Origin of the sequence: Nocardioides thalensis, assembly GCF_013410655.1 — a bacterium.
Classification (GTDB): Bacteria; Actinomycetota; Actinomycetes; order Propionibacteriales; family Nocardioidaceae; genus Nocardioides; species Nocardioides thalensis.
This window is the reverse complement of sequence record NZ_JACCFP010000001.1, coordinates 1571155-1681809: the sequence shown is the minus strand read 5'-3', so window position 1 is coordinate 1681809 and position 110655 is coordinate 1571155. Positions and strand designations below refer to the sequence as shown.

Genomic DNA, 110655 nt, shown 5'->3' with positions numbered 1-110655 from the left:
CGAGCGACCCGGGGCCGCTCACCTGGCGTTGCGGCGCGCCCGCTCCTCGTAGGCGGCGCGCGCCGCAGGGTCGGCCTGCGCGAGCACGGTGCTGGCGTCGTTGGTCTTGGCCAGCACGTCCTGCACCTTGCGAGGCAGCGCCTGCGTGAGCTTGGTCGGGCCCTGCACCCAGTTGGGCACCCAGACCTCGGCTCGGGGCTTGCGGACCACGGACTCGATCGCCCGGGCGACGTCGTCGGGGGTCACCGGCTTCATGCCCTTGGCCGCCGGGACGCCGGCGGCGAGCTCGGTCTGCACGACCGTCGGCAGGATCAGCGACACGTCCACGCCGTGGGGCGCGAACTCCTGCCGGATCGCCTCGCTGAACCCGACGACGGCGAACTTCGAGGCCGAGTAGGTCGCGCCGTCCGGCACGGCGAGCCGGCCGACGGCCGAGGCGACGTTGACGATGTGGCCGCGCCCGCGCTCCACCATGCCGGGCGTGACCGCCTTGATGCCGTTGATCGGGCCGTGCACGTTGACGTTGAAGATCGCCTGGGTGACCGAGTCGGGCTCCTTGAGCACCGAGCCCAGCGGCATGATGCCGGCGTTGTTGACCAGCACGTCCCAGGGCCCGAGGTGGCCGACCTCGCCGAGGAACTCGGCCCAGGAGGCCGGGTCGGTGACGTCGAGGCGCGCGGCCACCACCCGGTCGCCGTACGGCGCCGCGACCTCGCCGGCGATGTCGGGATCGAGGTCACCGATCGCGACCGCTGCTCCCTGCCGCGCGAAGCGCTCGACGGTGGCGCGGCCGATGCCGCGGGCCCCGCCGGTCACGATGATGGACATTCCGGAGATCTGACGGGCCACTGGTCACCTCGGGGTTTCGTTCTGACTGAGTCTTCGTCCGCGGTCAGCGGACCTTGAGCCGGCGCAGCAGCTTGAGCTGGCCGTTGCCCATCGCGACGAACTTCTCGAGCGTCTGGCCGGGCAGCGGACCGACCGGGCCGATCCGGGACGCAGCGACGGTCTGGGAGTCGGTGTACTTCCGGATGCCCTCGCCGCCGTGTCGGCGACCCGAGCCGCTCTCTGCCACGCCGCCCATGCCGGCCTCGATCGAGCCCGCGGCCAGCGCCGCGCCGTCGTTGATGTTGACCGAGCCGGCGCGGATCCTGCGCGCGAACGCGTCGGCGGCGTCGAGGTCCTTGCTGAACACACTGGCCGAGAGGCCGGCCCGGCCCTGGTTGGCCACGCGCAAGGCGTCCTCGTCGTCGGAGGCGCGGTAGAGCGCGATGACCGGTCCGAAGGTCTCGCCGAGGCAGAGGTCCATCTCGTCGGTCACGCCCTCGAGCACGGTCGGGGCGTAGCACAGCGGGCCGAGGTCGGGACGCGCCTTGCCCCCGGCGAGCACCGTCGCGCCCTTGGCGACGGCGTCGTCGACGTGCGCCGAGACCTTCTCGAGCTGCGCGCGCGAGGCGAGCGAGCCGATGTCGTAGGAGAAGTCGAAGGCCTGGCCGAGCTTCTGCCCGCTGGTGGCGGCGAGCAGGGCCTCCTTGAAGGCGTCGTAGACGTCGGTGTGCACGATCACCCGCTCGATGTGGATGCACATCTGACCGGTGTTGGCGAAGGCCGCCATCACCGTGCCCCTCGCCGCCTGCTGGAGGTCGGCGTCGGCGCGCACCACGAGCGGGTTCTTCCCGCCGAGCTCGAGGGAGGCGCCGATCAGCCGGCGTGCGGCGTGCTGCGCGACGAGGCGGCCGGTGGCGGTCGAGCCGGTGAAGCTGATGTAGTCGACGTTGTCGACGACGGCCTCGCCGATGGCCGCACCCGGCCCTGTGACCACCTGCCAGACGTGCTCGGGCAGCCCCGCCTCGGCGAGCAGGGCGCGGGTCCACAGCAGCGTGAGCGGCGTCTGCGGGTCGGCCTTGCCGACGACGGCGTTCCCCGCCAGCAGCGCCGGGATGGCGTCACCGACGCCGAGGTAGAGCGGGTAGTTCCACGGCGAGATGATGCCCACCACTCCCTTGGGCTTGCGCACCTCGCGCGCCTTGGTCGCGACCGGGATCGCGGCCCGGACCTTGCGGTCGGCGAGGTACTTCGCGCCGTGGACGGCGTAGTGACGGGCCAGGTTGGCGACCTGCAGCACCTCCTGCCACGCGTGGAAGCGGGCCTTGCCCATCTCCCACTGGATCAGGTCCATGATCTCGTCCTGCCGCTCGACCAGCAGGTCGTGGAAGCGCAGGATGACCTCGGCGCGCGCACCGTGGGTGAGCGCGGCCCAGTCGGCCTGCGCCCGGCGAGCCGCCTCGGCCGCGGCGACCACGTCGTCCGGCGTGCAGGCCGGCACGGGAGCGGTCGGCATCTCGTCGTACGGCGCGATCGCGGTGAGCGTCTTGGCGCCGCCCGAGACCGGGCAGGCGACCCACCGGTTCCAGGAGGCGAGCCGGCGGTCGGTGACCCAGGCGGGGCGGTGGCTGCTGGTGGTCGTCGTCACCGGGGTGGGGGCGTCGGCGGTCGCGGTCATCGGGTGCTCCTGTTCCGCACGAGGTGGAGGGGTTGGCCGTCCTTGGGGAACGGCAGGGAGTGGTTGTCGAGCGGCGCGCGGTAGCCCGGGTCGACGGTCCAGTGGTAGTTGCGCAGCAGCCGGTGCATGATCGCCTTGACCTCCATGCCGGCGAAGTAGAGGCCGATGCACTTGTGCACGCCGCCGCCGAACGGCTCCCAGGCGTAGCGGTGCGACTTGTCCTCGCGGCGCTCGGGCGAGAACCGCTCGGGGTCGAACACCATCGGGTTGGTCCAGTACTCCTCCATCACGTGGGAGAACTGGACGCCGACCATCACGTCGGTGCCGGCCGGGATCCGGTAGCCCTGGATCGCTGTGTCCTTGACGGCTCGGCGCATCAGCAGCGGGACGGGTGCGCGCAGCCGCAGCGCCTCCTTCATCACCCAGTCGAGGGCGTGCAGGCCCTCGATCTCCGGCAGCGTCGGCTCGGGCCCGAGCGCGAGCGCCTCCGCGCGGCACCGCTCCTGCCACTCGGGATGCTGGCCGAGGTACTGCAGCATCGTCGACGTGGTGATGGTGGAGGTGTCGTGGGCCGCCATCATCAGGAAGATCATGTGGTTGACGACGTCGTCGTCACTGAACCTCTCGCCGTCCTCGGTCTCGATGTGGCACAGGACGGAGAAGATGTCGTCGGTGCGCGTCGCCCGCTTCGCCGGCAGGTAGTGGCGGAGGAACCGCTCGAGCACCTTGCGGCTGCGGTAGGCCTTGCCCCAGCGGGTCAGTGGCACGTTGGCACGCACGATGCCGGCGGCCGCTTGGACACAGTCGATGAACGCCTTGTTGACGTGGTCCATCTCCGCGCGGCTGGTGTCCTGGGCGCCACCCATGAAGATGTCGGCGGCGATGTCGAGCGTCAGCTGCTTGAGGGCCGGGTAGGCCTTGAACCGCGGACCGGTCGCCCAGCCGGCCATGCCCTGCTCGATCGCGGGATGCATCCGGGCGGTGTACGCCGCCAGCCGGTCGCGCGTGAACGCCTCCTGCATGATCCGGCGGTGGCCGTGGTGCTCGTCGAAGTCGAGCAGCATCAGTCCCCGGTGGAAGAACGGGCCGACGATCTTGCCCCAGGCCGGCTCGTTGGCGAACGCCTTGTCCTTGTTGCGGAGCGCCTCCTCGCAGGCGTCCGGCCCGAGGAGCATCACGCCCTGGTCGAGCGCGGAGTACAGCGGGGAGACCGGGCCGTAGGTCTCCCACTGGTGGCGCATCAGCGCCAACGGGTCCTTGATGAAGTCGAACACCCGGCCGATCAGGGGAAGGCCCCGGTCGGAGCGCAGCTGGTCCGGGATCGGCTTGAGCTCGGCCACCGCTGCCGCTGGCGGTGCCGCGGGCTCGATCGTGCTGGTCAACGGGCCTCCTGCGGCAGATGTGACCACGGTCATGCCCAGCCTGATTCAGGAAGGACGTCCTGTCAACCTTCTGGACAGCGCCACCTGAGCGCGTGAGAAGGTGGCGCCATGGCAGTGCAATCGGGCGTCTACCGCGGGGTCCCGGCGGAGGAGCGGGTCGCCGAGCGACGCGCCCGCCTGATGGAGGCGACGCTGGCGGTGTGGGCCGACCCGGAGCGCCGCACGACCATGACGGCGATCTGCGCCGAGGCCGGGCTGACCGAGCGCTACTTCTACGAGAGCTTCGGCGGGCTCGACGAGGCGCTGACGGCGGTGATGGACGCGATCGCCTCGGAGATCGAGAGCACCACGCTCGAGGCGGCCGAGGAGGCCGGCGACGACCCGACCGCGCGCACGCGGGCCTCGCTCGACGCATTCATCGCCCTCCTGCGCGACGACCCGCGCAAGGGACGGGTCGCGATCGTCGAGGCAGCCGGGGTGCCCGAGCTGCGGCAGCGCCGTACCGAGCTGCTGCGGCACTTCGCCCACCGCTCGGCCGAGGAGGCGCGCACCATGACGGGCCTCCCCCGACGCAGCCCGGCCGAGGACGAGATCGCCGGCCTGCTCTTCATCGGCGGCATGGCCGAGCTGGTGACCGCCTGGCTCGACGGCGCCGTCGACGCGACGCCCGACGACATCGTCGACGCGGCGACCCGGGGGTTCCTCGGCCTCTACGGCTGACGCCGGTCGTTCTGTGCCGACGGGGTACCTCCCCCCGCCCCGACCCAAGGACCTCGATGCGCCGCAGCACCGCCCTTGCCCTCGCCGCTGTCGCGGTGGCGATCGCGGCCCTCCTCGGCCTGGGCGAGGCCGAGCGAGGCGCCCGGCCGACCGACTCGTTGCCCGACGGGCTCGACAGCACGCTTGGCGTGGCGCTCCGCGAGGACCTCCCCCAGGCGGACGAGATCGAGGCGGTGGTCGTCTACAAGACGAGCGACGGTTCCGACTCCCTCGGCAGGTCCCTCGGTGCGCTGGAGGAGCACGCCCGGGCGCTCGGATCCGTCGGCGAGATCCTTGCCGCGGAGGACGGCACCGCGGCCGTGGCGGTCGTGTCGCTCGACGGCGGCTCGGCCACCGAGGTCGCCGAGCAGGTCGAGCGCCTGCGCGAGCGCGCGCGGGCGGACCTGCCCGACGGGGTGGGGGCGCTGGTCACCGGTCCCGCGGCGATCCGCGCCGACCTCGCCGAGGTGTTCCAAGGGGCTGACAGCCGCCTGCTCCTGATCACCGCCGCGGTCGTCGCGGTGCTGCTGGTGATCACCTACCGCTCCCCCATGCTGTGGCTGGTGCCACTGGCCGTGGTCGCGCTGGCCGACCGGTTCGCGGCGGTGGCCGCGACCCAGGTGCTCGACCTCCTCGGCATGGCCTGGGACGAGTCGACGATCGGCATCCTCTCCGTGCTCGTGTTCGGGGCGGGCACCGACTACGCGCTGCTGCTGATCTCCCGCTACCGCGACGAGCTGGGCCGGACCCCCTCCCGGTCCGCGGCGATGGCCGTCGCCCGCCGCGGCACGGCGCACGCGGTGCTTGCCAGCAGCGTCACGGTCGTGCTCGGCGTGCTCACCCTCCTGCTCTCACTGACACCGACGACGCGCGGCCTCGGCCTCGCCTGCGCGGTCGGCGTGGTCGTCGCCGCGTTCTTCGCGCTCGCCGTACTGCCCCCTGCGCTGGTCCTGTGCGGCCGGTGGGTGTTCTGGCCCCGCATCCCGCACGAGGGCACGCCGACGCTGGCCGATCGGGCGACGCTGTGGAGCCGTCTCGGCGCCCTGGTGGCACGCCGCGCCACCGCGGTCGCGGTGGTCTCGGCGGCCGCACTCGCCGTGCTCTCGGTCGGTGCGCTCGGGATCGACACCGGCCTCGACGTCGACGACCAGTTCCTCGACGAGCCGGAGGCGGTGGTCGGCGCGGAGCGGATCGCCCGGTCGTTCCCCGCCGGCGTCGCCGCGCCCACGCAGGTGCTGACCACGGCGCCCGGCGACCAGGTGCGCGCCCGCGTCGAGTCCGTCGACGGCGTGGCGTCCGCGCGCACCTCGGACGAGGGCGGCGGGGTCACGGAGATCTCGGTGGTGCTGGACGCGGACCCCGGCTCCGCGGACGCCCGTACGGCGGTCAGCGACCTGCGCGCGGCAGTGGAGGACCTCGGAGAGACCCATGTCGTCGGCGAGGAGGCGGAGGCGGTCGACGAGGCCGAGGCCGCCTCGCGCGACCGGGCGGTGATCCTGCCGCTGATCCTCGGGGTGGTGCTCGTGGCCCTGGTCGTGCTCCTGCGCGCGCTCGTCGCGCCGGTGGTGCTGGTCGCCACCGTGGTGGCGACGTACGCGGCCAGCATGGGCGCCTCGTGGTGGCTGTTCAGCGGGCCGCTCGGCTTCGACGCGCTCGACGCCGGTGCGCCGCTCCTGGCGTTCCTCTTCCTCGTCGCGCTCGGCGTCGACTACAACATCTTCCTCGTCAGCCGCGCGATGGAGGAGCTGCCGGCTCACGGGCCGCGTGGCGCCGTGCTCCAGGCGCTGGCAGCGACCGGCGGCGTGATCACCAGTGCCGGGATCCTGCTCGCGGCCGTGTTCCTGGTGCTCGGCGTGCTGCCCCTGGTCGTGCTGGCACAGCTCGGGGTGATCATCTGCATCGGCGTCCTGCTCGACACCCTGCTGGTGCGCACCGTGCTGGTGCCCGCGATCGCGATCCGCCTCGGCGGCGCGTTCTGGTGGCCGCGGCGCCTCTCGACCGGCCGCTGAGCGCACTCGGCCGGTCGGTCGGCGCCGTCACGCCGCGTACGGCTGCGTCGCTCGAGCAACGCGCAGCGCGGTTGCCCACCAGGCCAGGCGGTCGAGCATCGTCTTGGCGGCCACGTCCACGCCGTCCGGTAGCCGGTCCTCTCCGAAGCTGGTCCAGCAGTTGGGGATGCAGACCCCGTCGCGCAGCGTGACTGCGTGGAGCTCCGAGAAGACGAGTCGCAGCTGCTCGACGGCACGCAGGCCGCCGCTGATCCCGCCGTAGGAGACGAAGGCGACCGGCTTCGCGAACCACTCCTCGAGGCCGAGGTCGATCGCCTGCTTGAGCGGGGCCGGATACGCGTGGTTGTACTCCGGGGTGACGACGACGAAGGCATCCGCGCGGGCCAGGCACTGGAGGTAGTCCGAGGCCGCGGTCGGGACGTCGTCGGTGAGGTGAGCGGGCAACCCGGCTTCCCGGAGGTCCACCACCTCGAGCGCGAACCGACCATCGGCCCGGGTGATGGGGAGGAGCCAGTCGACGATCCGCGGGGCGATTCGCCCTTCGCGGGTGCTCCCGACGATGACGACCAGGTTCAGCTGTGCGTCCACCGCACGTCCTTTCTCGTGGTGATTCTCGTGTCGGACAGCTCCGGCGCGCGCCGGAGGACCAAGGAGGCGCCGGTGACGGCGACGGTCGCGACAGCGCCGATCAGCGCCGCTGCGGCCGTGGCTCCGACGCGCTCGGCGAGAGCTCCCGCTCCGAGCACCGGCCCGACGAGGCCCAGGTAGGCCACCACGAACCAGGTCGACGAGACGGCCGCTCGTCGCTCAGGCGGCGCAGAGCGCGTGGCGCCGTCGAGCCCCTCGCCGAAGGCCAGGCCCGCGCCGAGTCCCCCGAGGCCGACGGCGGCGAGGAGGAGCGGGACGGAGTCGACGTCCATCGCGAGGGTGACCACGCCGGCCCCGCCCACGAGGGAGGTCACCGACGCCCCCAGCCGCGTCGTCGTGCTCAGGTGGGCGGTCGCGAGCTGTGCGGTGCCGGCGGACGCGAAGAGGAGGCAGCCCGCCACGCCGCTCAGGAGCAGGCTGTTCTCGTCGAGGATGTCGACGAGCAGCGTGGGCGTGAGCACCGCATAGAGACCGAGCTGCGCGTTCGCCGCGAAGCCCGCGACTGCCGCCGCGACGAAGACACGGTCGGGAGCGACCCGTCCGGAGCGCCGGCGGCGCTCCGTCGCGGACCGACCCTCCGGGGCTCGCCAGAGCCAGCCCAGCACCGGCACGACAGTGACGAGGTGCGCGAGGTAGGCGGCGTCGGCGGTCGACGTCGTTGCCTCGAGCACCAGCGCCGCGACGAGCGGCCCGGAGGCGAGGCCGGCCATGGTCGCGAACGTCGAGACCCGCGCCGCGCCGCCCGGGCCACGGGGATGCGTCCGGGTGAGTGCGGCCACCGCGGCGCCGCTCACCAGGCCCACGGAAGCGCCGGCGAGCACCCTGCCCGCGAAGAGGGCGGGCACGCCGTCGACGATCGAGACGGCGCTGGCGCTCGCCGAGGCCACCACGCCCCAGCGCAGTGGCGTCCACGGTCCGCGGCGGTCGGCCATCGATCCCCAGCCGAGCAGCGACCCGACCACCGCGGCGGCATAGGCCGCGAACACGGCCGACACCGTGGTGGCGGACAGGCCCCACTCCGCCTGGTACCAGCCCCAGAGAGCGTTCGGGACCGTCGTGCCGACCATCACCGCCCACAGGACGTAACCGACCGCCGCCGCCTCTCCGGCGCCTCCACCTGCCCGCACTGCCATCTCGTAAGTCACCTGCCTTTCGGTAGGTCACTATACAGAAGGTAGTGCCAATCGGTAGCGACTACCTTCTGGTAAGTTGTGGGAGTGGCGCTCGCTGATGGGTTCGATGTCGACCGAGCCTTCTGTCCCGACTTCCACCACGCGGTGGAGCTCGTGGGGCGGAGGTGGACCGGGGTCATCCTCCGCGCGCTGCTGCACGGCGCCACGCGGTTCACACAGATCCGCGACGCCATCCCGGAGCTCACGGACAAGATGCTCTCGGCGCGGCTGCGCGAGCTCGAGGCCGAGGGCATCGTGACGAGGCGCGTGACAGACGACGTCCCCGTGCGGGTCGACTACGCCCTGACCGAGAAGGGACGCGATCTCAGCGCGGCGATCACCAGCCTGAGCGACTGGGCCGACCGATGGGCGACCACCGGCGACCGGTGAATCACTCGTCAGGCCGGTGCTCGTGCCCGGTCCGCCCGTGGGTGCGGCGCTCCTCCTTCATCTCAGACTCATAGAGATGACGCTTGCCCTGGACCAGCGCGTCGCGGGCGTCCTTCTCGAGCCGCTTGAACGTCGCGTAGTAGCCGTCGTCGTACTCCTCCATGACCTGGAAGGTCCAGCGGCCGTAGAGCACGTTGCGCCCGACGAGCTCGCGCTCGAACCGGTCGGCGAGCTCGGTGTGCCCGGCCTCGCGCAGCTGGTCGACCCCCTTCTCCAGGGTGAAGTCGGCGGTGCCGGTGATCCGGTGGAAGCTGTAGAGGTGGCCGCGGGCGATCTCGATCGCCTCCAGCGCCTCGGAGATGTTGCCCAGTGCCTCGACCGTCAGGTCGTCCACGCCCTCGGGGCGGATGTGCTCCTCGTCCATGAGCACATGCTGGCAAACCACCCATGACGGAACTCGATCCGCAGACTCTTGCGAGATCGGCTGACACACTTGGGCCCCCTCGGACAGGAACACGGCATGGAACCGACCAGTACGTCGCGGGAGCGGGAAGAGCGCTTCCGCGACGTCTACGACGCGGGGTACGCCGACGTCCTGCGCTTCGTGCGCCGGCGCGTGCACCCCGCGCATGCCGAGGACGTCGTGGGCGACGTCATGCTCGTCGCCTGGCGCCGCCTCGACGACGTTCCTGCCGAGCTCTCGGACGCCCGCGCCTGGCTCTTCGGCGTCGCCCGCCGCACGCTGCTGAACGCCCGCCGTCGCGAGGACCGCCAGGGCGCCGTCGCCGTCCGGCTGGCCAAGCTCGGACAGCTCGCCGATGCCGGGGCACACCCGGACCTCGTGGCCCACCGGGTCGACATCGCCACCGCCTGGCCGCACCTGAGGGCATCGGAGCAGGAGGCGATCTCGCTGTCGGTCTTCGACGAGCTCTCCGCCCCCGAGGCGGCTGCCGTGCTCGGCATCACGGCCGTCGCCTTCCGGCTGAGGTTGTCCCGTGCGCGTCGCTCGCTGCGGCGCCTCCTCGAATCCACCGAACCCGAGGACCTGCCGGGTCTTCCAGCGACCGATCGGAGCGATCGATGAACGGCATCGACCTGACCACCCGGGCTCTGCGCGAGCTCGACGCCGCGCCGCCGACCGGGCTGACCGTGGCGGAGCGCGAACGCGCGGACGCGATGCTCGCCCGGATCCTCGCCACCCCGGTCGATCCGTCCACCGATGCTCCCGCACCCGCGGCGCCTGCTCGCCGGCGTCGGCGGCAGCTGCTGGCAGGGATGGGGCTCGCCGGTGCGACCGGCGTCGCCGTACCCGCCCTGCTGCTCGGCGGCGGCTCGGCCTTCGGGTCGTGGACGCCCACGCCGGAGCCGCTCACCGACGCCGCCGCGGACGAGGCCGCCGAGACCTGCCGCAACCACAGTGGCCTGCCCGACCGGGGCGAGCGGGTCGTGATCGCCGAGCAGCGGGGTGCGTGGACGTACGTCCTGATCGCCGGCCCGGAGGCGGAGCTGGTGTGCCTGATCGCCGACGAGACGGTCGACCGGGACGAGTACCACGCGGACGGCGTCTTCATGGGTTCGAGCGGCGAGGACCCGCCGGCAGCGCCGAAGGTCGCCGCCGACGGCATCCGCGAGACGGAGAGTGCGGGCAGCACCGTGCCCGACGACGAGCTCCTCCCCTGGGCCGACGACGACGACTGGTTCAGCTGGGTCGAGGGCTACGTCGGCAGCGACGTCACCGGAGTCACCGTCCACACGCCGTCGGGCATGGAGATCGAGGCGTCGGTCAACGGTGGCCGGTTCGCCGCGTGGTGGCCGGCGGGCGAGGCCACCTGGGACAACCCCGAGGTAGGTGGCGCCTGGTCCTACACGCTGACGCTCGCCGACGGCACCACGCGGGACGCAGGATCCGGCCGATGAAATGCCGGAGGGCCCCTGACCGGGCGACTGCCCAGGCCAGAGGCCCTCGTCTCTGCTCCCCCGGTTGGACTCGAACCAACAACCCTCCGGTTAACAGCCGAATGCTCTGCCAGTTGAGCTACAGGGGATCGGCTCCGACCGCGATGCCTCGTCGGTCAGCAGCCCGCACAGGTTAGCAAGGGCCGTCGGGCGACCGGAAATCGATACCCCTGTCCGGGGCTATCAGGCGCCGACGTCGGCGCGGGCGGCCGCCAGCGCGGCGTCGACGACCTGCCGGACGGCCGGGTCGGAGGGGTCGAGGGCGGCGTCGTAGTCGACGAGCCAGGTGATCTCGCCCGAGCCGCGCGGCGCGCGGCGGCCGACGACGCGCACCTCCTGGCGGCGCCGCACCGGCACGTGCCGCTGGACGACGATGCTGGCGGTCACGCGCTCGCGCACGAGCTGGAGCAGCCGGGCGGGGTCGTCGAGCGCGAGCAGGTGGACGGGCTGCTGCTCGCCCCAGGGCGCGAGCTCGGTCACCCTGAGCACGGACTCGTCGGCGTCCCACTCCGCGCTCGCGACGGTCTCCCACGGGACGCGCCGCGGGCCGGAGTCGTCGGGGTCGCCGGGCAGGTAGAGCGCGTCGCGGGTGCCGCCGACCGTGCCGGTCCGACCGGACGCCCACGCGAGGAGGCGTTCGCCCGCGGCGACGTCGAGGTCGGGGCGCCGGTCGCGCCGGAACAGGTCCCTCACCGGCCGACGATGTTGTCGCGGAGGGTCCGGCGGTGCTGCTCGAGGGCGGCGAGCTCGCCGAACATCCGGTTGTAGTCGGCGGCCTGCTCGACCGGGTTGGTGCGCTGGAGCCGGGACTTGATGTCGGCGATGCGGCGCAAGGCGGTCAGCTCGAGCAGGCGGAAGACGTGGTGGGAGACGTACGCCGCGTCCGGCTCCCCTGCGGCGAGGATCGGCTCGACCGTCAACTCGGTGACGGCGCTCGCAACGGCCGGATCGGTCGCGGCCGCCCGGATGCGGGCCGGCCGCTCGGCGTCGCCCGCTCCCGCGCCGAAGCCGCCCTCCTTGTCGACGAGCTCCCACACCGCGCGGTAGGTCGGGTGGGTGAAGTCGTTGGCGCCGATCTCGGCAGTGGTGCGGCCGATCGTCATCGGGTGCTGGAGCGCGAGCTTGAGCGTCTCGCGCTCGATCGCGAAGCGCGGGTCGCGCAAGTCGGGCAGCGCGGCCCGCTCGCGGAGCGCCGGGGCGGCCGGCTCCCCCGCCGCTGCCTGTCGCTGCCCACGGGCGGCGGCGCGGCGTACCTCCTCGCGCGCCTGGTCGGGGTCGACGCCGACCATGCCGGCGAGCTCACGGGCGAACGCGTCGACCTTGGACTTGTCGCGGATCGACGACACGAGCCGGGCCCCCTCGCGCAGGGCGTCGACGCGACCGTCGGCGCGGTCGAGGTCGTACTTCCCGACGATGTTGGTCAGCACGAACCGGTAGAGCGGCTTGCGGGTCGCGATCAGCTCGCGCACGGCCTCGTCGCCCTGCTTGACCCGCAGGTCGCAGGGGTCCATGCCCTCGGGCGCGACGGCGACGTAGGTCTGCGAGACGAAGCGCTGGTCGCCGGCGAACGTCTTCAGCGCGGCCTTCTGCCCGGCGGCGTCGCCGTCGAACGTGAAGATCACCTCGCCGCGGAACTCCTCGTGGTCGCTGAGGAACCGGCGAAGCACCCGCGCGTGGTCGTCGCCGAACGCGGTGCCGCAGGTGGCGACGGCGGTGCCGACGCCGGAGAGGTGGCAGGCCATCACGTCGGTGTAGCCCTCGACCACCACGGCCTGGGAGGTCCGGCCGATCTCGCGACGGGCGAGGTCGATGCCGTAGAGGACCTGGCTCTTCTTGTAGATCGGCGTCTCGGCGGTGTTGAGGTACTTCGCCTCGATCTTGTCGTCGTCGAAGATCCGGCGGGCGCCGAAGCCGATGGTTTCTCCGGACGCCTCGCGGATCGGCCACAGCAGGCGGCCGCGAAACTTGTCGTAGGGCGAGCGGCCCACCGCGACCAACCCCGCGGCGACGACCTCGTCGAGCGTGAACTTGTGGTCGCGCAGGTGGCGCCAGAGCGCCTCGCCGTCGCGGGGCGCGAAGCCGATGCCGAACTGGAGCGCAGCCGCCTGGTCGAACCCGCGCTGGTCGAGGAACTGGCGGCCGGCGAGGGCGTCGGGGCTGCCGAGGAACTTGGCGTAGAACTCCTGCGCGACGGCGTGCGCCTCGATGAGGCGGTGGCGCCGCGGGCCCTTCGGCCGGTCGTCGTGACCGCCCTCCTCGCGGCGCAGCTCGACGCCGTACTTGTCAGCGAGACGCTCGACCGCCTCGGTGAAGGACAGGCCGTCCAGCTTCATCAGGAAGGAGATGACGTCACCACCCTCGCCGCAGCCGAAGCAGTTTCCGGTGAGGATGTTGTCTTCGAGGGTGAAGGCGTGGCCGTCCTCCACCTCGGCGCAGAAGACCTCCTCCACCCGGTCGGTCTCCTCGACGCTTTCGACGACCCAGCCGCGGCGGGCGAACTGCTTGCCGGCGGCCTCGAATCGGCGTCGGTGCTCGTCGATCAGGAAGAACTCCGGCTTCAGATCCTCGTTCACGAGGTGGATTCGATAGAGCGCGGACGGCTCGCTGCCGAATCCCAGGCGCTCCTGGCTGGTGATGCCGTACGTCGCGATGCCGAGCCGCGTACATACTGTGCGGAAGTACTCCAGATCGTCACGTTCGGCGGAATTCATGATGACCGTGCCGTCCTTGGCGACGCAGCCGTCGGCAGCGAAGTATCCGGCGAGCCACCCGTAGAGGTAGGAGACCGACTCATCGAGCGGTGGGCGATCCTTGAAGAACCGTGGCAGATGGTGAACCAGGAGGTTGTCTCCGCTCGCCGACGTGTGGCTGTTCGGGAACCACTTGAGCATCGCGAGGTCCTTGGGCGGACAGAGCAGCGCCATACTCCCGGTCCCGATGCGAGTGCCGTCGCCGTACGTGAAGCCGTGAGCGACACCGAACGGCGACGGTGTCGTCCGGGTGGTTCGGGTGCGCGGAAACTTCGTAACCAGGCGGTGGCCGGCGTGGAGACCGGTCGTGACGACCTCCGCCACACCCTGCCCTCGCTTGCCTGATCGCACGAACCACCGGTGGCCGGACGTTGCGAAGATCTCCTTGCGCTGACGATTGCGGGTGACGGTGATCTTGAGCAGCGGCTGGATGCCGTAGGACTTGAAGGGCGCCTCGACCCAGGTCCCGCCAACGCCCAGGACCTTGTGGGTGCCGCCCACCAGCTCGCGGATCGCTCGCGGCCCGTCCCACGTCAGGACGCGCGTCTCGCCAGCGAGGCAATGGAAGAAACCCTTGCTCGGAGTGACCTGGAACGACGGGGTCTTCTCGTCATGGAAGGGACATAGCCCCTTCTGGGTGCCACTGCCCGCGTTGCGGAGGGTCACGTAGGCCGAGACGACATCGTCGATGCGGGCCTTCTCACGCACGGTCGCGATGTCGTCGTCGCGGATCCGGCCGGCCATGCGGCGATCCTACTGACGAGGTCCGACCGGACGTCCGCCCCTCCACAACCGCTCGTGCCACGCCACGGCGCTCGCGTCGGTGAGGGAGGCGACCTGGTCGATCACGACCCGCTGCCGCGCCGCGTCGTCGGGCGCAGCGCGCCAGTCCGCCCGGAGGGACTCGTCGAGCAGGTCCGGGCCGCCCCTGCCGAGGGCGTCGACGAGCTCGGCCAGCAGCTCCCGCTGCCGCTCCATCGCGGCCAGCCGGTCGTCGGCCTGCATCACGTAGTGCGCCGCGACCCCCTTCAGCACGGTGATCTCGGCCCAGGTGTCGGCCGGCACCACGATCTCGCCGCGGTAGCGGACGAACGGCCCGTCCCCCCGGGCGAACGTCGCCTGCTGCACGGCGCCGCAGAACCGCCCGATCAGGTCGCTGGTCAGGTTCTTCAGCGCGGCGAGGCTCCCGCGGGTCCCGTCGTACGGCGACCGCGGCCAGCTGCCCACGGCACGGAGCCGTCGGAGCACCTCGTCGAGCTCGTCGTCGGTCGCGTCGGGGGCGTACCACCCGCGCACGGTCTCCCAGACCGCGGCGGTGTCGAGCCGGGTCAGGTCGATCCGACCCGCCACGGTGCCGTCCTCGACGTCGTGCACCGAGTAGGCGACGTCGTCGGCGAGGTCCATCACCTGCGCCTCGACGCACTGCCGCCCGTCGGGCGCGCCTGCGCGCATCCAGTCGAACGCGGGTCGGTCGTCGTCGTAGACCCCGAACTTGGGTGACCCCGGCCGGCGCGGCCACGGGTACTTCGTGCAGGCGTCGAGCGTCGCTCGGGTCAGGTTGAGGCCGACCGACCTCCCGTCGGCGTCGGCGGTCTTGGCCTCCAAGCGCGTCAGCAGCCGCAGCGTCTGCGCATTGCCCTCGAAGCCGCCGCAGCCGGCGGCGATCTCGTCGAGCACCCGCTCGCCGTTGTGGCCGAAGGGCGGGTGACCGAGGTCGTGGGCGAGGGCGGCAGTCTCCGCGATGTCGGGGTGCGTGCCGAGGGCGCGGGAGAGGTCGCGCGCGATCTGGGCGACCTCGAGGCTGTGGGTCAGCCGGTTGCGCACGAAGTCGTCGCTCTGCGGCCCGACCACCTGCGTCTTCGCGGCCAACCGGCGGAACGAAGCCGCATGCACGAGCCGGGCGCGGTCGCGCTCGAACGGCAGCCGCACCGGAGCGTCGACGCGCTTCGGGGGCTCCGGCACGATCCGCTCGCGCGCGGCCTCGTCGTACAGCGCCTCGACGTCGTCCACCCGGGGACCCTATCGAGAGCCCCCGGCCGTGTCGGCGCGGTCTGGCACGGTGTCGTCATGACTGTGGAGACGCGGCCGGCCACCGACTTCGACGACGTCCGCGCCCTGGTCGGGCCGAAGCGCCCCGACGCCAACGTGTGCTGGTGCCTGAGCTATCGCATCCCGTCCAAGCTCAACAACGAGCTCCAGGGCCCCGCGCGCGGCGACTACGTGGCCAAGCTCCTCGAGGAGGGCCCGCTCGGGGTGCTGGCCTACGACGGTGACGAGCCCGTCGGCTGGGCCGCGGTCGCTCCGCGTGCGGACACGACGTTCTCCCGCAACCGCAAGATCCCGCACGTCGACGACCTGCCGGTGTGGTCGCTGTGGTGCATCCGCGTCCGCCCGGGCCACCGCGGCAAGGGCATCACCCATGCCCTGATCGCCGGCGCAGTCGACTACGCCCGCGAGCGCGGCGCGCCGGCCGTCGAGGCCTACCCGCTCGACAACCAGGGCGCCAAGGTCGACCAGACGATGGCCTACGCCGGGCTGCGCAAGAACTTCGAGGCGGCGGGATTCACCCACGCCGCCGACACCACGTCGCGCCTCAGCGGCTTCCCGCGGGTCGTGATGAGGCTCGACCTGCGGTGATCACGGCCAACTGAGGGTGCGCCTCAGTAGGTCGTCACGTGGACGTGGTCGTAGTGGTTGGCGGTCACGGAGCCACGGTCCTCCATCGCGCGCCAGCCCTCGCTCGAGCGGTCGACCGACCAGATGCGCTGGGAGTAGATGATGTAGTTGACGCCCAGCTCGGCGTAGTACTTCTGGATGAACTCGGCCACCTGGTAGCCGCGGTCACCGGAGACCATGATGTCGACGGCGATCCCCTGCGCGTGCTCACCGTCGCTGCGGAACGTGCCGTAGGTGGTGATCTCGGGGAACGCGGCGCAGACGGCGGCGTGGACCTTCTTGATGTTCTCGCTGACGCCGGCAGGCACGGAGGTGCCGTTGGTGCAGTCGTCGCCGAGCGCGAACGGCTTCTCCTCGCTCAGGTAGCCCTGGGTGACCCAGCGGGCCTCGCCGTCGACGACGATCTCGGCGCGGCCCTCCATCCGGCGCTCGGTGACCAGCACCTTCTCGCCGGCGGGCAGCACGCCCAGCTTCTTCGCCTGGTTGTCCGGGCGCGTCCAGAGGTTGAGGTCGGCGGTCGTCCAGAGCCGGAGGTCGGCCTGGCGGATCGCCGCCTGCACGGCCTGCGGGGCGACGGCCTTGTCGACCGGGCTGAGCTTCGGCTCGGGCTTCTCCTCGGCCGCGGCCGGCTCGGTGGTCTCGGTGCCGCGGTCTCCCCCGTCACGGGAGAGGATCGTGTCGCGGGCGGCGTCGTTGAGCGACGCCGCCGGCGTGCCGTCGGCGGCCATCAGGTTGCTCGGCGCCTGGGTGCCGAGGACTCCTGCGGTGACGGCCGCGCCGGTCGCAAGTACTGCGAGAGATCCGGCAATGTGGGGAGCGCGCGAGATGCGGCGTACCCGCTTCGCGCTGTGCTTTCCCTGCATTGTTGGTGGTCCCCCATCGGTAGGTAGCCGGCCGGTCTGGCCAGATCTGTCTCGTGCCGTCAGAACGCTCGGATCAACGTAGCGGTCCTCGACACGGCCATCGAGTGAAGCACACCCCTATCCACAGCTCTAATCGTGACCCGGTGTTACGGCAGTGTTCCCGGTCACCCGGCGGTGTGACGTGGGCCTCAGCCGGCAGCGGCCGGGGTCAGCCACCGGTGGTCTCGTTGGCGTCCTCGCGGAGCACGCAGTCGCTGCCGTCGGCGTCGTCGAGCCACCCCTCCGGGAGCACGACACGGCTGCGCGGGGCGCCCTGCCGGCCGCGCGGCGAGCCGAGCTCTCCGACCGGGAACGGCTCGTCGGGGTCGAGCTCGGCGAGCAGCCGGTCGAGCGAGGCGAGGGAGTCGACGAGGCCGAGCGAGCGCCGCAGCTCCCCGCCCGCCCGGAAGCCCTTGAGGTACCAGGTGACGTGCTTGCGGAACTCCTTGCAGCCCCGCTCCTCCCCCATGTGCTCCGACAGCAGCTCGGCGTGGCGGCGCATCATCGCGGTCACCTCGCCCAGCGTCGGCAGGGTGGTCTCCGCAGTGCCGCTGAACGCGGCGGCGAGGTCGCGGAAGAGCCACGGCCGGCCGAGGCAGCCGCGGCCGACGACGACGCCGGCAGCGCCGGTCTCCTCGACCATGCGTACGGCGTCCGCGGCCTCCCAGATGTCGCCGTTGCCGAGCACCGGGATGTCGACGTGCTCGACCAGGGCGGCGATCGCGTCCCAGTCGGCCTCGCCGGAGTAGGCCTGGGCGACCGTGCGACCGTGCAGCGCGATCGCGGCGCACCCCGCCTCCTGCGCGATCCGGCCGGCGTCGAGGTAGGTCAGGTGGTCGTCGTCGAGCCCCTTGCGGGTCTTCATCGTCACCGGCACGTCGTACGCCGCCGCGGCCGCGACCGTGGCCTCGAGGATCCGCGCCAGCAGGCCCCGCTTCCAGGGCAGCGCGCCCCCGCCGCCCTTCCGGGTGACCTTGGGCACCGGGCAGCCGAAGTTGAGGTCGATGTGCGCCACGTCGTACTCGGCGCACAGGATCTGCGCGGCCTTGGCCATGTAGGTCGGGTCGGTGCCGTAGAGCTGCACGCTGCGCACGCTCTCGAGCTCGTCGAAGACCAGCATCCGCTTGGTGGTCTCGTCACCCTCGACCAGCCCGCGACTCGTGATCATCTCGCAGACGTAGAGCCCGGCGCCGTACTCGGCGCACAGCCGCCGGTAGGCGGCGTTGGTGATGCCCGCCATCGGCGCGAGGACCACCGGCGGGTCGACGCGCAGCCCGCCGAGCTCGAGCGCAGCCGTCATCAGCCCCGGCCGCCGCCTGCGTCGTTGCGGCCCTTGTCGTCGCCCTTGCCGCCCTTGCCGTCGTCGATCGGCGTCAACCGGCCCTCCCAGGTGATCGCCTCGCCGACCGGCTGCGCGTCGCTGTCGACGGGCAGGAAGCCGACGGAGTCGAAGCTGGCACCGGGGGCGAGCAGGTACAGCAGGCAGAGGTCGGCCTTCGCCCCCGGGCCGAACTTCTTCGGCAGCGCCCCGCCCGGGCACGGCACGAACTCCTTCTCGGCGGCGGTCGTCGGCTGGACGCGCACGCCCTTGTCGTCGATCACCGCGATCGGCACCGGCTCGCCGCCGACGTTGACCTCGCCGCGGTTGGCCACCGAGAGCCGCACGAAGAGCGGGGTCTGCCCCTCCATCTCGTCGGTGATGATCCAGCCCTGGAAGGACTCCTTGAACGAGGTGCGGTCGACGCGGTCGACGGTGACCCGCAGCGCCGCGGTGCGGTCCTGCTTGGGCTGCCAAGCGATCACGGCGGGCTGGCCGAAGCGCAGGGTCGTGCCGGGCTCGGTGAGCTCCACGCCGGGCCCGACCGAGAGGTAGGCCGACGCCGTCGGGTCGACCGCCTCCGACGGACCGGCAGACCCCGACGCGTCCGACGACGCGCTCGCGTCGTCGCCCGGCTCCTCCTCCGACCCGCCGCACGCGACGAGGCTCGCCGCGAGCACCGGTGCGGCGAGGAGGGTCGCGCAGCGTCGCGCCAGGGTGGTCGTCCTCATGCGACCCATTGTTGCAGTCAGATGCGGCTTCAGCAGCCGACCAACCGTGTCGCGAAGTACGACGTGAGCTGGTCGAGCGCCACCCGCTCCTGCTGCATCGTGTCGCGCTCGCGCACCGTGACCGCATGGTCGTCGAGGGTCTCGAAGTCGACGGTGACGCAGTACGGCGTACCGATCTCGTCCTGGCGGCGGTAGCGGCGGCCGATCGCACCGGAGTCGTCGAAGTCGACGTTCCAATTGGCTCGCAGCTCGGTGGCGACGGCCTTCGCCTTGGGCGTGAGGTCGGCGTTGCGCGAGAGCGGGAGCACGGCGACCTTGACCGGGGCCAGGCGCGGGTCGAGCCGCAGCACGGTGCGCTTGTCGACGCCGCCCTTGGTGTTGGGCGCCTCGTCCTCGGAGTAGGCGTCGACGAGGAACGTCATCAGGCTGCGCGAGAGGCCGGCCGCCGGCTCGATGACGTACGGCGTGTAGCGCTCGTCGGCCGCCTGGTCGTAGTAGCGCAGGTCGGCGCCGGAGTGCTTCGAGTGGGTCGACAGGTCGAAGTCGGTGCGGTTGGCGATGCCCTCGAGCTCGCCCCACTCGGAGCCGGCGAAGTTGAAGCGGTACTCGATGTCCACGGTGCGCGTGGAGTAGTGCGACAGCTTCTCCTTCGGGTGCTCGAAGTGTCGCAGGTTGTCGGGGTTGATGCCGAGGTCGGTGTACCAGCGGGTGCGCTCGTCGATCCAGTACTGGTGCCACTCCTCGTCCTCGCCCGGCTTGACGAAGAACTCCATCTCCATCTGCTCGAACTCGCGGGTGCGGAAGATGAAGTTGCCCGGCGTGATCTCGTTGCGGAAGCTCTTGCCGATCTGGGCGATGCCGAACGGGGGCTTCATCCGCTGGCTGGTCACGATGTTGGCGAAGTTGAGGAAGATGCCCTGCGCGGTCTCGGGACGCAGGTAGTGCAGGCCCGACTCGTCCTCGATGACGCCGAGGTAGGTCTTGAGCATCATCTGGAAGTCGCGGGCCTCGGTCCACGCGCCGCGGGTGCCGCAGTTGGGGCAGGCGACCGACTCGTTGATGTTGACCGTGTCGGGGTCCTCGATGCCCTTCTTGGCCGCGTAGTCCTCCTGGAGGTGGTCCTCGCGGAAGCGCTTGTGGCACGACTGGCACTCGGTCAGCGGGTCGGTGAACGTGCCGACGTGGCCCGACGCGACCCAGGTCTCGCGGGGCAGGATGATGGAGGAGTCGAGGCCGACGACGTCCTCGCGGGCCTGGACCATGGACTTCCACCACTGGCGCTTGATGTTGTCCTTCAGCTCCACGCCGAGCGGGCCGTAGTCCCAGGCGGAGCGGGTGCCGCCGTAGATCTCGCCGCACGGGTAGACGAATCCCCGGCGCTTGGCGAGGGAGACGACGGTGTCGACGGTGGACGCTGGCGGCTTGGCCACGGAGACTTCCTTTGCTGCGATCGGTGGTCGAGGAGGTCGCCCAGCGACCGTCTCGAGAACCCCTGGCTGGCTGCCGGAGAGGCGCCGCTCAGGTTACGCGAGGCTCCGCGACGTTCAGAACCGAGTTCGGCTCCACCAGCTCGTAGGCGCTCGGCTCGTCGATCGCGCGGCTCAGCGTCGGCACCGCGGCCAGCTTCACGTCGTACGCCGACAGCGCCCTGCGGTAGGCGCCCACACTCTCCCAGCGGGTGCTGAGCACCCACAGGTCGGGTTCGTCGAGGTTGCGGCCGACGTGGCCCTCGACGTACCCCGGCTTGCTCGCGAGCAGCGCGTGCGCCGCCGCGAGGTCGTCGCGCAGCGCACCGGCGGCGGCGGTGTCGGAGGGCGCGCGGAAGCGGTTGACGACGAGCACGGCCGCAGCCTACTGACACCGATTTGACCGGTGGCCGATCCCGAATGAGAATGATTCTCATGCGCTTCTCTCGTGCCGTCCTCGCACTCCCCGCTCTCGCCCTCGTCGCCTCGGGGTGCTCCGCCTTCAGCGACGAGAGCGCCACGGACGACGGGGAGCTCACCGTCGCCGCCGCCTTCTACCCGCTCCAGTTCGTGGCCGAGCGGGTCGCCGGCGAGCACGCCGACGTCGTCCAGCTCACCCAGCCGGGGACGGAGCCGCACGACCTGGAGCTCTCGATCAGCGAGACCGCCGAGATCAGCGAGGCCGACCTCGTGGTCTACGAGGAGGGCTTCCAGCCGGCCGTCGACGACGCCGTCGAGCAGAACGCCGAAGGGGTGGCGCTGGACGCCGCCTCCGTCGTCGACCTGATGGCCGTCGAGGAGACGGCCGAGGAGCACGAGGAGCACGGCGAGGAGGAGCACACCGAGGACGAGCACGCCGAGGACGAGCACGCCGAGGACGAGCACACCGAGGACGAGCACGCCGAGGACGAGCACGCCGAGGAGGACGGCCACGACCACGGCGACGTCGACCCGCACTTCTGGCAGGACCCGCTGCGCGTGGCCGACCTCGCCGACGCCGTGGCCGCTGAGCTCGCCGACCTCGACTCCGAGCACGCCGACGACTACGAGGCGAACGCCGCCGCCCTGCGCGCCGACCTCGAGGATCTCGACGCCGCGTTCACCACTGGCCTCGCCGACTGCGAGCGTGACACGATCGTGGTGTCGCACGACGCCTTCGGGTACTTGGAGAAGTACGACCTCCACATCGCCCCGATCGTCGGCCTCTCGCCCGATGCCGAGCCGACTGCGGCCGTCCTCGGGGAGCTCGAGGACCTGATCCGGACGGAGGGCATCACGACGGTGTTCAGCGAGCCGCTCGAGCCGGCCCTCGGCGAGGGCCTCGCCGCCGACCTCGACCTGACCGAGGCCGTGCTCGACCCGGTGGAGGGTCTCACCGACGCCACCGCGGAGGAGGACTACCTTTCCCTGATGGAGTCCAACCTCGAGGCCATCCGGACGGCGAACGCGTGTCAGTAGCAGTCAGCATTAGCAACGGGACGGTCGCCATCGGCGGCCGTCCTGTGCTGCGTCAGGTCGACCTCACGGTGGCGACCGGCGAATTCGTCGCGCTCATGGGCGCGAACGGGTCCGGGAAGTCGACGCTGGTCCGGTCCCTCGTCGGGCTGCGTCCGGTCACCGACGGCGAGGTGCGGCTGTTCGGCACCCCGCTCGGCGACTTCGGCGACTGGCACCGCATCGGCTTCGTGCCCCAGCGCGCGACGGCCGCGTCCGGCGTACCCGCCTCGGTCGGTGAGGTGGTGGCGGCCGGGCGCCTCACCCGACGGCGCCTCCTGCGCCCGCTCGGACGTGCCGACCGCGCCGCGGTCGCCGAGGCGCTCGAGGTGGTCGGCCTCACCGACCGCCGGAGGGACGCCGTCAGCACCCTCTCCGGCGGCCAGCAGCAACGGGTGCTGATCGCCCGCGCCCTCGCCGGCGAGCCCGAGCTGTTCTTCCTCGACGAGCCCACCGCCGGCGTGGACCTTCCCAGCCAGCAGGCCCTCGCCGAGACCCTCGGCGCCCTCAAGGAGCGCGGTGCGACCGTGGTCCTGGTCGCCCACGAGCTCGGGCCGCTCGCCGGCCTGGTCGACCGGGCCGTGGTGCTGCGCGACGGCAGGGTGGCCTACGACGGCGCGCCGCTCCTCGACCACGAGGTGCACCAGCCGTGGTTCGGTGAGCCGCACACCCATCACCACCACCACGGAAGGACGATGACGACCGACCACGTGCCGCCGATGCAGTCGCCGGTCGACACCCCTCGGGGTGATCGCCCGTGAACGAGCTCATCGAGCTGTTGGAGAGGCCGTTCATGCAGCGCGCGATCATCGCGGCGCTGGTCACCGGCCTCGCCGCCCCGGCGATCGGGACCTACCTGGTGCAGCGCCGGCTCGCTCTGATGGGCGACGGCATCGGCCACGTCGCCGTCACCGGCGTCGCCATCGGGCTGCTCACGGGGGCGTCGCCGACGTGGACAGCGGTGCTCATCGCCGTCGCGGGCGCCGTGCTCATCGAGATCATCCGCGAGCGCGGCCGCACGAACGGCGACGTGGCGCTCGCGCTGTTGTTCTACGGCGGCCTCGCCGGGGGCATCTTCATCAGCGGTCTCGACGGGCAGACGACGTCGTCGATGGGGCGCTACCTCTTTGGCTCGATCACCACGATCTCCGAGGGCGACGTGCTGATCACGATGGGGCTGGCCGCTGTCGTGATCGCGTTCTGCCTCGGGCTGGCGCCACAGCTGTTCGCCGTCGCCCAGGACACCGAGTTCGCCCAGGTCGCCGGGCTGCGGGTGCGCGTCTACAACGTGATCGTCGCGGTCCTCGCCGCCGTGACGGTCACCGTGGCCATGCGCACCGTCGGCCTGCTGCTTGTCTCCGCGCTGATGGTCGTCCCGGTCGCGACGTCGCAGCAGTTCAGCCGCTCGTTCCGGACCACGATCCTGGCCGCGATGCTGCTCGGCACGCTGGCCTCCGTCGGCGGCCTGCTGGGAGCGGCGTCCGCGTCGTTGGCCGACGTCAACGTCCAGCCCGGCCCGACGATCGTGCTGGTCGCCCTCGCCTGCTACGCCGTGGCCTGGCCGATCGGGATCTGGCTGCGCCACCGCGCCCGGCTCCGCGAGCCGTTCCCCGAGGGTGTGGTCGCACCCGAGCGGTGCGACGAGGAGCACGACCACGTCCACGGCCCCGGCTGCGGCCACCTCGCCGTCCCCCACGAGGACCACGTCGACTACGTGCACGACGGCCACCGGCACGCCGTGCACGAGGGGCACTACGACGAGCACTGACGAGGGCTGAGCCTGCCAACTGGCACACTGCCCGCGTGAAGCGCGCAGTCCGACCACCGACGCCCCATCCCTCGGGAACGCGGCCGCCGTCGATCCCTGCGGACCTGGTGCCCGAGCACGTCGCGATCGTGATGGACGGCAACGGCCGGTGGGCGAAGGAGCGCGGCCTTCCGCGCACCAAGGGCCACGAGCAGGGCGAGTCGTCGCTGTTCGACGTCGTCGAGGGCGCGATCGAGATCGGCGTGAAGGCGATCTCCGCCTACGCGTTCTCCACGGAGAACTGGTCGCGCAGCCCAGACGAGGTGAAGTTCCTGATGGGCTTCAACCGCGACGTGATCCGCCGTCGTCGCGACGAGATGCACGAGCTCGGCGTCCGCGTTCGGTGGGCGGGCCGGGCGCCCCGGCTGTGGAAGTCGGTGATCAAGGAGCTCCAGGTCGCCGAGGAGATGACCAAGCACAACGACGTCCTCACGCTGACGATGTGCGTCAACTACGGCGGTCGCGCCGAGCTCGGCGACGCCGCCCGCGCGCTGGCCCAGGACGTCGCCCGCGGCCGGGTCAACCCGAACCGGGTGGACGAGCGCACGCTGGGGCGCTACCTCTACGTGCCCGAGCTGCCCGACGCCGACCTGATCTGGCGCACGTCCGGTGAGCAGCGGCTCTCGAACTTCATGCTCTATCAGGCGGCGTACGCCGAGCTCGTGTTCTCCGACGTGCTGTGGCCCGACGTGGACCGCCGCCACCTCTGGCAGGCGATCGACACCTACGCCCGCCGGGACCGTCGGTACGGCGGCGCGATGCCGAACCCGGGGTCGTAGGAGTGAGAGTGACCCAGAGGTCACTCTCACTCCTACGACCTCGGCTCAGCGCTCCACGTAGGCGAGCGAGCGCAGGCCGCGCTCCAGCTGCCACTGCACGAAGGCGGCGACCAGGCCGCTCGCCTCGCGCTGGTGGCGCGGGTCGGCGGCCTCGACGAGGGGCCAGTCGCCGGCGAGCAGCGCGCCCATCATCGACATCGTCTCGGGGGCGGGGCTCGCCGATCCCGGGATCCGGCAGGTCGAGCAGAGGACGCCGCCCATCGACGGGTTGAACCAGCGGTGCGCGGTGGCGGTGCTGCCGCCCTCACCGGGCTCGCGGCCGCAGTGGGCGCACGAGTGCAGCGCCGGGGCGTAGCCGGCGACGGCGAGCGAGCGCAGGAAGTAGGAGTCGAGGACGTGGCCCGGGCGCCGCTCCCCCGTCGCCATCGCCCGCATCGCGCCCAGCAGCAGCAGATACTGCTGGACGGCGGGCTCGCGCTCCTCGACGACGAGTCGCTCGGCGGTCTCGAGCATCGCGGTGCCCGCGGTGTAGCGGTCGTAGTCGTTGCCGATGGCGGCGGCGTAGGCGCCCTTGGTCTCGGCCTGGGTGACGACGTCGAGATTGCGCCCCTCGGCGAGCTGCAGGTCGACGTGCGTGAACGGCTCGAGCCGGGACCCCCAGCGCGACGTCGTGCGGCGCACGCCTCTCGCCACCGCGCGGATCCGGCCGTGGCGGCGGGTCAGCAGCGTGATGATGCGGTCGGCCTCGCCCAGCTTGTGGGTGCGGAGGACGATCGCCTCGTCACGGAAAAGTGGCACCCACCTATTGTGCGGTCATGGCACCGACAGATCAGCGCGCCACCCCGGACGCAGGCCCGGAGACGCCGTACGTCGGCAGCGGCCCGCGTCGTGCCGAGGGCAAGCCGGCAGCCCCGCCGACGACGTTCGTCGACTGGGTCATGCTGCTGCTGGCGATCGTCTCGGTGGTCCTGCTGACGTGGATCACGTTCTGGGACGTCGACCCGGAGACCGCCGACAAGGTGGTCACCGCGGACTACGTGATCTGCGGGGTCTTCGCGGTGGAGTTCCTGTACCGCTGGCGCAGGTCCCGCATGGGAGCGCGGTTCCTGCGCACCTACTGGTACGAGATCCTCGGCATGATCCCGCTGTCGCACCCGGCGTTCCGGAGCTTCCGGCTGATCCGGATCGTGATCATCCTCGTCCGGCTGGCACGGGCCGCCGACCGCGCGTTCGGGGACCGGGCGACCGCGTTCTTCGTGACCCGCTTCGCCGACACGATCGTCGACATCATCCGCCGGCCGGTCACCGTCGCCGTGCTCGACGAGGTCATCGCCGTGATCCAGACGGGCAACTACACCCGCCACGTCGCCGCCGCGATCGACGAGAACCGCAAGGAGCTCGACGCACTGATCCTCGACCTGATCAAGGAGGACCAGGCCACCGGGAAGCTCAAGTACGTCCCGTTCCACGACGACATCGTCCGGCTGGTGGCCGACACGGTCTTCCGGATCGCCGAGGGGGCGCTCGACGACCCGCGGGTCCAGGAGCTGATCTCGGACGCGATCCGGGAGTCCGCGACGGAGCTCCGCGCCAACGTCCGCCTGCAGATGCACGAGGACGTCAAGCGGCAGGTCGAGAAGGTCGGCGTGCGCTGAGCCGGTGCGGCTCGGTCAGGCCTTGCGCACCCGGCGCCGGTTGTCGCGGTGCTTCCAGCAGTCCAGGACGAACCGGGTCGCGACCAGGTCCAGGCGCTCGGGCCGCAGCCGCCACTCCAGGATCGAGCCGGCCCGCTCGAACGTCGCGTTCGGCAGCTGCTCGGCCAGCAGCTCCGCGTCGGCCGCCGGGTGCAGCGGGTCGCGCGGGTGTCCGACGACGAGCATCGGCGCGGCGATCCGGCTCCGCTCCTTGAGCGGCGGCGCCGTACGACCGAAGAACAGGCCGTGGACGTACGCCGCCAGCGGGCCCGGGCGGTGGTCGACGGTGTCGAGGCCGATGCCCACCCACCACGGCACGACCCCGCGCGGCACCGCCCGCGTCAACGCGCGCAGGCCGGAGACCGCGAGCGGCGCGACCCGGGCGGTGAGCAGGAGCGGCGCGAACGCGACGATCGCGACCTCGAGCGCGTTGTCGAGCACAGGCATCTCGACGACCAGACCCCGAACCCGGTCGGGTGCGATCGCGGCCACCTCGAGCGCGACGTTGGCCCCCAGCGACGTGCCGCCCACGACGGCCTGGTGCGCGCCGAGGTGGTCGAGCAACGCGACGACCTGCTCGGCGAACTCCGTGACCGAGTAGGCCACCGGGTCGTCCGGCTTGTCGGAGCGCCCGTGACCGAGCGGGTCGAGGGTGACGACGTGCGCCCCCGCGCCGGCGAGGGCTCGCGCGAGGTGGTCGTGCATCCGGCGCGGCATCAGCAGCCCGGGCAGCAGCACCACCCAGGCGTCCCCGGCGCCGTACTCGGTGTACTCGAGGCGGTCGCGGCCGCGCTCGCTCTCCACGAACAGCTGCCCGATCCGCTCGGAGGTCAGCACCCGTTGCGCACCCGTCATGGTGCGATGATCGCACGAGCGGATCCAGCGGCCGGATGTAACGCCGGACGGCCTGCGACCAAGTAGGGGCATGGAACAGGACCAGACCGAGGTGCACCGGATCGGGGACGACCCGGATGCCCTCGAGGCCTTCTACCGCGAGCACCTGCCCGCGGTGCAGCGCTTCGTGGCCCGCCGGGTGGCCGACCCGCACCTGGCCGCCGACCTGACCGCCGACGTGTTCGTCGCCGCGATCGACGGCGCCGGCGGCTACCGCCCGGACCGGGCGACGCCGGGCGGCTGGCTGATGGGAGTGGCACGCAACGTCGTGGCGTCGGAGTTCCGGCGACAGCGACGGCACCGCACGGCCGAGCGCCGGATCGCCGGTCGTCGGCTCCTCGACGCCGATGCGCTGGCGCGGATCGAGGAGCGGATCGACGTGGAGCGCGAGTCGCGGGAGCTGTACGCCGCCCTCGCCGCCGTGCCGGAGCGCGACCGTGCGCTCATCGAGCTCGTGGCTCTCGACGGGTTGTCCGTCTCCGAGGCGGCGGCCGTGCTGGGGGTGAAGCCGGCCACCGCGCGGGTCCGGCTGCACCGCAGCCGGGCCCGCGTCCAAACCCACCTGCGTCCGCCGCTTGCCGAAGCGGTGGCCGCGCTCAACCTGGAGGTACAGCCATGACCACCCGCGCACCCCTGGACGGCTTCGAGACCGCGCTGCTCGGCGAGCTCCGCGCCCACGTCGCCTCCCGCCGGCCCAGCCCCGCCCGGCCCGGACTCCGTCGCCGTCTTGCCGCTGGCGCCGCCATCGGCACTGCGATCGCCGCCACGGCCGGCGTGCTCTTGCTGCGCCCGGACCCGGCGTTCGCCGTCGACGCGCAGTCCGACGGCGACGTCGTCGTGACCATCACCAGCCTCGAGGACGCCGACGGACTGGAGGCCGCGCTCCGCGAGCAGGGTGTCGATGCCGAGGTCGACTACTCCGCCGATCCGATCACGCCGCCGGCGCCAGGCGACGGCTCGGGCGAGCAGTCGTTCGACACCGAGTCCTCCGACGACGAGCGCGGCACGACCACCCACCGCGAGGGCGACGCCGAAGAGCCCCCCGCCGCACCCTGCGGCGGCGTCCCGTCCGCCCAGGAGCGCGAACGGTCGAGCGTGGCGATCGACCAGTCCGGCGATGGCGTCACCTTCACGCTCTCGAGCGACTTCGTCGACTCCGACGCCGCGATCCGGATCGTCACCAGCGGCGACGAAGGCGCTGCGGGGATCATGGTCCAGGTCGAGCAGCACTGCTGACCGGAAGCGACGACGGCCCCGGAGCGATCCGGGGCCGTCGTCGTACGTCGTGCCGAGGCTCAGTGCGGGATGGTCGTCGCCTGAGCGCGGTTGGCGGCGCAGACGACGGCGCGGAGCGAGGCCGTGACGATGTTGTGGTGGATGCCGATGCCCCACACGATCTCGCCGGCGATCTCGCACTCGACGTACGCCGCGGCCATCGCATCGCCGCCCGAGCTGAGCGCGTGCTCGGCGTAGTCGAGCACTCGGATGTCGGCGCCGGCCTGGCGCATGCCGTCGACGAACGCCGCGACCGGGCCGTTGCCGCGGCCGGTGAACGCCTGCTCCTCGCCGCGGACGACCATCCGGACCTCCTGCTGGTCGTCGCCCTCCTCGTCGGTGGTCGAGGTGAAGCTGACCAGGGAGTACGGCGCCTCGCGCTCGAGGTACTCCTTGTTGAAGATCGTCCAGATCTCCTCCGGGGTGACCTCCCCGCCCTGGGCGTCGGTGTGCTGCTGGATGACCCGGCTGAACTCGATCTGCGCCCGTCGCGGCAGGTCGAGGCTGTGCTCGGCCTTGAGCACGTAGGCGACGCCACCCTTGCCGGACTGACTGTTGACCCGGATCACGGCCTCGTAGGTGCGGCCGACGTCCTTGGGGTCGATCGGGAGGTACGGCGCCTCCCACGGGATCTCGTCGACGGGCTTGCCGGCGTCGTCGGCGATCCGCTGGAGGTCCTCCAGGCCCTTCTTGATGGCGTCCTGGTGGGAGCCCGAGAAGGCGGTGTAGACCAGGTCGCCCGCGTAGGGGTGCCGCGGGTGGACCGGCAGCTGGGTGCAGTACTCGACCGTGCGGCGGATCTCGTCGATGTCGGAGAGGTTGACCTCGGGGTCGATGCCCTGGCTGAACAGGTTCATCGCGAGCGTGACCAGGTCGACGTTGCCCGTGCGCTCGCCGTGGCCGAACAGGCAGCCCTCGACCCGGTCGGCGCCGGCCATCAGCGCCAGCTCGGTGGCGGCGACAGCGGTGCCGCGGTCGTTGTGCGGGTGCAGGCTGATCGCCGTGTGCTCGCGACGGGTGAGGCCGCGGGAGAAGTACTCGATCTGGTCGGCGTAGGTGTTGGGCGTCGACATCTCGACCGTGGCCGGCAGGTTGAGGATGATCTCGCGACCCGCCTCCGGCTGCCACACGTCGGAGACCCGCTCGCAGACCTCGAGCGCGAAGTCGGTGGGCGTCTGGGTGAAGATCTCCGGGCTGTACTGGTAGCCGAAGTCGGTGCCCGCGAGCAGCTCCTCGGCGTACTTCATGACCCACTCGGTGCCGCGGGTCGCGATGCCGATGCACTCGGCCTCGGTCACGTTGAAGACCACGCGCTGGAACAGCGGGGCGGTGGCGTTGTAGAGGTGGACGGTCGCCTTGTCGGCGCCGACGAGCGACTCGACGGTCCGCGCGATCAGGTCCTCACGGGCCTGGGTCAGCACCGAGACGCGTACGTCGTCGGGGATCTTGTCGCCCTCGACCAGCTGGCGCACGAAGTCGAAGTCGGTCTGGCTCGCGGCGGGGAAGCCGACCTCGATCTCCTTGTAGCCCATCCGGACCAGGAGCTCGAACATCTTCATCTTGCGCGCGGGACTCATCGGGTCGATGAGCGCCTGGTTGCCGTCGCGCAGGTCGGTGGACAGCCACCGGGGTGCGTGGGTGATCCGCTGGTCCGGCCAGGTGCGGTCGGGGACGGTCACCGGCTCGAAGGCGGTGTAGCGGTGGAACGGCATGCCGCTGGGCTGCTGGCTGGGAATCGTGGTCATGAGAGTCCTCGAGGTCGAACGGGAGTCGGCCGGTCGCGCAGCAGCACTCCGCAGCGAGGGGGTCCGGCCGGGACGGTTCAGACCTCGCTGCGGCAGCTAAGAAGAAGCGCGCGCATCATGACGGGCCACACTCTAGCAGCCCGTAGCCTGACGGGATGGCGCGACTGCTCATCGTCCACCACTCCCCCAGCCGCTCGCTGCGGGCGCTGACCGACGCCGTGGTCGCCGGCGCAGGGGACGAGGCGATCGAAGGGGTCGAGGTCGTCGTCCGACCGGCGCTGGAGGCGACGGCCGACGACGTGCTGGCCGCGGACGGCTACGTGCTGGGCACGTCGGCCAACTTCGGCTACATGTCCGGCGCGCTGAAGCACTTCTTCGACTCGACGTTCCTGGCGGTCGGCGGTGCGCTCGACCCGTCCGGCGCGGCCGACCCCACGGCGTCCGAGGGAGGCACGAAGGGCCGTCCCTACGGGCTCTACGTCCACGGCCGCTACGACCTCACCGGCGCCGTACGGTCGGTGCAGTCGATCGTCGGGGCGCTGGGCTGGAAGCAGTCGTACGACGTCCTCGAGGTGCTCGGCGACCTCGAGGACGAGCACACCGCTGCGGCCTACGAGCTGGGCGCTACGATCGCCGTCCTGCTCGCCGCTTAGGCGGGGCGCCCTGGCGCGCTCGGCTCCACAGGAGAACTTCATGACCATGCTCCCCGCTGCTCGGCCCATCGTCGCGTGTGCGGTCGCCGCGACAACACTCTTCAGTGCGCTCACCGCCGCCCCGGCCGCTGCGGAGGACACCCGCTCCCGGATCACCCTCAACGGCTTTCATGACATGGCCGTGGTCGAGAAGCACGACCGAATCTTCATCTCACGCAGGGGAAAGTCCGACACGGTCCTCGTTACCGATCTGAGAGGCGTCCCCGTCGGCACCCTTCCTGACGTCGCAGGCAATGGTGCGCTGGCTGTCTCTGCTGACAAGTCCACCCTGTACGTCGGTGGGTGGGAGCGTGCGAGCAACCCGGAATCGACGGCGACGATCGCCGAGGTCGACATCGCGACCCTCGAGATAGTCGAGACGCATCCACTACCGAGTGAGCCCGCTTGGGTCGGCACCGTCGGACAGGTCCAGGATGTGCCCGGCTGTCCGTGGGAGATGACCACCCTCGAAGGCCTCGTCTTCTACACGACGTCTTGTCCGGGCATTGGCGGCGACGGACTGTATGCGCTCGATCCGGACACGGGAGACGTCACGGCTCTTTCCCCGGATATCGGAACGTACAGCGACCTCGCCGTCGATCCGACCACTTCCACGCTGTTCGTCGCGAGCGGCTACAGCCTGAGCGCGCACGACCTCACGTCATCCACGCCTCCCGAGTTGAGCCTGCGCGCGAGCCGCAACGTTGAGAACGCCGGCAACGAGACACCCGGTTCGCGGGACGACTCGTGCAGCATGGCCCGGCTGCTCCGCGACATCGCCTACGTTCCCGGGCGCGATGTGGTTGTCAACCAGGGCGGATGGAGTTTCGCGGCGTCCAACCTCAAGCTCGCCCCTGGCTACCCCTGCTTCGCGGGCAAGTGGGAGTACCTCAACGATGGCGAGGACCTGACGACGATCACCGCGCGGTCAGACGGACTCGTTGCTTCGGGGTCGATCGCGTATTGGGACGCCAGAATCTTCCGAAGCGGATCGACCAAGACTCTCCGCTGGTACAACCACGAGCGGCGGGCGGTGGAGAACTCGCTGGAGTTCGGAAAGAAAAAGCTCTACGAGTTGAGCTTCGACAACGGTCTCTGGCCACGGGCCGGAGTGCTGCACGTGATCACTCCTCGTCCGGCGAGTCACCTGACGCTCTCCACGCCGCGTGATCGGTATGCGACGGGCGAACGGATCATCGTCCGCGCCCGCTTCCGGGGGCCGTCGATTCCTGATCGTCGCGTCCTCGTCAAAGCCGGTCCGGACCCTGGCTTCTCGGTCATCACCCGGTGGATCAAACTGGATGAGGAGGGCCGAGGCCGCACCGCGCTTCGCATGACCGATGACGACGGACGACTAATGATCGAAGGTCTGATTGTGGATCAGGGCGACTACGTGGCCTCGCCGCTCCTGCAACTGAAGAGAGATCGCTGAGCACCCGGGGTCTCGGTGCGGATCGGGCGCTACGATCGCCGCTGTACTGAGCACCTGACCGGCCCAGACTTGAAGTGGGGAGAGCGATGACGCACCGACGCGCCGTCGCGCAGCGGCTCCGGGCGGCCGCGGCCGTCGTCGTCCTCGGCCTCGCCCTCACCGCCTGTGGCAGCGAGCCGCAGGGCGACAACGTGGACCCCGACCTCGTCGACTCGACCGAGCCGCCGACGCTCGGCGCGTGCCGGGTGCTCGCGCCGACCGACGTCGAGCAGGCCGCCAACGCGACCAAGACCGTCGACTGCGGGGCGCGGCACACCGCGCAGACGTTCCACGTCGGCGAGCTCCCCGCCAAGTTCGACGACGCCGCCTACGACGACGAGGCCGTCGGCCAGCACGCCTACACGACCTGCTCGAAGCGGTTCGCCGAGTTCGTCGGCGCCGACGAGAGCCTGGTGCTGCGCACGATCGTCAGCTGGGCGTGGTTCCGCCCGTCCGAGCAGGCCTGGGACGACGGAGCGCGCTGGTTCCGCTGCGACGTGGTGGGCGGTACGGCGACCAGCGAGGCCTACGTGCCGCTCCCGAAGACCGCGGAGGGGTTGCTGCTCGGCCTCCCCGAGGACAAGTGGCTGGTGTGCGCCCGGGGCCCGGTGTTCGAGCAGACCGAGAAGGTCCCGTGCTCCCAGCAGCACGACTGGCGCGCCGTGAGCGCGATCAAGGTCGGCGTGCCGGGAGACGAGTATCCCGGCGACCAGGTCGTCGCGAGCCGCACCGACGCGCAGTGCCGGATCGCCGTCCAGGCCTGGCTGGGCTACCCCGCCTCGTTCGAGTTCGCCTACACCTACTTCCACGAGGCGGAGTGGGACGCGGGCAACCGGCGCTCGGTCTGCTGGGCGAAGACGACGGAATGACCGCGTGGGGCAACGCCGCGGGTCGCGCCCTGGGCGGCCTGGTCGTGGTCGGCCTGCTCGCGGCCGGCTGCACCTCGGAGCCGGAGGCCGAGCCGAAGCCCGCCGAGCCGACTCCCCCGCCGACCGCCGAGCCGCCACCCCCGCCGCCCGAGGACGGCGCCTGCTACCGGCTCGGGTTCGAGCAGGCGCTGGCTCCGACCAGCCAGCGGCGCCCCGTCCCCTGCGAGCGGCCGCACACCGCCGAGACGTACGCCGTCGGCCGCCTCGACACCGTGGTCGACGGCCACCTCGTCGCGGTGGACTCCGACCGCGTCCAGGCCCAGGTGGCGGAGACCTGCCCGGCGGAGCTGCCGGCCTTCGTCGGCGGTGACGCCGACGCACTTCGGCTCAGCATGCTCCGAGCCGTCTGGTTCACCCCCACCGTCGAGGAGTCCGACGCCGGGGAGGACTGGTACCGCTGCGACGTGGTCGTGGTCGGCGGCTCCTCCTCGCTGACGGAGGTCACCGGCAGCCTCGAGGGCGTGCTCGACCGGCAGCAGGGCCAGGAGGCCTACGCGATGTGCGGCACCGCCGCACCCGACGCTCGAGGCTTCGAGCGCGTCCCCTGCTCCGAGGACCACACCTGGCGCGCCATCGACGTCGTCACCTTCGAGGCCAAGGTCGACTACCCCGGCGAGGCGGCCGCCGAGGAGCGCGGCCAGGTCCAGTGCGAGAACGCCGCCCTCGACGTCGCTCCCGACCCGCTCGAGTTCGACTGGGGCTACGAGTGGCCCACCCAGGAGCAGTGGGACATGGGTCAGCAGTTCGGCCGCTGCTGGGCTCCCGCGGACTGATCGCCCCTTGCCGAATCCGCCCTCGTGGTCGGTCGAATCCGCCCTCGTGGTCGGTCGAATCCGCCCTCGTGGTCGGTCGATTCACCCGCGTTGGTTGCGGGCGGTCGAGGGACCATCGCGGCGCGACCACGCTGGTCGACTCGCCAAGCCATCGAGGGCGATTCGGCGAACCATGAGGGCGGATTCAACGAACCATGAGGGCGGATTCGGCGAACCATGAGGGCGGATTCGCCGGAAAGACCGTCAGAAACCGAGCTTGCGGAGCTGGCGGGGATCGCGCTGCCAGTCCTTGGCGACCTTGACGTGCAGGTCGAGGTAGACGGGCGTGCCGAGCAGCGAGGAGATCTGCTTGCGCGCCGTGGTGCCGACCTCGCGCAGGCGGGAGCCGCGGTGGCCGATGACGATGCCCTTCTGGGAGTCGCGCTCGACGTAGAGGTTGGCGTGGATGTCGAGCAGGGGCTTGTCGTCGGGGCGCCCCTCCCGCAGGCCCATCTCCTCGACGACGACGGCGATCGAGTGGGGCAGCTCGTCGCGCACCCCGTCGAGGGCGGCCTCGCGGATGAGCTCCGCGACCAGGATCTCCTCGGGGGCGTCGGTGAGGTCGCCGTCGGGGTAGAGCGGCGGCCCCTCCGGCATCTGCGCGATCAGCAGGTCGCCGAGCAGCTCGATCTGGTCGCCGGCGACCGACGACACCGGCACGATCTCCGCCCAGTCGGTGTCGGTCTCTCGGCCGAGCGCGGTGATGTCGAGGAGATGCTCGGCGATCCGCTCCGGGGAGGCGAGGTCGGTCTTGGTCGCGACGGCGATCTTCGTCGTACGGCGGATCTTCGCCAGCTCGTTGACGATGAACCGGTCGCCGGGGCCGATCTTCTCGTCGGCCGGGAAGCAGACGGCGACGACGTCGACCTCGGACCAGGTCGTCATCACCAGGTCGTTGAGCCGCTCCCCCAAGAGCGTGCGCGGCCGGTGCAGCCCGGGGGTGTCGACCAGCACCAGCTGGCCGTCGGGGCGATGCACGATCCCGCGCACGACCGTGCGGGTGGTCTGCGGCTTGTCGGAGGTGATGACGATCTTCTGGCCGACGAGGGCGTTGGTCAGCGTCGACTTGCCGGCGTTGGGGCGGCCGACGAAGCAGGCGAACCCGCTGCGATAGCCCTCAGGTGTCTTGGTGGGGTCGAAGTCCAGGCCGGCGGGCGCGGGCAGGTCGCCGAAGTCCTCGTCGAAGTCCTCGTCGAGCTCGTCGTCGAAGTCCTCGCCCTCGTGGTCGAAGTCCCTGCTCACTGCTGCGCCGCCTCGTCGTAGTCCGCCCAGATCTGCTCGTCGGTCTTGCCCGCTGCCTTGCCGGCCCGCCAGATCGGCCCGGGATCGACCCGCCGCGGCTGGCGGGCCTCGACGGCGCGCCAGTAGCCCATCACGTCGTAGTGGCTGCTCGGCAGCTTCACCACGCGCATCAGGTGCTTGCGGATCGCCCGCATCTGCGCGGACTCGCCGGCCATCCAGAAGTACCCGGCTCCCTCGGGCCACTCCGTCGACTCGACGAGCTCGGCCAATCGGCTGGTCTCGTGACGGCCCCGGGGGGCCTCCTCGACCACCGGGGGCTCGTGCCACGTCACATCCAGGTCGGCGGGCAGGTAGCCGGAGAGCTGCTCGGGGTCGTCAGGCACCTCGGCCACGATCCGGGTCGGTACGGCGCCCGCGCGCTCGTGTGCGATCCGGGCCATCGCGGGCAGCGCCGTCAGGTCGCCGACGAGCAGCAGCCACTGCGCGTCATCGGGCATCGCGAACGATCCCTTGGGCGCGGTGATCGTGACCCGGTCGCCGACGCAGTCGCCGCTCGCCCACTCGGTCACCAGACCGACGTCGTGGACGACCACGTCGAGCACCAGCTCGGAGCCGTCCCAGGAGCGCACCGTGTAGTAGCGGCTCTGGAACTGGCCGGGCACGACCAGGCCGATCCACTCGTCGGGGATCCCGGTCGACGTGAAGCCGGCCAGCCCGTCGCCCCCCAGGGTCAGCCGCACCAGGTGCGGCGTCAGCTGCTCACGACGCAGGACGTCGGCGACGTACTCCTCGGCCCGGGTGCTCACCGGTCAAGGCTATCGAGCGGCGCGCTACACCCCGAACTCGTGGCGCAGCGGGTAGCCGCTCTCCCCGTCGACCGTCTTGGTCGCGAGCACGTGGTGCAGCTGGATCTCGTTGCGCTCGAACGCGATCCGCGAGCCGGCCATGTAGAGGCCCCACACCCGGGCCGTGCCCTCGTCGGTCTCGGCGACGCACTCGTCCCAGTTGTCCTCGAGGTTGCGGCACCAGCCCGCGAGGGTCCGCGCGTAGTGGGTGCGGAAGTTCTCGTGGTGCTGCACCTCGAGGCCCGCGTCCTCGATCGCGCGCACGATCGTGCCGGAGCCGATCAGCTCGCCGTCGGGGAAGACGTAGCGGTCGATGAACGCGCCGGTCGACCGGTCGGCGTTGTCGTGCCGGGTGATGCAGTGGTTGAGCAGCCGCCCGTACGGCTTGAGCCGGTCACGCACGAAACCGAAGTAGGCCGGGTAGTTGGCCACCCCGATGTGCTCGGTCAGCCCGATCGAGCTGACCGCGTCGAACCCCGTCTCCGGGATGTCGCGGTAGTCGGAGAAGCGCACCTCCGCGACGTCGTCGAGCCGCTCCTCCTTGATCCGCTGCTGCGCCCAGGTGGCCTGCTCGCGCGAGAGGGTGACGCCGAGCGCCTTGACGCCGTAGTGCTTGGCGGCGTGGCGGACCATCCCGCCCCAGCCGCAGCCGAGGTCGAGCAGCCGCTGGCCGGGCTGGAGGTCGAGCTTGCGGCACACGAGGTCGTACTTGTGCTCCTGCGCCTCCTCGAGCGTGGCGTCGTCGGTCGGGTAGACCGCGCAGGTGTAGGTCATCGACGGCCCGAGGACCATCTCGTAGAACCGGTTGGAGACGTCGTAGTGGTGGTGGATCGCGTCGGCGTCGCGCTCCTGCGAGTGGCGCCCCCACTTCGCCATGGCGCGCAGGCCCTCCATCCGGTGCCGCCAGGCGGGCATGTGCTCCTGGGGCGGCGGCGGGGGCGGCACGAGGTGGCTGACGCCGAGCTCGCGGACGATCGCGATCGCCTCGGCCGGCCGGGGCGTGCGGAACCCGGTGTGGTCCTTGAGGAGCCGGAACGCCTCGTAGGGGTCGCCGGGGTGGGCGCCGTGCAGCACCAGGTCGCCGGCGACGTACGCCCGCGCCAGGCCGAGGTCACCCGGCGCCGTCATCAGGTAGGACAGGGCGCGCTCGGTGGCGATCTCCAGTCCGTAGGGCTGGTCGAGCGCGCCGGCCTCGCTGCCGTCGTAGGCCTTGATCCAGAGGGGGACGCCGCCGCGGAAGAGGGACGCGATCGTCGGCGCGATGCCTCGGGGGGTTGTCATCTGCTGCGCACCGCCTTGTCGAAGAGGTTGGTCAGTCGGTCGTCGGGGTCGTAGCGCCGCTTCACCGCGGCGAGCGCGTCGCCGTTGTAGAGGCGGTCGAAGGTCTCGCGGTCGTAGAAGGCCTCGGAGTAGAGCGACTTGTGGCCGCCGAGCTCGTGGACCTTCGCCTCGATCGCCCGGTTGGTGGGCGCGTGCACGGCCTCGGGGCCGACGTGGACGGTGCCCCAGAAGCCGGCGTTGACGTAGGTGCGCCCGGGCTCGAGCGGGTACGCCGTCCACGGGGTCCCGGCGCCTTCGGCCCCGCCGGAGCCGCGCGCGACGAGCGGGCACAGCCAGACCGGGCGCATGCCGACCTCGGCGTCGAACCAGTCGAGGAACTCGGCGAGCCGCTCGACCGGCACCTCGACGTCCTGCACGACCCGCTCACGCAGCGGCCGCCCCGCACGGCGGTCGAGCCGGTCGGCGATCGCGTACTTCCGGTCGAGGCCGAGCAGCCGCATGTAGACGTCGGAGCGGCGGTAGCGCCGCGGCCACAGCCGGCGGACGACCGGGTGCTGCGCGCCGAACGCGCCGGAGCACCAGAACCAGTCGGTGTCCCACCGCCACAGGTAGTCGTGGATCGTCAGCAGGTCGGTCTCGCGCTCGCGGATGGAGCGGTAGAAGACCTGCTGCCCGGTGTAGTCGGTGGGCTCGCCCTCGAGCTCGTCGGTCCAGCGGGCGAGGGTCAGGTAGTACTCCCCCGGCGCGAACGCCACGCCGTCGAGCCCGTCGACGCGCTGGCCGTCGTGCTCGCGCGTGTGGGTGATGTCGTCCATCGTCTTCGCGAGCAGCCCGGCGTCGTCGAACCGCAGGTGCCGGAGCGCGACGTACGACGGCACCGGCTCCAGCATGATCCGGAGCCGGGTCGCGTAGCCGAGGCTCCCGTAGGAGTTGGGGAAGGCGTCGAACAGGGCGTCACCGGGATGGGTGGTGACCACCTCGCCGGCACCGGTGAACACGTCCATCTCCACCACGGACTCGTGCGGGAGCCCGTTGCGGAAGCTGGTGGCCTCGATGCCGAGCCCGGTCACCGCCCCGCCGAGGGTGATCGTGCGCAGCTGCGGCACGACGTACGGGATCAGGCCGTAGGGCAGGGTGGCGTCGACGAGGTCCTCGTAGGTGCACATGCCCTGCACGTCGGCTGTGCGCTGCTCGGCGTCGACGCCGATGACGCCGGTGAGGCCGCTGACGTCGAGGCCAGGTGTGGCATGGGCCGCGCGGGCGCGGAACAAGTTGGTGGTCTGCTTCGCGAGTCGGACCGGCTCCCCCGCCGGGATCGCGGCGTAGGACGCCGCGAGCCGCGCTACGGCCCGCTCGTGCTCCTCTCGGGCACGTGGGGACATGCGGAAAACCTACCCCCGGCCGGGGACACCGGTGTTAACGGTTTTCGACGGAGAGGGATCCCGACAGCGTGCCGCGCGCGTCCCCGAGGTGGACGAGCACCCCGGAGGTGCCCGGGAAGTCGGCCAGTACGGCGCGGTCGGCCTCGGCGAGCGCACCACCCTCTCCGAGCACGACCACGGCGTCGACCCCCGTCGAGCCCGACGCCACGGCCATCGCCACGCACGCCTGCACGGCCGAGAGCCGCAGCGACGGCAGGTCGACCGTCGCCGCGGCGTAGGTGCGGCCGTCGGTGTCCCGCGCCGCCGCGCCCTCGGCGGCGCCGATCCGGGCGCGGGTGGCGCGGGCCAGCGTGACGAGCTTCTTGTCCTCCGCCGAGATGCCGGCGGCCGGCGAGTCAGTCATGCCGTCATGATCTCAGGCGCCTCCGTCCGAGCGGTCGGGCCCGTCCGCAGCGAGCGGAGCGCGAGTGCGCCGAGCACGGCCACGAACGCCGCGCGCAGCAGCTCGATCTGGACCCCGGTGACGACGGGCGCGACGGGCAGTGGGAAGAACGGGAGCGCGGCGCCCGCGACGCCGAGCACGCCGACCCAGCGGGGCCGCCCGGTCGCGCGCACGATCGCGATACCGAGGAGCACCAGCCCGACCAGGAACATCAGCGCCGTGGCGACCTGCTCGGCCTCGAACGCAGCACCCGGGAGGATCACGTCGCCGTCGGCGATCACGTCGGGGTGGTGCTCGGCCAGCTCGTGGCCGGCGAAGCCCATGATGACCAGGTGCGGGATGGCGTTGAGCGCGTTGCCGAGCACGTAGAGCACGAAGCCGACCAGCCCGGTCACGCCGAGGCGCGGCGCGAGCCAGCCGTAGACGCCGGGCAGGCCGAGGATCAGCAACGACTCCCCGGCGAGGAGCGCGATCGAGCCGACGGCGTGGTCGCTCAGCAGCGCCTCGGCGTCGTGGGCGTGGCCGTCGACGACGGGATGGAGCATGCCGCCGAGCAGGCAGAGCGGACCGGCGAGGAGCAGCGCGATGCCGCTGAGCCGGCGGAGGGTCCGGGGGTCCATGTCGATCTCCTGGGGTCGTGGGTGCGCAGCTGCGCCGTGGTCCCCACGTTCGACCGAGCCGCTGGTGGCCTGCTGGTGCTCCGCTGGTCAGAGGGCTGCCAGACGCCGGCGGGCCCGCTCGGCGTACGGCGTGACGCCGACCGCCTCCGCCTGGGTGACCGCCTGCTCCAGCAGCCGTCGCGCCTCGGCGCGCTCGCCGACGACGGCGAGGGCGCTGCCGAGGTAGAGCGCTGCCGGGCCCATGCAGATGTCGCCGGGGAGCTGGACCACGATCCGGTCGCCCCACGACCGCAGGACCGGCACCAGTCCCGCGAGCCGCTCGCCGTCACCGAGGGCCACCAGGGCCTCGGAGAGCATCAGGGTGCGGGGAACGAGACGGTGCCCCTCCGCGGGGGCAGCCAGGAGCCGGTCGATCGCGGGGATCGCCACCTCCCGGTTGCCCGCCTCGGCGTGGGCGAGCGCGACGACGAGCAGGAAGTCGGGGTCGACGTCCGCGGCGAGGTCCATCGCCTCCGGGACCGCGTCGATCAGTCGCCCGTCGTGCCACGCGGCGATGCCGTCGATCGTTGCCCGCGAGGCCCGGTCCACCGCTGCCGCGAGCGGCGAGACCGTCGTCGACGCCCACTCGGCCTCGGCCGCGAGCTGCCGGGCGCGGTCACGATCGCCGCAGGACACCAGGCGCCCGACCTGCCACCACGTGTCGAGCAGCTGGAGGTCGGGGTCGCGCTCCCGCGCGACGACGGCGTCGAACGCCCGGACCGCCCGGGCGTGGTCGGCGGTGCGGCCGAGCTCGAGCAGGACGCTGCGGTGCAGGTGGTGGGCGGTGGCCTCGAGGGCGGCGTCATGGGCCGCGAGGGTGAGCAGCTCCTCGATCGCAGCCAGCCGCGCCTCGGCCTGGTCCGGCGTCCAGGTCGCGATCACCCATGCGATGAGCGCACGGGCCCGGGCGTCCCGGTCGCCGTCGGCCTCGGTCAGCGCCCGCTCCGCGAGCTCGCGCGCGCCGGGCGTCCCGTTGCCAGCGTCCAGCGTCGCGCTCGCCGCCAGCAGCCGAGCGCTCAGCGCGGCGGGGACGTCGTCCAGCCGGGCCAGCGCCTCGGAGAGCAGCGGGGAGGCGCCGAGGAACGGCAGCGCGAAGAGCGCCCAGAAGCCGCCCACCCCGCCGGGCGCCGACTCCAGGGCGATCTCGGCGAACCGGACCCAGTCGTCGTCCGCGCGCGCGATCTCCGCGGCCGCACGGAAGTCCCGCTCGCTCTCCTCGAGGTGCCCGAGGCGCCGGGCCGCGACCCCGGCCACCCGCAGCAGACCTGAGCGGATCTCGCTCTCCTCCGTCGCCGCGAGGCCGCGGCGAGCCAGGTCCCGCGCCTCCCCGAGGGCGGCGCTCGCCAGCGCGTCGCTGGCCGCGGCGAGGGCCGCGCGTGCGGCGACGTCGTCCCGCTCCCCCGATGCGGCGGCGAGCCGGTGCTCGGCCACCACCGCCCCCGCGTCGAGACCCAGGCTGGCGAACGCGTCGGCGAGCCGGCGGTGCAGGTCGCGGCGCGCGACCGGCGTCAGCGCCGACTCGACGGACTCGCGGACGATGTCGTGCGCCACCCGGAGCCGTCCGGGTCCCGGCTCCTCCAGCAGCCCAGCCCGCAGCGCGGCGGCCAGCGGCTCCTCGAGCCCGTCCAGGGACAGGCCGACGGCCGAGGCGACCACGGCGAGCGGTACGTCGCGGCTGGCGAGCGCGAGCACGTCCATCAGCTCCGCCCCGCCGGCCGGGAGCGCGCCGATGCGCCGCCGCACGGTGTCGCGGACGCTGTCGGGCACGCCCGCGCCGGCGTCGAGCGCCGCAAGCGATCGCAGGAAGAACGGGTTGCCGCCGGCACGCTCGACCAGCCGCTGCGCCTGCTCCGGCGCCGTACCGACGAGGAGGCCTGCCGCCTCGTCGGCGGTCAGCCCGGCGAGCCGGAGGTCGAGATGGCCCGGCCGCCGTGCAAGCGCCCCCAGCACCCGGTCGAGCTCCTCGGGCGCCCGCGGCTCCTCGTCCCGGGCGGTGAGCACGAGCAGCAGACGTGCGGACGCGAGCGCCTCCAACGCCACCTCGAGCACGACCAGCGAGTCGGCGTCGGCCCACTGCGCGTCGTCGAGCACGACCACTCCGCCGCGCTCGCCTGCCAGCTCCTCCAGCCGCCGCGCCAGGTCGAGCCCCAGCGCGAACCGCGCCGACTCCCGGTCGCCGTCGACGTCGGGCAGGCCGCCGAGGACCTGTACCCAGGGCCAGTACGCCGGGGCGCCGGCCGCCGCCGGGCAGCGTCCCCACCGCACGTCGGCACCGGCGGCTCGCGGGGCGCCGGTCGTGAACCGCTGCACCAGTGTGGTCTTGCCGATCCCGGGCTCTCCGCGCACCACCGCGGTGGCCAGCTGCCCGTCCGCGGCGCGCCGGAAGGCAGCGTCGAGCGCGGCGAGCTCGGCCTCACGGCCGGCGAACCCGTCGGCCGCCGAGGTCGTGGCGGCACCCACCGGCCGGCGCGGCATCAGGCCCGGGTCCTGCTTCAGCAGCCGCTGCTCGAGCTCGGCGATGTCCGGGCCGGGGTCGACGCCGAGCTCGTCGACGAGCCGCTCGCGCAGCTCGCGGAGGACGGCGAGTGCGTCCGCCTGGCGGCCGCTGCGGAACAGGGCGATCGCGAGCAGCGCGTGAGTGCGCTCCCGCAGCGGGTGCTCGACGACCATCCGCCGCAGCTCCGGCACCACCTCGGCGTCCTTGCCGGCGTCGAGCAGCGCCTGCCCGCGCAGCTCCTGGGCGACGGCGTGCATCTCGTCGACGCGCTCCACCTCCGGGGCGAGGTCGGCGAGGTCGCGCACGTCGGCGTACGCCGGCCCGCGCCACAGATCCAGCGCCCGGGCCAGCAGCTCGGCGGCCGCGAGCGGCCGCTCGCGGGCGATCTCCCGCGCCTCGGCGACCGCGGCCTCGAACCGGTCGACGTCGGTCTCGAGGCCCAGCCGGTAGCCGTCTCCGGTGGTGACCAGGGCGGTGCCGGCGCCCCGCAGGGCCCGGTCGGGCTCGAGCACCTGCCGCAGTCGCGAGACGTAGCCCTGGAGCGTGACGGCAGCTGAGGACGGGGGTGCTCCGCGCCAGACCAGGTCGGCGATCGTCTCGGCGCTGACCTGCCGGCCGCGGTGCGCCGCGAGGACCGCGAGCACCTCCGCCTGCCTGCGCGCGGCGATCTCGACCGGCTCTCCCTCGGCCGGGATCACGGAGGCGGGTCCGAGGACCCCGACCAGCAGCACGTCCGCATGCTAGGGCGGCGCTCCGGTGCGCGCGGACTATTCGCAAGGTCGCACCAGAGCCGCACCAGCGGGTGGCCAGCGGTCCGGGTCACGGTGTCCGCATGAGCCCTGCCCCGTTCGTCGTCCGTCTCGGTCCCGGAGAGCCGTTCGCCGTGCTCGCCGACAGCGTCCGCACCGGCGGCGTCCTCGGCGTCGTCGCGTGCACCTGGGCGCCCGGCACCGAGCCGCCGCCGCACACGATGGTCCGCGCCGACCGGGCACTCGTGGTCACGTCGGGAGCGGTCCGGATGAGGGTCGGCGAGGAGGAGTACGACGCCGGGCCGGACGACCTGGTCTTCGTCCCGCGTGGCCACCGGCTCGCGGTGCGCGCGCTCGAGCCGTCGCGGGCGACGGTGGTCGTCACGCCAGCGGGCGCCGAGGCCTGGTTGGCCGCGGTCGCCGTACCGGACCTGGATCCGGTGACGACGCTCGGCATCGCGCTGGACCACGGGGTGAACGTGCACCTGCGATGAGGGTCAGTCCCGCGGTACGTCGCCGGCGTCGGCCGGCTCCGGGACGACCTGGCGGATGAGCACGGTCGCGATCTGGTTGCGGCGCCCGGTCGCCTGCTCGGCCTCGAAGCGGAGGCCGTGAGCCTCCACGACGGAGCCGGGGATCGGGACCTTGCCGAGGTGCTTGGCCATCAGGCCGCCCACCGAGTCGACGTCCTCGTCGTCGACGTCGAACCCGAACAGCTCGTCGAGGTCGTCGATCGGGTAGCGGGACGACACCCGGACCTGCCCGTCGTCGAGGTTCTCGACCTCGATCTCCGCCTCGTCGTACTCGTCGGTGATCTCGCCGACGATCTCCTCGAGGAGGTCCTCGATCGTGATCAGGCCGGCGGTGCCGCCGTACTCGTCGACGACCACGGCGATGTGCTGGCGCCGCGCCTGCATCTCGCGGAGCTGGGCGTCGACCGGCTTGGAGTCGGGCACCCAGACGACCGGACGCATGATCTCCTCGACCGGCTGGGTGAACTCGACCTCGGGCGCCTCGAAGTCGCGGCGGACGACGTCCTTGAGGTAGGCGAAGCCGCGCACGTCGTCGAGGTTCTCACCGACGACCGGCAACCGCGAGAAGCCCGAGCGCAGGAAGAGCGACATCGTCTGCCGGAGGTTCTTGTGCGACTCGATGTAGACCACGTCGCCGCGCGGGACCATCACCTCGCGCACGGTCGTGTCGCCGAGCTCGAAGACCGAGTGGATCATCTTGCGCTCGTCCTCCTCGATCAGCGCCGAGGCCTCCGCGATGTCGACCATCTCGCGCAGCTCGGTCTCCGTCGAGAACGGGCCGTGCCGGAATCCCCGGCCCGGCGTGATCGCGTTGCCGACGAGGATCAGCAGCGACGGGATCGGGCCGAGGACGGTCGTGAGCGCGGCGAGCGGCCACGCCGACCAGAGGGCCACGGTCTCGTCGTGCTGGCGGCCGAGCGTGCGCGGCGCGACGCCCACCACGACGAACGACACGACCAGCATGGAGCCGACGGCGAACGCGACCTGCGCCCACCACGAGCCGTCGTAGTGCTCGGCGATCAGCAGGGTGACGAGCACGATCGCGGTGGTCTCGCACAGGAGCCGGAGCAATAGCGCCGTGTTGAGGTGCCGGGGCGCGTCGTCGAGCACCGCGACCAGGCGCTGGGCCCCGGCCCGGGACTCCCCGACCAGCTCCTGCGCGCGGGCCTTGGAGAAGGAGCCCACGGCGGCGTCGGCGGCGGTGAACAGACCCGCCAGGACGACGAGCAGGGCTGCGGTCAGGAGCTGCCAGACATCAGCAGGGTTCATCGCGGGTTCGCGGCCTCAGCCGGCGGACGGAGCGCGCCAGGCCGCGAGGAGCTCGTCCTGGAGGCCGAACATCTCCTTGTGCTCCTCCGGCTCGGCGTGGTCGTAGCCGAGGAGGTGGAGGATCCCGTGGGTGGTGAGCAGCTCGAGCTCGGCGAGGGTGCCGTGACCGGCGGTCTCGCCCTGCCGCTCGGCGACAACCGGGCAGAGCACCAGGTCGCCGAGCACCCCCTCCTCGGGGTCCTCGTCGACGAGACCGGGCCGCAGCTCGTCCATCGGGAAGGCGAGCACGTCGGTCGGGCCCTCCTTCTCCATCCACTGCTCGTTGAGCTGCGCGATGGTGTCCTCGTCGACGGCCTTGATGCAGAGCTCGGCCAGCGGGTGCACGCGCATCCGGTCCATGACGAACCGGCTCAGCTTGGCGAGGTGCTTGACGTCGACGCCGAAGCCGGACTCGTCGAGGACCTCGATGCTCACGTGGTCACCCGGCCGGGTCGACCGGCCGTCGTCTGCTCGCCACGCGAGTCGAACTCGTCGTACGCCGCGACGATCCGGCCGACCAGCTTGTGGCGCACGACGTCGTGGCTGGTGAGCCGCTGGAACGTGAGGTCGTCGATGCCGTCGAGGATGCCCTCGACGATCCGGAGGCCGGACTTGGTGCCGGTCGGCAGGTCGACCTGGGTGACGTCGCCGGTGACCACGATCTTGGAGCCGAAGCCGAGACGGGTGAGGAACATCTTCATCTGCTCCGGCGTCGTGTTCTGCGCCTCGTCGAGGATGATGAAGGAGTCGTTGAGCGTGCGACCGCGCATGTAGGCCAGCGGCGCCACCTCGATGGTGCCGGCGGCCATCAGCTTCGGGATCGCCTCCGGGTCCATCATGTCGTGCAGCGCGTCGTAGAGCGGTCGCAGGTAGGGGTCGATCTTCTCGCTGAGCGTGCCGGGGAGGTAGCCGAGCCGCTCCCCCGCCTCGACCGCGGGCCGGGTCAGGATGATCCGGTTGACCTGCTTGGCCTGGAGCGCCTGCACCGCCTTCGCCATCGCGAGGTAGGTCTTGCCTGTGCCGGCCGGGCCGATGCCGAACGTGATCGTGTGCTTGTCGATGGCGTCGACGTAGCGCTTCTGGTTCAGCGTCTTCGGGCGGATCGAGCGACCGCGGTTGCTGAGGATGTTGAGCGAGAGCACGTCGGCGGGGCGCTCGGTGGTCTCGGCGCGCAGCATCGACGCCACCCGCTCCACGGTCTCGGTGGTGACGCCCTGCCCGGTGCGGATGATCGCCACCAGCTCGTCGATGAGCCGCTCGGCGAGGGCGACCTCGCCCGGGTCGCCGTGCAGCGTGATCCGGTTGCCGCGCACGTGGATCTCGGCGTCGAAGCCGCGCTCGATCAGGCCCAGGTGTTCGTCGCCGGGACCGAGCAGGCTGACCATGTCGATGCTGTTGGGGACCACCACGGTGTGCCGGGTCTGCGTGCGATCCCTGTGGGTCTGTTCCGGTCGTGTCTGGTCGGTCATGTGGCCCCGGGAGGGGCGCCCTTTCTCGGCTGGCGATGTGGCCTTGCCATGGTACGCCGAATCCGGTCGGCCGCCGACCCGGTTATGGCGGCGGCGCCGCGCCTGGAGGTCAGCCGGCCAGACCGAGGCTCGCGCCCGCGAGCACGTGCAGGTGGGCGTGGAACACGGTCTGCCCCGCGGCGGCGCCGGTGTTGTAGACGAGGTTGTAGGCGTCGTAGCCCTCGGCGGCGGCCACCTCGGCCGCGGCGGTGACCAGCGCGGCCGACGTCGTGGGGTCGGCGGAGGCCAGCTCGGCCGCGTTGGCATAGTGCGTGCGCGGCACCACGAGCACGTGGAGCGGCGCCTTCGGGTTGATGTCGCGGAAGGCCACCGTCTGCTCGGTCTGGTGGACGATGTCGCCCGGGATGTCGCCGGCGACGATCTTGCAGAACAGGCAGTCAGCTGTCGGTGAGGTCACGCGCATACTCTGCCCGTTCGCGACTCGTGCCGGTCAACCCCCGGGCCGCGCCGCGCGTGCAACTACCGTGACCTCCTATGCAGCGCTTCCCAGCCTCGCCGGCACCGTGTCGGCGGCGCGCGCCGTGACCGACCGGCCGCGCGCGGGTGACGCCCTCCTCGATGCCGACGAGGGCATCGAGCAGCTGTACCTCGCCCACTGGGACCGGATGGTGCGGCTCTCCGTGCTGCTCGTGCGCGACCAGGGTGTCGCCGAGGAGATCGTGCAGGACGCGTACGTCGCCGTGCACCAGCGCTGGGACCGGCTCAACGACCCCGAGCGCGCGCTCGCCTACCTGCGCCAGGCGATCGTGAACCGGTCGCGCTCGGCGCTCCGGCACCGGGCGGTGGTGCAGCGCTACCTCTCCCGCCAGAGCGCTCCCGCCGACGCCCCGGGGTCCGACGAGTCCGTGCTGGGCGACGCCCGCCGGCAGCTGGTGCTCGACGCCCTCCGGCAGCTGCCGCGCCGTCAGCGGGAGGTGCTGGCGCTGCGCTACTACCTGGACATGTCCGAGGCCGAGATCGCCGAGACGCTCGGCGTCAGCAGGGGCGCGGTGAAGAGCCACGCCTCCCGCGGCGCGGCGGCGCTCCGCCCGATCCTCGACCGCCTCGGCCCCGACGTGAGAGGAGGGTGAGATGACCCCGCGTCCCACCGACTCCGACGCCTTCGACGACGACGGCCCCAGCACCGGCACCGACGAGGCGCTCCGCCGCCTGCTCGGCGACGCGGTCGCCGACGTCCGTCCCGCCGACCGGCTCGGCGAGATCCGGCGCCGTACCCGCCGGCGAGCGCGCGGCTCCCGGCGCTGGCTCCCCGTGGTCGCGGGAGCCGGGGTGGCGACCGCTGCGGTGGTCGGCGGTGTCGTCCTGCTGGGCCAGCTCGGCAACGAGGAGCCGTCCGGCCCCGCCGCGTCTCCGTCACACGACTACCAGCTCGTGGTGGCGTCGGCCGCCTACTTCGTCGGCGACACGCCCACCGGTCCCCGCCTTTTCCGCGAGTTCCACTCGCTGCCGGCGGTCACGGGGTCCGACGCGGTCGAGCAGTCGCTCGGCGAGGTCGACCCCGCCGGCGGCGGTCCGGAGGACCCCGACTACAGCACGTTGTGGCCGGAAGGGTCGTTCTCGGGTGCGGAGATCACCGACGACCGGATCACGGTCGAGCTCTCCGCGGCCGCCACCGACCGACCCGCGGGCATCAGCGAGCGGGAGGCGTGGCTGGGGATCCAGCAGGTCGTCTACACCGCCGACGCCGCGATCCGCCGCTCGCTCCCGGTCGCGTTCGTGGTCGACGACGCGCCGGCCGACGAGGTGCTCGGCGTCGAGGTCGAGGAGCTGGTCGAGCGCGACCGTCAGTACGACGTGCTCAGCCCCGTGAACATCAGCGACCCGGTCGAGGGCAAGGTCGTCAAGGGTGACTGGCTCTACGCGGGCGGGACGACCATCGAGGCGCCGCGCGAGGTCTCCTGGTCGGTGGAGCAGCTCGTCTCCACCGACGAGTCCGACGGGGGCGGGATCGGGGGTGCCGCCTTCGGTGGCGTTGCCGGCGCCGGCGTGGAGGGAAAGGAAGGGCCGGGCTGGCGCGCGCGGATCAGCCTCCGCGGCCTGCCGCCCGGCGAGTACCTGCTGACGGCTGAGGTCACCAGCACGGGCCAGGCCAGCGACTCTCCCGCCTTCTACCGCGACACGCGCACCTTCGTCATCCGCTGAGCGCCCCGGCCCGACGAGAGGATCGGATCATGCACCTTCCCCACCCCGCGCGGCGCGGCCGCCGTACGACCGCGGTCGTGAGCGGCGCCCTGCTGGCCCTCGCCCTCCTCGCCGGCTGCGCCGACGACGAGCCGACCGACGCCGACGACCCTGCGAGCACTCCGGCTAGCGAGACGTCCGACGCGAGCGAGCCGACAGACGCAGCCAGCACTGGGTCGAGCTCGGCGACCGAGGACACCGAGATCCCGGAGGAGACCGTGTCGGTCGAGGTCTTCTTCGTCGGCGACACCCCGCGTGGTCCGCGGTTGTTCGCGGAGCAGCACGCGGTCGAAGCGGGTGACCCGGTCAAGGGCGCGATCAACCTGCTCACCAGTGGCGGCGCCAAGGACCCCGACTACCGGTCGCTGGTGCCCGACGGCAGCGTCGCGCCGCAGGTCAACGAGGACAACGGCGGCTACGTGATCGACATCGGCGACTTCACCGAGCGGCCTGCCGACATGACGAAGGCGCAGGCACGGCTGGCCGTGCAGCAGCTCGTCTACACGGTGCTGTCGGTGACGGACGGCGACCGCGACCGGCCGTTCACGTTCCACGTCGGGCACGACCCCGAGCCCTACCTCGGCGTCCCGAGCGGCGTGCAGGCCGCACCCGAGCTCGACGTACGCGGCCTGGTCAACGTCCTGTCTCCGGTGGAGGACGAGACCGTCAGCGGCTCGTTCACCGCCGAGGGCCTGGCCAGCTCCTTCGAGGCGACGGTGCCCTGGGAGGTGCGCGACGCCTCGGGGGCGGTGGTCGTCGACGGCTTCACCACGGCCGAGGGCTGGATCGAGCGGCTCTACCCGTGGACCGCGAAGGTCGACGTCAGCTCGCTCGAGCCCGGTGAGTACACGTTCGTCGCGATGACCGACGACCCGTCCGGCGGCGAGGGCGGCGGCCCGACCGAGGACACGAAGACGATCGTGGTCGAGTAGGTCGCCCTCACTGCTGATCGTCGCGCGTGAGGTGGGCGCCGAGCCGCTGGACGGCATGCGCGAGGTCGTCGGGCTCGATCACGCGAACTGATGTGATGAGAGCGATCCGGGCGACCGCCATGGCCAGCCGCCCGACATCCTCGCCGCGGATGCACACCACGGTCGTCCCGCTCGCGGTCTCGACGACGTCGTGGTCAACCCACCGGAGTACGTCGGCGAGGTCGTCGGGCTCCGAGCCGAGGGCGAGAGTCGCGCTCCGTTCACGGGGAACCGAGCCGATGGCGCGTGCGACGTACACCGTCGCGTCGCCACCCGGGATCTCGCGAGGCTCGAAGCGGCCTCCGCCCATCCGTAGGCGCGCGAGCCGGTCGAGCCGGAACGTGCGCCAGTCGTCGCGATCCCGGTCCCACGCGAGGAGGTACCAGCGGCGACCGGCGGTGACCAGTCGGTGCGGCTCGACCAGGCGACGAGTGTCGCTGCCCCCGCCGGCGCGGTAGTCGAAGCGGGCGAGCTCGTGGTCGCGGCACGCGGCCGCGAGCACGCCCAAGTGTTCCGGGTCGACCAGGTCCGGGTCGGAGCGCGACGGCACGGACGAGACGCTCGCGTGCAGCGTCGCCACCCGCCTGCGAAGTCGGTGCGGCAGCAGGCTCTCGACCTTGGTGAGCGCCCGCAACGATGTCTCCTCCATGGCACGCCAACCGGCGGGCCTCGGAAGCCGAGATGTCGTCCTTGTCGCCGAGCAGCCCCGCGGTGGCGAGGTCCTTGGTGAGGTCCTCGAGGGTGAGGGTGACCATCAGCGTAGTCGCGTCCCCACCGTGCAGGGGGAGGCGGTGGGGGTCGAGGTGCTCGAGCAGGGCGCAGAACGCGCCGGCGAGCTTGCGGGAGTAGGGGATGGTGTCGGCCTCGCCGTACTCACCGTTGGCGTGGCGGGGGCTGGTGTAGGCGTGGAGGTAGGTCTTGAGGCGTTCGGCCTCGCTGGTGGGCAGGAGTCCGGTGAGCCTGGTGGTGCCGTCGCCGGTGTTCTTGAAGAACAGCCGCATCCGCTTGCGCGCGGACTGTTCTTCCTCGAGCAGCTTCTTGGCCTCGGCGTCCTCGAAGATCTCCGGGGCCACGACCTCCAGGATCCGCCGCCCCAGCCTGCGTACCTCATCGGGGGTGAACTCCGTCGATCGGTTGATGAGCTCGGCCTCGGCCTTGTCGCGGATCTCGAGGGAGACCACCGCCGGCAACGCATCCAAGACCGCGACGATCACGCGGGCATGCTCGACCGATAGGACACCGTCGGCCATGGCTTTGGCGACCTTCGGGTAGCGGGCATCGAGGGCTTGGGCGAGCTTGAGGTCCCGCTTGGTGCCGCGCAGGTCGCACTGGGTGTGGTGGGTCAACCACGACGCGACGTCGCTCGCGCCGTCGGCCTCCGCCACGTCCGACGAACTAGCGAGGAGGCGGGCCTCCAGTTCGGCGAACTGGGCGCGGATCCTGTGCGTGGCGAGCAGGGCTTGCTTCTTCTGCTTCGTGGTCATGAAGGTCGGCTGGGTCTCCCGCACCGACGCCAACGCCGCATCCACCGCCGCCAAGGCAGCCAGCACCGGATGGTCCGGCACCGGGTCGCCCACGACCGGAACCGCCGGTGCAGTGCCGGTGGTGCTGGTCGTCATCGGAGGCCTCCCTTCGTGAGCGTGCAGTCGATTACCTCGAGTGCCGCTCCACGCGGGGGCCCTTGCCGGGGCCAACGACCCTGAATCCGGAACTCGCGGTCCGGGGGCCTGCCATGTGGTGGAACTGGTCCTGCTGCTTCCAACCCGCGAGGGGTATCGGTGTCTGGACCTACGGTCCATCGTACACGTGTTCGATCGAACACGCAAGCGAATGCGCGTGAAGTTCTCGTCTTCCCACAGGTGTCGCGACTGCCCGCACCTGGCCGCGGAACGGACACCCGGTGGGTGTCGAGGTCAGGCGAGGGCTTCGATCACGGCCTTCGCGGTCTTCTTGGCAGACGACGGGTTCTGGCCGGTGACCAGGTTGCCGTCGACGACGGCGTACGGAACGAAAGAAGCCGGGCCTTCTCGTAGAGGCCACCGCGCTCGCGTGCGACCTTCTCGGCGTTGTACGGGACCAGTTCGTCGACCTTGGCCAGTTCCTCCTCGCGCCAGGCGAAGCCGGTCATCTTCTTGCCTGCGATGAGGTAGGTGCCGTCGGACAGCGTGGTGTTGAGGATGCCGCAATAGCCGTGGCAGACAGAGGACACAACCGCACCCCGCTCGTACATCTCGCGAGTGATGCGCTGGAGGCCCTCATTGTCGGTGAAGTCGAACATGACGCCGTGACCGCCGGTGAAGTAGATGGCGTCGTAGTCAGCGGAGCTGATCTCGTCGGGACTCTTGGTGTGTTCGAGGAGTGCCATCTTCGCCGGGTCGTTGAGCCATGCCTTCGCCGTCTTGTCGAGGAGGGGGAACTTCAGCGCACGGGGCTCGAGTGGGGACTTGCCACCCGAGGGGCTGACGATGTTCTGCTCGTAGCCCGCCTCGTCGAAGACGTGCCAGGCGTGGGTCAATTCCGAGAGCCAGAGGCCGGTGGGGTGCTCAGGGTCGTCGTAGTGGCCGACGTTGGTGACGACGTGGAGGATGCGCTTGGGCATGCACGGCTTCCTTCTGTCGAGTGATGCGGCGTAGTAGCTGCCTCGCAGGTACGGCACGCGCTTGCTGGAGCAAGGCTTGCTCAATGCAAGCACTGCACACATCGAACGGTAGCGGGGCTCTGCGGGATGCCGTCTGCAGCAAGAGCACTCAACTTCGGCATGAATCAGACTGACGCTGCCCGCTTCTGCCGCTGTCGGGGCGCTGCCAGAGCATGCCGCGACGATCTCGGCCGTGGCTGTGCGAGCGACTCGCATTCACGGTTGAGACGTGCCGTCGAGGGCGACGTGGCGCAGGATGTCGTCGACAACGTCGTCGAGTGGCTGCGTCGCGTCGATGACGACTCCGGTCGTCGGCACGTCCTCTTGTGTTGCGTGCAGCCTCAGGACGAGCGCCCGTTCCTCCGGCCTCGCCCCCCATTCGTCCTCCGGTCGCTGATCAAGGCGTTCGCGAAGCGTGTCGATATCCACGTGAAGGACGAACACCTCGTCGAAGAGATCGATGAAGGCGGCGAAGTTCCGCGACCCTCCGCAGAAGAAGGTGGCCGGAGCTCGTCGATCTGCAACGAGCTCCCGGACCCGTGCGACGTTCCAGATGTGGTGGAGGTGGCCGATGCCTTCGGTGGGAACGCCGGTCACCGGGTCGCCCTGGTAAGCCAGCTCTCTGTCCCCATGGACAGCGTGGTGTCCGCGGCGAGCCAACTCAGCGCAGACCGATGTCTTCCCCGTGCCTGAGACACCTTCGATCAAGTAATTGCGGCGTCCCACTCCGGCAGCCTGGCATTCTGCGCGGAGCGGAGCAACGCGCGCCCGCTCATGCCGTGTTCATGTCTCTTGCCAATCGATGCACGTGGGTTGGCTTGCAGTCTCCGAGACACCAGTCAGCGCGCCTCAGTCGGCACCCCCGGCTAGCGTTCCCTCGTGCGCTTCACCCGCCAGCGTCTCAACCGGACTCTCCTCCTGCGCCAGCACCTCCTCGAGCGCGTGCCCTCCGACCCGATCTCGATCTGCGATCACCTGGTCGGCCTCCAGGCGCAGGAGCCGATGCCGCCGTACCTCTCGCTGGCGGCACGCCTGACCGACTTCGATCCGTACGACGTCAGCCGCGCTCTCGAGGACCGCAGCCTGGTCCGGGTGCTCAGCCTGCGCGACACCATCCACCTGCACACGCCCGGTGACGCGCTGACCCTGCCCGTCTGGGCCGCGCCGGTGCGCGAGCGCGAGATCAAGGTGAGCCAGTCGATCGGTGACGCCCGCGAGCTCGACCGCGCCGCGTTCCGTGAAGCCGTGCGCGAGGTGATCGGCGACGACGAGGTGCCGGTCCGGCAGCTGGGTGCGTCGCTGGCCGAGCGGTACCCCGACCACACGCCGTCCCAGCTGGGCCAGCTTGCTCGGGTCACGGAGGTGCTGGTGCAGGTGCCACCGCGCGGTTGCTGGAAGCATCCCGGCGGCGTCACCTATGCGTACGCCGACAGCTGGCTCGATGGGGAGCTCGCCGAGCCCGACGTGCCCGCCGTCGTCCGTCGCTACCTGCGGGCGTTCGGTCCCGCGACCGCGGCCGACGTCACGGCCTGGACGAGCATCACCCGCCTGGGGCCGGTGCTGAAGGCGATGGACGACCTCGAGCAGCACGAGGACGAGGACGGCCGGCTGCTCTACGACGTCGCCGGCGCGCCCGTCGCCGACGAGGACACGCCGGCCCCGGTGCGGCTGCTGGGCGCCTACGACAACGTGTGGCTGTCCCACCAGAACCGCGACCGGGTGACGACACCCGAGGCGCGCAAGTCGTGGATGGGCACCAACGGCGGCATCGGCAACACGATCTTCGTCAACGGCTGGCTCGCCGGCATCTGGCGCATCGTCGACGACAAGGTCGAAATCGACCGGCTCCACCGCGACCTCACGAGGTCCGAGCGGGCCGGCCTCGACGAGGAGGTCGCCCGCGTCGAGGAGCTACTCGCTCGGTAGGAACCGGCGCGCGACCGCGTCGAGCCGCTCCCGGTGGGCGGCCCAGCCGGCAGCGTCGCGGTGGGAGACCATGCTGTCGCCCGGGCGGACTCCCACCTCGCCGTCGATGAGCTCCCGCAGGATGTCCGCGTGGCCGGCGTGCCGGGCGGTCTCGGAGCACATGTGGACCAGGATCTGGTGCAGCGTGACGTCGCGCCGCTCCTCGGCCCACCACGGCACGACGCCGGGCGAGTCGAGGTCGAGTGCCGCGATCGTCGCCTCCGTCTGCTCGGCCGAGAAGCGGTGCAGCTCGACGATGTCGTCGATGGACTCGTCCGGTGTCGCCCAGAAGTCCGCGTCGGGCTCCGCCCCGTCGTCGAGCCACGGCAGCTCACGCCCCATCGGGCGGCCGAAGACCTCGGTGAAGTAGCCGAGCTCCACGCTCGCGACGTGCTTGACGAGACCCAGCAGGTTGGTGCCGGTCGTCGTCATGGGCCGGCGGACGTCGTAGTCCCCCAGCCCGTCGAGCTTCGACAGCAGGTCACTGCGGCGGCCGCGGAGGTAGCGGGCCAGCGTCTCCTTGGGATCCATGCCCCGAGGAGATCACGCCCAGCGCCGCGTGCGCGACAGGATTGCGGCGGCGGCCGCGACGCCCGCGGTGGACGTCCGCAGCACCTCCGCGCCGAGCCGAGCGGTCACGGCGCCCGCCCTCTCGAGGATCGCGACCTCGTCGTCGCTGAGCCCGCCCTCGGGCCCGACGACGAGCACGATCTCGCCCAGGTCGGGCACTGCCAGCGCGGCCAACGGCTCGACGGCGTCCTCGTGCAGCACCACGGCGAGGTCGGCCGCAGCGACCACGCCGGCCACGTCGGTCGTCGACGCCAGCGGGTCGACGACCGGGTGCCAGGCGCGCCGGGCCTGCTTGGCGGCCTCGCGCGCGGTCGACTGCCACTTGGCGTGCGACTTCACGGCGCGCTCGCCCTTCCAGACGGCGACGCTGCGTGACGCGGCCCAGGGCACCAGGCGGGCGACGCCGATCTCGGTGAGCACCTCCACGGCGAGCTCACCGCGATCGCCCTTGGGCAGCGCCTGGACGACGGTCAGCGACGGCACCGGCTCGGGCACGTCGATGACGTCGACGACCTCGATTTCGAAGACCCGCTTGCCGGTCGACGACACCCGGCCGGTCACGACCCGGCCGACGCCGTCGGCGAGCGTGACCGGCTCCCCCACGCGAAGGCGCCGTACGGCGACCGCGTGGTGCGCCTCGTCGCCGTCGACGCCCACCGTCGCGCCGACGACGACGCCGTCGAGCGACGGGACGAGGTGCTGCGGGAGGGTCACTGCTCTCGGTGCGGGCTCAGTGCGGCGCGGTGAACGCGTCGCGGAGCCGGCCGAACGCGGACTTGCGCGCCGGCTTCACGTTGCCGGTCGGCGCCTCCTCGCCGCGGATGGCGGCGAGCTCCTTCAGCAGCTCCTCCTGCCGGGCGTCGAGGCGGGTCGGCGTCTCGACCTGGACCGTGACGACGAGGTCGCCCCGCCCGCCGCGCAGTCCGGGGACCCCGCGACCGCGCAGCACCGTCTCGTGGCCGGACTGCGTGCCCGGCGCGATCGGCAGCTCGAAGGTCGTCTCCACGCCCGATCCCTCCGCCGGCTCGAGGTCGGCCTCCAGCGTGGGCAGCTCCAGGGTCGTGCCCAGTGCCGCGGCGGTCATCGGCACCGCGACCGTGCAGTGCAGGTCGTTGCCGTGGCGGGTGAACGTCGGGTGCGGAGCGACCTGGATCTCGACGTAGAGGTCGCCCGGCGGGCCACCACCCGGGCCGACCTCGCCCTGCTCGCCGAGCTGGACGCGGGTGCCGGTGTCGACGCCGGCCGGGATCTTGACGGTGAGGGTACGGCGCGAGCGCACCCGTCCCTCGCCGGCGCACTCGCGGCAGGGGTCCTTGATGACGGACCCGAAGCCGCGGCAGGTCGGGCAGGGGCGCAGCGTGCGGATCTCGCCGAGGAACGAGCGCTGCACGTGGGCCACCTCGCCCGCGCCGTGGCAGGTCTCGCAGGTGACCGGGTGGGTGCCGGGGGCCGAGCCCTCGCCGCCGCACGCCGAGCAGTGGACCGCGGTGTCGACCTTGAGCTCGCGCGCGACGCCGAACGCCGCCTCCGCGAGGTCGACCTCGAGCCGGATGAGCGCGTCCTGGCCGCGGCGCGTGCGCGGCCGCGGGCCGCGGGACTGACCGCCGCCGGCGGCGCCGCCGAAGAACGCATCCATGATGTCGGTGAACGAGAAGCCCGCACCCTGGCCGCCGAAGCCGCCCTGGCCGAACGGGTCGCCGCCGCGGTCGTAGGCCGCGCGCTTCTGCGGGTCGGAGAGCACCTCGTAGGCCGCCGACACCTGCTTGAACCGCTCCTGGCTCTCCGGGTCGGGGTTGACGTCGGGGTGCAGCTGGCGGGCGAGCTTGCGGTAGGCCTTCTTGATGGTGTCGCCGTCCGCGTCGCGGGCGACACCGAGGAGCTCGTAGAGGTCGGGGTTCACTGGTTCCTAGTTGCCTTCGTCGAGGATGCGCGACACGTAGCGCGCCACCGCGCGCACCGCCGCCATCGTGCTGGGGTAGTCCATCCGGGTGGGGCCGACGATCCCGAGCGACGCGAGCGCGTCGTCGGGGCCGTAGCCGGTGGCGACGACGCTGGTCGAGGAGAGCTCCTCGTAGGGGCCCTCCGCGCCGATGCGCACGGTCACCGCGCCACCGCTGGTCGCCTCTCCGAGCAGCTTGAGGAGCACGACCTGCTCCTCGAGCGCCTCGAGCAGCGGACGCACAGCGGTGTCGAAGCTGTCGCCGAACCGCGCGAGGTTGGCGGTGCCGCCGACGGCGATGCGCTCGTCGGAGCGGTGGTCGCTCATCGCCTCGACCAGCGTCTCGACCACCGCGACCGTCGTGGGCGGAGCGGGCTCCTCGCCGGCGACGAGCGCCTCGAGGGCTCCGACCGCTGTGGAGATCTGCTCGCCGGTCGCGGCCAGGTTGACCCGGGTGCGCAGCTGGGCGAGGTCGTCGTCGTTGATGTCGGCGTCGAGCTCGACGAGGCGCTGCTCGACCCGGCCGGTGCTGAGGATCAGCACGACCAGGAGCCTGCTCGGGGTGAGCGCCACGATCTCGATGTGGCGCACGGTGGAGCGCGACAGTGTCGGGTACTGCACGACCGCCACTTGGCGGGTCAGCTGCGAGAGCACCCGCACCGAGCGGTGCACGACGTCGTCGAGGTCGACCGCGCCGTCGAGGAAGGTGGCGATCGCCCGCCGCTCGGCGGTGGTCATCGGCTTGACCGTCGAGAGCCGGTCGACGAACAGCCGGTAGCCCTTGTCGGTCGGCACCCGCCCGGCGCTCGTGTGCGGCTGGGCGAGGTAGCCCTCCTCCTCGAGCGCGGCCATGTCGTTGCGGATCGTCGCCGGCGAGACGTTGAGGCCGTGTCGCTCGACGAGCGCCTTCGAGCCGACCGGCTCCTCGGTGGCGACGTAGTCCTCGACGATCGCGCGCAGCACGGCGAGCCTGCGGTCCTCCTGCATCCCACCTCCCCGGACAGGGCCGGACGCCCTGACGGACGCCTGTTGGCACTCCACTTTGCTGAGTGCCAATCCTAGCGTCGGCGATCGAGTGTGGTGGATTCCCCGGGCCGGACCTTGCCAACCCACGGCCTGGCTAGGTTAGGCTTACCTTATGAGGATGACCCACCGCGGCCGGACCGACACCGCTCCCCTGGCCGCGGCGGCCCGCAGCATCCTGGCCTGCCCCGACGAGGTGCAGCTCGTCGTCGACGGCGTCGACGACATCATGGCCGGCCTCGACCCGGCCGGCCGCCAGAGCACCGACGACGCCGCGCCCCTCGGCATGGTCGACGTCGACGGTCACCCGGTCTTCTCGTGCCCACCCGACTCCGCCCTCGCCCTGGCCGCCGTCGAGCGCCGGGGTGCGCTGCTCACGCTGACCAGCGGGGTCGGGGCCCCGGGCTCCCGCGAGCGCGACGCCCAGCTCACGATCGCGGGCCGGCTCGAGGCCACCGGCACCGAGCAGTGCGAGTGCTGCGACGACGTGCGCGCCACGGTCACCCTGCAGCCGTCGTACGTCATGGTCGCCCGGCCGTCGCAGGGCAGCGACCTGCAGCTGCGGGTGCCGCTCGGCGAGTTCTGCTCGCCGGCCCACCAGCTCAACCGCGGCTTCCTCCAGCGCTCGGCCGAGCACGCCAACCGCTGCCACCAGGACGAGCTGCGCCGCGCGGTCGCGACCACCAGCGGCACCAGGGTCAGCGAGATCGTGGGCGTGCAGCTCGCCGACCTGCGGCCCGAGCGGGTCGACGTGCGCTGGGTCGACCTCTCCGGCGCGCACAGCCGCGAGCTCGTCTTCCCGCGCGCGGCCACCACGAGCCGCGAGCTCGGCGAGCTGCTGCGCAGCGAGCTCCACGCGGGGCTCTGCTGACCGCTCCTCCCCTAGCCTGACCGGGTGACGTTCACGGAGATCGCCGACCGCGTCTGGGTCGCCCACTACGAGTTCATCGACCTCAACGTCGGCCTGGTCGGCGGCGAGCGGGGGCTCGTCGTCGTCGACACCTACGCGTCCCTGCCGCTGGCACAAGGAGTGATCGACGACGTCCGTGCCCTCGGCGTCGGCGAGGTGGTCGCGGTCGTCAACACCCACGAGCACTTCGACCACACCTTCGGCAACGGCGCGTTCCGGCAGGAGTACGGCGGCGACCTGCCGATCCACGCGACCGAGGAGGCGGCGCGGCGTACCGTTCCCAGCGGCGAGGCGTGGAAGGCCAAGTCCGAGGCGTACGACGACCCGCGGGTGCCCGACATCCGGGCGACCGAGATCGTGCCGGCCGACCGGACGTTCTCCTCCGCGGCGGTCATCGACCTCGGCGACCGCTACCTCGAGCTCCTGCACCCGGGCCGCGGACACACCGCCGGCGACCTGGTCGCCAAGGCCTCCGACGCCGACGTGCTGCTGGCCGGCGACCTCGTCGAGGAGTCCGGGCCTCCCGCGTACGGCGACGACTGCCACCCCATGGACTGGCCCCTGACGCTCGACCTGGTCCTCGGCCTGCTCTCCCCCGGCTCGGTGGTCGTGCCCAGCCACGGCGCCGTGGTCGACCGCGGGTTCGTCGAGGAGCAGCGCGGTCTCATCGGCGTCGTCGCCGAGACGATCCGCGACCTCGCCGAGCAGGGGGTGCCGGTGGAGGAGGCGCTCGCTGCCGGCGAGTGGCCCTACCCGGCCGACCGGCTGGCGGACGCCGTACGGCGGGGCTACGCGCAGCTCCCCCGCAGCCAGAAGCGGCTACCGCTGGTCTGAGGCGGGTACCGACCCGCCATGACTGAGCGCAACGAGGAGAGCAAGCAGGTCGGCGTACCCGACGAGGCATTGCCCGCCGACCTCGTCCCGAGCGACGACAACCCCCTGGCCGAGGGCCTGCCCGACGGGGAGACCGTCGAGGGCCTGCTCGACGAGAGCGACGACGCGAAGAGCGAGGACGAGGCGGCGTACGCGCCGGCCGAGGGCAGCGGCACCGACGACGAGCGGGCCGACGGCGCGCCGCCGGAGGAGTCGGCCGAGCCGCAGGAGAGCTGAGCGGCAGCACCCGACCGGCGCGGGCGCCGCCGTCCCACGGGTCACACCAGTAACATGCCTGCGTGGATCGCTACGGGACCGACGTCCTCGCCGGGGACTGGAAGCAGCCGAAGCGCGGGCGTGCCGTCGAGGCCCCCGCCGACCTCGGGACGGTGGTCGAGGAGGTCACCACGGACTGGTGCGGCGAGATCGTCGCCGTCGACCGCGACCTGCACACGCTGACCCTCGAGGACCGCCGCGGCAAGCGGCGCACGTTCCCGCTGGGCCCCGGCTTCCTGCTCGAGGGCAAGCCGGTCATCCTCACCGCTCCGGTGCGCACCAAGGCCCCCGCGAAGCCGACCCGCACCGCCAGCGGCTCGATCGCCGTCCACGACGCGAAGGCGCGTGTCGCCCGGCAGAGCCGGATCTTCGTCGAGGGTCGCCACGACGCCGAGCTGGTCGAGCGGGTCTGGGGCGACGACCTGCGGATCGAGGGCGTCGTGGTCGAGTACCTCGGCGGCGTCGACGACCTGGCCGACCACCTGGTCTCGTTCAAGCCCGGCCCGCAGCGCAAGGTCGGCGTGCTCGTCGACCACCTCGTGCGTGGGTCGAAGGAGTCTCGGATCGCCGACGCCATCGTGCGCGGCCCCCACGGCAAGCACGTCAAGATCGTCGGCCACCCCTACGTCGACGTCTGGCAGGCGGTGAAGCCCGACCGGCTCGGCCTGAAGTCCTGGCCGACCATCCCGCGCAGCATCGAGTGGAAGAAGGGCGTGTGCCAGCACCTCGGCTGGCCGCACCGCGACCAGGCCGACATCGCCCGCGCCTGGCAGCACATCCTGTCGAAGGTGCGCTCCTACGACGACCTCGAGCCGGCCCTGCTGGGCCGGGTCGAGGAGCTCATCGACTTCGTGACCGTCGACTGAGCCGCCAGACCACCCGTCAGTTCGGGCGGAGCGGGCGGCCCTGGGAGTCGGTCGGCTCGCCGGTCAGCATCAGGATGCCGTCGATCAGGCCCCAGAGGCTGCCGATGCCGCACGTCAGGATCGTGACGATGATCTGGAGGACGCCCGTCTGGGTGTCGCCGATGTAGAAGCGGCCGATGCCGAACCCGCCCAGGAAGATCTGGAGCAGCCCGGCAACCAGTTTCTGCTTGTCCGAGTAGGGCACGCCGGTGACCGGGTGCACGCCGTACGGCGCTCCCGGCTGGCCCATGGGCGCGCCGTACGGACCGGGCTGGCCGTAGGGCACTCCGGGCGACGGCTGAGCGCCGTAGTTGGCGTAGCCCGGCGGGGGCGGGGCCTGCGGCGGCTGGGGAGCCTGCGGCGCCTCGTACGTCGGCGGCTGGTACGTCGGCGGCTCGTAGGGCTGCGGGGGCTGCTCGCCGTACGGCGGCTGCGGCTCGTTGCTGCCAGGCTCGGTCATGGCAGAAGACTAGGGCTTCGCGGGCCCGGCTACGGCAGAAGGTCGCGAACCACTGCGTCGGCCAGCAGCCGGCCCCTGCGGGTCAGCACCAGCCGGTCCGTCGACGGCTCGACCAGGCCATCGGCGACGAGCTCGGCGACCGGTGCGTCCCTGTCGACCGCGCTCATCGGGAGACCGTCGCGGAGCCGCACCTCGAGCAGCACCCGCTCGACGTGGCGGGTGTCGTCGTCGAGCACCTCCCGCGCATGTGCGGGACTGACCCCGGCGCCCAGGCGGTCGGCGTACGCCGCGGGGTGTTTGACGTTCCACCACCGCACCCCGCCGACGTGGCTGTGCGCGCCCGGCCCGACGCCCCACCAGTCGTCGCCGCGCCAGTAGCCCAGGTTGTGGCGGCACTCCGCGCCCGGGCGCGACCAGTTGGACACCTCGTACCACCCGAGCCCCGCGGCACCGAGGTGCTCGTCGGCCGCGACGTACTTGTCCGCAAGATCGTCCTCGTCGGGCATCGGAAGCTCACCGCGCTTGACCCGGCGGGCCAGGGCGGTGCCCTCCTCGACGATCAGGGAGTACGCCGAGACGTGGTCGGGCCGGCTCGCCGTCGCGGCCGCCAGGGTCGTGTCCCAGTCGGCGAGGGACTCCCCCGGCGTGCCGTAGATGAGGTCGAGGCTGAGCTGGTCGAAGCCTGCAGCGCGAGCGGCCTCGACGACCTGCGGCACCCGCTCCGGGTCGTGGGTGCGGTCCAGCGTCGCCAGCACGTGCGGCACCGCCGACTGCATGCCGAACGAGACCCGGGTGTAGCCGGCGGCTCGCAGCCGCTCGAGGTAGGCGAGGTCGACGGAGTCGGGGTTGGCCTCGGTCGTGACCTCCGCGCCGGGCGCGAGCCCGAGCTCCTCGTCGATCGCCCGCAGGATCCGGCCGAGGTCCTCGGCGGGCAGGAGGGTCGGCGTGCCGCCGCCGAGGAACACCGTCTGCACCGGCACGTCGCGGTCGCCGAGCACCGACCGCGCGAGCCGCACCTCGGCGACGGCCTGGTCGACGTACGTGGCACGGGAGACGCCGGAGCCGAGCTCGATCGCGGTGTAGGTGTTGAAGTCGCAGTAGCCGCAGCGGACCGTGCAGAACGGCACGTGCACGTAGAGCCCGAACGGCCGGGTGCCGACGCCGGCGAGGGCGGCCTCCGGGAGGGAGCCGTCGGCCGGGGCGGGGTCTCCCTCGGGCAGTGCGGACGGCATGCGACCAGTGTCCTACGGCGACCGCCCGCCGCCCGAATCAGCCGGACCGGCTCACACCGGCGCCTGGGAGGTCAGCCGTAGAAGCTGTCGATGAGCTCGGAGTTGTTCTTCTCCACGACCGCGCGCTTCACCTTCAGCGACGGGGTGAGCTCACCGGACTCGATGGTGAGGTCGTGGTCGAGCAGCTCCCACTTCTTGATGGTCTCCCACCGGTTGAGGTGGCCGTTGAGCTCGTCGACGTAGTCGCCGATCATCGCGCGCACCTTCTCGGAGCGGACGATGTCGGTATACGAAGCGTCGGGCATGCCGTTCTCCTGCGCCCACCCGGCGATCGCGTCGGGGTCGAGGGTGATCAGCGCGACGACGAAGTTGCGCTCCGCGCCGAAGACCATGAACTGGCTGACGTAGGGGCAGATCGCCTTGAACTTCGCCTCGATGGCGGGGGGCGCGATGTACTTGCCGCCGGAGGTCTTGAACAGCTCCTTGATGCGGCCGGTGATCCGCAGGTAGCCGTCGGCGTCGAGCTCGCCCTTGTCTCCGGTGCGCAGCCAGCCGTCCTCCGTGAACGCCTCGGTCGTCGCGTCGGGGAGGTTGTGGTAGCCGGCCATGATGTGCGGGCCCTTGAGCTGGACCTCGCCGCCCTCGCCGATGCGCACCTCGGTGCCCGGGAACGGCGAACCGACGGTGCCGATGCGGTTGTCGTCGGGGTGGTTGACCGTGGCGCCGGCGGCGTTCTCGGTCATGCCGTAGCCCTCGAGGATGACGATGCCCGCGGCGTTGAACCAGGCGGCGATGTCGGCGTTCAGGGCGGCGGAGCCGGAGATGAAGAACCGGACCCGGCCACCGAAGCGGTCGCGCACCTTGCTGAACACGAGCTTGTCGAAGAGGCCGTGCTGGAGCTTGAGGGGCAGCGGGATCTTCTTGCCCTCGCGGGTCAGGCGGTCGACCTCGGTGCCGACCTTGAACGCCTGCTTGAAGATCTTCTCCTTCGCACCGCCCTCGGCCTCGGTCATGGTGACGATCCGCGCGTGCGCCTTCTCGAAGATGCGCGGCGCGGCGCCCATGAACGTCGGCTTCACGACGCCCAGGTTGTCGACGATCTTGTCGACCCGGCCGTCGATCGCGGTGGCGAAGCCACAGGCGAGCTGCGTCGACAGCAGCACCTTGCCGAACGAGTGGGCCATCGGCAGCCACAGGAACTGGAGGTCGTCCTCGGTCAGGAGCCCCTGCGCCTTGATCGCCTCGCCCTCGAACACCCACGACCGGTGGAGCAGCCGGACGCCCTTGGGCTTGCCGGTGGTGCCAGACGTGTAGATCAGGGTGGCGAGCTGGTCGGGCTGGATCTCCTTGGCGATCGTCTCGATCGCGTCGGGGTGGTCGCCGAGGTAGCCGTCGCCCATGGTGGCGAGGGTGTCGAGGCTGATCACCCACTCGTTGTCGGCGAGCCCCTCGTCGAAGACCACGACCTTCTCCAGGGCCGGCAGCTCGGCCTTGTGGTCGCGGAGCTTGTCGACCTGGGCCGCGTCCTCGGCGAAGACGACGCGGCACTCGGAGTCGCCCAGGATGTAGGCGGTGTCGTCGCCGCCCGTCGTCGGGTAGACCGTCGTGGTGGCGCCACCGGCGCACATGATCGCGAGGTCGGCGAGGATCCACTCGTAGCGGGTGGCCGACGCGATACCGACGCGCTGCTCGTTCTCCAGGCCGAGCGCGCGCAGGCCGGCCGCGAGACGCCGTACGCGCTCCCCCACCTCGCGCCAGGTGACGGACTCCCAGGAGTCGCCCTTGGGGAAGCGGAAGGCCTCGTGGCCACCGGACGCGTCGACGCGGTCGAGGAACTGCATCGCGACGTTCTGCGGCATCTGCGCCAGGAAGCTGGTGTCGTGGTTGATGGGCATGACGCTCCTCATGCACTCCGGGACCGGACGGGGTTGGTCAGTAACCTAGATCACTGGCGTACCCACCGGTAGCCGGGACCACCGACTAGACCGACGGCCCGTCCGGAAGTAGGCGCCGGACCGGCGGTCTGGCGCACGTCGGCACCGCGCGGTGCCCGGACTCGGGCTCCCAGCGGGGATACGATCAGCGAGTCCGTGTCCGCCGCGTCGCCCCACTGGTCGTGGAGGAACGTCGGCGTGCCACCGACTTCGGAGTCGCCGTAGTTCTCGACGCCCGCCCGCACCCAGCGCGGGTTGCTGACGCAACGGCGCGGGATCGCAGCGGTGATGACGTCGGCCTCGTGGTCGATCTCCGGGCTCGTGCGGCAGTTGATGCCGATCATGCCGATCATGTAGCCGCCGCACTCGTCGATGTCCTCGGGCTCAGGTTCCTCCGGGGTCTGGGCGAGGAAGCTCTGCACGCGGCGGAACGTGCCGTCGTTCCGCTGCCAGCGGAGGATGTCGAGCATCCACGCGTTGTCATCGGTCGCCAGGTGGAAGGTCACGTTCTGCTCGAGCGCCTCGTCGAGGTCGCGAAAGCGGGCGCGGAGGTGGACATGGGTGCGGGTGTGCCGCACGCGCAGCCGGGTGATGTCCTCGTTCGTCGCCTCGGTCGCCACGATCTCGGCATGCGTGCCGCAGGGCGGGGGCTCCGGCGTGAACTGGACGCCGCGCACGTCCTCGCGCGGGTCGGTGGTCGTCCAGCGCTCGGCGTTCGCGGAGGCGGGCAAGGCGACCGCGACGGCGGTCAGGCAGATGAGGGCAACAGCCCGAAGAGTCCGTGGCACGCGCAGATCCTGCATGCCGCGCCACCGTGCCGCAGCCGAACGGCGAGAATCGTGTCGTTCGTCCTGCCCGGACCTTCAGTCCTGCACGGCCTTGGCGACGGTGATGCAGCGCGTGACGTGCTCGCGCTCCTCCTTGTCGAGCGCCCGCCCCGCGCGCCGCGCGTCCTCGAACGCCCAGTGGGCGTCGAGGACCGCCCGCACGACGACCCAGTCCCGGGCACGGGGCTCGTCGAGCGCGGCGCCGTCGACGAGCACGTGGAACCTGCGGCGCAGCTGGTCGCGCACCGAGTCGAACGACCCCGCGGCGCCGAGCTCGTCGAACCGGTTGAGCAGCATCGGCGCGGGCTCGTAGTGCGGGTCGCCGTTGGTCGGCTTCGGGTCGATCGCCACCCAGGCGGGCGCGCCGTCGCGCTCGGCCAGCAGCACGTTCTCGTAGTGCAGGTCGGCGTGGATCACCGCGGTGGCGGGCTCCTGGCAGAGGTCGCGCGCGAGCGAGACGGCCTGGTCGACGAGGCGGCGCGGCACCGGCACCTCCCGCGCGTCGGCCGCCAGGGCCTCGGCCCACCGGGCGACGTACGACGCCTGCTCGCGGAGCTGCGGCATCGGCGGCACGTGCAGGTCGCCGTACAGCCCGGCGACGATCTCGCACGCCTCCTCGTCCCAGTGGTCCGACAGGTCGGTGGTGTCGAGGCGCTCGAGCAGCGTCGCGCGCCGGGACGGGTCCGCCCGGAGCAGGCGTACGGCGCCGCGGCCCTGCCAGCGCCGGAGGGCGAGGTGCTCGTGCTCCGACTCGTCGTCGGGGAGGCCGATCTTGAGCACGGCATCGCCGTCCTCGCCGCGCACCGGCGCGACGAGCGAGCAGAAGCCGTGCCACAGCGGTCCCTCGAACTCCAGGCCCCACTCATCGGCGACCGCCGTCGCGAGCGCGGGCAGCCGGTCGAGCCAGTCGATCCACTCCGGCCCGAGACGGCGTTGGGCGTCGAGCGCCGGCGGGATCGGACCCGGCAGCATCAGCGCAGCTCGTCGACGGTGACGGCGCGGGTGCCGCTCGCAGCGACCAGGAGCAGCAGGTCCTGGTCGGCGACCACGGTGCCGCGCGGCCGCAGCCGCTCGCCGGTCGCGGAGTCCAGCACGACCTGCTCCCCGCCGCTGGAGGTCCGGAAGACCACGACGCCGGAGCCGACCTGCATCTCCAGCCCGTTGACGTCGTCGCGGCGCACGTCGGCCTTCCATCGGTCCTTGCCGGTGCGGAGGTCGACGCCGCGGATCCCGCTGCGGTAGTCGAAGAGCACGGCCACTCCCGTCGACAGGTCGGCCACCTCGTCCCAGAGCACCGACGGCGCCAGGTCGTGGCGTCCCCACTCCCGCTCCAGGCCGTCGATCCGCACCACCCCGATGCCGTCGACGTCCGTCGCGATGATCCGGTCGTCGTCGACCTGGGCGATCGCGGTGGCGATGTCGCCGACCTGCCGGCTCTGCGGGTAGCGGACCAGCCCTCCCCCGAGGTCGCCGACCAGCTCGGTCGTCACCGGCACGGTGGGCTGGTGCCGGCGCGGGCTGCCGGCGGCGATGGTGTCCCCGGTGCGGGCGTCGACGATCGTCCAGCGCCGGCGGTCCGCGTCCTCGAGCACGAACGCCCCGCGTCCCTCGTAGCTGCCGAACACGGTCGGCCGCTCCTCACGCACCCACAGCTGGTCGCCCTCGTCGGTGAACCCCGCCACGAGCTTGGGCCCGGGCTCCCCGAGATCGTCGGTCGTGCGCTGGGCCTCGACGACGACCACCGGCCCGGACGTCGTCGGCACGCAGCCGCCGGCGGTCGTCCAGCGCGCCGCGTCGACCTCGTCGCCGAACCCGCGGGGCGCGTCGACCCGCGGCACGACGACGCGGTCCTCGGCGGGCACGACGACCTCGAGGGGGCGGTCAGGGTCGGCCATCACGGCGACCGAGCCGCAGGTGTCGAGCGCGCTGCCGAGCACGTCGGCGGGACTCCAGAGCAGGTCGTCGAGGTCCTCCGCGACGCCGGCGCCGACGACCGCGTCCGGGGAGGCGGAGCGACCCTCGGGCGCCGGGTCCTGCGTAGCGGAGCCGTCGCCACCCAGGACGAGCACGCCGTACGCCGCCGGCGCGGCCGTCAGCGTGGCGGCGGCACCGAGCAGCGCCCACCACCGCGTGCGCCGTCCGGCCGCGCGACCGGTCACGCCGTACGTCTCACTTCTTCGGCTTGTCCCCGCCGGGGCCGGTGGTGGAGAGCGCGGCGACGAACGCCTCCTGGGGGACCTCGACGCGGCCGACCATCTTCATCCGCTTCTTTCCCTCCTTCTGCTTCTCCAGCAGCTTCCGCTTGCGGGTGATGTCACCGCCGTAGCACTTGGCGAGCACGTCCTTGCGGATCGCGCGGATGTTCTCGCGGGCGATCACGCGGGCTCCGATCGCGGCCTGGATCGGGACTTCGAACTGCTGCCGCGGGATGAGCTCCTTGAGCTTGCCGGCCATCATCACGCCGTAGCCGTAGGCCGCCTCGCGGTGCACGATCGCCGAGAACGCGTCGACGGGCTCGCCCTGGAGCAGGATGTCGACCTTCACCAGGTCGGCCGTCTGCTCGCCGGACCGCTCGTAGTTGAGGGAGGCGTAGCCCTTCGTCTTCGACTTCAGCTGGTCGAAGAAGTCGAACGCGATCTCGCCCATCGGCAGCGTGTAGCGCATCTCGACCCGGTCCTCGGACAGGTAGTCCATGCCCAGGAGGGTGCCGCGCTTCTGCTGGCACAGCTCCATGATCGTGCCGATGTAGTCGGCCGGCGCGAGGATCGTCGCGCTCACGACCGGCTCGCGCACCTCGGCGATCTTGCCGTCGGGATACTCGCTCGGGTTGGTCACCGTGAGCTCGGACCCGTCCTCCATGACCACCTCGTAGACCACGTTGGGCGCGGTCGAGATCAGGTCGAGGTTGAACTCGCGCTCGAGCCGCTCGCGGGTGATCTCCATGTGGAGCAGCCCGAGGAAGCCGCAGCGGAAGCCGAAGCCCAGCGCTCCCGAGGTCTCCGGCTCGTAGGTCAGCGAGGCGTCGTTGAGCTGGAGCTTCTCGAGCGCGTCACGGAGCTCGGGGTACTGGTCGCCGTCGATCGGGTAGAGCCCGGCGTAGACCATCGGGTTGGGGTGGGCGTAGCCGCCGAGCGGCTCGCTCGCGCCGTGGTGCTGGCTGGTGACGGTGTCACCGACCCGCGACTGGCGGACGTCCTTCACGCCGGTGATCAGGTAGCCCGTCTCGCCGACACCGAGCTCGCCGGCCTTGACCGGCTCAGGGCTGATGACGCCGACCTCGAGCATCTCGTGCACCGCGCCGGTCGACATCATCTTGATGCGGTCGCGGTGGGTCAGCTTGCCGTCGACGACCCGGACGTAGGTCACCACGCCGCGGTAGGTGTCGTAGACGGAGTCGAAGATCAGCGCGCGGGCGGGCGCGTCCGCGTCGCCGACGGGTGGCGGCGTCTGCTTGACGATCTCGTTGAGCAGCGCCTCGACCCCCACGCCGGTCTTCGCCGAGGTGAGCAGCACGTCCTCGGGCTCGCAGCCGACGAGGTTGGCCAGCTCGAGGGCGTACTTGTCGACGTTGGCGGACGGCAGGTCGATCTTGTTGAGCACCGGGATGATGTGCAGGTCGGCACCCATCGCCAGGTAGAGGTTGGCGAGCGTCTGCGCCTCGATGCCCTGTGCCGCGTCGACCAGGAGGATCGCGGCCTCGCACGCCTGGAGGCTCCGGGACACCTCGTAGGTGAAGTCCACGTGGCCCGGGGTGTCGATCATGTTGAGCACGTAGGTGCCCGGCTCGGCGCCCTCGGCGTTGCCGTCGGCGACCGTCCACGGCATCCGCACGGCCTGGCTCTTGATCGTGATGCCGCGCTCGCGCTCGATGTCCATCCGGTCGAGGTACTGCGCCTTCGCGTCGCGCTCGCTCAGCACCCCGGTCAGCTGGAGCATCCGGTCGGCGAGCGTCGACTTGCCGTGGTCGATGTGCGCGATGATGCAGAAGTTGCGGATGATCGCGGGGTCGGTGTGGCCCGGCTTCGGGGCACTGGCGGCAGTCGGCGGCATGATCCGCCCATTCTTCCAAAGGGCCGCCTGCTCCGGTGAATCCTGATCACCGATAGCAGTCGAACAGCTCCCGGCCGATCCGGGCCAGCTCCGCGCGCACCGCGTCCGGACCGGTCACCTCGATCATCGCGCCCCACCCGGCGAGCTGCTCCGCGACCGAGCGGGCCGTGTGCGCTGCGACCGACACGGTGATCCGCTCGAGATCGTCGTCCTCGACGATCTCGAGGTAGGTGCCGAAGTGGTCGCGGAGCACCCACAGGTGGCGGCGCGCCACCCGTAGCGTCGCGCGCACCAGCGAGCGCCGGCCCTCGACGAACGCGACGACGCGCTGCCACTCCCGAGCGAGGTCGAACGTCTCCGGCCGGTCGGCCGGCTCGGCGGTCACCTCGGCCGCCCGCACCCGGTCGACCCGGTAGGTGCGGGTCTCCTCCTCCCCCGCCCGGGTCGCGAGCAGGTACCAGACGCCGTCCTTGGCGACGAGGCCCAGCGGGTCCAGCAGGCGGGTGCTGCGCTCTCCCTCGCGCCGCGCGTAGTCGACGCGGACCCGCCGGCGGTCGACGATCGCGCGTTGCAGGACGTCGACGTACGGCGGCCGCTCGGCGCCGATCTCGCCCCAGCCCGTGTCGTCGAGCCGGACGGCGGCCGCAGCAGCCTCGGCGTCCGCACGGAACGGCCCGGGCAGCGCGCGCAACAGCTTGCGCAGGGCCGACGCGGTCTCGGGCGAGCCCCCGGCGGCGGGTCCCAGCATCGTGAACAGCGCCTGCGCCTCGGCGGCGTTGAGGCCGCTCAGGTCCGTGCGGGCGCCGCCGACGAGGGACCAGCCGCCGCCGCGACCGGGCTGGGGGTAGACCGGGACGCCCGCCATCGACAGCGCCTCGAGATCCCGCCGCGCGGTCGCGACCGACACCTCGAGCTCCCGCGCCAGCTCCGCCGCCGTCACCCGCCCCCGCGCCTGGAGGAGCAGCAAGGTCGCGATCATCCGGTCCGCGCGCATGCCGTCAGTCTGGCCCAACAAAGTGCTCATTCCCTGAGCACTTTCGCTGGAAGACTCGAGTCATCGACCCGACCGGCACCGCCCACCACCGCCCCAGGAGGCAGTCATGTTCCGTGGATTCACCACCATCAACTACTTCGTCGACGACGTCCGCGCCGCCACGGCCTGGTACCGGCGCCTGCTCGACGTCGAGCCCTACTTCGTGCGGCCGAGTGCCGAGGAGCCGATGTACGTCGAGTTCCGCATCGGTGACAGCCAGGACGAGCTGGGCCTGCTCGACAGCCGGTTCCGCCCCGACGGCTACTCCGACGCGACCCACGCCGGCGCGGTCATGCACTGGCACGTCGACGACGTACGGGCCGCCTACGACCGGCTGCTCTCCCTCGGCGCGACGGGCCTCGCGGAGCCGCGGGACCTGGAGGCGCCCGGATGGGTGATCGCGACCGTCGCCGACCCGTTCGGCAACGTGATCGGCCTGATGCAGAGCCCGCACTACCTCGAGCAGCTCGGCGCCTGAGCGAGGATGGGGCGGTGACCGCCGCCGTCCCGCACCCGTCGACCCTGCCCCACGGCCGCACCGCCCGCCGCCTGGAGTGGGTCCACCTGCCGCCGCACGTCCGGGCAGAGGTCGAGCGCCGCCTCGGCTCCCCGGTGGCCGAGGCGGAGTCACGGACGACGGGCTTCACCCCCGGCTTCGCCTCCGTGCTCACCTGCGAGGACGGCGGTCGTCACTTCGTTAAGGCCGCGTCGGTCAAGGCGCAGCGGATGTTCGCGGAGGCCTATCGGGAGGAGGCCCGCAAGCTGCGGGCACTGCCGCCCGAGACGCCGGCTCCCGCGCTGCGGTGGCTGCACGACGCCGACGACTGGGTCGTGCTCGGCTTCGAGTACGTCGAGGGCCGGCACCCGCAGCGGCCGTGGGTCTCCGACGAGCTCGCCGCCGCTTCGACGATGGCGCTCGACGTGGCGCGGGTCCTCACCCCGTCGCCGATCGAGGTCGAGACCGCTGCCGAGGCGTTCGCGGAGTGGCCCGCGATGTGGGACCGGGTCGGCACCCCGCGCGCCACGGAGCTGCGCGCCCTCGCCGAGCAGTACGTCGACGTCGTCGCCGGCGACACCCTGGTGCACTGCGACATCCGGGACGACAACCTGCTCCTGCGACCGGACGGCTCGGTCGTGCTGTGCGACTGGAACTGGCCGGTGATCGGGGCCGACTGGCTCGACTCGTTCTTCCTGCTGATCGGCCCGCGGGGCGACGGGCTCGACGTGGAGGCGCACATCGCGGCACACCCGTTGCTCAGCAAGGTGCCGCCCGAGTCGCTGGACGTCGCGATGGCACTCGTCCTCGGCTACTTCTGGGCCTGCTCGGAGCAACCCGTGCCCGCGACGTCGCCGTACCTGCGGCTGGCGCAGGCGTGGCAGCGCGACGTGCTGCGGGACTGGTTGTTCGAGCGCCGCGGCTGGCGGTGATCCTCAGCTGCCGAGCAGCTCGGGGTCGATGACGACGCGCTGCCGGTCCTCGGCGTCCACCCAGACGTCGATCACCGCGTCGGGCTGGATCCGCGGGATGGCGAGGTTGGGCACCGACTCGGAGCAGAAGACGCGATACGGCTCCCCCACCTCGGGCAGGACCTCGAGCTCGAAGCCCACCCGGGTCCGGAGCTCGTTCGCGCCCTCGGTGCGCACGCTGACGATCCGCGCTCGGTGCATCGTGCCCGCGTCGAGCACCCGGTCGCGCTCCTCGCGACGGGCGCGCGCCCGTCGTACGGCCAGGACGACGACGACGAGCGCCAGGGCCGCGATCAGGCCGAAGATCGAGCCGCCGCGCACGTCGGGGTCGTCGGACATGACGCCCATGGCGACCACGGCGAAGACAGCGATGGAGCCCACGCCGATGAGAAGCATCACCAGCAGATTGGGCGGCTTGGGGGCGGAGCCGGTATCCACGGCCGGAATGTGGCACATCCGGCCCGTCGCCGGAAGGCGTTCAGCCGATTTGGGGCTGATCTGTCACCGCTGTTAGCCTTGTCCGTCGCGTCAGCAGTGCGTTTCCGCCTGCGCCGACGCACTCCGGACCAGACCAGATCACTACCACCCAGAGGCGTACACACAGTGGCGAACATCAAGAGCCAGATCAAGCGGAACAAGCAGAACGAGAAGCGGCACGAGCGCAACAAGGCCGTCAAGACGGGCCTGAAGTCCGCCGTCCGCAAGTTCCGCGAGGCCGCCGAGGCCGGCGACAAGGAGAAGGCAATCGAGCTGGGCCGCGAGGCCAACCGCAAGCTCGACAAGGCCGCCTCCAAGGGCGTCATCCACAAGAACCAGGCCGCGAACCGCAAGTCCGCGATCTCCAAGAAGGCCGCGTCTCTCTGACGACTTCCTGACTCCGGTCCGGAGTCCCGCCGAGTCGGCTCGTCCTCACGCCTCCCGCGTGACAGCGAGCCGGCTCGCTGCATTTTTCGCGTGACGACGAGCCGGCTCGGCGTCAGCGGGCGTCGCGGAACGCGGCGAGGGTGAGGACCAGGCGCTCCATCGTGTAGGCCGGGTCGCTCGCGGCCCCCTTGAGGTCGGCGTCGGCCTGCGCCACGGAGCGCACGGCGCGCCCGATGCCCTGCTCGGACCACCCGCGGGCCTGGGTGTTGAGCTTCTTCACCCGGAACGGGGGCAGCTTGGAGTCGCGGTTGCCGCCGATGTGGTTGGCCAGCGACCGCACCTGCCCGGCGATGGCCGACAGGATGTAGACCTCCGACGTGCCGGCCTCGAGTGCCCAGCGCAGCTCGCGCAGCGCCTGCTCGCGCTGGCCGGCGAGGATCGCGTCGGCGATCTCGTAGTTCTTCACCTCGGCGCGCCCGCCGAAGTAGCGCCGCACCTTCTCCTCGTCGATCCGGGCGCCGGGGAAGTCGTTGACGAGCTGGTCGACGGCGGCGGTCAGCGAGCGCAGGTCCTCGCCGACGGCGGCGACGAGCACCTCGGCCGCGGGCTGGTCGAGCCGCGCGCCGAGCCGCCGGGCCTCGCTCGTCGCGAACCCGGGCATCTCCCACGGCTTGACCTCGCCGGTCTTGACCTCGGTGACGGCGCCGATCTTGCGCAGCTTGGCCAGCACGCCGCTCCCCTTGGCGCCGCCGGAGTGGACGAGCACGAGCGCGACCTCGTCGGCCGGCGCCGCGGCGTAGTCGAGGATGCCGGCGACCGACTCGTCGGGCAGGTCCTCCAGCGCTCGTACGACGACGCAGCGCACGGCGGAGAACAGCGACGGCGCCGACAGCTCGCCGAGCGTGGCCAGGGTCAGCTCGGACGCGGCGGCCTCGGAGAACTCGGCCTCCGGGTCGTGGCCGCGGACGGTCGCGCGCACGTCGTCGACCGCCCGCGCGGCGAGGAACTCCTCCTTGCCGGTGACCAGCGTGACCCGGCCCAGCACGTCGCTCGCCTGCATGGTTCACACCTTCCCATAGGGGTCCGACGCGCTCGGCCGGTGGTTGAGGTGCGAGGAGCGCTAGCGACGAGCCTCGAAACCTCCGGCTCCTACAGCGCCGCCATCACGTGCTTGATGCGCGTGTAGTCCTCGAGGCCGTACATCGACAGGTCCTTGCCGTGACCGGAGGACTTGAAGCCGCCGTGCGGCATCTCGGCCACGAGCGGGATGTGGGTGTTGATCCAGACGCAGCCGAAGTCGAGGCCGGCGCTGGCGTTGAGCGCCTTGGACACGTCGCGGGTCCACACCGAGGACGCGAGGCCGTACTCGACCCCGTTGGCGAGCGCGATCGGGTCGTCGTCGTCGCCGAACTCCTGGATCGTGATGACCGGGCCGAAGATCTCCTGCTGGCTCAGGACGTCGTCCTGCCGCAGCCCGGAGACGACCGTCGGCGCGACGTAGAAGCCGCGGTCGCCCTGGCGCGCTCCCCCGGTGACGACCTCCCCGTGGTCGGGCACCTGGCCGAGCATCCCCAGCACGCGGTCGAGCTGGTTGGCGTTGTTGACCGGCGGCACCCACGCGTCCTCGTCGCCGGCGTCGCGTCCGTAGGTGGTGATCGCCCCCGCGGCCTGCTCCGAGAGTGCCGCCGCCAGGTCCTTCGCGATCGACCGGTGCGCGAGGACCCGGGTCGCGGCGGTGCAGTCCTGGCCGGCGTTGAAGAACCCGGCGACGGCGATGCCCTCCGCCGCGGCGGCCAGGTCCGCGTCGCCGTACACGACGACCGGCGCCTTGCCGCCGAGCTCGAGGTGCGACCGCTTGAGGTTCTCGCCCGCGCTGACGGCGACCTTCCGGCCGGCCGCGACGGAACCGGTGATCGACACCATCTCGGGGGTCCGGTGGCCGACGACCGCGGCGCCGGTCTCCCGGTCGCCGCAGACGACGTTGAGCACGCCGGCCGGGAAGTGGTGGGAGGCCATCTCGGCCATCATCACGGTCGTGACCGGCGTCGTGTCGGACGGCTTGATCACCACCGTGTTGCCGGCGGCGATCGCCGGGACGAACTTCCAGATCGCCATCATCATCGGGTAGTTCCACGGCGTGACCTGACCGATGACGCCGACGGGCTCGCGGCGGATCCACGAGGTGTGGCCCTCCATGTACTCCCCTGCTGAGCGTCCCTCGAGCACCCGCGCGGCGCCGGCGAAGAACCGGATCTGGTCGACCATCGGCGGGATCTCCTCCGCCTTGGTCACATGGTCGGGCTTGCCCGTGTTGCGGCCCTCGGCAGCGACCAGCTCGTCGGCGCGCTTCTCGACCTCGTCGGCGAACGCGAGGATCGCCTTCTGGCGGTCCGACGGCGTGGTGCGCTTCCAGTCCTTGAAGGCCGCGTCGGCGGCGGCATACGCCTTGTCGACGTCACCGGGGCCGGAGTTGGGCGCCGTGCCGTAGGCCTCGCCGGTCGTCGGGTCGACGAGCGGCATGGTGCCGCCGTCGGCCGCGTCGACGAGCTCTCCGCCGATGAAGTTCTGCACGGTGGTCATGTGGTGTGCCTTCCTGGTGTGGTCGGTCGGTGCGGTGCGCCGGGTCAGCGCAGGGCGTCGGTGTCCCCCGACAATCGTTGCGCGAGCCAGATGGGGACGACCGAGAGGATGATCAGCATCACGGCCACCACGTTGACGACCGGCGCCTGGATCGGCCGGAACATGTTCTCCAGGATCCAGATCGGCAGGGTCTTCGCCCCTCCGCCCGCGGTGAACGTGGTCACGATGATCTCGTCGAAGCTGAGGGCGAACGCGAGCAGCCCGCCGGCCAGCAGGGCCGAGCGCAGCTGCGGGAACGTCACCAGCCGGAACGTCATGAACACGCCGGCACCGAGGTCGGCCGACGCCTCCTCGAGGTTGCCTCCCATCCGGCGCAGCCGGGCCTGGACGTTGTTGAACACCGTCACGATGCAGAAGGTCGCATGCGCGACGACGATCGTCCAGAGGGAGAGGTCCACGCCGAGGATCGCCCGGAATCCGTTGGCCAGCGCGATACCGGTCACGACGCCGGGCAGCGCGATCGGCAGGATGACCAGCAGGTTCACGCTGGACCGCCCGAAGAACGAGTAGCGGGACAGGGCGACGCCGAGCAGGGTGCCGAGCACCAGCGCGATCAGCGTCGCCAGCAGCGCGACCTGGACCGAGGTCCACACCGCCTCCCTGACGCCGGCGCTGTCGGCCGCCTTGCCCCACCACTCGACGGTGAGGTCCGTCGGCGGCCACGTCATCGCCTGGTTGGCGTTGAACGAGTTGGCGACCACCACCAGGAGCGGCACGTACATGACGAGCAGCACCAGGCCGGTCGCCACCGCCAGCAGCCGGCGCGTCGTCGTGCTGAACGTCATCGCAGTCCTCCCGTGCTCACAGGTTCTCCAGGGCGCCGGTACGGCGCACGATCGCCAGGTAGACGAGCATGATCACGATCGGCACCAGCGCGATGGTCGCGGCGAGCGGCAGGTTGTTGGCCGCCCCGGCGTTGACGTAGACCAGGTTGCCGAGCATCTGGTTGGCCCCACCGACGATGTTGACGGTGATGTAGTCGCCGAGCGTGAGCGAGAAGCTGAAGATCGTGCCGGCGATGATCGCGGGCAGCAGCAACGGCAGCACGATCGTGCGTACGGCGCGGCCGTTGCTCGCGCCCAGGTCGCCGGCCGCCTCGAGGAGGGAGTTCGGCACCCGCTCCAGCCCGGCGTAGATCGGCAGGATCACGTAGGGCAGCCAGATGTAGGCCTGCGTCATGATCACCGCGGGGAGGCCGTAGCCGGGAGACTCGATGCCGAGCACGCCACCCGCCCACTCGACCAGACCGCCCTCGGAGAGCACGGCACGCCAGGCGAACGCCTTCACCAGGTAGCTGGCCCACAGCGGGGTGAGCACGGCGACCACGAGCCACCGTCGCGCACGGGGCGAGGCCATCTTGGCCATGTAGAACGCGATCGGCAGCGCGATCGCGACGTCGATCACCGTCACCGCGGCCGCGACCCCGACGGTGCGCAGCGTGACGTTGCGGTAGACCTCGTTCTCGAACAGGGTCCGGAAGTTGTCCAGGCTCCAGGTGCTCTTGTCGATCTCACCCGACAGGCTGTCGGTCGACCAGAACGCGGTCACGAGCAGCGCCGCCAGCGCCACGACGTAGACCAGGAGCAGCCACGCCAGCGGCGTGGCCAGCAGCAGGGTCAGCCGGACCGCCGGCCAGCGGTGCAGGAGCCGGGATACCGGCCGGCGGTCCGACCTCTCCATCAGCCCTTGATCTCCGTCCAGGCCTCGGTCCACTGGGCGTAGTCGGTGCACTCGACGTCGGTGCGGCCGTCCAGGCACTCCTTGATCGGCGTGCGCCAGTACCAGAGCTTGTCGGAGAACTCCTCGTCACCGGCGTTGAAGAGCTTGCAGTGCTCCTCGGCCTCCGGGCTCACCTGGCACGCCTCGTCGCTGTTCGGCGCCTCGCCGAAGTACATCGTCGCCGCGGCGTTGCCCTCCGGGCTGATGATGTAGTCCATCCACTTGTAGGCGCAGTTGGGGTGCTCCGCCTGCGAAGACAGCATCCAGGTGTCGTTCCACGCGGTCGCGCCCTCGTCGGGGAGGATCGCCTCGACGTCCTTGTTCTTGATGTTGTTGACGATCACCTGCCAGGTCGTGCCGACGACGGAGTCGCCGGTCTCGAAGGCGGAGATCTCCTTGAGGTAGTCCGACCAGTACTCGCCGATGTACTCGCGCTGGGTCTTGAGCACCTCGACCGCGGCGGCGAGCTGGTCCTCGTCGAGCGCGTACGGGTTCTCGATGCCCAGGTCGGGCTGGGTGTTCATCAGGTAGAGCGCCGCGTCGGCGATGTAGATCGGCGAGTCGTAGGCGGTGACCTTGCCCTTCACGCCCTCCATCTCGGCCGGGTCGAACACCGCGCTCCACGACGTGGGCGGGGTGTCGTAGGCGGACTTGTTGTACATGAGCAGGTTGGCGCCGTACCCGTGCGGGACGCCGTAGTTCTCACCGTCGACGGTATTCCACTCGGTGTCCTTGAGGAAGTCGTAGACGTTCTCGTAGTTGGGCACCAGGTCGGTGTTGATGGCCTGCGCCTCGTCGGAGGCGATCAGCCGCAGCGACAGGTCGCCGGAGGCGGCGATGACGTCGTAGTCGCCGGACTTGGCGAGGTTGAGCGCCTCGTCGGACGTGCCGTAGACCTTGCTCGTCACCTCGCAGCCGGTCTCCTCCTCGAACGGGGTGACCCAGTCGACGTTGGGGTCGTTGCTGCCGTCCTCGACGTAGCCCGGCCAGGCGAGGATCGAGACCTCGCCCTCGAGCTCGCCGAGCTCCTCGACGGCCTCGGTCGATCCGTCGCCCTCGTCGTCGCCACAGCCGGCGGCGAGCGCGAGGACGGACAGGACCGCGAGGCAGGCCACCGGTCCACGCCCGAGTCTCTTGATGCGATTCATTGGGTGTCTCCTGACTTCTCGGTGTCCCCCGCCAGCGCGACCACGTCGGCACGGGCGAAGCGGACGGTGACCTCGTCACCACGGTGTTCGGGGGCAGGGAGCGATCCCGAACTCTGCTCGAGGACGACCACAGGGGTGCCGTCCTCGAGCCGCACATGGACCCGGTTGGCCGAGCCGAGGTAGATGACCTCGACCACCTTCGCGCGCAGCACCAGGTCGCCGGTCCCGTTCGACGTCGCGTCCGCGGGCCCGAGCGAGAGCCGCTCCGGGCGGATCGCGTGCGACCCGGACACCCCGAGGACGCGCTGCGACGTCGCGTCGTCGAACAGGTTGGTGGTGCCCACGAAGGAGGCGACGTACGGCGAGACCGGGTCCTCGTAGATCGCCCGCGGCGTGCCCAGCTGGACGATGCGGCCCTCGTTGAACACCGCGATCCGGTCGCTGAGGGTCAGCGCCTCCTCCTGGTCATGGGTCACGAAGACGAACGTGATGCCGAGCTGGCGCTGGAGCTGCTTGAGCTCGACCTGCATCTGCTCGCGGAGCTTGAGGTCGAGCGCGCCCAGCGGCTCGTCGAGGAGCAGCACCTTCGGCTTCACCACGATCGCGCGCGCCAGGGCGATCCGCTGCCGCTGCCCGCCGGAGAGCTGGGTCGGCCGGCGGTCGCCGACGTCGGGCAGCCGGACCATCGCCAGCGCCTCGAGGGCCCGCTCGCGACGCTCCCGGCGGGCGACCCCGCGCACGCGCAGCCCGTAGGCCACGTTGTCGAGCACCGACATGTGCGGGAAGAGGGCGTAGTCCTGGAAGACGGTGTTGACGTCGCGCTCGAACGGCGCGGCCCCGGTGACGTCCGTGCCCGACAGCCGGATCGTCCCGCCCGTGGGGCGCTCGAACCCGGCGATCAGCCGGAGGACGGTGGTCTTGCCCGAGCCGGACGGGCCGAGCATCGAGAAGAACTCGCCGTCGGCGATCTCGAGGTCGACGCCGTCGACGGCGCGCACGTCACCGAAGTGCTTGGTCACGCCGCTCAGGGCGATGGCCGGCTCCATGGGCCGAAAACATATGAGACCAGATTATTGTATGTCTAGAGGGAAGAGGTTACGTTTTCGTTCCGGATCCGGCGGCGCCGCTGGAGGGAGGGGGCACCACGTGGCGGACACCGAGACGGGCGCGCGCGCCCGGTCCTCGCGGCGCATCAGGCACGGCTCGCGGACGCGGTCGGCCATCTTCGCGCCGCTGGAGGACGTGGGCCGCGCGGTCCGGATCGAGCAGCGGTTGGCGAGCGCGATCCGCTCCGGCCTGCTGCAGGACGGCGAGCGACTTCCCAGCGAGCCGGAGCTGGCCTCGATGATGGGGGTCGCGACCGTCACCGCTCGCGAGGCGCTCGTCGCGCTGCGCGCGCAGGGCCTGGTGACGACGGTCCGCGGCCGCAACGGCGGCAGCTACGTGAACCGGCCCAAGAGCGCTGACGACGACGTGGCGACCCGGCTCGCCGCCATGTCCCGGGTCGAGCTGCACGACCGGGCTGCCGTCCAGCTGGTGCTGCTGACGGGGTGCGCCGAGGTCGCCGCCGACCGGGCCGACCCCGACGACGTCGACCTGCTGTCCGAGCTCGTGCCCGCCGCCGACGAGGAGGACACGACCGTGTGGCGTCACGCCGAGGCCGAGTTCTTCCTCTCGCTGGCGGCGCTCACCCAGTCGGCGCGGCTCACCCGCGAGATGGTGCGCCTGGAGTCCGACTTCGGGCACCTCGCGCGTCACCCGCTCGGGTCGCCCGAGGTCCGCGCGCACTCCCGTCAATGCCTCCTCGCCCTGCTCGACGCGCTGCGCGCGCACGACGGCGAGGCAGCGCGGGCAGCAGTCCGGGCCCACGCCGGTCGCACGCTCGACGAGCTCTCCGTGCTCCAGGCGGCGGCGCGATGAGGCGCCCCCGGCCGGCACACCCGGCGACCGCCCCTCGGCCCTGCTCCTTGACATCACGCGAGGCCGGACAGTTTCGTAGTGCAACAAGTTTCGCGAAGAGGTGAGCGACATGCCCACGACCGTCCTCCAGAACCAGGCCCTCGGGCCGTGCGCCGATGTCGTCGCGTCCTACTTCGCCGGGCTCCGTGACCACCTCCAGGGCATCCGGGAGTGCGTCGTCGAGGTCGCCGGGCGCAACGGCCTGGTGACCGCAGACCTGGTCGTCGACGCCGTGGAGGCGCCGACCAAGACGATGCTCGCGGAGAAGCCGCTGCTCGGCGGCGGCTTCGTCGCCACGCCGGGGTTCCTCTCCGACCACCACCTCTACCTCGCGTGGTGGCAGGGCGACAACCGCCAGCTCCTCGCCCAGTCCGGGCCGTGGGAGGAGGCGCCCGTCGACTACACCCGGCAGGAGTGGTACCGCGCCCCCGCCGCCAGCGGTGAGCCGCACATCGCGGGTCCGTACGTCGACTACGTGTGCTGCGACGAGTACGTGCTCACCGCGACGATGCCGGTCGTGGTCGGCGGCGAGCTCGCCGGTGTGGTCGGGGCCGACACGCTGCTCGAGGTGTTCGAGTCGCTGATGCTGCCGACCCTCGAGGAGGCCGGCGGCACCCTCATCAACCACCACGACCGGGTGGTCGTGTCCGCCGACCCGCGCCGCCCCGCAGGGCGACTCGTCGAGCGCAGCTCGTACGCCGCCGGCGTCCCCTGCGCGGGGACCCCGTTCACGGTCGTCGCGTAGGAGAGGTCCTCAGCGGCTCACCAGCTCCGGTCCGTCGGGACCGGCCACGACCGCGAGGTCGCCGTCGGTGTCCGTGCGCCCGACGACCGCACCGGCCGTTGTGAGCCGGCCGAGCAGACCGGGATCCGGGTGGCCGTAGTCGTTGTCGGCTCCCACGGAGACGACCGCCAGCTCGGCGTCGAGGGAGAGCAGCCAGTCGTCGTCCTGGTAGGCGCTGCCGTGGTGGGGCACCTTCAGCACGTCGACGTCGAGCTCGGGCAGCGCAGCGGCCAGGCGCGCCTGGCCGGGTGGCTCGACGTCTCCGGTGAGCAGGATGCGGACCCCCTGGGACTCGGCGAGCACCACGACGCTCGCGTCGTTGGCCGAGCTGCCGTCGCCGGCCCCCGGCACGGGCCGCGGCAGGTCGGGCCACAGCACCTGGAGGACGAGGTCGCCGTACCTCCTCGTGCTGGCGTACGGCGCCGCCGCGAGCGGGACGCCGGCCGCCCGCGCGGCACTCTCGACGTCGTCGACGTTCGCCGGCGGGTCGAGGACCGGGCTCGCCTCGATCGTCCCGACCCGACGGCCGCCGAGCACGCCCCGGAGCCCGCCGACGTGGTCGGCGTGGAAGTGGGTGAGCAGCACCAGCGGCACCTCGCTGACGCCGAGCGCGTCGAGACACCGGTCGACCGCCGCCGGGTCGGGTCCGGCGTCGACCACCACGGCGGTGCCCTCCCCCGCGCTGAGCACGAGCGCGTCGCCCTGCCCGACATCACAGGCGACCAGCAGCCAACCGTCCGGCGGCCAGCCGGACCAGTTCGTCGCGACCCGGCCCGGCACCCCGAGCACCACCACGAGCAGGACGACCGCCAGGCCCGCTCCGAGCCAGCGGCGGCGCAGCAACCCGGGGAGCGCGACCGCGACGGCCAGGCACAGGCAGGTCAGGAGCGCGAGCGCACCGGCGCCCGCGCCCCAACCGATCGAGGCGCCGGGAAGATCGGCGCCGTGCCGCGCGACGAGCACGAGCCAGGCGACGCACCAGCCGGCCGCCGTGCCCAGCAGCGTGCCGGCCCACGGCCACACGAGCCCGACCAGGCCCGCCGCGAGCCCGAGCACCGTCGCAGGACCCACGGCCGGTGCGACGAGCAGGTTGGCCGCGACCGCCACCAGGCTGACCTCTCCCGAGAGCGCGGCGACCAGCGGCGTGCACGCGAGCTGGGCGGCCACAGGTACCGCGATCGCCTCGGCAAGGGGTCGCGAGAGCCGCGGCGACATCGCGCGGACCAGAGCCGGCGCGAGCAGCACGATGCCGCCCGTCGCCAGGACCGACAGCGCGAACCCGGGAGAGACGGCGAGTGCCGGCTGCACGAGCAGCAGGCAGATGACGGCGGCGCCGAGTGCGCGCAGCCCGCGCCGCCTGCCGTCGCGCCCGAGCGCGAAGAGGCCGACCACGCCCATCGCCGCCGCGCGCACCACGCTCGGCTCGGTGCGCGCGAGAAGCACGAAGCCCGCGATCCCTAGCAGACCGATCACCACCAGCCAGCGCCGCCGCGCGCCGAGCCAGCGGGCGACCAGCAGGACGAAGCCGACGACGAGGGTCAGGTTCGTGCCCGAGACCGCGGTCAGGTGGGTCAGTCCGGTCGTGCGGAAGTCGGCCTCGACCTCCTCGGGCAGTGCGGCGTCGTCACCGTCGACGAGCGCGGGCACCAGCCCGGCCTCGGCCGGAGGCCGGTGGTCCACGGCGTCGCGGATCGACGCCCGCACGGCGCCCGACGCGCGCCACCACACGTCGGGCCCACGGGTCCGCACCGGCGCCCGCGCACCCGTCACCAGCGCGGCCACGTCGGGGTCGTCGGCCGGCGCCAGCCGGCCCGCGGTCCGGACCCGCTCCCCCAACGCCGCCGTCGACCACTCGCTACCGCCGAGGAGGACGAGCGTGCCGCCGACCTCGTAGGACGCGCCACGGGCGGACGCCGCGTGCACCTTCAGGCGCAGCACCACCTGGTCGCCCCACGGTCCCGCGACGGGCCGCGGGTCGGACACCACCGTCGCCTCGACCTCGGCCCAGGCGCGCTCCTCCGCCCAGGCGCGCAGAGGGCTCGCCTCGACGCTTCCGTGGCGAAGGCCGACGCTTCCCGCGACGGCGGCCGCGGCCAGCAGCGCACCGGTCAGCAGCAGCCACCGCTCCCGCGCGGCCGCCGTGGCCGATCGCCGCACCGCCGAGCCGGAGACCGCCGCCACCGCGAGCAGGGCGACCGCGAGCCACCCCGCGGCGGGCCCGGTGCGGTAGGCGAGGAGCCCTCCCGCCCACGCGGCCGCAGCGAGCACCGGCAGCCGAGCGTCGTGGCGCGTGCCCTCGCGGTCGCCATCGGTCACGCCCTCACACCGTGACGTAGGGGCTCAGCTGGGCGAGGGTCGCCTCGCCGATGCCGTCGACCTCGAGCAGCTCGTCGACGGCGGTGAAGCCACCGTGCTGCTCGCGCCAGGCGACGATCGCCGCCGCGGTCACCGGGCCGACCTCGGGGAGGGTCTCGAGCTCGGCCTCGGTCGCGAGGTTGAGGTTGACGAGCGTGGCGGGAGCACCGCTCGGCGCTCCCGGGGTGACGGGCGCGACGGGGGCGGTCGCAACCGGCAGGCCGACCACGACCTGCTCGCCGTCGACCAGGACCCGGGCCAGGTTGAGGCCGCTGAGGTCCACGCCGGCGCGCGCCCCGCCCGCGGCCTCGAGCGCGTCGACCACCCGCGCGCCGGCGTCGAGCACGACGATCCCCGGCCGCCGCACCTTGCCGGTCACGTCCACCGTGACCTCCCCGGCCGGAGCCGCGGCGCCACCCGTCTCTCCCCCGTCGTCCGAGGTCGGGGCGGAGGGGGACAGCCCGGCGACGAGCGGCGAGGTGCCTGCCACCGGCTGCGCCGCGATCGGCTCGGCCCGCTGCTGGACCACCCACCAGGCGGCGAGCGCGATGCCGAGCGCCGCCAGCACCGCGACCACCGCGACGTGCGCAGCGCCGAGCCGAGGCACCTGCGCGGCCGTCAGCCGAGCCCGTGGCCTGCGCGACGCGTGCCGGCCGGGGCGCGGGAGCACGACCGGGGCGGCGGTCGCGGGAGCCGGCGCGGGCGTTGGAGCCGGGACCTGGGGCGCTCGGTCGGCCGGCGTGACCGGCACGCTGACCCGCGTGTGGTCGGCCCACCACTCGTCGGCGGCATCGGTCGCGTCGGTCGCCGTGGTGCTCGCCGACCTCGCCGGCCCTCGCGAGGGGGAAGCCGACGGCGGCGAGCCGCCAAGGTCCGCCGTCAGCTGGGCGAGCCGCCGGGCAGCGGCCTCGGACCACGCGGCGTCAGGAGTCCGTCGGGAGCGCATGCGACGACGCTAGGAAGCACGGGCGACCTCCGCACCCGGAGTGGCGCCGGCCTGTGGACAACTCGGTCGTCCGGGCCTGGCTGTGCACGGCTACCGGCCCGCCGGCCTCGGTGCCGGGAACCGGCCGCTGAGGGCCAGTCCTCAGGCCCGCGGCGCCACGCAGATCGCCAGCATCCCCGGCCCCACGTGCGCCCCCAGCACGGCGCCGAGCTCGGTGCACCGCACCTCGCGTCCGCCGAGCTGGTCGGCCAGCTGCTCGCCGATCCGGGCGCACAGCTCCTCGGCGCGCTCGCCCGACGCCAGGTGCGCGACCGCGAGGTCGACCTGCTGGTCGCCCGCGCGCTCGACGGCGAGCTCCTCGAGCCGGGCGATCGCCTTGGTCGAGGTGCGCACCTTCTCGAGCGGCTTGATCACGCCGTCGACGATCGTCAGCAGCGGCTTGACCGCGAGCGCGCCGCCGAACAGGGCGCCGATGCCGCTGACCCGACCGCCGCGGCGCAGGTACTCGAGGGTGTCGACGTAGAACAACGAGGACGCCGACACCGCGCGCGTGCGGGCGGCCTCGGCGGCGTCCAGCCGGCTCCCCCCGGCGGCGAGGACCGCCGCGGCGGACTCGACGGCGTACCCGGTCGCCACCCCGACCTGGCGGGTGTCGACGCACGTGACCGGAACCGGGGCGGTGCGGGCGGCCAGGTGCGCGGACTCGAACGTGCCGCTCACCCGGCTCGAGAGGTGCACCGACAGGATCTCGGTCGCGCCCTCGTCGGCGAGCCGCTGGTAGAGCTCGGAGAACACCAGCGGCGCCGGCCGCGACGTGCTCACGGCGCGCTTCTCGCGCAGGGCCGCCGCGATCCGGTCGGGCGTGGCCTCGGCCGTGCCCTCGTCGTACGACGAGTCGTCGACGACCACCTGGAGCGGGACGACCTCGACCCCCAGCTCCTTGACCGTGTCAGGAGGCAGGCTGGCCGTCGAGTCGGTGACGAGCGCCGTGGTCACAGACAGATCAAACCACGACTCGTCAGACGACGATCGATGGTCGCTTCGGGCCGAACCGCTCGTTCCTCGCTCTCGACCCTCAGACGACGATCAGACCACGATGTTGACGAGCTTCGGCGCCCGGACGATGACCCGGCGCACCTCCCGCCCGTCGATCGCGCGCACCACGTCGGGGTCGGCCAGGGCCGCTGCCTCCAGGTCGGCCTCGGAGATGTCGGGCGACACCTCCAGGCGGCCGCGCACCTTGCCCTGGATCTGCACCACGGCGGTCACCGAGTCCTCGACCAGCAGCTCGGGGTCGACCGTCGGCCAGGTGGCGTGAGCGACCGTCGGCTCGTGGCCCAGCCGCTCCCACATCTCCTCGGCCGTGTACGGCGCGATCAGCGACAGCAGCATCGCGACGACCTCGGTGGCCTCGCGCACGGCCGGGTCCGCCGGCCCGCAGCCGGAGTCGATCGCCTTGCGGGTGGCGTTGACCAGCTCCATCGTGCGGGCGACCACCACGTTGAAGCGGTAGGACTCCAGCAGCTGCTCGGCCTCGTGCACCGTCTTGTGCGTGACCTTGCGCAGCGCGACGTCGCCGTCCGCGGGGTCGACACCCGGGGCCGAGGTGACGTCGCCCGCCAGCCGCCAGGCACGCTGCAGGAACTTCAGCGAGCCGGCCGGCGACACGTCGGCCCAGTCGATGTTGTCCTCCGGCGGGCTGGCGAAGACCAGCGTCAGCCGCACCGCGTCGACACCGTACTCCTGGAGCTGCTCCCCCAGGCTGACGCCGTTGCCCAGCGACTTGCTCATCTTGCGGCCATTGTTGATGACCTTGCCCTGCGACAGGTACGCCGAGAACGGCTCGTCCCAGGTGATCAGTCCCATGTCGCGCAGGGCCTTGGTGAAGAACCGCGCGTACAGCAGGTGCAGGACGGCGTGCTCGTCACCGCCGATGTAGAGGTCGACCGGCCCCCACGCCTCGGCCAGTGCCGGGTCGAAGGCCTGCGTGTCGTCGTTGGGCGACAGGAAGCGGAAGAAGTACCACGACGAGTCGACGAACGTGTCCATCGTGTCGGTGTCCCGCTTGGCCGGTCCGCCGCAGGCCGGGCAGGTCACGTCGACCCACTCGGTCGCGCCGCCCAGCGGCGAGGTGCCCTTCGGCTTCAGGTCGGCGCCGCGCAGCTCCGGCAGCTCGACGGGCAGCTGGTCCTCGGGGACCGGCACCTCCCCGTCGACCGGGCAGTGGATGATCGGGATCGGCGCGCCCCAGTAGCGCTGGCGCGACAGCAGCCAGTCGCGCAGGCGGTAGTTGACCGTGCCCGTGCCCAGGCCCTTGGCCTCGAGCCAGTCGATGATCGTCCGCTTGGCCTCGTCGACGTCCAGGCCGTCGAGCGAGATCTCGTCGTTGGCCGAGTTGATGGCCGGACCGGCGCCGGTGAACGCCTTGCCCTCGAAGTCGGCCGGCGGCTCGACCGTGCGGACGATCGGCAGGTCGTGGACCTCGGCGAAGTCCCAGTCGCGCTGGTCCTGGCCGGGCACCGCCATGATCGCGCCGGTGCCGTAGTCGGCGAGCACGTAGTCGGCGGCCCAGACCGGGATCGACTCGCCGTTGACCGGGTTGACCGCGTGCACGCCCAGGAACACGCCGGTCTTGGGACGGTCGGTCGCCAGCCGGTCGATGTCGGAGGCCTTGCGGACGTCCTCCAGGTACGCCTCGTACGCCGGCCGCTGCTCGTCGGTCACCAGCTGGGCCGCCAGCTTGGCGTCGGCGGCGACGACCATGAACGTGGCGCCGAACAGCGTGTCGGGCCGGGTGGTGAACACCCGGATCGGGTCGTGGCCGGCGACCGCGAAGTCGACGTGCGCGCCCTCGGAGCGACCGATCCAGTTGCGCTGCGCGTTGACGACCTTGCCGATCCAATTGTCCTGGAGGTCGTCCAGCCGGTCCAGGTACTCCTGGGCGTACTCAGTGGTGCGGAAGTACCACTGGGTCAGCTCCTTCTTGGTCACCACCGCGCCGCATCGCTCGCAGGTGCCGTCGGCCAGCACCTGCTCGTTGGCCAGCACGGTCTGGTCCTGCGGGCACCAGTTGACGGGCGAGTTCTTGCGGTAGGCCAGCCCCTGCTCGCGCAGCTTCAGGAACAGCCACTGCGTCCACTTGTAGTACTCCGGGTCGGAGGTGTGCAGCCGGCGCGACCAGTCGAACGCCAGGCCGTAGCGCTTCATCGACTCGGCCTGCGTCTCGATGTTGGCGTAGGTGTAGGTCGCCGGGTGCGTGTCGTTGCGGATCGCGGCGTTCTCGGCGGGCAGGCCGAAGGAGTCCCAGCCCATCGGGTTGAGCACCTCGTAGCCGCGGAACCGCCAGTAGCGCGCGATGACGTCGTGCAGCGCGAACACCTCGGCGTGACCCATGTGCAGGTCACCGCTCGGGTAGGGGAACATCGTCAGGGCGTAGCGCTTGCCGCGCTCCCCCGAGGTCACGGCCTTGTCGTCGGCGCGGAACGGGTCGAGGCGCTCCCAGACGGGCAGCCACTTCTCCTCCACCGCGTGCACGTCGTACGACGCCTGCTCCGCTCGGTCCTGCTCGCTCATGCTCCGTCTTCCCTCGTCTTCGTCCTGCTCCGATGTGCCCAGACATGGAAAAGCCCCTCGCAGGGAGGGGCGGCCGCGTCGACCCGTCTGGATCGCCGACGCGGCTAGGCAAGGAGCAGGGTGGTCCTCATGCGGCCATGGTATCGCGAGCCGGACCGGCCGGTCATGTCCGTTAGCCTCCGGCCATGACCGTCACCGATCTGTTCCGTCTCGACGGCCGCGTCGCCGTCGTCACCGGCGCCTCCTCCGGGCTGGGCGTGGCGTTCGCCAAGGCCCTGGCCGAGGCGGGAGCCGACGTCGTCCTGGGTGCGCGCCGCGCCGACCGGCTGGCCGACACCGCCGCGCTCGTCGAGGCCGCGGGCCGCCGCGCCCTCGCCGTCGCCACCGACGTGAGCGACCCCGACTCGTGCACCGCCCTCGTCGAGGCCGCGATGTCCGAGCTGGGCCGGGTCGACGTGCTCGTCAACAACGCCGGCATCGGCACCGCCGTGCCGGCGACCCGCGAGACGCCCGAGCAGTTCCGCCAGGTGATCGACGTCAACCTCAACGGCTGCTACTGGATGGCGCAGGCCTGCGGCCGGGTGATGCAGCCCGGGTCGAGCATCATCAACATCTCTTCCGTGCTCGGGCTGACCACCGCTGGCCTCCCCCAGGCCGCCTACTCGGCGTCCAAGGCGGGCCTGATCGGCATGACCCGCGACCTCGCGCAGCAGTGGACCGGTCGCAAGGGCATCCGGGTCAACGCGATCGCGCCGGGGTTCTTCGCCTCCGAGATGACCGAGCAGTACCCGCCCGGCTATCTCGACATGATGGGCACCCGGATCCCCATGGCCCGCAAGGGCGACCCGGAGGAGCTCGCCGCCGCGGTCGTCTACCTCGCCTCCGACGCCGCCGGCTACGTGACCGGCCAGACGCTCGCCGTCGACGGCGGGCTGACCATCACCTGACCGCCGAGTCGGCTCATCTTCACGCCCCCACGCGTCCGAGTCGGCCCATCTTCACGCCAGCGCGCGTGAAGATGAGCCGACTCGGCGAGGATCAGTGGGTGTCGCGCCCCAGCGAGCCCTCCTCGCGGTAGGCCACGACGACCGACGGGCGCGGGTAGTCGTTGGTGTGCGGCCAGGTCGACGCCGGGGCGTCGAAGCTGGCACCGCTGATCTCGCCCGGGTGCTGCGGGGCGAAGAACACCGACCTGTCGCCGTCGTAGATGAACGGTCCGCAGCACTCCGCGCCCTTGGGCATCGTGGCGAAGGTCTGCACCTGGCCGCGGTTCTCGCCCTTGACGGGGACGCGGAACAGGCCGTCGTTCATGCCCATCGGCGAGAGCGCTCCGTCGGTCGAGATCCACAGGTTCCCGACGGAGTCGAACGCAAGGTTGTCGGGGCAGCTGATCCGGCTGACCTTGGTCTTGTCGAACCCGGCGAAGTAGGTCTCGGGCGACTCGGGGTCGCCGCAGATGAGGAAGAGGTTCCACGACGCCGTCGCCTTGGTGTGGTCACCGTCCGTGGGCGTGATCTCCATGACGTAGCCGTTGCGGTTGCCCGTCTTCGGCGTGAGCGGCGCAGCCGGGCTGGTGCGGGTCCCGGCCTCGGTGATGGGGTTGGCCTCGTCCTCGGTGCCGGCCACGCGGTTGGTGTTGTTGGTGAGCGCGACGTAGACCCGCTTGTTGACCGGGTTGACCTCGACGTCCTCGGGGCGGTCCATCTTCGTGGGGCCCACCAGGTCCGCCGCCTGCCGGGTGAACACGAGCACCTCCTCGACCGACCAGCCCTCGACGAACGACTGGGTGTCGGTGCACAGCCGGATCCACTCGACGTCGCCGTCCGAGCGGCCGTCCCCGAGCCCGTCGCCGGAGAACTTGCCGACGTAGAGGGTGCCGGTCTCGAGGAGCTTCATGTTCGCCTTGCGCGCCGAGGCACTCCCGCCGATGACGCCCTTCGGGTCGAACTTCCCCTTGGAGACGAACTTGTAGATGTAGTCGAACCGCTCGTCGTCGCCCATGTAGACGACCGCCTTGCCGTTCTTGGCGATCGTGACGTTCGCGCCCTCGTGCTTGAACCGTCCGAGCATCGAGTGCTTGCGCGGGGTGGACTTCGGGTTCATCGGGTCCACCTCGACGACCCAGCCGAAGCGGTGCGGCTCGTTGGGCTCGGCCGCGAGGTCGAAGCGGCTGTCCACCAGGTGCCACTTGCGCGGGTCGCTCGCGTTCACCCCGATGCCGTAGCGGGAGTAGGCGTTGGCCAGCTCGGCGCCGGCGACGGTCGGGTTCGCCGGCATGGCGCCGCCCGGGGCCCCGAAGTACTGGTTGAAGTTCTCCTCGCCCGACAGGTGGGTGCCCCACGGCGTGAGGCCGCCCGCGCAGTTGTTGAACGTGCCCTTGACGCGCGACCCGCTCGTGTCGGCGGTGGTCTTGAGGTGGTCGCTGCCCGCGGCCGGCCCGGTGACGAGGAACGTCGTGTCGGCGTTGATGCGGCGGTTCTTCGGCGTCGCGGTGGCCGACGGCTTCACCATGTACCACGAGCCGGGCGTCTTGCCCTTCTTGATGGTGACGACCGACATGCCGTGGGTGTAGATGCCGAGGCTCGCGATCTCCTCCGCGGAGTAGCGGCCCGCGGGGTACATGAGCTCGCTGTCGTCGTACTCGTGGTTGACGAGCATGAGCGCCGTGGTGGAGGTCAGCTTCGTCACGCCGACGTAGTCGTTGTTGTAGCCGAACTGCTTCTTGACGGCGTCGACGGTCAGGTTGGCGGGGTCGAAGGCGGGCGCGCCCGGGAGGACCGGGTCGCCCCAACGGATGACGACGTTGTGTCCGAAGCCCGGCGGGACGACCACGGCGTCGCGGGTGTTCGGCGGCACCGGCCGGAAGGCCCGGGTGGCCAGCGGGCCCCCCTTGACCGGGGCTCGGCGCGCGGCCGGCTCGACCGCGGCCGCGGCCAGGCCGGAGCCCATGCCGGCGAGCACGAGCGCGCCGGAGCCGACGGCGGCACCGCGCAGGATCGAGCGACGGCCCACGGTGGCGTCGACGACGTCACGGACGTAGGTGTTGTCGGACGCGTTGGGGACCTCGTGGTCGCAGGCGTTGCCGCACTTGAAGAGACAGGTCATCAGGGACCGCGAGCCGTGCCGGACGTCACCGTCGGAGACGGGCGTGAGGGACAGGAGCGGGCGGGATTCGGGGCGCACAGACGTCATGGCGTCAGACGACCAGTGAGCGGTGAACCGATGCCCGCGCGGACGTGACCGCAGGGTGAACCAGGGCCAGCGTCCTGGCGACTCTCCCGTGACGCGGTCTAGACCGCGCTGTCGACGTTGCCGGGCCGCAGGCCGGGTGCGAGCACCGCGGCGATCCCGGGAGCGAGGTCGGCGCCGGCGGGCGGTGGCATCGTCACCAGGCCGAGGCCGAACCGCGCCATCACGACAGCGCCGGCCTCCGCGCGTTGCGGATCGATCTCGGGCCAGCGGCGCAGCAGGCCGTCGCGCAGCCGGCCGGCGATCCGGTCGAGGAGCGGTCCGCTGTCGGAGGTGACGATCCGGACCAGGTCGTGGTGGGCGTTGCCCGTCTGGACGCGCTGGACCAGCGGGTCCGACGCCGTCGCGTCGAGCAGCAGCCGCACCATGGACTCGATGCCGGTCGCTGGGTCGGGCGCCGCGGCCATCGCCTCGTCGACCAGGTCGAGGTAGGTGTCGACCATGCTCTCGGTGTAGGCGATCGCGAGCCCGTTGCGCGACCCGAAGTCGTTGTAGAGCGTCTGCCGGCTGACGCCGGCCCGCTTCGCGACCGCCTCGAGCGTCACCTCGCCCCACGGCTGCTCGATCAGCAGCTCGCGGAGCGCGACGAAGGCCCGGGCACGGCTCGGTCGTCGGGTGCTGCCCATGCGCGTCACCCTATCGGCGCGCGCCCCTCGAGCAGGCTCGCGATGGTGCGGGCGAGGGGCACGCCGAGCCGGTGGTCGTCGGGGTCGTCCAGCAGCGCGCGGTAGACGCCGAGGTAGTGCTCGACCTTCCGGCTGTCGGCGCCGGCGTACGTCAGCTGCTCCGCCACCTCCCCGTCCCGCAGGACCAGTGCGGTCATCGACGTGTGGTCGATGCGGATCCGCACGCCCCCGGCGCCGTACTCGATCTCGGACTGCTTGCTCGAGTCCCCCGCGAGCCAGTTGGTGACCAGCGTCGTCCGCCCGCCGGCATGGTCGAGGACGCTCACCGAGCGGCCCGTCTCGGCCACGTGCGACACCACCTCCCAGCCGCCGGCGAACGCCGCCGCGACGCTGAGCTGGTTGGGGCCGGAGTCGACCCAGCTGCTGACCAGCGAGGCGGCCCGGTCGTCCTCGATGTGGCCGTAGGGGTCGTGGGAGACGCACAGGACGCGCGTCGGCGGTCCCCACTCCGGGTGCTGCTCCGCCGTACGGCGCGCCCACTCGACCTCGGGCGAGAACGCGAAGTGGTGCGCGACCCGCACCCGCTCGGTGAGCACGACCGCGCCGTGCCGCAGCTCGAGGCCGTCGATCTCGTCGACGGTGGCCGCCAGCGGCTTCTCGCACAGCACGGTCGCGTCGCACGTGCGCAGCACCTCGTCGACGAGTCCGACGTGCGTGTCGGTCGGGGTCGCGAGCACGACGACATCGGGATCGGTGCCTGCGTCGAGCGCCTCGTGAAGGGTCCGGTGGGCAGGCGCCTCCACGGCGAAGCCCGGCGCCGGGTCGACCGCGCCCACGAGCCGCAGCCGGTCGAGGCGCGTGATCACCGCGGCGTGCGTCCGGGCGATGGTGCCGAGCCCGACCAGCAGGACGTCGAGCGGGGCGTCGGGAGCGGGGGACGGCGGCACCGCGCCATTGTGCTCGGGAAGTGGTCGTCAAGGCCCGGGTTCGGCGCCATGATGGCCGGATGGGGCTCGAGACCGCCCGCGCGGCGTTCGCGGCGCGGACGTGGCCGGAGGCGCGTACGGCGTACGCGGCCTGCGACGCGCTCGCGGCGCGTGACCTCGAGCAGTGGGGGCTGGCGGCGTTCCTGACCGGCCACCTCGCCGAGGCGGCGGACGCCCGCCAGCGGGCGCACCACGCCTACCTGGCCGAAGGCGATCTCGACGGGGCGTCGCGGGTCGCGTTCTGGCTGGGGCTCACCGCGACGTTCCGCGGCGAGCCGGCGCAGGCCCGAGGGTGGTGGGGCCTGATGCGCAGCGTCCAGGGCGAGCGCTTCGACGAGTCGGTGTGGCGGGGCTACGAGCTGCTGACCGCCGCGATGGGCAGCCTCCTGGCAGGCCGGGCGGAAGCCGCGCTCGCCCTGGCGGCCGAGGTCACCGACATCGCGACCGCTCACGACGACCCGGACCTGCGGGTGCTCGCCGGCAACGCGCACGGCCAGGCCCTGCTCGCGTCCGGCGACCTGGCCGCCGGGCTCGCGGAGCTCGACGCGACGATGCTGCTGGCGACGGCGACACCGGTCAGCCCGCAGGCGGTCGGCATCGTCTACTGCGCGATCGTCGCGAACTGCAAGGCGTGCCTCGACGTCGAGCGCAGCGCGGAGTGGACCGGCGTCCTCGACGAGTGGTGCGCGGCGCAGCCGGGTCTGGTGCCGTTCCAGGGTGCGTGCATCGTGCACCGGTCGGAGGTGCACCAGCTCCGCGGCGACTGGGGCCGGGCCATCGAGGAGGTCGACGACCTCATCGCGCACCCGGGCCCCAACGCCAACACCGTCGGCGAGGCGCACTACCTCCGCGCGGAGCTGCACCGGCTGCGGGGCGAGCACGACGCAGCCGAGACGGCCTACCGCGACGCCCTCGCCCGCGGCAAGGACCCGCAGCCCGGACTGGCCCTGATGCGCGCCCGGCAGGGCCGCACCGACTCCGCGCTCGCGGCGTTGACGAGGGCGCTCGAGGAGCCGCGCCCGCAGCAGCTGAAGACCGGGTTGTGGCGCGCGCTGGTCGACGTCGCTCTGGCGGCGGGCGACCTGGCGTGCGCGGCCGACGCGGCCGCCCGCCTCGATGCGCTCGCCGCGGCTTCCGACGCCCGGTTCCTCCGGGCGGCGGCGGCGATGGCGCGCGGTCAGGTCGCGCTGAGGGCCGGCAACCCGCAGGAGGCACTCGGCCCGCTCCGCGATGCGCTCGACGGCTTCGCGGGCGCCGGCTCGCCGTACGACGTCGCCCGGTGCCGGGTCGCGATCGCGGCGGCGTGCGACGCGTTCGGGGACCGCGAGACCGCACGCCTGGAGCGCGATGCCGCACGCGAGACGTTCCGCGCTCTCGACGCGCGACCCGACATCGACGAGCTCGACGGCACCACACGGGACGAGCGGCACGGGCTGACGGCGCGCGAGGTCGAGATCCTCCGGCTCGTCGCCTCGGGTGCCACCAACCGCGGCATCGCCGACGAGCTGGTGCTGTCGGAGAAGACCGTCGCCCGCCACCTCGCCAACGTCTTCGCCAAGCTCGACGTCTCCAACCGGGCGGCCGCGACCACGTGGGCGCACCGGCACGGGCTCTCCTGAGCCGCGGCCCGAGCTGCACATCGGTCTGCACAATTCGCCCGACGCGACGGCGGCGTGCGCGCTCCTACGGTCCGGGGACGGACTCGACCAGGAGGCAGTCATGAAGGCACTCGTCATCGGGGCAGGACCCGTCGGCACGTTCGCGGCGATCGGTCTCGCCCGGCGCGGGCACGAGGTGGTCGTCGTCGACCGCGACCCCGGACCAGCGGCGGACGGCAGCTGGCACCGCGCCGGCGTGATGCAGGGCGTGGCACCGCACGCCTGGCGCGGCCACGTCGTCCGCGCGATGCAGGAGGAGATGCCCGACGTCGTGGAGGCCCTCTGCGCGGCCGGCGCCCGGATCGGCGAGATGCCGGGGATGCCGGGCCTCGTCACCGCGATGTTCGCGCGCCGGCCCCTCGTCGAGCGCGTGCTGCGTGAGACCGCGCAGGCCGAGTCGACGCTGCGGTGGATCACCGGGCACGCGGAGTCCCTGCTGCTCGACGACCAGCAGGTGCGCGGCGTCGTCGTGGACGGCGACCCGCTGTGGGGCGACGTCGTGGTGGTCGCGACCGGGCGCGCCGGCAGGCTCGGCGACGAGCTGCGTGGTCCGTCGGCGGGTGGCTCGTGCGGGACGTCGTACATATTCCGGACCTACCGGACCCGCCCAGACGTCCCAGCGTTCGACTCGCCGTTCCCCTCCTTCGCGGTCGGCCCCGGCTACGCCTCGCTGGTGATGCCTGCCGACAACCGCACCCACCACGTGCTCCTCATCTGCCCGTCCGACGCCGCTGAGCTGCCCGTCCTGCGCACCGCTGACGGGTTCGAGGGCGCTGCTGCGGCCGTGCCCCACACCGCTCCGTGGGCGGATCCCGCGGCGCACCAGGCGATCACCGACGTCCAGGTGGGGGGCAACCTCACCAACACCTACCGGCTCCAGGGCCCCGCCCTCGGGTTGCCCCCTGCCGAGGGTCTCTACTACCTCGGCGACAGCGTCTGCACCCTCAACCCTGCGAACGGGCGCAGCCTCGCGCTGCACGTCCCGCACGCGAAGTTCTTCCTCGACCACGTCGACGGCGACCCGACGGACGTGTCCCTGGCGCTCGACCAGTGGGCGGAGGAGCACATCCGCCCCTGGTGGGCCGACCACGTGGTGACCGACGCGTCCCTGCTGCGGCGCTTCCACGGCGAGGACGTCTCCCCCGACGAGCAGCTTCCGAGCGACGTCATCGCCGCCGCGGCGGCACTGCACCCCGAGTGGATGCCGATCGTCGGCCCGTTCGGCGGGATGTTCGCGGGCCCGGAGGTGCTGGACCAGCTGCGAGAGCCGGTGGCGCAGATGTTGCGCGACGGGTGGCTGCCGCCCATCGAGGGTCCGGCCCGGGAGAGCCTGGTCCCGTCGCGGGTCGGCACGTGACACCGCAGCGCCCACCGCGGGCCGGGCGGCGCGCCGACGTACGTCGAGAGGCGCGGTCCCGTCGCTGAGACCTACGTCGAACGGCGTTGCCGTCGTCGTTCGTCGACGGACGCGCCGACGTACATCGCGGAGCCACGATCGCTGACGTCGCTTCCACGCCGGCGGTCGGCCGGCAGGCAACGAAAGGCTCGCGATGTCCGTTCTGCTTCTCCTCGTCCTCCCACCCGCCGACACCCAGGGGCGGTTCGGCCTCCTCCGGTCGTGCACGACCCCGCGGAGCGCGGCATGACGCGCATGGAGCGGCTGGCGGGATTCGCCCAGCGCCACCGCTGGACCGCGCTGGTCGCCTGGGTGGTGCTGCTGGTCGGGGTCACGTTCGCCGGGCAGGCGATCGGCGACGACTACGACAACGGGAGCGACGTCTCTCTCCCCGACACCCAGTCGCAGCGGATGGCGGACCTGCTGGAGTCGCACGCTCCCGAGCAGACCGGTGACAGCGTGACGGTGGTCCTCCACGACGAGCGCGGCTGGGCGACCGACGCCGACCTGACAGCGCTCACCGACGACCTGCTCGGGGTCGACCGGGTCGAGGCCGTCGTCCCGCCGGACCCCGCGCAGGGGACGGTCTCACCGGACGGCACCCTCGCACTCGTCCAGGTCGCCCTGGAGGGCGAGCAGGGCGGCGCGCCGTCGGACACCTACGAGGACATCGTCGACGTCGCGACCGCCCAGGAGACCGGCGACCTCCAGGTGGAGCTCGCCGGACGGGGCATCCGGAAGCTCGAGGGAGAGGGCGGCGGCGCCTCCGAGGGCGCCGGGATCCTGGCCGCGCTGGTGATCCTGGTCTTCATGTTCGGGTCGCTCCTCGCGGCGAGCCTGCCTCTCGTCACGGCGATCCTCGCGGTCGGCACGACGCTCGGCGCGGTGACCCTGCTGTCCCACCTGATCACCATCCCCGACTACACCTCCCCGCTGCTGGTGCTCGTGGGCCTGGGCGTCGGCATCGACTACGCGCTCCTCGTCTTCAGCCGGTACCGGAGCGAGCTGCTCGGCGGTGCCGACCGGGCCGCGGCGACCCGGGTGGCGCTCGACACGGCCGGCCGGTCGGTGCTGTTCGCCGGAGCGAGCGTGATCATCGCGCTGCTCGGCATGTTCACCCTCGGCATCGCCGCGTTCGAGGGTACCGTCACCGCCGTCGCGTTCACGGTCCTGGTCACGATGGTCGCTTCGCTCACCCTGCTCCCGGCGCTGCTCTCCCTCCTCGGCTCCCGGCTGGAGAGGCGGATCCTCGCGCACGTCGCGAAGCGCAGCCGCCGGCCCGGTGACGGCTGGCGTCGGTGGGCCTGGCTCGTCCAGCGCGCGCCGTGGCCCGCGCTCGCCGTGTCGATGGTCGCCCTCGGCGCGCTCGCCGTACCGGCGCTCGGCATCCACCTCGGCTTCAACGACGCCGGGAACGACGCAGCGGGTACGACGACGCGGTCGTCGTACGACCTGGTCAGCGACAAGCTCGGCCCCGGCGCCAACGGGCCGCTGTACGTCGTCACGGAGGGGAGCCGCGACGAGGCGGAGGCCGCGCACCGCCTGGTCGTGGAGCACCCGGGGATCGTCGCGGACCGCGTCAGCACGCCGACGCCCCTCGCCGACGACGTCTTCATGTTCCGTGCCGAGCCGACCACCGGACCGCAGGAGGAGGGGACGAGCGACCTGGTCACCGGCCTGCGCGACGATCTCGGAGATCCCCATCTCGTCGGCGGGTCGACCGCGGCCAACGTCGACTACGCGGCGGCGATCTCGGACCGCTTCCCGCTCTTCATCGGAGTCGTGGTCGGGCTCTCGGCGCTGCTGCTGATGACGGTCTTCCGATCCGTGCTGATCGCAGCCAAGGCCGCCGTGCTCAACGTCCTCTCGATCGGCGCCGCGCTCGGCGCGATGAAGCTCGTCTACCAGGACGGAGGTCTGTGGGCCGACGCCGGTCCGATCGAGGCCTTCATGCCGGTCTTCATCTTCGCGATCGTCTTCGGGTTGTCGATGGACTACGAGGTGTTCCTCCTCTCGCGGATGCGCGAGATCTGGCTGGCCACCGGCGATGTCCAGCACGCCGTCCGTGAGGGACTCGCCTACACCGGCGGGGTCATCACGGCGGCAGCGGCGATCATGTTCGCGGTGTTCGGCGCGTTCGTCCTGATGCCGGACCGGATGCTCCAGCAGACCGGGTTCGCGATGGCCGTGGCCGTGCTCCTCGATGCGGTCGTGGTCCGCTGCCTCGTGGTTCCCGCCGTGATGCGCCTCCTCGGCGAACGGGCCTGGTGGCTCCCCCGCTTCCTCGAGCGTCTGCTCCCCCGGCTCGACGTCGAGGGCCGGCGGGGATCCGCGGCGGAGGCCTCGGCAATGGCCGTCACGACCGACAGCGGGTCACGCTGACCGCGCCGGCCCCGGCCTTCCGTGCGGACCTCAGTCGACGGGGTCCGCGCGGAAGGTCCACCCCCAGGCGGCGAGGCTCTTCTCGACGTACGCATCGATCCGCTCGTCCTGCCCGAACGCGAGGTCCTCGAGCAGCTTGCAGCGCGCGTAGAAGCGGGCGCGGACGGGGATGTCCTGCGCGGCGCCCCCCGCGGCGACGTACGCGCCGAGCGCGATGTCGAGCGCCTCCGGCCCGAGGTCGCGCAGCAGCAGGCCGAAGTCGTAGGCCGGGTCGCACACCGCGGCGTCGTCCCAGTCGATCACGCCGGTCACCTGCGCCGCGCCGGAGGTCGGGACCAGGAGGTGCTCGATGCCGAGGTCGTTGTGGCTGAGCAGGAGCGTCGCGGCGCTGGCGGGGACCGGCTCCGCGAGGAACCGGTCGACGTCACGCCGCTGTGACGTCGCGAGCGTCTGCGCCAGGTCGGCGGCCGTCGCCGCCGTCTCCCGCAGCCAGTCCTCGGGCGAGTAGTCATCGACCACCGTCACGTCGTCGTAGGCCGCGGGGTCCCAGGTGTGCAGCTCTCCCAGAAGGGTGCCCACGGCCTCCGCGACCCTGCGGCGCACCTGCTCGCGGCGCGCCGGTGTCGCGTCGACCAGGCGCTCGCCAGGCAGCCGCCGTACGACGAGGAGGCCCTCGCGCGGCAGCACCCGCTCGACGTGCGGCACGGGGATGCTCACCCGCGCCTCGATCCGCCGCAGCAGCGTGGCGCGACGCTCCAGCTCCACGGCGGGCACCACGTCGTCGGGCCAGGCGGACGGGACGCTCACGAGGAGGTCGCTGCCGCGGAGCCGGAACGTGCGGCTCTCGCCGCCCCGTGCGAACGGCTCGACCTCCACGCCGAGCGCGTCGCCGACGAGTCGAGCCTGTTCCGTCACGCAGCCTTCCCCGAGATGTTGCGGACGAGGGTAGCCACCAACCCGGATAGGAGGCCCACGATCAGCCCGGTGAAGACGCTGCTGACCGCGGTCGCGATCCGGAGCGGTACCTCCGAGAGGTCGGCGTCGATGTCGCCCAGCGTGGGCGGGTCGTCGCCGAACACCTGGTCCCACAGCACGTTGTGGACGATGCCGAGGGCGACTCCGTAGACCGCTCCGACGGCGAGCAGCGTGACCAGGGGCGACGGGACCCGCGCCCAGAGCACCGCGACGATCCACACGACCACCGGTCCGACGGTCAGGATCGCGGGGATCGGCCCGGCATCGATACCGAGGTCGTGGGCGAAGATGCGCGGCACGGAGAGCAGGGCGAGGCCGATGATCGCCCAGACCGGCAGGCCGAGGGGCCGACGGGGGCGGGTCGCGGAGGTCGAGGGGCCGGCGGGCTCCGGTGTGCGGTCCATGGCGCGACCGTAGGAACGCTGCTCCCCGTCCGGTACCGCCGACGAGCGCACGTGATGTCGCCGCACGGCGACACTGCCGTCAGGGTCGGACGGGGCGACGAACCCGTGCGAGTGGCATCATCCCCCCATGTCGCGCACGGCACCGGCAGCAATCGACCGCCGGTCGCCGCGAGCGCGCGGCCTGTGGGCGGTCCTGGTCGGGTTGGCGATCGCGTCGACAGCCTGCACCGGCTCCCCCGACGATCCGCCTCCCCGTACCGACGCCCCCGGCGCTCCGATGGTGGGCGTGGCCTGGGAGGAGGTGCGGCTGCCGACCGTGCCCGGCCACCGCATCGCCGTGCGAGACGCGACCTGGTGCGGGGACCGGTGGCTGGTCGTGGGCGGCGTGCTCGGGCCGCCTGCCGACAGCCGCCCGGGCGCGTGGGTGTCCTCCGACGGCCGGCGGTGGGAGGCGATTCGCTTCCGGACCTCGACGTACTGGGGCGCACGCGCGGTGCTGTCGTCGGTCGCGTGCCGCGGCGGCGTGCCCGTCGCCGTCGGTGCGATGTCCGGTGGGGCGCACGGGAACCCCAGGGTGGCGACGTTCCGGGAGACTCGGCAGGGCGCCTGGGTCGACGTCCCCGCGCCGGTCGAGAGGTACGGCGGTCCTTCTGCGGTCAACGTCGGCGACGTCGCCGCGGGACCACGTGGGTGGCTCATCTCCGGCAACCGGCGCACCGGACCCGCCGTGTGGACCGCCCGGTCCCCGCGCCGCTTCCACCTCGTGGAGGGAGAGCCCGGCCTGGTCGGCGGGGAAGGTGCACCGCTCGCCCACGGCGCCGTGTCGGACGGGTCGAGGTGGACCGTCGTGGGTGGACGCACTGGCCCTGAGGTGAGCGACCGCGTCCCCGTCGCGTGGTCGTCCGCCGACGGTCGTCGATGGAGGCGCGAGGAGGTGCCCGACACCCCCGGCTACGACGACCTACACCGCGCCGCACGCGTCGGCGACGCGGTGGTGGCGATCGGCCTGCGCGGATCGGGATTCGGGAGCTGGCTGCGTGAAGACGGGGACTGGCGCGCCGGTGGCGGGTTCGGCACCACCGAGACCGAGGCGAGGCGGGCGCCGGGGGTCGCGAGCCTCACCACCGACGGCACGGCGATGCTGACCGTTGTCAGCGACGGTGCCCGGTTCCACCTGTGGGGCTCACCGGACGGTGTCGCGTGGGCGCCGATCGAGCTGCCTCTCGACCTCGAGGCGACAGCCGAGCAGGCCCTCGCCGTCGCGAGCTCGCGGTCCGGCGTACTCCTGGTCGCCGACACCGGCGACGGCTCGCGGGTCTGGCAGGCCCCGTGGCCCGGACTCGGCACACCGTAGGCGGCCGGAGGTCAGTCGACGAGCCCGGCCCGGTGCGCCAGCACGACCAGCTGGGCCCGGTCCCGGGCGTCGAGCTTGGTCATCAGCCGGCTGACGTAGGTCCGCGCGGTCTCCGGGCTCAGGAACAGGGCGTTGCCGATCTCCTCGTTGCTCAGTCCCTTCCCGACGTGGGTCAGGATCTCGACCTCGCGATCGGTCAGGCCCGCCAGCTCGGCCTCCTTGCTCCGCCGGGTCGGGAGCCGGGCGATCCGGTCCATCATCTGCCGCATGATCCCGGGGGCCACCTGGGGTTCGCCGGCCGCCGCGCGCCGTACCGCGTCGCGGAGCTCGTCGGCATCGATGTCCTTGAGCAGGTAGCCGTTGGCACCGGCCGCCATCGCCTCCGTCACGTCGTCCTGGTCGTCGAACGTGGTGAGCACCAGGACCGGCACCGACCGGAGCAGCGGGTCGGCGCGGATCGCCCGAGTGGCCTCGATCCCACCCATGACGGGCATCCGTAGGTCCATGACGAACAGGTCGGGGCGGTGCGCCCGCCCGCGCGCGAGGGCCTCGCGACCGTTGGCGGCCTCGGCGACGACCGCGATGTCGGAGGTCTTCTCGAGGATGGCGCGCAAGCCCGCCCGCAGCAGGCTCTGGTCGTCGACAAGGATCAGGCGGATCATCGCCCTGCACTTTCGTTGGGGATGGCGGCGCGCACCAGCCACCCGTCGGCGGTCGGCGCCGCCTCGAAGGTCCCGCCGAGGTCGGCGACCCGCTCGGCGAGGCCGGCGAGGCCGTGCCCCTGGCGCAGGTCCGCCGGCGCGACCGGGTCACCGTCGTCGGCGACGGTCACGGTGACGCGTCCCTCCTCGTCGACGACCTGCACGCGGACCCGGGTGCCTGACGAGTGCCGGAGGGTGTTGGTGACCGCCTCCTGGACCACCCGGAAGACCACCGCCTCGACCTCCGGGCCCGGCCGGACATCGGCGACGTCGAGCGTCACGTCGTAGCCTGCCGCGACGGGCGCGGCCGCGAGGTGCGGCAGGTCGGCGAGGCCCGGACCCGCGTCCGGCTCGCGGCGTGCCTCCCGCAGCAGCCCGACGGTACGACGCAGCTGCGCCAGCGAGTCGGAGATCCCGGACCGGGCCAGGTCCAGCGCCTCGGAGCGCTTGTCGTCGTCCGTCGCCTCACGAGCGACGTTGGTGTAGAGCGACGCGACGGAGAGCGAGTGCCCGATGGAGTCGTGCAGCTCCCGCGCCAGGTGCATCCGGTCCTCTCGGATCCGCGCGTCGGCGTCGAGCGCGCCCTGCCGCTCGAGGAGGCGGGACACCTGGTCGGTCCTCGTGCGCAGCCGGCGGGCCGTCCGCACGCTGTGTCCCAGGACGATGACCGCCGCCATCAGCGCCGCGTGCGAGACCAGCTCGTAGCCCAGCACGAAGGCCGGCTCCTGACCGGCGAGCAGGCGGTAGCAGGTGGCGACCGAGAGCGTTGCGAGTGCCGCGGCCCCAGCGGGGACGATCCGGCCCATCTCGCTCGCCGAGTAGAGCGCCGCGGCCATCGGAAGCGCGACCCCGATCGACGGGAACCCCGCCGCGTGATAGCTGAGGAACCCGAGGGCCGTCAGCCACAGGACCAGGACGGGGTGCTGACGCCGGATGAGCATGAGCGCGCCGAACCCGACCGCCCACACGTGGGCGACCGGGCTGACCGACCCTCCGCGTCCCTGGTCGGAGGCGACCACGACGGACAGCACGACGACCACGCCTGCGCCGAGCAGGAGGTCGGCGTGCCGCCGGTGTGTCACCGGACCCGGTCGCGCCGTCTCAGCGCCTCCACGAGGATCGGTGCGGCCAGCTCGATGCCGAGCAGCGCGTCGTGGAAACGGTGGGGGCGTCCCAGCGTCGCGCGCGTGCCGAGGCGGGCGATCCCGCCCGCGGCCATGAGCCCGGCGAGTGCACGCATCCGGCCCACGTCGGGGTCGTCCGAGCCGGCGGCGTCGATCCAACCCAGCCCGTAGCCCGCGAAGACGGCTCCCATGAATCGGACGTGGGAGTCGACGGTCGGGTCGTCCGACGTCATGCCCGGCTCCGCGCGGACCCCTCCGACGAGCTGGACACCTCCGATCGCGATGCAGGTCCACCCGGTCACGCGCCCCAACGTCCTCAGTGCCGACATGTCCTGATTCTGGCAGGCGCGGTCGACCTGTGGCGTCTCCCCGGCGCGACCGTACGGTCGCCTGGTGGGGATGGGACGTCAGCGCGGGAGCGCGTCCACGCCCGCCCCTGAGAGCGCGGGTGCGGCGACCTCCGCGCGTCCGGTGGCCAGCAGCAGCAGCGACAGCGCCGGCCCGCGCACCTCCGGGCCGGCGCCGACGGCGATGTCTGCGTCGGTGGCGCGGAGCGTGAGACCGGCGAACCGCTTGCGGGCGTGGAACGGCATGCCCATCTCCCAGACCCGGGCCAGGCCGTCGGCAGCGAGCTCGGGCGGTACGTCGAAGGTGCGTCCGAGCGGGACGGCGATGTCCTGGCTGTGCACGATCACGTCGAACAGCGAGTTGCGCGTGTCGAGCACCTTGGCGGTGCGGCGGGCACCGGCGTGCTCGCGGATCCGGGCCACGATCCACGCGGGCTCGTGGTCGCCGTACCCCTTGGCGATGACGGTGTTCATCCGGTTCATGTCGAAGCGACCGCGCGGGCCGGAACGGAGCAGCTCCCACGTGGTGATCGTCGGCACGCACGACAGGTGCCCGGCTACGTCCCTGACGCGCCACTCGGAGCACAGGGAGCCGGCGTCCCACTCCTCGGGGCGCAGCGACTCCAGCAGGTCCGCCACGCGCTGACGCATCGAGACCACCGCCGACCAGTAGCTGTCGTCCGTCATCACGCACTCCTTTAGTCCGACTCTCGGACCAAACGATAGTCTGAACCTCGGACCATCTGCAAGGATGACTTCGTGACCACGTCGGACCACGACCTGAACCTCGGGCTGTTGCTCTTCATCCCCTACCGCGCGCTGGAGTCGGCCGTGCTCGCCACCCTGCGCGAGCACGGTCACGACCTTCCGCTCAGTGACGCCCGGGTCTTCCAGCGGATCGGACCCGACGGGTCACGCATGTCCGAGCTCGCCGAGGCCGCGCAGCTCACCAAGCAGACGCTGACCTCGATCGTCGACCGTCTCGAGCGTGCGGGCTACGTCACCCGTCAGCCCGACCCCGATGATGCTCGAGCGCGGATCGTCACGATCACCGACAAGGGCCGCGAGCTGGTCGAGCTCAGCATCCCCGCCGTGACGGCGGTCGAGGCACGCTGGGAGGAGCACCTCGGCCGGGCCCGGACCGACCAGCTGCGGCGGATCCTCGCCGACCTGCGGGAGATCACCGACCTCCGGTGGAGCTGAGCGGACGCTCGCCCGCCTCGTCGGACGCCGCCACGAAACCCCGGCCGGGCAGGGCGACAGCGCCCGCGATCGCGCCGACGAAGCAGACCACGGCGACGGTCACGCAACCGATGGCCAGTCCGGACAGGAACGAGTCCTGCACCGCACCGAGCAGGGTCGGGTCGCCGCCGGCGATCACGGAGGCGACGTGGACGGAGTCGCCCGCCGCCTCCGCCTGCCCCGTCGCCGCGAACGCGCTCTCGGCCAGCCGCGCCCCGAAGACCGAGGAGAACACCGCGCCCACGACCGCGACGCCGAGCGTCGCCCCCAGCTCACGGGTCGCGTCGTTCACCGCCGACCCGACGCCGGCGCGGGCGGGCGGCAGCACCTGCATGATCGACTCCGTCGCCGGGGTCTGGATCAGGCCGATCCCGAGCCCCATCAGCACCATCTGGCTGACGATGACCGTCGCGTACGGCGTGTCCACCTCCACGACGCCGGCGATCCACAGCATCGCCGACCCGAAGAAGACCAGCCCGGTGACCACCAGGACGCGGGTGCCGACCCGCGGCGCGAGCACCCCGCCGACGATCGATGCCAGCGCGATCGACCCGGCGACAGGAAGGATGCGCGCACCGGTGGACAGCGGTCCGTAGTCGCGGATCACCTGGAAGTACTGGGTGATCAGGAAGATGAAGCCGGACAGCGCGAAGAACACGACGGTCACCGCACCGGCCGCCGCGCTGAACCGGCGATCGGCGAAGAGCGTGACGTCGAGCATCGGGTGCTCCACCGAGCGCTCCACGACCACGAACGCGACGACGAGGACCGCCGAGCCCGCCAGGCCCAGCAGCGTCCCGGTGCTCCCCCACCCCCGCTCGGGCGCCTCGATCACCGTGTGCACCAGGAGGCCCAGCATTGCGATCGAGACCGCCAGGCCGCGCAGGTCCAGGCGCGGGACGGCGGGATCGCGCGACTCGGGGACCAGCAGATACGCGAGCGCGGCGCCGAGCAACGCGAGCGGGACCAGCGCCAGGAAGATGCTGCCCCAGTAGAAGTGCTCGAGGAACGCGCCGCCGGTCACCGGCCCCGCCGCGACGCCGATGCCGACGACGGCACCCCATCCGCCGAGGGCCGCCGCGCGCTGCCTCCGGTCGGTGAACGTGTTGGAGATGATCGAGAGCGTGGTCGGGAAGATGAGGGCCGCGAACGCCCCCATCCCGAACCGCGCGGCGATCAACGCACCGGTGGTGTCCACCGCGGCCCCGATCGCGTTCATCGTCGCGAAGCCGAGCAGGCCGATGATCAGCGCCGGACGCCGCCCGAACCGGTCCGACAGGCTTCCGGCGGCCAGGACCAGCGCGGCGAACGTGAGGTTGTAGGCGTCGACGACCCACTGCAACCCACGAGTGCTGGCATCGAGCTCGGCCGCGATGCTCGGCAGGCCGACGTTCACGATCGTGACGTCGAGGTTGATCGCGAGCGCAGCGACGTACACCGCGATGAGGGTCCCGATCTTGCGGGTCATGGACAGGCCTCCGGGAGGTGTGGACAGCGTCAACATCCACCAGCATGCGCGCTGATGTGGACGCTGTCAACACTTGGACGGTCTAGCATGCCGCCGTGAGCAGCTATCACCACGGCAACCTGCGGGCTGCCCTCGTGGAGACCGCGGTGGAGCTGGCGCGCACCCAGGGCCCTGCGGGGGTCGCGCTGCGCGAGGTCGCGCGCCGGACCGGCGTGTCCCACAACGCCGCGTACCGCCACTTCGCCGACCGCGACGACCTGCTGCGCGAGGTCGCCGACGTCGGGATGCACGAGCTCGGCGCGACGATGAGCGCGCGGATCAAGCGGGTGCGCGCCAAGGACCCCCGACAGCGCGCCGTGCGCCGGCTGCGCGCGGTGGGCACGGCGTACGTCGAGTACGCGCTGGCCGAGCCCGGGCTGTTCTCGGTGAGCTTCGCGCGAGCCTCCTTCGATCGGCTGATGGGCCCCTACGAGCTCCTCTCCGGCGCACTCGACGAGTGCGCGGAGACCGGCTTCCTCACCGCGACGAAGCGCGAGGGTGCCGAGCTGGTCTGCTGGTCGGCCGTGCACGGGTTCGCGATGCTGCACAGCTCGGGGCCGCTCGCCGAGACGCCGTCTCGCGCCCGCGACGCGGATCTCGCGCGCCTCCTTGACCGGATCGAGGACGCGCTCCGCGGCTGAGCCGCCGGACGACCGGCTGCCTAGCCGGCGACGCGCCTCTCCAGCCGCTCCCGGACGGTGGGCCAGTCGTCGGCGAGGATCGAGAACACCACCGAGTCGCGGAACGTCCCGTCGGCGCGCTTCTTGTGCCGGCGCAGCACGCCCTCGCGGGTCGCGCCCATCTTCTCGAGCGCCCCACACATCGGTCCGTTGAGCACGTCCGTCTGGAACTCCACCCGGCCGAGCCCGCAGTCGTCGAAGGCGTGCCCCAGCAGGGCGAGATTGGTCCCGGCGTTGACCGGGGTCCCCCACACCGCTGGCGAGTACGCCGCCCCGCCGAGCATGCACCGCTCGTTGGCCAGGTCGACCGCCAGCAGGCTCGCGGTGCCGACGAGCGCGCCGGACCCGGCGTCGCGCACCGCGAAGGCGAAACCGGCTTCGTTCAGCCGGTCGACGACCGCGCGCATGCCCTCGGCCGTGGCCGGGCGGGCGGCCGGGCCGCCGCTCCACCCGCCGGCCCAGACGCGCTCGTCGTCCAGCGCGCGGAAGAGCTCGGCCGAGTCCTCGGGGCGGAGGGGCGCCAGTCTGACGGCGGCGTTGGACAGGTCACGGAGGTCAGGTGCGATGGGCATCGCTCATTGTATACGGGATCCAACACCTCGCGGAAGGTGCAAAACGACAACCGCCGGGACCCGAAGGTCCCGGCGGCTCAGATCGGTGGAGCTGAGGGGACTCGAACCCCTGACCCTCTGCATGCCATGCAGATGCGCTACCAGCTGCGCCACAGCCCCGTGGCTGTTGTCCGGCCTTCGCCACACTGCTGCGGCCCGGGCAACGCGGAGAACATTACCGAAGAGGTGAAGCGATCATGAAATCGGGGTCTCGACACATCCTCGCTCGTTCCTTACGACGGATCGCCTAGCGGCTCGGGCTACTCGACCACCGGAAGGACGTTGTACGCCGCCAGCGCCCATCGTCCCACAGCGCGCTCGTGGAGCTCGACCCGCGCGCAGTTGCCGAGCGCGCGGAGGTCGCGGGCTGTCTCCCTTGGCCAGCCGAGGAACGACACCAGGCCGGTGCGGGTGACGGCGCCGTGCGACACCACCACGCCGGTCTCCCCCGGCGCGAGCGTCGCCAGCAGGTCGTGCAGGGCGGCGGCGTACCTCTTCGCGGCCGCCTCGGGGTGTTCTGCGCCGGGCACCTCGTCCCACTCGCCCGCGCGGAACCGGGCGAACTCCTCGGGGGCGAGCCGCTCGTACTCGGCGTGCGTCAGTCCCTGGCGCTCCCCCAGGTGGAACTCCCGCAGCCGCTCGTCGTAGGTCGGGACCAGTCTCGACGCGGCGGCGACCTGCTCGGCGGTCTCCCGCGCTCGGGCGAGGTCGGAGGACCACAGCACGGCCGGCCCCAGGGCAGCGACCACGGGCGCGACCGCTCGCGCCTCCGCGCGGCCGGTGTCGTCGAGGCCGGGGTCGAGCTGGCCCTGGATGCGGTGGGTGGCGTTCCACTCGGTGCGTCCGTGGCGGAGCAGGACCAGCCGACGGGTCTCGGTACGCCCTCGTTCGTCCCTCACGGGGCTACTCGGCCCCCGACGGCCCGGAAGGCCCGCGGGGGTCCTTGACCTCGGCGGGCAGCGGGATCGCCGGGCAGTCGCGCCACAGCCGCTCGAGCGCGTAGAACTGGCGCTCCTCCTCGTGCTGGACGTGGACCACGATCTCGCCGTAGTCGATCAGCACCCAGCGCCCGTCGCGCTCCCCCTCGCGCCGGACCGGCTTGGCGCCGATCTCGCGCAGCTTGTCCTCGACCTCGTCGACGATCGCCTTGACCTGGCGGTCGTTGCTGCCCGAGGCGAGCACGAACGCGTCGGTGATGGCCAGCTGCTCGCTGACGTCGAACGCGATGATGTCGGTGGCGAGCTTGTCGGCGGCCGCGAGGGCGGCCGTGGTGACGAGCTGGACGGCGTGGTCGGTGGCGGTCATGACGCTCCGTTGTAGAGGTGGTGCTTGGTGATGTACTGCACGACACCGTCGGGTACGAGGTACCAGATCGGCTGGCCCTCGGCCTGCCGCTGGCGGCAGTCGGTCGACGAGATGGCCAGCGCCGGGACCTCCAGCATGGTCACCCGGTCGTGCGGGATGGCCGACAGCGTCTCCGCGTCCATCTCCGAGCCGGGGCGGGTGCAGCCGACGAAGTGCGCCAGCGCGAACAGCTCGTCGGCGTCGCGCCAGCTGAAGATGTCGGTCAGCGCGTCGGCGCCGGTGATGAAGAACAGGTCGGCGTCGGGCAGCTCCGCGGCCAGGTCGCGCAGCGTGTCGATGGTGTACGTCGGACCCGCGCGCTCGATGTCGACCCGGCTGACCCGGAACCGCGGGTTGGCGGCGGTCGCGATGACCGTCATCAGGTAGCGGTGCTCGGCGGGCGAGACCTCGCGGTCGGACTTCTGCCACGGCTGGCCGGTCGGCACGAACACGACCTCGTCGAGGCCGAACCAGCCCTGCACCTCCGACGCGGCCACGAGGTGACCGTGGTGGATCGGGTCGAACGTGCCGCCCATGACCCCCACCCGCCGGCGGCGGGAGGGTTCGGTCACGTCCTGGGCGGTCAGCTGTGGTCCCGTCCGCCGCCGAACGCGACGAGGCCGAAGAGCAGCAGGAGCAGGAGGAGCAGCGTGCCGCCACCGATGAGCCACGGGTTCACGGCGGGCTCGCTGTGCTCCTCGGCGGCCTGGATCACGGCGAGGACGGTCTGGCTGATCTGCATAGCGCGCATGTTATCGGAGGATTCGAGGCTCGCTGCGCTCGCACCTCGACCACCGCTCAGTGGAGGGCGAAGTCCACGCCCAGGAACAACAGCGTGAACCGGATGGTGCGCCCCACGAAGACGGTCGGGATGAACGTCCACATCGGCATCTTCAGCAGGCCGCCGACGGCCGCCATCGCGAGCAGCGGCGGGATCCCCGCCGACGCCGCGAGGAACATGATCACCGCCGCGTAGACGGGGCGGCCCTGCATGCGGCCGAGCCACTTCTCGTAGCTCGCCTTCACCTTGGGCTTGGCGAGCTTCTTCTGCGCCCACGCGGAGTCGATGCCGCGGCGGGCCGCCTCGTACCAGATGATCTTGCCGATGGTCGCCCCCGCGCCCGCCGCGATCCCGAGGGACACGGCCGCGGGGACCCCGGGCTCCGCGGCGCCCGCGCCGACGATGTAGACCTCGATCGGCAGGAACGGCAGCAGGGCGGACGCGATGCTGAACCCGAACGTCGAGAGCCACAGGATCATGCTGGGGCGGCCGTCCGTTCGGGGACCGGGAGGCCCAGGTCGAAGAGCCACTTCAGAGAGACGCACTTCAGCACGAGCAGCGCGATCGCGATGGCCAGCGCCAGCCACACCCATCCGGTGACCAGCAGCAGGACCGCGAAGAGCCCGGAGTTCGCGGCCTTGCCGAGCCGCGACCAGTTCCACAGGTAGATGCGGCGGTCGACGACGTAGAAGTAATTGGGGCTGCGGATCGGCCAGGCGAGGAAGGCCAGCGACAGGAACATGTCGATGACCATGAACTCGAACAGGTAGACCCCGACCGGGATCGCGACCAGCTCCATGGGCTCGTCCCCGAACAGCGGCGACGGCTGCAGCCAGGCGAGCCCGACGTAGAACGCCCCACAGCTGAGGCGGTCGCAGATCATGTCGATCACGCCGCCGATGCGGGTCTCGCAGTCGCGCCAGCGGGCGATCTCGCCGTCGAGCGTGTCACCGACCCAGTAGGTGACCAGGCCCGCGACGAGCAGCGTGAGGCTGCCCTCGTAGGCGCCCCACAGGGAGAGGACCAGCGTCGCGACCGTGCGCACGAAGGTGACGACGGTCGCCGAGGTGTTCAGCCGCTCGGTGGACGCGTCGGCGTAGATCCGGTCCGCGGAGCCTGCCATGGGCGCAACCTATCGCGCCCCACCCGGCGGTCCGGCGACACACCCCCGACGTGTCCCAGGGGTTCACCGACCGGTCATGTCCCGTGCCTAGGTTCCGGCGCGTGATCTGGTTGGCCGCTGCGTTCGCCCTGGCCAGCGCCGCGACCACCGCGCTCTCGACGTCGACCCAGCACCTGGCGACCGGCAGGGCCCCGGACGGCAC

At 72.0% G+C, this 110655-nt stretch carries 111 protein-coding genes, 2 tRNA genes and 2 pseudogenes (1 of these 115 only partly in view); 40 read left to right on the top strand and 75 right to left on the bottom strand.

Translation table 11 applies throughout. The features are described from left to right. Positions 1 to 18: 18 nt before the first annotated feature. The 3 genes from HNR19_RS08300 to HNR19_RS08290 are packed head-to-tail and all read right to left on the bottom strand — an operon-like array spanning position 19 to position 3885. The gene (locus HNR19_RS08300; protein ID WP_179667474.1) at positions 19 to 849 is read right to left on the bottom strand and encodes an SDR family NAD(P)-dependent oxidoreductase; all 831 of its coding nucleotides are present in this window, start codon (positions 847 to 849) and stop codon (positions 19 to 21) included. 43 nt (positions 850 to 892) lie between these two features. Beyond that, positions 893 to 2503: a succinic semialdehyde dehydrogenase gene (locus HNR19_RS08295; protein ID WP_179667473.1), complete on the bottom strand. Its 1611-nt coding sequence runs from the start codon at positions 2501 to 2503 to the stop codon at positions 893 to 895. Next, on the bottom strand, positions 2500 to 3885 hold the full coding sequence (locus HNR19_RS08290; RefSeq protein WP_246303493.1) for a cytochrome P450: 1386 nt from the start codon (positions 3883 to 3885) through the stop codon (positions 2500 to 2502). Before HNR19_RS08290 ends, HNR19_RS08295 begins: the two co-directional genes overlap by 4 nt. A gap of 108 nt (positions 3886 to 3993) precedes the next feature. Here HNR19_RS08290 and HNR19_RS08285 point away from each other — a divergent pair, with 108 nt between their 5' ends. Both HNR19_RS08285 and HNR19_RS08280 read left to right on the top strand, forming a co-directional pair. After that, complete coding sequence (locus HNR19_RS08285; RefSeq protein WP_179667471.1) at positions 3994 to 4605, top strand: TetR/AcrR family transcriptional regulator; 612 nt, start codon at positions 3994 to 3996, stop codon at positions 4603 to 4605. 56 nt (positions 4606 to 4661) lie between these two features. After that, positions 4662 to 6653, top strand: a complete 1992-nt coding sequence (locus tag HNR19_RS08280) for an MMPL family transporter (RefSeq protein WP_179667470.1) — start codon at positions 4662 to 4664, stop codon at positions 6651 to 6653. A 27-nt stretch (positions 6654 to 6680) separates the two neighbouring features. On the opposite strand, the gene HNR19_RS08275 is transcribed toward HNR19_RS08280, so the two are convergent. Together HNR19_RS08275 and HNR19_RS08270 are read right to left on the bottom strand one after the other, a co-directional pair. After that, positions 6681 to 7241 carry an NAD(P)H-dependent oxidoreductase gene (locus HNR19_RS08275; RefSeq protein ID WP_179667469.1) on the bottom strand — a complete coding sequence of 187 codons (561 nt, stop codon included), beginning with the start codon at positions 7239 to 7241 and terminating at the stop codon, positions 6681 to 6683. Beyond that, positions 7226 to 8446 (bottom strand): MFS transporter, encoded by a 1221-nt coding sequence (locus tag HNR19_RS08270; protein ID WP_179667468.1) that lies wholly within the window; start codon positions 8444 to 8446, stop codon positions 7226 to 7228. Before HNR19_RS08270 ends, HNR19_RS08275 begins: the two co-directional genes overlap by 16 nt. Before the next feature lie 72 nt (positions 8447 to 8518). Here HNR19_RS08270 and HNR19_RS08265 point away from each other — a divergent pair, with 72 nt between their 5' ends. Further along, the gene (locus HNR19_RS08265; RefSeq protein WP_179667467.1) at positions 8519 to 8863 is read left to right on the top strand and encodes a winged helix-turn-helix transcriptional regulator; all 345 of its coding nucleotides are present in this window, start codon (positions 8519 to 8521) and stop codon (positions 8861 to 8863) included. Position 8864: 1 nt separating this feature from the next. Here the strand turns inward: HNR19_RS08265 and HNR19_RS08260 are convergent, their stop codons facing one another. Next, a complete protein-coding gene (locus HNR19_RS08260) occupies positions 8865 to 9287 on the bottom strand; it encodes a hypothetical protein (protein ID WP_179667466.1) in 423 nt (140 codons plus the stop codon). A 96-nt stretch (positions 9288 to 9383) separates the two neighbouring features. On the opposite strand from HNR19_RS08260, the gene HNR19_RS08255 reads away from it, so the two are divergent. Further along, a complete protein-coding gene (locus HNR19_RS08255; protein ID WP_179667465.1) occupies positions 9384 to 9947 on the top strand; it encodes an RNA polymerase sigma factor in 564 nt (187 codons plus the stop codon). Next, positions 9944 to 10780: a hypothetical protein gene (locus HNR19_RS08250; RefSeq protein ID WP_179667464.1), complete on the top strand. Its 837-nt coding sequence runs from the start codon at positions 9944 to 9946 to the stop codon at positions 10778 to 10780. The genes HNR19_RS08255 and HNR19_RS08250 overlap by 4 nt, the downstream gene beginning before the upstream one ends. Before the next feature lie 55 nt (positions 10781 to 10835). Here HNR19_RS08250 and HNR19_RS08245 read toward each other — a convergent pair. The 4 genes from HNR19_RS08245 to HNR19_RS08230 all read right to left on the bottom strand — a co-directional run bounded on the left by HNR19_RS08245 (position 10836) and on the right by HNR19_RS08230 (position 15579). After that, positions 10836 to 10908: transfer RNA gene (locus HNR19_RS08245), tRNA-Asn, on the bottom strand. Positions 10909 to 11002: 94 nt separating this feature from the next. Then, positions 11003 to 11512: a hypothetical protein gene (locus tag HNR19_RS08240; protein WP_179667463.1), complete on the bottom strand. Its 510-nt coding sequence runs from the start codon at positions 11510 to 11512 to the stop codon at positions 11003 to 11005. After that, positions 11509 to 14313, bottom strand: coding sequence for a DNA primase (gene dnaG / locus HNR19_RS08235; protein WP_179667462.1), 2805 nt, complete (start codon positions 14311 to 14313; stop codon positions 11509 to 11511). The genes HNR19_RS08240 and dnaG overlap by 4 nt, the downstream gene beginning before the upstream one ends. Positions 14314 to 14322: 9 nt before the next feature. Continuing rightward, on the bottom strand, positions 14323 to 15579 hold the full coding sequence (locus HNR19_RS08230) for a deoxyguanosinetriphosphate triphosphohydrolase (protein ID WP_179667461.1): 1257 nt from the start codon (positions 15577 to 15579) through the stop codon (positions 14323 to 14325). Positions 15580 to 15636: 57 nt separating this feature from the next. Here HNR19_RS08230 and HNR19_RS08225 point away from each other — a divergent pair, with 57 nt between their 5' ends. Continuing rightward, complete coding sequence (locus HNR19_RS08225) at positions 15637 to 16206, top strand: GNAT family N-acetyltransferase (protein ID WP_179667460.1); 570 nt, start codon at positions 15637 to 15639, stop codon at positions 16204 to 16206. Positions 16207 to 16229: 23 nt separating this feature from the next. Here HNR19_RS08225 and HNR19_RS08220 read toward each other — a convergent pair whose 3' ends face one another. From HNR19_RS08220 to HNR19_RS08200, 5 genes are all read right to left on the bottom strand, one after another. Further along, on the bottom strand, positions 16230 to 17108 hold the full coding sequence (locus HNR19_RS08220; RefSeq protein WP_179667459.1) for a VldE C-terminal domain-containing protein: 879 nt from the start codon (positions 17106 to 17108) through the stop codon (positions 16230 to 16232). A 208-nt stretch (positions 17109 to 17316) separates the two neighbouring features. Further along, entirely contained in the window at positions 17317 to 18447 is a 1131-nt protein-coding gene (gene dusB, locus HNR19_RS08215) for a tRNA dihydrouridine synthase DusB (RefSeq protein WP_179667458.1), read from the bottom strand. After that, entirely contained in the window at positions 18447 to 19196 is a 750-nt protein-coding gene (locus HNR19_RS08210) for a hypothetical protein (protein WP_179667457.1), read from the bottom strand. The genes dusB and HNR19_RS08210 overlap by 1 nt, the downstream gene beginning before the upstream one ends. A 29-nt stretch (positions 19197 to 19225) precedes the next feature. Then, the gene (locus HNR19_RS08205; RefSeq protein ID WP_179667456.1) at positions 19226 to 20626 is read right to left on the bottom strand and encodes a glycine--tRNA ligase; all 1401 of its coding nucleotides are present in this window, start codon (positions 20624 to 20626) and stop codon (positions 19226 to 19228) included. 88 nt (positions 20627 to 20714) lie between these two features. After that, positions 20715 to 21038 (bottom strand): antibiotic biosynthesis monooxygenase, encoded by a 324-nt coding sequence (locus tag HNR19_RS08200; protein WP_179667455.1) that lies wholly within the window; start codon positions 21036 to 21038, stop codon positions 20715 to 20717. 59 nt (positions 21039 to 21097) lie between these two features. Here HNR19_RS08200 and HNR19_RS08195 point away from each other — a divergent pair, with 59 nt between their 5' ends. Genes HNR19_RS08195 through HNR19_RS08180 form a run of 4 tightly spaced genes read left to right on the top strand, consistent with a single transcriptional unit; the run spans position 21098 to position 24742 of the window. Next, entirely contained in the window at positions 21098 to 22120 is a 1023-nt protein-coding gene (locus tag HNR19_RS08195) for a metal ABC transporter substrate-binding protein (protein WP_179667454.1), read from the top strand. Then, positions 22111 to 22917, top strand: a complete 807-nt coding sequence (locus HNR19_RS08190; protein WP_179667453.1) for an ATP-binding cassette domain-containing protein — start codon at positions 22111 to 22113, stop codon at positions 22915 to 22917. Before HNR19_RS08195 ends, HNR19_RS08190 begins: the two co-directional genes overlap by 10 nt. Beyond that, positions 22914 to 23924, top strand: a complete 1011-nt coding sequence (locus HNR19_RS08185; protein WP_343047107.1) for a metal ABC transporter permease — start codon at positions 22914 to 22916, stop codon at positions 23922 to 23924. Before HNR19_RS08190 ends, HNR19_RS08185 begins: the two co-directional genes overlap by 4 nt. A gap of 35 nt (positions 23925 to 23959) precedes the next feature. Beyond that, positions 23960 to 24742 carry an isoprenyl transferase gene (locus tag HNR19_RS08180; RefSeq protein ID WP_179667452.1) on the top strand — a complete coding sequence of 261 codons (783 nt, stop codon included), beginning with the start codon at positions 23960 to 23962 and terminating at the stop codon, positions 24740 to 24742. A 45-nt stretch (positions 24743 to 24787) separates the two neighbouring features. Here the strand turns inward: HNR19_RS08180 and recO are convergent, their stop codons facing one another. Beyond that, positions 24788 to 25540 (bottom strand): DNA repair protein RecO, encoded by a 753-nt coding sequence (gene recO / locus HNR19_RS08175; protein ID WP_179667451.1) that lies wholly within the window; start codon positions 25538 to 25540, stop codon positions 24788 to 24790. Between the two features lie 17 nt (positions 25541 to 25557). On the opposite strand from recO, the gene HNR19_RS08170 reads away from it, so the two are divergent. After that, the gene (locus tag HNR19_RS08170) at positions 25558 to 26397 is read left to right on the top strand and encodes an ion transporter (protein ID WP_218910187.1); all 840 of its coding nucleotides are present in this window, start codon (positions 25558 to 25560) and stop codon (positions 26395 to 26397) included. A 15-nt stretch (positions 26398 to 26412) separates the two neighbouring features. On the opposite strand, the gene HNR19_RS08165 is transcribed toward HNR19_RS08170, so the two are convergent. Next, a complete protein-coding gene (locus HNR19_RS08165) occupies positions 26413 to 27291 on the bottom strand; it encodes an alpha/beta fold hydrolase (protein ID WP_218910186.1) in 879 nt (292 codons plus the stop codon). Positions 27292 to 27361: 70 nt separating this feature from the next. Between HNR19_RS08165 and HNR19_RS08160 the strand changes: the two genes are divergently transcribed. Both HNR19_RS08160 and HNR19_RS08155 read left to right on the top strand, forming a co-directional pair. Beyond that, complete coding sequence (locus HNR19_RS08160; protein ID WP_179667450.1) at positions 27362 to 27949, top strand: RNA polymerase sigma factor; 588 nt, start codon at positions 27362 to 27364, stop codon at positions 27947 to 27949. Further along, positions 27946 to 28566 (top strand): hypothetical protein, encoded by a 621-nt coding sequence (locus HNR19_RS08155; RefSeq protein WP_179667449.1) that lies wholly within the window; start codon positions 27946 to 27948, stop codon positions 28564 to 28566. The genes HNR19_RS08160 and HNR19_RS08155 overlap by 4 nt, the downstream gene beginning before the upstream one ends. A 59-nt stretch (positions 28567 to 28625) precedes the next feature. Here the strand turns inward: HNR19_RS08155 and leuA are convergent, their stop codons facing one another. After that, positions 28626 to 30350 carry a 2-isopropylmalate synthase gene (gene leuA / locus HNR19_RS08150; protein WP_179667448.1) on the bottom strand — a complete coding sequence of 575 codons (1725 nt, stop codon included), beginning with the start codon at positions 30348 to 30350 and terminating at the stop codon, positions 28626 to 28628. Positions 30351 to 30505: 155 nt separating this feature from the next. On the opposite strand from leuA, the gene HNR19_RS08145 reads away from it, so the two are divergent. From HNR19_RS08145 to HNR19_RS08130, 4 genes are all read left to right on the top strand, one after another. Then, entirely contained in the window at positions 30506 to 31003 is a 498-nt protein-coding gene (locus HNR19_RS08145) for a flavodoxin family protein (protein WP_179667447.1), read from the top strand. A gap of 40 nt (positions 31004 to 31043) precedes the next feature. Next, positions 31044 to 32474, top strand: coding sequence for a YncE family protein (locus HNR19_RS08140; protein WP_179667446.1), 1431 nt, complete (start codon positions 31044 to 31046; stop codon positions 32472 to 32474). Positions 32475 to 32560: 86 nt separating this feature from the next. Then, the gene (locus tag HNR19_RS08135) at positions 32561 to 33382 is read left to right on the top strand and encodes a septum formation family protein (protein WP_179667445.1); all 822 of its coding nucleotides are present in this window, start codon (positions 32561 to 32563) and stop codon (positions 33380 to 33382) included. Further along, positions 33379 to 34215, top strand: a complete 837-nt coding sequence (locus HNR19_RS08130; RefSeq protein WP_179667444.1) for a septum formation family protein — start codon at positions 33379 to 33381, stop codon at positions 34213 to 34215. Before HNR19_RS08135 ends, HNR19_RS08130 begins: the two co-directional genes overlap by 4 nt. A gap of 243 nt (positions 34216 to 34458) precedes the next feature. Here HNR19_RS08130 and era read toward each other — a convergent pair whose 3' ends face one another. The 7 genes from era to HNR19_RS08095 all read right to left on the bottom strand — a co-directional run bounded on the left by era (position 34459) and on the right by HNR19_RS08095 (position 43333). Next, positions 34459 to 35496 (bottom strand): GTPase Era, encoded by a 1038-nt coding sequence (era, locus tag HNR19_RS08125; protein ID WP_425490651.1) that lies wholly within the window; start codon positions 35494 to 35496, stop codon positions 34459 to 34461. Further along, positions 35493 to 36302 carry an SIP domain-containing protein gene (locus HNR19_RS08120; RefSeq protein ID WP_179667443.1) on the bottom strand — a complete coding sequence of 270 codons (810 nt, stop codon included), beginning with the start codon at positions 36300 to 36302 and terminating at the stop codon, positions 35493 to 35495. The genes era and HNR19_RS08120 overlap by 4 nt, the downstream gene beginning before the upstream one ends. Positions 36303 to 36326: 24 nt before the next feature. Beyond that, positions 36327 to 37622 carry an SAM-dependent methyltransferase gene (locus HNR19_RS08115; RefSeq protein ID WP_179667442.1) on the bottom strand — a complete coding sequence of 432 codons (1296 nt, stop codon included), beginning with the start codon at positions 37620 to 37622 and terminating at the stop codon, positions 36327 to 36329. Continuing rightward, positions 37619 to 39004 (bottom strand): FAD-binding oxidoreductase, encoded by a 1386-nt coding sequence (locus HNR19_RS08110; protein ID WP_179667441.1) that lies wholly within the window; start codon positions 39002 to 39004, stop codon positions 37619 to 37621. Before HNR19_RS08110 ends, HNR19_RS08115 begins: the two co-directional genes overlap by 4 nt. Before the next feature lie 34 nt (positions 39005 to 39038). Beyond that, the gene (locus HNR19_RS08105; RefSeq protein ID WP_179667440.1) at positions 39039 to 39407 is read right to left on the bottom strand and encodes a cytidine/deoxycytidylate deaminase family protein; all 369 of its coding nucleotides are present in this window, start codon (positions 39405 to 39407) and stop codon (positions 39039 to 39041) included. Then, the gene (locus tag HNR19_RS08100; protein WP_179667439.1) at positions 39404 to 40066 is read right to left on the bottom strand and encodes a hypothetical protein; all 663 of its coding nucleotides are present in this window, start codon (positions 40064 to 40066) and stop codon (positions 39404 to 39406) included. Before HNR19_RS08100 ends, HNR19_RS08105 begins: the two co-directional genes overlap by 4 nt. 87 nt (positions 40067 to 40153) lie before the next feature. Next, complete coding sequence (locus HNR19_RS08095) at positions 40154 to 43333, bottom strand: BTAD domain-containing putative transcriptional regulator (protein ID WP_179667438.1); 3180 nt, start codon at positions 43331 to 43333, stop codon at positions 40154 to 40156. 101 nt (positions 43334 to 43434) lie between these two features. Between HNR19_RS08095 and HNR19_RS08090 the strand changes: the two genes are divergently transcribed. Further along, positions 43435 to 43845 carry a cupin domain-containing protein gene (locus HNR19_RS08090; protein ID WP_179667437.1) on the top strand — a complete coding sequence of 137 codons (411 nt, stop codon included), beginning with the start codon at positions 43435 to 43437 and terminating at the stop codon, positions 43843 to 43845. Positions 43846 to 43848: 3 nt separating this feature from the next. Here HNR19_RS08090 and HNR19_RS08085 read toward each other — a convergent pair whose 3' ends face one another. The 4 genes from HNR19_RS08085 to HNR19_RS08070 all read right to left on the bottom strand — a co-directional run bounded on the left by HNR19_RS08085 (position 43849) and on the right by HNR19_RS08070 (position 47118). Continuing rightward, on the bottom strand, positions 43849 to 45153 hold the full coding sequence (locus HNR19_RS08085; RefSeq protein ID WP_179667436.1) for a hemolysin family protein: 1305 nt from the start codon (positions 45151 to 45153) through the stop codon (positions 43849 to 43851). A gap of 15 nt (positions 45154 to 45168) precedes the next feature. Further along, a complete protein-coding gene (gene ybeY, locus HNR19_RS08080) occupies positions 45169 to 45627 on the bottom strand; it encodes an rRNA maturation RNase YbeY (protein WP_179667435.1) in 459 nt (152 codons plus the stop codon). Continuing rightward, a complete protein-coding gene (locus tag HNR19_RS08075; protein ID WP_179667434.1) occupies positions 45624 to 46661 on the bottom strand; it encodes a PhoH family protein in 1038 nt (345 codons plus the stop codon). Before HNR19_RS08075 ends, ybeY begins: the two co-directional genes overlap by 4 nt. Before the next feature lie 109 nt (positions 46662 to 46770). Then, positions 46771 to 47118: an HIT domain-containing protein gene (locus HNR19_RS08070; protein ID WP_343047106.1), complete on the bottom strand. Its 348-nt coding sequence runs from the start codon at positions 47116 to 47118 to the stop codon at positions 46771 to 46773. A gap of 67 nt (positions 47119 to 47185) precedes the next feature. On the opposite strand from HNR19_RS08070, the gene HNR19_RS08065 reads away from it, so the two are divergent. The 3 genes from HNR19_RS08065 to HNR19_RS08055 are packed head-to-tail and all read left to right on the top strand — an operon-like array spanning position 47186 to position 49834. After that, on the top strand, positions 47186 to 47791 hold the full coding sequence (locus HNR19_RS08065; protein ID WP_343047104.1) for a SigE family RNA polymerase sigma factor: 606 nt from the start codon (positions 47186 to 47188) through the stop codon (positions 47789 to 47791). Position 47792: 1 nt separating this feature from the next. Further along, positions 47793 to 48863 (top strand): GerMN domain-containing protein, encoded by a 1071-nt coding sequence (locus HNR19_RS08060; protein WP_179667431.1) that lies wholly within the window; start codon positions 47793 to 47795, stop codon positions 48861 to 48863. Between the two features lie 29 nt (positions 48864 to 48892). After that, positions 48893 to 49834 carry a Gmad2 immunoglobulin-like domain-containing protein gene (locus HNR19_RS08055; protein ID WP_179667430.1) on the top strand — a complete coding sequence of 314 codons (942 nt, stop codon included), beginning with the start codon at positions 48893 to 48895 and terminating at the stop codon, positions 49832 to 49834. Positions 49835 to 49841: 7 nt separating this feature from the next. Here HNR19_RS08055 and HNR19_RS23750 read toward each other — a convergent pair whose 3' ends face one another. From HNR19_RS23750 to HNR19_RS22650, 3 genes and pseudogenes are all read right to left on the bottom strand, one after another. Then, on the bottom strand, positions 49842 to 50132 hold the full coding sequence (locus HNR19_RS23750) for a hypothetical protein (RefSeq protein ID WP_218910900.1): 291 nt from the start codon (positions 50130 to 50132) through the stop codon (positions 49842 to 49844). 108 nt (positions 50133 to 50240) lie between these two features. After that, a pseudogene (locus HNR19_RS23745) lies at positions 50241 to 50522 on the bottom strand (helix-turn-helix transcriptional regulator); the annotation flags it as partial. Then, positions 50521 to 51357: pseudogene (locus HNR19_RS22650) on the bottom strand (DUF222 domain-containing protein); the annotation flags it as partial. The pseudogenes HNR19_RS23745 and HNR19_RS22650, both read right to left, overlap by 2 nt. On the opposite strand from HNR19_RS22650, the gene HNR19_RS22645 reads away from it, so the two are divergent. Further along, positions 51320 to 51511, top strand: a complete 192-nt coding sequence (locus HNR19_RS22645; RefSeq protein WP_179667428.1) for a hypothetical protein — start codon at positions 51320 to 51322, stop codon at positions 51509 to 51511. The pseudogene HNR19_RS22650 and the gene HNR19_RS22645 sit on opposite strands and share 38 nt — an antisense overlap. A 292-nt stretch (positions 51512 to 51803) precedes the next feature. Here the strand turns inward: HNR19_RS22645 and HNR19_RS08035 are convergent, their stop codons facing one another. Together HNR19_RS08035 and HNR19_RS08030 are read right to left on the bottom strand one after the other, a co-directional pair. Beyond that, positions 51804 to 52472, bottom strand: coding sequence for a type 1 glutamine amidotransferase domain-containing protein (locus HNR19_RS08035; RefSeq protein WP_218910184.1), 669 nt, complete (start codon positions 52470 to 52472; stop codon positions 51804 to 51806). A gap of 255 nt (positions 52473 to 52727) precedes the next feature. Beyond that, positions 52728 to 53237: an AAA family ATPase gene (locus HNR19_RS08030; RefSeq protein ID WP_179667427.1), complete on the bottom strand. Its 510-nt coding sequence runs from the start codon at positions 53235 to 53237 to the stop codon at positions 52728 to 52730. Between the two features lie 153 nt (positions 53238 to 53390). Here HNR19_RS08030 and HNR19_RS08025 point away from each other — a divergent pair, with 153 nt between their 5' ends. Continuing rightward, positions 53391 to 54437: a DNA glycosylase AlkZ-like family protein gene (locus tag HNR19_RS08025; protein WP_179667426.1), complete on the top strand. Its 1047-nt coding sequence runs from the start codon at positions 53391 to 53393 to the stop codon at positions 54435 to 54437. Here HNR19_RS08025 and HNR19_RS08020 read toward each other — a convergent pair. Genes HNR19_RS08020 through hrcA form a run of 4 tightly spaced genes read right to left on the bottom strand, consistent with a single transcriptional unit; the run spans position 54423 to position 57972 of the window. Next, complete coding sequence (locus HNR19_RS08020; RefSeq protein WP_179667425.1) at positions 54423 to 55007, bottom strand: DinB family protein; 585 nt, start codon at positions 55005 to 55007, stop codon at positions 54423 to 54425. The two genes, HNR19_RS08025 and HNR19_RS08020, sit on opposite strands and share 15 nt — an antisense overlap. Before the next feature lie 12 nt (positions 55008 to 55019). Continuing rightward, positions 55020 to 55760 carry a 16S rRNA (uracil(1498)-N(3))-methyltransferase gene (locus HNR19_RS08015; RefSeq protein WP_179667424.1) on the bottom strand — a complete coding sequence of 247 codons (741 nt, stop codon included), beginning with the start codon at positions 55758 to 55760 and terminating at the stop codon, positions 55020 to 55022. 16 nt (positions 55761 to 55776) lie between these two features. Then, entirely contained in the window at positions 55777 to 56946 is a 1170-nt protein-coding gene (gene dnaJ / locus HNR19_RS08010; RefSeq protein ID WP_179667423.1) for a molecular chaperone DnaJ, read from the bottom strand. 6 nt (positions 56947 to 56952) lie between these two features. Then, positions 56953 to 57972, bottom strand: coding sequence for a heat-inducible transcriptional repressor HrcA (hrcA, locus tag HNR19_RS08005; protein ID WP_179667422.1), 1020 nt, complete (start codon positions 57970 to 57972; stop codon positions 56953 to 56955). Positions 57973 to 58123: 151 nt separating this feature from the next. On the opposite strand from hrcA, the gene HNR19_RS08000 reads away from it, so the two are divergent. The 4 genes from HNR19_RS08000 (at position 58124) to HNR19_RS07985 (ending at position 60933) form a co-directional block, all read left to right on the top strand. Further along, positions 58124 to 58879, top strand: coding sequence for a hypothetical protein (locus HNR19_RS08000; RefSeq protein WP_179667421.1), 756 nt, complete (start codon positions 58124 to 58126; stop codon positions 58877 to 58879). A 24-nt stretch (positions 58880 to 58903) separates the two neighbouring features. Then, complete coding sequence (locus HNR19_RS07995) at positions 58904 to 59752, top strand: MBL fold metallo-hydrolase (protein ID WP_179667420.1); 849 nt, start codon at positions 58904 to 58906, stop codon at positions 59750 to 59752. An 18-nt stretch (positions 59753 to 59770) separates the two neighbouring features. Next, positions 59771 to 60028 carry a hypothetical protein gene (locus HNR19_RS07990; RefSeq protein ID WP_179667419.1) on the top strand — a complete coding sequence of 86 codons (258 nt, stop codon included), beginning with the start codon at positions 59771 to 59773 and terminating at the stop codon, positions 60026 to 60028. Between the two features lie 62 nt (positions 60029 to 60090). Then, positions 60091 to 60933, top strand: coding sequence for a DUF3097 family protein (locus tag HNR19_RS07985; RefSeq protein ID WP_179667418.1), 843 nt, complete (start codon positions 60091 to 60093; stop codon positions 60931 to 60933). Between the two features lie 16 nt (positions 60934 to 60949). On the opposite strand, the gene HNR19_RS07980 is transcribed toward HNR19_RS07985, so the two are convergent. The 8 genes from HNR19_RS07980 to HNR19_RS07945 all read right to left on the bottom strand — a co-directional run bounded on the left by HNR19_RS07980 (position 60950) and on the right by HNR19_RS07945 (position 70469). Further along, a complete protein-coding gene (locus HNR19_RS07980) occupies positions 60950 to 61432 on the bottom strand; it encodes a TM2 domain-containing protein (protein ID WP_179667417.1) in 483 nt (160 codons plus the stop codon). 29 nt (positions 61433 to 61461) lie between these two features. Continuing rightward, complete coding sequence (hemW, locus tag HNR19_RS07975) at positions 61462 to 62664, bottom strand: radical SAM family heme chaperone HemW (protein ID WP_179667416.1); 1203 nt, start codon at positions 62662 to 62664, stop codon at positions 61462 to 61464. A gap of 71 nt (positions 62665 to 62735) precedes the next feature. Next, complete coding sequence (locus tag HNR19_RS07970) at positions 62736 to 64559, bottom strand: AMP-dependent synthetase/ligase (RefSeq protein ID WP_179667415.1); 1824 nt, start codon at positions 64557 to 64559, stop codon at positions 62736 to 62738. 50 nt (positions 64560 to 64609) lie between these two features. Further along, entirely contained in the window at positions 64610 to 65386 is a 777-nt protein-coding gene (locus HNR19_RS07965) for a hypothetical protein (RefSeq protein ID WP_179667414.1), read from the bottom strand. A gap of 75 nt (positions 65387 to 65461) precedes the next feature. Then, positions 65462 to 66397 carry an aminoglycoside phosphotransferase family protein gene (locus tag HNR19_RS07960; protein WP_179667413.1) on the bottom strand — a complete coding sequence of 312 codons (936 nt, stop codon included), beginning with the start codon at positions 66395 to 66397 and terminating at the stop codon, positions 65462 to 65464. Beyond that, the gene (locus HNR19_RS07955; protein WP_179667412.1) at positions 66397 to 67584 is read right to left on the bottom strand and encodes a hypothetical protein; all 1188 of its coding nucleotides are present in this window, start codon (positions 67582 to 67584) and stop codon (positions 66397 to 66399) included. The genes HNR19_RS07960 and HNR19_RS07955 overlap by 1 nt, the downstream gene beginning before the upstream one ends. A 10-nt stretch (positions 67585 to 67594) precedes the next feature. Next, a complete protein-coding gene (gene lepA, locus HNR19_RS07950; protein ID WP_179667411.1) occupies positions 67595 to 69475 on the bottom strand; it encodes a translation elongation factor 4 in 1881 nt (626 codons plus the stop codon). A gap of 46 nt (positions 69476 to 69521) precedes the next feature. After that, the gene (locus HNR19_RS07945; protein WP_179667410.1) at positions 69522 to 70469 is read right to left on the bottom strand and encodes a helix-turn-helix transcriptional regulator; all 948 of its coding nucleotides are present in this window, start codon (positions 70467 to 70469) and stop codon (positions 69522 to 69524) included. A 106-nt stretch (positions 70470 to 70575) separates the two neighbouring features. On the opposite strand from HNR19_RS07945, the gene HNR19_RS07940 reads away from it, so the two are divergent. Together HNR19_RS07940 and HNR19_RS07935 are read left to right on the top strand one after the other, a co-directional pair. Beyond that, the gene (locus HNR19_RS07940; protein WP_179667409.1) at positions 70576 to 70986 is read left to right on the top strand and encodes a VOC family protein; all 411 of its coding nucleotides are present in this window, start codon (positions 70576 to 70578) and stop codon (positions 70984 to 70986) included. 14 nt (positions 70987 to 71000) lie between these two features. Beyond that, positions 71001 to 71936: a phosphotransferase family protein gene (locus HNR19_RS07935; RefSeq protein ID WP_179667408.1), complete on the top strand. Its 936-nt coding sequence runs from the start codon at positions 71001 to 71003 to the stop codon at positions 71934 to 71936. Between the two features lie 3 nt (positions 71937 to 71939). On the opposite strand, the gene HNR19_RS07930 is transcribed toward HNR19_RS07935, so the two are convergent. After that, a complete protein-coding gene (locus tag HNR19_RS07930; protein ID WP_179667407.1) occupies positions 71940 to 72413 on the bottom strand; it encodes a hypothetical protein in 474 nt (157 codons plus the stop codon). 165 nt (positions 72414 to 72578) lie between these two features. Between HNR19_RS07930 and rpsT the strand changes: the two genes are divergently transcribed. After that, positions 72579 to 72839 (top strand): 30S ribosomal protein S20, encoded by a 261-nt coding sequence (rpsT, locus tag HNR19_RS07925; protein ID WP_179667406.1) that lies wholly within the window; start codon positions 72579 to 72581, stop codon positions 72837 to 72839. A gap of 112 nt (positions 72840 to 72951) precedes the next feature. Here the strand turns inward: rpsT and holA are convergent, their stop codons facing one another. The 6 genes from holA to HNR19_RS07895 form a co-directional block, all read right to left on the bottom strand. Continuing rightward, positions 72952 to 73899 carry a DNA polymerase III subunit delta gene (holA, locus tag HNR19_RS07920; RefSeq protein WP_179667405.1) on the bottom strand — a complete coding sequence of 316 codons (948 nt, stop codon included), beginning with the start codon at positions 73897 to 73899 and terminating at the stop codon, positions 72952 to 72954. An 89-nt stretch (positions 73900 to 73988) separates the two neighbouring features. Next, on the bottom strand, positions 73989 to 75419 hold the full coding sequence (locus tag HNR19_RS07915; RefSeq protein WP_179667404.1) for an aminobutyraldehyde dehydrogenase: 1431 nt from the start codon (positions 75417 to 75419) through the stop codon (positions 73989 to 73991). A gap of 44 nt (positions 75420 to 75463) precedes the next feature. Beyond that, positions 75464 to 76264 carry an ABC transporter permease gene (locus HNR19_RS07910; protein WP_179667403.1) on the bottom strand — a complete coding sequence of 267 codons (801 nt, stop codon included), beginning with the start codon at positions 76262 to 76264 and terminating at the stop codon, positions 75464 to 75466. Positions 76265 to 76280: 16 nt separating this feature from the next. Continuing rightward, a complete protein-coding gene (locus HNR19_RS07905) occupies positions 76281 to 77159 on the bottom strand; it encodes an ABC transporter permease (RefSeq protein WP_179667402.1) in 879 nt (292 codons plus the stop codon). Further along, complete coding sequence (locus HNR19_RS07900; protein WP_179667401.1) at positions 77159 to 78346, bottom strand: extracellular solute-binding protein; 1188 nt, start codon at positions 78344 to 78346, stop codon at positions 77159 to 77161. The genes HNR19_RS07905 and HNR19_RS07900 overlap by 1 nt, the downstream gene beginning before the upstream one ends. Further along, on the bottom strand, positions 78343 to 79392 hold the full coding sequence (locus tag HNR19_RS07895; RefSeq protein WP_179667400.1) for an ABC transporter ATP-binding protein: 1050 nt from the start codon (positions 79390 to 79392) through the stop codon (positions 78343 to 78345). Before HNR19_RS07895 ends, HNR19_RS07900 begins: the two co-directional genes overlap by 4 nt. Positions 79393 to 79492: 100 nt before the next feature. On the opposite strand from HNR19_RS07895, the gene HNR19_RS07890 reads away from it, so the two are divergent. Together HNR19_RS07890 and HNR19_RS07885 are read left to right on the top strand one after the other, a co-directional pair. Beyond that, positions 79493 to 80266 (top strand): FadR/GntR family transcriptional regulator, encoded by a 774-nt coding sequence (locus HNR19_RS07890; RefSeq protein WP_343047103.1) that lies wholly within the window; start codon positions 79493 to 79495, stop codon positions 80264 to 80266. A gap of 109 nt (positions 80267 to 80375) precedes the next feature. Next, positions 80376 to 81050 carry a cache domain-containing protein gene (locus HNR19_RS07885; RefSeq protein WP_179667398.1) on the top strand — a complete coding sequence of 225 codons (675 nt, stop codon included), beginning with the start codon at positions 80376 to 80378 and terminating at the stop codon, positions 81048 to 81050. 9 nt (positions 81051 to 81059) lie between these two features. On the opposite strand, the gene HNR19_RS07880 is transcribed toward HNR19_RS07885, so the two are convergent. From HNR19_RS07880 to leuS, 4 genes are all read right to left on the bottom strand, one after another. Further along, a complete protein-coding gene (locus tag HNR19_RS07880; protein ID WP_343047102.1) occupies positions 81060 to 83405 on the bottom strand; it encodes a ComEC/Rec2 family competence protein in 2346 nt (781 codons plus the stop codon). A 4-nt stretch (positions 83406 to 83409) separates the two neighbouring features. Then, entirely contained in the window at positions 83410 to 84390 is a 981-nt protein-coding gene (locus HNR19_RS07875) for a ComEA family DNA-binding protein (protein ID WP_218910183.1), read from the bottom strand. Between the two features lie 141 nt (positions 84391 to 84531). Then, the gene (locus HNR19_RS07870; protein ID WP_343047100.1) at positions 84532 to 85386 is read right to left on the bottom strand and encodes a DegV family protein; all 855 of its coding nucleotides are present in this window, start codon (positions 85384 to 85386) and stop codon (positions 84532 to 84534) included. A 90-nt stretch (positions 85387 to 85476) separates the two neighbouring features. Next, positions 85477 to 87963 carry a leucine--tRNA ligase gene (gene leuS, locus HNR19_RS07865; RefSeq protein WP_179667397.1) on the bottom strand — a complete coding sequence of 829 codons (2487 nt, stop codon included), beginning with the start codon at positions 87961 to 87963 and terminating at the stop codon, positions 85477 to 85479. A gap of 185 nt (positions 87964 to 88148) precedes the next feature. On the opposite strand from leuS, the gene HNR19_RS07860 reads away from it, so the two are divergent. Then, complete coding sequence (locus HNR19_RS07860) at positions 88149 to 88910, top strand: SDR family NAD(P)-dependent oxidoreductase (RefSeq protein ID WP_179667396.1); 762 nt, start codon at positions 88149 to 88151, stop codon at positions 88908 to 88910. 91 nt (positions 88911 to 89001) lie between these two features. Here the strand turns inward: HNR19_RS07860 and HNR19_RS07855 are convergent, their stop codons facing one another. The 3 genes from HNR19_RS07855 to HNR19_RS07845 all read right to left on the bottom strand — a co-directional run bounded on the left by HNR19_RS07855 (position 89002) and on the right by HNR19_RS07845 (position 92785). After that, a complete protein-coding gene (locus tag HNR19_RS07855; protein ID WP_179667395.1) occupies positions 89002 to 91155 on the bottom strand; it encodes a PhoX family protein in 2154 nt (717 codons plus the stop codon). 98 nt (positions 91156 to 91253) lie between these two features. Beyond that, entirely contained in the window at positions 91254 to 91838 is a 585-nt protein-coding gene (locus HNR19_RS07850) for a TetR/AcrR family transcriptional regulator (protein WP_179667394.1), read from the bottom strand. A gap of 5 nt (positions 91839 to 91843) precedes the next feature. Further along, a complete protein-coding gene (locus HNR19_RS07845; protein ID WP_179667393.1) occupies positions 91844 to 92785 on the bottom strand; it encodes a Gfo/Idh/MocA family oxidoreductase in 942 nt (313 codons plus the stop codon). A gap of 59 nt (positions 92786 to 92844) precedes the next feature. Here HNR19_RS07845 and HNR19_RS07840 point away from each other — a divergent pair, with 59 nt between their 5' ends. The 3 genes from HNR19_RS07840 (at position 92845) to HNR19_RS07830 (ending at position 98260) form a co-directional block, all read left to right on the top strand. After that, positions 92845 to 94443 carry a helix-turn-helix transcriptional regulator gene (locus HNR19_RS07840; RefSeq protein ID WP_179667392.1) on the top strand — a complete coding sequence of 533 codons (1599 nt, stop codon included), beginning with the start codon at positions 92845 to 92847 and terminating at the stop codon, positions 94441 to 94443. 100 nt (positions 94444 to 94543) lie between these two features. After that, positions 94544 to 95839 (top strand): FAD-dependent oxidoreductase, encoded by a 1296-nt coding sequence (locus HNR19_RS07835; protein WP_179667391.1) that lies wholly within the window; start codon positions 94544 to 94546, stop codon positions 95837 to 95839. A 285-nt stretch (positions 95840 to 96124) separates the two neighbouring features. Then, positions 96125 to 98260 carry an MMPL family transporter gene (locus tag HNR19_RS07830; RefSeq protein WP_179667390.1) on the top strand — a complete coding sequence of 712 codons (2136 nt, stop codon included), beginning with the start codon at positions 96125 to 96127 and terminating at the stop codon, positions 98258 to 98260. Between the two features lie 30 nt (positions 98261 to 98290). On the opposite strand, the gene HNR19_RS07825 is transcribed toward HNR19_RS07830, so the two are convergent. Then, complete coding sequence (locus tag HNR19_RS07825; protein WP_179667389.1) at positions 98291 to 99175, bottom strand: phosphotransferase; 885 nt, start codon at positions 99173 to 99175, stop codon at positions 98291 to 98293. Continuing rightward, entirely contained in the window at positions 99172 to 99639 is a 468-nt protein-coding gene (locus tag HNR19_RS07820; RefSeq protein ID WP_179667388.1) for a hypothetical protein, read from the bottom strand. The genes HNR19_RS07825 and HNR19_RS07820 overlap by 4 nt, the downstream gene beginning before the upstream one ends. 127 nt (positions 99640 to 99766) lie before the next feature. Here HNR19_RS07820 and HNR19_RS07815 point away from each other — a divergent pair, with 127 nt between their 5' ends. Continuing rightward, on the top strand, positions 99767 to 100993 hold the full coding sequence (locus HNR19_RS07815) for a hypothetical protein (protein WP_179667387.1): 1227 nt from the start codon (positions 99767 to 99769) through the stop codon (positions 100991 to 100993). Positions 100994 to 101004: 11 nt separating this feature from the next. Here the strand turns inward: HNR19_RS07815 and HNR19_RS07810 are convergent, their stop codons facing one another. From HNR19_RS07810 to HNR19_RS07795, 4 genes are all read right to left on the bottom strand, one after another. After that, the gene (locus HNR19_RS07810; RefSeq protein WP_179667386.1) at positions 101005 to 101655 is read right to left on the bottom strand and encodes a response regulator transcription factor; all 651 of its coding nucleotides are present in this window, start codon (positions 101653 to 101655) and stop codon (positions 101005 to 101007) included. Next, entirely contained in the window at positions 101652 to 102776 is a 1125-nt protein-coding gene (locus tag HNR19_RS23470) for a histidine kinase (protein ID WP_179667385.1), read from the bottom strand. The genes HNR19_RS07810 and HNR19_RS23470 overlap by 4 nt, the downstream gene beginning before the upstream one ends. Then, on the bottom strand, positions 102773 to 103147 hold the full coding sequence (locus HNR19_RS07800) for a DUF4345 domain-containing protein (protein WP_179667384.1): 375 nt from the start codon (positions 103145 to 103147) through the stop codon (positions 102773 to 102775). The genes HNR19_RS23470 and HNR19_RS07800 overlap by 4 nt, the downstream gene beginning before the upstream one ends. A gap of 78 nt (positions 103148 to 103225) precedes the next feature. Continuing rightward, positions 103226 to 103852: a maleylpyruvate isomerase family mycothiol-dependent enzyme gene (locus HNR19_RS07795; protein ID WP_179667383.1), complete on the bottom strand. Its 627-nt coding sequence runs from the start codon at positions 103850 to 103852 to the stop codon at positions 103226 to 103228. A gap of 72 nt (positions 103853 to 103924) precedes the next feature. Here HNR19_RS07795 and HNR19_RS07790 point away from each other — a divergent pair, with 72 nt between their 5' ends. Beyond that, positions 103925 to 104368 (top strand): MarR family transcriptional regulator, encoded by a 444-nt coding sequence (locus HNR19_RS07790; RefSeq protein WP_179667382.1) that lies wholly within the window; start codon positions 103925 to 103927, stop codon positions 104366 to 104368. On the opposite strand, the gene HNR19_RS07785 is transcribed toward HNR19_RS07790, so the two are convergent. Further along, positions 104346 to 105875 (bottom strand): MFS transporter, encoded by a 1530-nt coding sequence (locus HNR19_RS07785; RefSeq protein WP_179667381.1) that lies wholly within the window; start codon positions 105873 to 105875, stop codon positions 104346 to 104348. The two genes, HNR19_RS07790 and HNR19_RS07785, sit on opposite strands and share 23 nt — an antisense overlap. A gap of 95 nt (positions 105876 to 105970) precedes the next feature. Here HNR19_RS07785 and HNR19_RS07780 point away from each other — a divergent pair, with 95 nt between their 5' ends. Then, complete coding sequence (locus tag HNR19_RS07780) at positions 105971 to 106555, top strand: WHG domain-containing protein (RefSeq protein WP_179667380.1); 585 nt, start codon at positions 105971 to 105973, stop codon at positions 106553 to 106555. Positions 106556 to 106575: 20 nt separating this feature from the next. Here the strand turns inward: HNR19_RS07780 and HNR19_RS07775 are convergent, their stop codons facing one another. The 8 genes from HNR19_RS07775 to HNR19_RS07740 all read right to left on the bottom strand — a co-directional run bounded on the left by HNR19_RS07775 (position 106576) and on the right by HNR19_RS07740 (position 110453). Beyond that, entirely contained in the window at positions 106576 to 107166 is a 591-nt protein-coding gene (locus HNR19_RS07775) for a GNAT family N-acetyltransferase (protein WP_179667379.1), read from the bottom strand. 86 nt (positions 107167 to 107252) lie between these two features. Further along, a tRNA-Ala gene (locus HNR19_RS07770) sits at positions 107253 to 107325 on the bottom strand. A gap of 140 nt (positions 107326 to 107465) precedes the next feature. Next, positions 107466 to 108104, bottom strand: coding sequence for a histidine phosphatase family protein (locus HNR19_RS07765; RefSeq protein ID WP_179667378.1), 639 nt, complete (start codon positions 108102 to 108104; stop codon positions 107466 to 107468). 4 nt (positions 108105 to 108108) lie between these two features. After that, the gene (rsfS, locus tag HNR19_RS07760) at positions 108109 to 108510 is read right to left on the bottom strand and encodes a ribosome silencing factor (protein ID WP_179667377.1); all 402 of its coding nucleotides are present in this window, start codon (positions 108508 to 108510) and stop codon (positions 108109 to 108111) included. Then, positions 108507 to 109121, bottom strand: coding sequence for a nicotinate-nucleotide adenylyltransferase (gene nadD, locus HNR19_RS07755; RefSeq protein WP_343047099.1), 615 nt, complete (start codon positions 109119 to 109121; stop codon positions 108507 to 108509). Before nadD ends, rsfS begins: the two co-directional genes overlap by 4 nt. An 11-nt stretch (positions 109122 to 109132) precedes the next feature. Then, positions 109133 to 109291 (bottom strand): hypothetical protein, encoded by a 159-nt coding sequence (locus HNR19_RS07750; RefSeq protein WP_179665964.1) that lies wholly within the window; start codon positions 109289 to 109291, stop codon positions 109133 to 109135. 56 nt (positions 109292 to 109347) lie between these two features. Then, entirely contained in the window at positions 109348 to 109809 is a 462-nt protein-coding gene (locus HNR19_RS07745; protein WP_179667376.1) for a YqaA family protein, read from the bottom strand. Next, positions 109806 to 110453, bottom strand: coding sequence for a CDP-alcohol phosphatidyltransferase family protein (locus tag HNR19_RS07740; RefSeq protein ID WP_179667375.1), 648 nt, complete (start codon positions 110451 to 110453; stop codon positions 109806 to 109808). Before HNR19_RS07740 ends, HNR19_RS07745 begins: the two co-directional genes overlap by 4 nt. 101 nt (positions 110454 to 110554) lie before the next feature. Between HNR19_RS07740 and HNR19_RS07735 the strand changes: the two genes are divergently transcribed. Continuing rightward, a protein-coding gene (locus HNR19_RS07735) for a DMT family transporter (RefSeq protein ID WP_179667374.1) crosses the window boundary here: on the top strand, positions 110555 to 110655 show its 5' portion. It continues 799 nt past the right edge of the window; only the first 101 of its 900 coding nucleotides appear in the window; the start codon lies at positions 110555 to 110557; the stop codon falls past the right edge of the window.

Bases quoted from the DNA above. Each gene is read 5' to 3' on its own strand.
- HNR19_RS08295 (WP_179667473.1), bottom strand. From the start codon at position 2,503: ATGACCGCGACCGCCGACGCCCCCACCCCGGTGACGACGACCACCAGC.
- HNR19_RS08285 (WP_179667471.1), top strand. From the start codon at position 3,994: ATGGCAGTGCAATCGGGCGTCTACCGCGGGGTCCCGGCGGAGGAGCGG.
- HNR19_RS08280 (WP_179667470.1), top strand. From the start codon at position 4,662: ATGCGCCGCAGCACCGCCCTTGCCCTCGCCGCTGTCGCGGTGGCGATC.
- HNR19_RS08260 (WP_179667466.1), bottom strand. From the start codon at position 9,287: ATGGACGAGGAGCACATCCGCCCCGAGGGCGTGGACGACCTGACGGTC.
- HNR19_RS08255 (WP_179667465.1), top strand. From the start codon at position 9,384: ATGGAACCGACCAGTACGTCGCGGGAGCGGGAAGAGCGCTTCCGCGAC.
- HNR19_RS08250 (WP_179667464.1), top strand. From the start codon at position 9,944: ATGAACGGCATCGACCTGACCACCCGGGCTCTGCGCGAGCTCGACGCC.
- dnaG (WP_179667462.1), bottom strand. From the start codon at position 14,313: ATGGCCGGCCGGATCCGCGACGACGACATCGCGACCGTGCGTGAGAAG.
- HNR19_RS08225 (WP_179667460.1), top strand. From the start codon at position 15,637: ATGACTGTGGAGACGCGGCCGGCCACCGACTTCGACGACGTCCGCGCC.
- HNR19_RS08220 (WP_179667459.1), bottom strand. From the start codon at position 17,108: ATGCAGGGAAAGCACAGCGCGAAGCGGGTACGCCGCATCTCGCGCGCT.
- dusB (WP_179667458.1), bottom strand. From the start codon at position 18,447: ATGACGGCTGCGCTCGAGCTCGGCGGGCTGCGCGTCGACCCGCCGGTG.
- HNR19_RS08210 (WP_179667457.1), bottom strand. From the start codon at position 19,196: ATGAGGACGACCACCCTGGCGCGACGCTGCGCGACCCTCCTCGCCGCA.
- HNR19_RS08195 (WP_179667454.1), top strand. From the start codon at position 21,098: ATGCGCTTCTCTCGTGCCGTCCTCGCACTCCCCGCTCTCGCCCTCGTC.
- HNR19_RS08170 (WP_218910187.1), top strand. From the start codon at position 25,558: ATGGCACCGACAGATCAGCGCGCCACCCCGGACGCAGGCCCGGAGACG.
- HNR19_RS08165 (WP_218910186.1), bottom strand. From the start codon at position 27,291: ATGACGGGTGCGCAACGGGTGCTGACCTCCGAGCGGATCGGGCAGCTG.
- HNR19_RS08160 (WP_179667450.1), top strand. From the start codon at position 27,362: ATGGAACAGGACCAGACCGAGGTGCACCGGATCGGGGACGACCCGGAT.
- HNR19_RS08155 (WP_179667449.1), top strand. From the start codon at position 27,946: ATGACCACCCGCGCACCCCTGGACGGCTTCGAGACCGCGCTGCTCGGC.
- leuA (WP_179667448.1), bottom strand. From the start codon at position 30,350: ATGACCACGATTCCCAGCCAGCAGCCCAGCGGCATGCCGTTCCACCGC.
- HNR19_RS08145 (WP_179667447.1), top strand. From the start codon at position 30,506: ATGGCGCGACTGCTCATCGTCCACCACTCCCCCAGCCGCTCGCTGCGG.
- HNR19_RS08140 (WP_179667446.1), top strand. From the start codon at position 31,044: ATGACCATGCTCCCCGCTGCTCGGCCCATCGTCGCGTGTGCGGTCGCC.
- HNR19_RS08135 (WP_179667445.1), top strand. From the start codon at position 32,561: ATGACGCACCGACGCGCCGTCGCGCAGCGGCTCCGGGCGGCCGCGGCC.
- HNR19_RS08130 (WP_179667444.1), top strand. From the start codon at position 33,379: ATGACCGCGTGGGGCAACGCCGCGGGTCGCGCCCTGGGCGGCCTGGTC.
- HNR19_RS08115 (WP_179667442.1), bottom strand. From the start codon at position 37,622: ATGACAACCCCCCGAGGCATCGCGCCGACGATCGCGTCCCTCTTCCGC.
- HNR19_RS08110 (WP_179667441.1), bottom strand. From the start codon at position 39,004: ATGTCCCCACGTGCCCGAGAGGAGCACGAGCGGGCCGTAGCGCGGCTC.
- HNR19_RS08105 (WP_179667440.1), bottom strand. From the start codon at position 39,407: ATGACTGACTCGCCGGCCGCCGGCATCTCGGCGGAGGACAAGAAGCTC.
- HNR19_RS08100 (WP_179667439.1), bottom strand. From the start codon at position 40,066: ATGGACCCCCGGACCCTCCGCCGGCTCAGCGGCATCGCGCTGCTCCTC.
- HNR19_RS08090 (WP_179667437.1), top strand. From the start codon at position 43,435: ATGAGCCCTGCCCCGTTCGTCGTCCGTCTCGGTCCCGGAGAGCCGTTC.
- HNR19_RS08085 (WP_179667436.1), bottom strand. From the start codon at position 45,153: ATGAACCCTGCTGATGTCTGGCAGCTCCTGACCGCAGCCCTGCTCGTC.
- HNR19_RS08075 (WP_179667434.1), bottom strand. From the start codon at position 46,661: ATGACCGACCAGACACGACCGGAACAGACCCACAGGGATCGCACGCAG.
- HNR19_RS08060 (WP_179667431.1), top strand. From the start codon at position 47,793: ATGACCCCGCGTCCCACCGACTCCGACGCCTTCGACGACGACGGCCCC.
- HNR19_RS08055 (WP_179667430.1), top strand. From the start codon at position 48,893: ATGCACCTTCCCCACCCCGCGCGGCGCGGCCGCCGTACGACCGCGGTC.
- HNR19_RS08035 (WP_218910184.1), bottom strand. From the start codon at position 52,472: ATGCCCAAGCGCATCCTCCACGTCGTCACCAACGTCGGCCACTACGAC.
- HNR19_RS08020 (WP_179667425.1), bottom strand. From the start codon at position 55,007: ATGGATCCCAAGGAGACGCTGGCCCGCTACCTCCGCGGCCGCCGCAGT.
- hrcA (WP_179667422.1), bottom strand. From the start codon at position 57,972: ATGCAGGAGGACCGCAGGCTCGCCGTGCTGCGCGCGATCGTCGAGGAC.
- HNR19_RS08000 (WP_179667421.1), top strand. From the start codon at position 58,124: ATGAGGATGACCCACCGCGGCCGGACCGACACCGCTCCCCTGGCCGCG.
- HNR19_RS07990 (WP_179667419.1), top strand. From the start codon at position 59,771: ATGACTGAGCGCAACGAGGAGAGCAAGCAGGTCGGCGTACCCGACGAG.
- HNR19_RS07980 (WP_179667417.1), bottom strand. From the start codon at position 61,432: ATGACCGAGCCTGGCAGCAACGAGCCGCAGCCGCCGTACGGCGAGCAG.
- hemW (WP_179667416.1), bottom strand. From the start codon at position 62,664: ATGCCGTCCGCACTGCCCGAGGGAGACCCCGCCCCGGCCGACGGCTCC.
- HNR19_RS07970 (WP_179667415.1), bottom strand. From the start codon at position 64,559: ATGCCCATCAACCACGACACCAGCTTCCTGGCGCAGATGCCGCAGAAC.
- HNR19_RS07960 (WP_179667413.1), bottom strand. From the start codon at position 66,397: ATGCTGCCGGGTCCGATCCCGCCGGCGCTCGACGCCCAACGCCGTCTC.
- lepA (WP_179667411.1), bottom strand. From the start codon at position 69,475: ATGCCGCCGACTGCCGCCAGTGCCCCGAAGCCGGGCCACACCGACCCC.
- HNR19_RS07945 (WP_179667410.1), bottom strand. From the start codon at position 70,469: ATGCGCGCGGACCGGATGATCGCGACCTTGCTGCTCCTCCAGGCGCGG.
- HNR19_RS07940 (WP_179667409.1), top strand. From the start codon at position 70,576: ATGTTCCGTGGATTCACCACCATCAACTACTTCGTCGACGACGTCCGC.
- holA (WP_179667405.1), bottom strand. From the start codon at position 73,899: ATGCAGGCGAGCGACGTGCTGGGCCGGGTCACGCTGGTCACCGGCAAG.
- HNR19_RS07915 (WP_179667404.1), bottom strand. From the start codon at position 75,419: ATGACCACCGTGCAGAACTTCATCGGCGGAGAGCTCGTCGACGCGGCC.
- HNR19_RS07910 (WP_179667403.1), bottom strand. From the start codon at position 76,264: ATGACGTTCAGCACGACGACGCGCCGGCTGCTGGCGGTGGCGACCGGC.
- HNR19_RS07905 (WP_179667402.1), bottom strand. From the start codon at position 77,159: ATGGAGAGGTCGGACCGCCGGCCGGTATCCCGGCTCCTGCACCGCTGG.
- HNR19_RS07900 (WP_179667401.1), bottom strand. From the start codon at position 78,346: ATGAATCGCATCAAGAGACTCGGGCGTGGACCGGTGGCCTGCCTCGCG.
- HNR19_RS07895 (WP_179667400.1), bottom strand. From the start codon at position 79,392: ATGGAGCCGGCCATCGCCCTGAGCGGCGTGACCAAGCACTTCGGTGAC.
- HNR19_RS07885 (WP_179667398.1), top strand. From the start codon at position 80,376: ATGCCCACGACCGTCCTCCAGAACCAGGCCCTCGGGCCGTGCGCCGAT.
- HNR19_RS07875 (WP_218910183.1), bottom strand. From the start codon at position 84,390: ATGCGCTCCCGACGGACTCCTGACGCCGCGTGGTCCGAGGCCGCTGCC.
- leuS (WP_179667397.1), bottom strand. From the start codon at position 87,963: ATGAGCGAGCAGGACCGAGCGGAGCAGGCGTCGTACGACGTGCACGCG.
- HNR19_RS07860 (WP_179667396.1), top strand. From the start codon at position 88,149: ATGACCGTCACCGATCTGTTCCGTCTCGACGGCCGCGTCGCCGTCGTC.
- HNR19_RS07855 (WP_179667395.1), bottom strand. From the start codon at position 91,155: ATGACGTCTGTGCGCCCCGAATCCCGCCCGCTCCTGTCCCTCACGCCC.
- HNR19_RS07850 (WP_179667394.1), bottom strand. From the start codon at position 91,838: ATGGGCAGCACCCGACGACCGAGCCGTGCCCGGGCCTTCGTCGCGCTC.
- HNR19_RS07840 (WP_179667392.1), top strand. From the start codon at position 92,845: ATGGGGCTCGAGACCGCCCGCGCGGCGTTCGCGGCGCGGACGTGGCCG.
- HNR19_RS07835 (WP_179667391.1), top strand. From the start codon at position 94,544: ATGAAGGCACTCGTCATCGGGGCAGGACCCGTCGGCACGTTCGCGGCG.
- HNR19_RS07830 (WP_179667390.1), top strand. From the start codon at position 96,125: ATGACGCGCATGGAGCGGCTGGCGGGATTCGCCCAGCGCCACCGCTGG.
- HNR19_RS07820 (WP_179667388.1), bottom strand. From the start codon at position 99,639: ATGGACCGCACACCGGAGCCCGCCGGCCCCTCGACCTCCGCGACCCGC.
- HNR19_RS07815 (WP_179667387.1), top strand. From the start codon at position 99,767: ATGTCGCGCACGGCACCGGCAGCAATCGACCGCCGGTCGCCGCGAGCG.
- HNR19_RS07810 (WP_179667386.1), bottom strand. From the start codon at position 101,655: ATGATCCGCCTGATCCTTGTCGACGACCAGAGCCTGCTGCGGGCGGGC.
- HNR19_RS07800 (WP_179667384.1), bottom strand. From the start codon at position 103,147: ATGTCGGCACTGAGGACGTTGGGGCGCGTGACCGGGTGGACCTGCATC.
- HNR19_RS07795 (WP_179667383.1), bottom strand. From the start codon at position 103,852: ATGACGGACGACAGCTACTGGTCGGCGGTGGTCTCGATGCGTCAGCGC.
- HNR19_RS07785 (WP_179667381.1), bottom strand. From the start codon at position 105,875: ATGACCCGCAAGATCGGGACCCTCATCGCGGTGTACGTCGCTGCGCTC.
- HNR19_RS07775 (WP_179667379.1), bottom strand. From the start codon at position 107,166: ATGCCCATCGCACCTGACCTCCGTGACCTGTCCAACGCCGCCGTCAGA.
- rsfS (WP_179667377.1), bottom strand. From the start codon at position 108,510: ATGACCGCCACCGACCACGCCGTCCAGCTCGTCACCACGGCCGCCCTC.
- HNR19_RS07750 (WP_179665964.1), bottom strand. From the start codon at position 109,291: ATGCAGATCAGCCAGACCGTCCTCGCCGTGATCCAGGCCGCCGAGGAG.
- HNR19_RS07745 (WP_179667376.1), bottom strand. From the start codon at position 109,809: ATGATCCTGTGGCTCTCGACGTTCGGGTTCAGCATCGCGTCCGCCCTG.
- HNR19_RS07740 (WP_179667375.1), bottom strand. From the start codon at position 110,453: ATGGCAGGCTCCGCGGACCGGATCTACGCCGACGCGTCCACCGAGCGG.